Below are 113350 nucleotides of genomic sequence, written 5' to 3' on the forward strand. Positions count from 1 at the left end.
TCAGGTCATCCCGAAGGCTATCTTGAGGGTTTTGCCAACATCTACAGCGAGGCGGCGCGGGCGATCTTCGCCAAGCGCAAGGGCGAGGCGATCGATGCCGCCGTCACCTATCCGACCATCGACGACGGCATGAAGGGCATGGCCTTCGTCGACGCCTGCGTCCAGTCGTCAAAACGAAACGGGGCATGGGTAAAGGTGTAGGGGGCCCACAACGCCGCGTGTCTTTTCGGACGCTTAAAGGTCGCCGTCTTCAGTCGCATGGCCGCATGGTTTCTGTCCCTGAACCTGATCGGACGTCAGGAAACATGCGGCGGTGTGTCCTCACATCAGCGCCGTCGCGGCTTGAGCAGCAGCTGATGGCCCCAGGCGGTCGCCAGCTGCGCTCGGCCGCCATCACCGATTTCCGGACCAGCCCTGATACAATCGACCAGAGCAACCTCGACTGCCGTCGGGGCCGTCAGGATGCGAACGTGTGGTTCGCACCCGTGCGTCTCACTTCGCTCGACGTCCCCTGGGGCAACGGCCATCGAGCGTTACGATGACCGCGAACCTCTGTCGTGTTTATCTTAGCGGGCACATCCTGGCGCCGTCGGGTTTGTCCGGTCGCATCCTTTCGCCGTCGCCGCACGATTGTTGTTCTTTGCAGCAATCCCTCCGAGGTGCTCGGCATAATTGTCGCGGGTGTTTTGATCGACAACGGCGACCGGTGCTGCAAGAACCAGACCGGCAGCGTTGCCGACGGCCGCGGCCGTTCCGGTCGTGGCCACCAGGATCTTGTCGCCGAAGCCGACCCGGCTGTCGGTCAGTGTCTGGCCCTCGGAAATGCGCGAACCGATAAGGCGAACGATCTCCGGGGATTCCGCGAACTTGCCGTGATTGAGGCGGTCGCCCGCCTTTATCTTCGTCAGGTCGATCACAGTAATTTCGTTGTCCTCGAGTTCTTTCTTGTAGGGTTCCTGCTCAGGGTCGATCGCCCCGAGCCGGGCTACGTCACCCCAGACCCGGCGCGAGGCAGCGAGCGCACGGTCGTCGCGCGAGACGAACAGCGTAAAATTGGGATGTTTCTCGCCCATGTCCTCGATCTGCTGGCGGAAGACATCGACGTCGACATCGGGGGCCGCCAGCATGACGTTCTTGAACTTTGCCGGCAGTTCGCCATTGCGGATCGCCATCTGGCGCAGCGCCTCCAGTGCGAGCCAGTTGCCCATGGAGTGCGCGAGGATCGAGACCTCCTTCACTTCCGGATCGCGGTAGAGATATTGAAACAGGTTTTCCAGCGCATTGCGGGTGTAGTTGGCACTCTCTCGATCGTAACCGTAGGCCAGCAGGCTTCCACGTGACGGCCACGTCACGAGAATAGGCGCGCTGCGGACGCCGGAATCATGGACGATCTGGGCAAAGCGATAGACGGAATCCTCGAAGCGGTTGTTGAAACCGTGAATGAAGACGAAGACGCTTTTGTCGGGGCTTTTGCGCACGCTGGTGCTCAGCCAGGACTTGGCGGCAGCGACATCCAGCTCCTCAGCCTTCAATGTTGCAAAATCCGTTGCCGGGTTGGGGGGCAAACGCTTAGGCCAGGCAACCTCGCCCGCCTTGCGCACCGGCGGAATGGACACGGTCATATCGGCGAAGGTGGCGGCCAAGGCCCGTTCGCCGCTGTACATCTCTCCAGGGTTCGGCGAATGGCTGCGTGTCGTGGTGATGAGCATGTTGACACGGCTCGAACCTGGAGAGGTATCGGCGACCGGTGTCAGCACGCCTTTGGGATGGCCTCCGCATGCGGTCAGCACAAAGACAAGCATGGCGACGATTGCGCCGGTTCGAAATCGTTCAGGAGGTGCATCGCACGTCCTGCCGCTGGTATCCCGGCTCATTGCATCCCCCTGTCAAAGCGCAGTGCAAGCAGTCCCCAGCCGGCTTCCTGTCTTATTTCTGGGATGCTAATGCACGGAGCAGTTACAATGCAAGTGCATCAACGCCCGCTCGGCAGAACGGTGCCCGGTTTCGCAGAGGTCGTTCCCGAGGTTTGGGGGGTAGCAAGGCGCCGCCCGGTGATCGCTCTTTTGCCGTCGCCACGCGGATACGTTGCGGCATTCCGGCGACGTGGCAGATCATCTCAGTAAAGCCCCAATCACCGGCTAACCCTCTATGGTCATTCTCTGGCTCATCTGGCTTTTCGCTGCGGCGGCGACCGCAGGTCTGCCAACGCGCCCGGTTATCGACCCCTCCATGGGTATATGGTCCCTGTCCTCATTGCGGATAGGCCGGCGCGAATGCAGAGCGAGGTTCCTATGCGTGGAATTCCCGACGACATGCTTGCCGCCTTGAGCAAGGCGGAAGTCTCCATGCTTTGGCGCGTCTTCGAGACGGTGTGCATCGAATACGACATTCCGAGAGATGGCGAGCAGATCCAGCATCTGGCCCGGTTTCTCATGAGCGAATTTCGTCGCCCTCTGGACGAGGAAGCGTTGCTGGTTGCGGCCGAGGCTTTCTACCGTCACCACGACGGCAAATATGCAAAGTCGGCCTGAGGCCGCAATTTCATTGGCCATGGCGACGCCGGTTGCCGGCGACCCTGGCCGTTATCGCATTGAGACACAACCAAGGGAGAAATCCATGAAGCCATCTGTCGGAAGTTTCGGATACCAGTTCAGGTTCCTCGATTTCACGGTCCGATCGTCGCTGGCAATTGTGCTGGGTGTCGTCGGCTGTGTCACCCTCTACGGCGCTTTCTGGTAGCGGGCTGTCCCGGAAGGCTGGCTGCTCAGAGCAGCAGCCCGAGGACAATCGCGGCGATGGCTGAGGTCAATATGCCGTTGAGTGCCATGGCCAGGCCCGAAAACGTGCCGGCAATCTCGTTGACCTGAAAGGCACGCGCGGTACCGATGCCGTGTGACGTCAGGCCGGCCGCAAACCCGCGTGCCGCATAATTCTTGATGCGCAGCAGGTTCATCAATGGCGTCACGATGATCGCCCCGAGGACGCCGGTGAAGATGACAAGAAGCGCCGTCAGGGCCGGATCGCCACCGAGTTGCTGTGAGATGCCGACGGCGATGCCTGCCGTTGCCGATTTCGGCGCAAGCGAGACGGCGACGCTGTCGGGTGCGCCGAGCAGGATGGCGACACCGGTCGCACAGACGATCGCCGTCAGGCTGCCGGCGAAAAGCGCGACGATGACGGGTACGAAGTTCTGCCTGATCAGGGTGCGGTTTCTATAGAGCGGAACGGCCAGCGCCACAGTCGCGGGGCCGAGTGCGAAATGCACGAATTGCGCCCCGTCGAAATAGGTCGAATAGGATGTTCCGGTCGCCGCCAGGATCGCGACGACGAGGCCAACGGCAATCAGCACGGGATTGACGATCGGGTTGAAGCCGCTCCAGGCGGCCAGTCTTTGAGCGGCGATATAGGCACCGATCGTTACCGTCAGCCACAGAAGCGGACTGGTCGAGAGATAGACCCAGAGTTCGAAAACGCGGCCGCTAGTGTCCATCGCGAGCTCCTTTTGCGCCGAACACTCGGCTGACCAGCAGGAAAGCGCCGACTGTGACCATCAGCGTCACAACTGTCGACACGACGACGGCGATGACGATGGTGCCGGCGTAGTCGTAGATCAGCCGGTAGTTCTGCATCACCCCGACGCCAAGCGGCACGAACAGCACGCCGAGGTTCTTGAGCAGGGTGTCGGCGACGCCGCTGACGCGCGTATGGGCAGCGCCATCCTCGGACCCCGCTCTTTTATCGGCAAGCCAAAGATAGGCAAGCAGAAGCACGATGCCGAGTGCCGGAGCAGGCATGCTCAGGTCGAGCGTTCTGACAACGATCTCGCCGATCAGTTGGCAGACCAGTATGACAAACAGTCCTTCCATCACCGTCTCCAGCGGGTCCGCGGGGAGACCCCGCGGCGCATTCATCGCATCAATTTGTGCTTCGTAGCTGAAATCCTTCCGTGATACCTACCGCATAATTCGTGACGCGCTTCAGTGATGAACTGCGGCGACCGGTACCTCGTTGCCGTCGCGGTCGAAGAGCTTGCCGTCGCGATAGTGGTCGCCGTCGCGCAGGGCGGAAATGTCCTGATAGCGGATGATGCGCTCCGTGCCGGCCACGAACACCGACTGTTGATCGGAGTTGCCAGCCTTGAAGTGGTTGAAGAGCAGATTGAGCGAGATCGCCATGATCGCCGACGAGCTGATGCCGGAGTGGAAGATGGTCTCGAACCAGGCCGGGAAGTGATCGTAGAAATGCGGTGCCGCGATCGGGATCATGCCGAAGCCGATCGATGTGGCGACGATGACCAGGTTCATGTTGTTGTGGTAATCGACCTTGGAGAGCGAACGAATGCCGCTTGCCGCGACCGTGCCGAACAGCACGACGCCGGCGCCGCCCAGCACCGCCGGGGGAACGGCCGCGATCACCCGACCCATGACCGGAAGGATGCCGAGCGTCACCAGGATGAGGCCGCCGGTGGCAACCGCATAGCGGCTCTTGATGCCGGTGACCGCCACCAGGCCGACGTTCTGGGCAAAGGCGCTCTGCGTGAACGAGCCGAAGATGGGGGCAAACAGGCTCGATATCATGTCGGCGCGCAGGCCGTCGCCGAGCCGCTTGGAATCGACCTTGGTGCCGATGATCTCGCCGACGGCCAGAATATCCGCCGATGTCTCGACCAGGATCACCAGGAGAACGATGAACATCGAGATGATCGCGGCGGCCGTGAACACCGGTGCGCCGAAATGAAAGGGCGAGGGGAACGCGAGCATCGGACCCTCGGCGACCTTGGAAAAGTCCGTCATCCCAAACGCAAGCGCAATCAGCGTGCCGATGACCATGGCAAGCAGGATCGACAGGCGTGAAATGCTGGAGCTGCCGACCTTGCTCAGAAGCAGGACGGTGAGCAAGGTCACGGCCGCGAGACCGATATTGCTGACGCTGCCGAAATCGGGCGCAGTCGGATTGCCGCCCATGGCCCAGCGCGCCGCGACCGGCATCAGGGTGAGGCCGATGGTGGTGATGACGATGCCGGTGACGAGCGGCGGAAAGAACCTTGTAATGCGCGAAAAGATCGGGGTGATGGCGAGGCCGACGAGCGAGGCCACCATCACGGCACCCATCACGGCCGGCAATCCGCCGCCTTCGCGGCTGGTGACGATCGCCACCATGGTGGCGACACCGGCGAACGAGACGCCCTGAACCAGCGGCAGCTGACAGCCGAAGAACGGGATGCCGATGGTCTGCAGGATGGTCGCGAGGCCGCCGGCAAACAGCGACGCGGTGATCAGAAGGCCAATATCGGCCGGCGACAGGCCGGCGGCCTGGCCGATGATCAGCGGGACGGCGACGATGCCGCCATACATGGTGAGCACGTGCTGAAGGCCGTAGACGAGGTTCGCGCCCGCGCCCAGGCGCTTGTCCTCCGGCCGCTCGATCGTCTGTTCGATGTGATCGTTTCGATGCGAAACATCCATGCGTCTCCTCCCAGATGCGTGTGCTGTCTAATCTGCGCGTCTCCTCAAACGCGATGCCAGAACTATAGGCCGAGATCTTCGGCACCATTGCATGCGGGTGATTTGAAGTTGTTTTCGGTTTGTGGACGGTAATGCCTTTTGGCCGGATCGCCGCGAAAGAGGCCACGGCCGCGGGCTAGACGGTGCCTTTATCGCGACGCCGCCTGCACCACGGTCACGGCAATCATGTGGAAGACATCGTCTGCCGTGCAGCCGCGGGACAGATCGTTGGCGGGTTTGGCGAGACCCTGGAGCACCGGGCCGATGGCGGTCGCACCGCCGATGCGCTGGGCGATCTTGTAACCGATGTTGGCGGCATCGAGATTGGGAAAGACGAAAACGTTTGCCTGCCCGTGCAGCGCCGAATTGGGTGCCTTGGAGGACGATACGGCTTCAACGAAGGCGCTGTCGAACTGCAATTCCCCGTCGATCAGCAGGTCGGGCTGGTCGGCCCGAGCAATGTTCGTCGCCTCGACCACCTTTGAAACACGATCATGGGCGGCACTGCCATTGGTCGAAAAGGAAAGCATCGCGACCTTGGCCCGATCCCCCAGAAGCGACTGATAGGACTGTGCCGACATGCGGGCGATATCGGCAAGGCCGGCGGCGTCCGGGTCGACGACGAGGCCGCAGTCGGAAAAGACGAAGGCGCCCTTCTTCGCATGGTGGGGCTGGCACAGCATCATCAGGAAAAAACTGGAGACGAGGCCGGCATCCGGCGCGCGGCCGATCACTTGTAGTGCGGTGCGCACCGTGTCGGCGGTGGTTGCCACCGCCCCGCCGATGGTGCCGTCCGCCTCGTCCTCGCGCACCATCATGGCGGCAAAGACCAGATCTTCGCGCACGGCCTTCTCCGCGGCCTCTCGGTCGACGCCTTTGCTCCGGCGCAGTTCGTGATACCGGGAGGCAAACCGCTCTGTCAGCGCTGACGTTGCCGGGTCTTCGATCCGGACGTCTTGCTTCTCGCCGCCGTGATCGCGCAGGTGTTCGCCGACGATCTCGCGCCGCCCGATCAGCGTGATCTCGGCAAGGCCTTCGGCGCGGGCGCGTAGGGCGGCTACCACCACGCGCGCATCCTCGCCCTCTGCAAGCACGATATGGCGCGGCGCCTTTTTTGCGGTTTCGATGATCTTGTCGAGCGGTTTCATCAGAGGTGCCCCAGATAATGCATGCCAGCGAGAATGAAGACGCCGAGGAAGATGGTTTCGGCGACGATCAGTGCGACCGCGTCGCCGCCGACATCGAGCACGCGGCGCAGCGACGTCTTCATGCCGACGGCGACGATGCCCGCCAGCAGCGACCAGCGCGACGCCTCCATGCCGAGCTCGGCGACGGCAGCCGGCACCATCCCGACGGAGTTCGTGGCGGCAAGGATCAGGAAGGCGACGACGAAGCCGGGCAGCAGGGGTGGGCGCTTGCCTGCCTCGACACCTTCCTGGGGAACGTTTCGAAGCGCGATGGAGAAGATGAGGACGACGGGCGCCAGCATCGTCACGCGGATGAGCTTGACGAGCGTCGCCGTCTCGCCGGCCTCTGGCGACACCGAGAAACCGGCCCCGACAACCTGGGCCACGTCATGAATGGTGCCGCCGAAGAAGATGCCGGTGCCGCGGGCGTCAAGCCCCAGAGCTTGGGCGAGAATGGGATAACCGATCATCGCCAGCGTGCTCAGAACCGTCACCGACAGCACGGTGAAGATCAGGTTGCGCTCGGAGAACTCGTTTTTCGGCAGGACGGCGGCGATTGCCATCGCGGCGGATGCACCGCAGATCGCCACAGCGCCGCTGGTCAGAAGCGCAAGCCGCCAGCCCCTGCCAAGGACCTTGGCAGCCGCCAGCCCGAACAGGATCGTCGCGGCGATCGCGGCGACCAGGAGGAAAATGGTGCCGCTACCGAGCCCGATCAGAAGGTCGACACTGATGCGCATGCCGAGCAGGGCGACGCCGATCCTGAGGATCATCTTTGCCGATAGTTCGATGCCGGCGACGCAGCGGCCTTCCTCGGAGAGAAAATGAAAGGCGATGCCGAGCAGCAGCGCCATCAGCATGGCGGGCGCGCCATAGTGATCCGACAGGAACTGCGCCGCCATGGCGACGGCCGCCGTCACCAGGAGGCCGGGACCATAAGTCGACAGGGCTTCAGGCAGCCATTGAAACCGTCGGGTCGTTTCGGATACCGCATTCATGTCAAATTTCCCGTCCGAGAATACCAAATTGGAGCCCATGCCCGGCGACATCAGCAGCCGGGCATGGGGTGGATGTCAGACGTGCTGCTGCGGCCGCATGTCGGAGCGTTCGATGCCGGCGACCTGCACCGGCTTCTTCATCGCATCGCGGCGGAAGGGCTCGCCCAGCTCCTGATTGAGGATGACCTCGACGAATGTCGTCACGCCCTTTGCCTGGTCCTGCAACGCCTGCTGCAGGGCGGCGGTCAGATCGACTTGCGTGTCGACCGTCACGCCCTTCAGGCCGCAACCGTCGGCTACCTTGGCGTAGCTGAGGTTGGGGTTGAGCTCGGTGCCGACAAAATTGTTGTCGTACCAGAGCGTCGTGTTGCGCTTCTCGGCTCCCCACTGGAAATTCCGGAAGATCACCATGGTGATCGGCGGCCAGCCGGCGCGGCCGATGGAGGTCATCTCGTTCATCGAAATGCCGAAGGCGCCGTCGCCGGCAAAGCCGACCACCGGCACATCGGGGCAACCGATCTTGGCGCCGACGATCGACGGGAAGCCGTAGCCGCAGGGGCCGAACATGCCGGGCGCCAGGTATTTCCGCCCCTGCTCGAAGCTCGGATAGGCGTTGCCGATGGCGCAGTTGTTGCCGATGTCGGTCGAGATGATCGCGTCCTTGGGCAGCGCCGCCTGGATCGCCCGCCATGCCTGGCGCGGCGACATGCGGTCGCTCTCCCGGCGACGTGCCGAGGCATTCCATTCGGTGCCCGGATCGTCGTCCTCGTGGTCCATCGACGACAGCTGCTGCAGCCAGGCCGAGCGGGTCGTGTGGATCAGCGCCTTGCGCTCCTCGCGGCCACTGTCGCCGGCCGTGGGCGAAAGCTGATCGAGGATCTGGCTTGCCACCTGTTTGGCGTCGCCGCAGATGCCGACGGTGACTTTCTTGGTCAGGCCGATGCGATCGGAGTTGATGTCGACCTGAATGATTGCGGCATTCTTCGGCCAGTAGTCGATGCCGTAGCCCGGAAGGGTTGAGAACGGATTGAGGCGGGTGCCGAGCGCCAAAACGACATCAGCCTTGGCGATCAGTTCCATTGCCGCCTTGGAGCCGTTGTAGCCGAGCGGGCCGGCCGCCAGGCGATGGCCGCCGGGAAAGGCGTCGTTGTGCTGATACCCGCAGCAGACCGGCGCATCGAGCCGCTCGGCGAGCGCAATCGATTCCGCAATCGCGCCGCCGATAACCACGCCGGCACCATTGAGAATGACGGGGAACTCTGCTTCCGACAGCAGTCTCGCCGCCTCGGAAATCGCCTGCTTGCCGCCGGAGGGACGCTCCAGGCGGACGATGCTCGGCAGTTCGACGTCGATCACCTGCGTCCAGTAATCGCGCGGAATGTTGATCTGCGCCGGGGCGCAGCCGCGCCAGGCCTTTTCGATGACCCGGTTGAGCACTTCGGGAACGCGGCTCGCGTCGCGCACTTCTTCCTGGTAGCAGACCATTTCCTCGAACAGCGCCATCTGGTCGACTTCCTGGAAGCCGCCCTGGCCGATCGTCTTGTTGGCCGCCTGCGGCGTGACCAGAAGCATCGGCGTGTGGTTCCAGTAGGCGGTCTTGACCGCCGTCACGAAGCCGGTGACGCCAGGGCCGTTCTGGGCGATCGCCATCGACATGTTGCCGGTGACGCGGGTGTAGCCGTCGGCAATCAGCGCCGCGTTGGTTTCATGGGCGCAGTCCCAGAAGGTGATGCCCGCTTTCGGGAAGAGATCGGAGACCGGCATCATCGCCGAGCCGATGATCCCGAAGGCGTGTTCGATGCCGTGCATCTGGAGGACTTTGATGAAAGCCTCTTCGGTCGTCATTTTCATTGTGTTTCCTTTCATGTTGAGTTTGGGGCCGACCGAGCGGCTAGAGGATTTCGTCCTTGAGGTAGTACCAGCGGTACATTCCCCACTGGCCGATGCGCCGGAACGGCGTCAGCAACCCGTGGCTGGGAAGAGGAGAGGTGAAGATCGGCAGGTCGAGCGTGCCGCCCTTGCCGGCGACCATCTGCGCCATGCGCCGTCCGGCCTGGGCCGAATACATGACGCCATTGCCGCCGTAGCCCATGGCGTAGAACAGCGCCTGCTTCGGATCCGGGCGGAAGATGCGCGGCATCATGTCGTGGCTGACGTCGACCCAGCCCCACCAGGAGTAATCGACCTTGATGCCTGTCAGCACCGGGAACTTGCGGTAGAGGCCTTCGAGCAGGCGATCGAGATGCTTCGGGTTGACCGCGTCCGTGCCGGTAATCGCGCTGCGGCTGCCGATCTGCACGCGGCCGTCCGGCAACAGCCGGTAGTAGTGCCGCAGCGTGCGCGTGTCGGTGAGCGGGATGTGCGTGCGGAAGTTCAGCGCCGCCCGCTCGTCGTCGGTGAGCACGCGGGTGACGATCGAGTTGGAGAGGATCGGCATCAGCCGGTGCTTCGTCAGCGGATGCAGGCCGGGTGAGGTATAACCGGCCGTCGCGAAGCAGACGGCCCTTGCGCGAACGATGCCGCCGGGGGTGCGAAGGTGGAAGACATTGCCCTTCTGAGTGCAGGCGAGGACCGGGCTCGAGGTATGAACGCGGGCGCCGAGCTTTCGCGCGAGAGTGAGGTAGCCGAAGGCGAGCTTGGCCGCGTGGATGCCCATGCCGTCGGGCTCGTAAAGCGCGCCCACCGCCTCGTTGTCGCGGACGAAATCGCGATGGATCTCGTCGCGGCCGAGGATGCGGGTGCGGTAGCCGAAGACGTCGTTGAGGACGCGGGATTCCGCTTCCAGCGACGGCATCACCTTGTTGCGATGGGCGATATAGAGGTGGCCGCCGTCCTCGGGATCGCAGGCGATTTCCGGTGAGCGGATCAGGTCGCGGAAGAGATCGAACGCCACGCTGATTTCGACGTGCAGCTTTTTGGCGACATCGACGCCCCAGCGCTCTATCCACTGCGAGCGCTTCAGCCGGCCGGCCGAGATCTGGGCCTGGCCGCCGTTGCGGGTGCTGCAACCCCAGGCGACGCCGTTGGCTTCGAGCACCGTCGCCTTGATGCCGTGCTCCCTGGCCAGGTGGATGGCGCAGGAGAGGCCGGTGTATCCCGAGCCGACGATCGCGACGTCGACATCGACATCCCCAAGGATCGGGCCGTCGTCTGCGGGGGGCGGGCCGGCGGTTGCGATCCAGTAGGTCGGCGCATAGTCCTTGCCCTCGCCGGGATTGGCGGCGCGGTTGGGGTCATATGCCGGATCGAAGGGCTTGCTCGGCCTGACTGTTCTGACAAGCTGTTCCATGTCGGTTTCCTGGCCTGGCTCGAACTCAGTAGCGGAAGGGAGCCGCAATCAGCGGCCGGTTCTTGCGGAAGGCCTGCTTGCGCACGATCTTGCCGTCGCGCAGCGTGAAGAGGTCGCAGCCCTCGGCCTCGACGCGGCTGCCATCGGCGTTCGTGCCGGAAAAGGTCCATTCCGAAACGGCCCGATCGCCATGGACGAAATGGCCGTGGTGGGCCCAGTGGGCGTCCGGCATCGTCTGCCACACGCCGCTGAAGGCAGTGGCGATCGGTTCAGCGCCTTCGATGCGCGTACCGTGGGCCTCGCTGCCGGCCACCGTGTTGAAGATGCAATCGCTGGCGAAGAAGGACATGACGCCGTCGATGTCGTGCCGGTTGAAGGCGTCGAAGAGGTCGGAGAGGTCTTTGGCGGTGATCGGGGCGTTCATGGATCAGTTCCTTGCGTGTTGCAGGCAATGAATGCGGGCATGGCTTCGCCGTGGCCGGATGAACCGGCAGATCGGCTTGTCTGTCTGGTGATGGGGCCTTTAGGGCCGAGCGGTTATCCGCTCGGCGGCTGTCGTCCTGTCGACGGTTGCATCGTCACACCTTGCCCTTCCAGGGGATGAGCGCCTTTTCGAGGTGGCGGATCAGGAGATCGAAGGCGAAGGCGAAGACGCCGATGACGATGATGCCCATGATCACGGTGTCGCTGGCGAGAAACTCGGCGGCGTTCAGGACCATGAAGCCGAGGCCCCGGTGGGCTGCGACCATTTCGGCCGCGACAAGCGTCGTCCAGCCGACACCGATGCCGATACGCATGCCGGTGAAGATTTCCGGCAGCGCCGCCTTCAGAATGACGTGGCTGATGACCTGGCGGCGGCTGGCACCCATCGCATAGGCCGCGTGGATCTGCTCGATCGAGACCGAGCGTACACCGGCCCGGGCGGCAATCGCCATCGGCGCGAAGATCGCCAGGAAGATCAGGAACACCTTGGGGAATTCGCCGATGCCGAGCCAGATGATGATCAGCGGCAGGTAGGCAAGCGGCGGCAGGGGGCGGTAGAACTCGATGATCGGATCGAACAGCCCGCGCATCACCCGGTTGACGCCCATGAGGATGCCGATCGGAACTGCGGTGACGAGCGCCAGCGCGAAGGCGCCGAGCACGCGGCCGAGGCTTGCGAGCGTATGCTGGGCGAGTGTCGAGTTGGAGACGCCCTCCGTCAGCGCGATCACGAACTTGTCCCAGACGGCCAAAGGCGACGGCAGGAACAGCGGTTTCACCCATTGCATCTCGGTGATCAGCAGCCAGAGCGCGACGAGCGTCAGCGCGGTCAGGAGGCTGATATGCCCGCTCATGCCTTCGCCGGGGGCACCGTAGATCCGGCCCGGCTTGACCGGCTTGGCCTTCATCACGCGCTCAAGCATGGAGGAGCTCCGGGTTTCCGGACTGGCGCTCGTCGCCGTAGATGATGCTGAGGATCTGTTCACGCATGTCGATGAAGTCGCGACTGGATTTGATTGCACGGGCATTGCCTCCTTCCAGGAACCGTTTGTTGAAATCGAGCTCGTAGGTGTGGGTGATCCGTCCGGGCCGCGGCGACATCACGATCAGCCGCGAGCCAAGGAACAACGCCTCCTCGACGCTGTGGGTGATGAAAAAGAACATCTTGTTGGTCAGCTGCCAGACTTTCAGCAGCAGTTCCTGGATGGTCTCGCGCGTCAGCGCGTCGAGCGCCGCCATCGGCTCGTCCATCAACAGCATCGACGGATCGCAGCTCAAGGCACGGGCGATGCCGACGCGCTGCTGCATGCCGCCGGACAGGTGATAGATCATGTGCCGGTGGAAATCCTGCAGGCCGACGAGGGCAAGGTTCTTGGCGGCCACCTCGTGGCGCGTCGCCTTGTCGACGCCCCGCAGTTTCAGTCCGAATTCGGTGTTGTCGATGACGTTGAGCCAAGGCAGCAGCGCGTGCTTCTGGAACACGACCCCGCGGTCGGCACCGGGGCCGGAGACGCGGCGGTGTCCGAGCGTAATTTCGCCGGCGCTCGGGGCCATGAAGCCCGCCATCAGATTGAGCAGCGTGGTCTTGCCGCAGCCGGAGGCGCCGAGTGCCACGACGAAATCGCCGCTCTTGATCTCGAGGTTGACGCCCTTGAGCGCGATGACCGCCTCGTCCGTGTAGAGACCAGGATAGGTCAGGCTCACATTGCTGACATTGAGAGTTTCCATTGGAAAGGCCTTTCGAAAAACGGCTGTTGAGTGGCGTTGGCGGCGCTCCTGGCCGACGGGTGGCCAGGAGCTAAGCGTCGGCTACTTCGCAGCCTCTTTCGCGTAGGCGCTGTTGACATAGGGCGCGTAGTCGTCGAGCGCCTTGTCGATTTGCTTCTGGTCGGCAAGGAACTTTGCGCTTTCGGTGAGCGCGCGAAGCGCACCGCCGCCAAGCCAGGTTTCGGAGGCCTGCTCCTCAGCCGTCGGGAACGACAGGAGGTTCAGTGCTTCCACGGTGCCGGCGCCATCGCCGCCGATCAGCTTGACGATGTTCTGGACCGGTGCGGAGTCCGCCGTCCAGCTGGCGGCGTTCGCCTTGTAGTCGGCATAGGATTCGGCCAGTACCTTGGTGAAGGCGGCCATGAATTTCGGGTTTTCGGCGGCCCATTTCTTGTCGACCACCAGTCCGTCGAAGGTGGGCACGCTTGCCGCGCCGATCACTTCGGAATCGGAGATCACTTTGCCGGTCTTCAGCAGTTCCGACAGGGCCGGCGGCCAGACATAGGCGGCATCGATATCGCCGCGCTGCCAGGCGGCAACGATCTGCGGCGGCTTCATGTTGAGGATGTTGACTTCGCGCGGATCGACCTTCCATACCTGCTCAAGGCCGACCAGCAGATGGAAATGCGAGGTTGAGACGAACGGCACGCCTACCGAGCGCCCGACCAGATCTTCGGGCTTCTCGATGCCGGAACCTTCGCGGGCTACGAGCGCCTCCGACTTGCCGATGTTGTCGAGGATCCAGAACAGTTCGAGATCGACGCCGCGGGTTGCTGCGGCCGTGGTGCCGGTCGAGCCGATAACGCCGATCGGCACGTTGCCGGATGCAAGCGCCGTCGAGATGTCTCCGCCGGAGCTGAACTGGCGCCAGTCGACGATATAGCCAGCCTCCTTGGCGGCGGCATCGAAGCGACCGTCGGCGATTGCCGCGATGAACGGACCGACGATCTGCTGGTAGCCGATGATCACGTTGGTCTCGGCGCGGGCAAGGCTTGATGTCAGGAGGCTGGTCGCAATCGTGGCCGCCCCCGCCATGTATTTCAAGGCGTTGGAATAGAACATGTGTTTCCCTCTGGTTTCGACCCCTTTTTCGGGGTCTGTCGACTGTTTTGCCGATCTCATTTTCGACCATAAGGGATAAAGCAGCTTTGTCGTTTGCTTTATAGCCAGATTGAAAGTTAGATAAGTCCAGTTGTCGTCGTTGGGAGATCGGACGTGGCGCGCATCTCTGTTCCGGAAACCGTGTTCTTCGTCGACCGGGCGGGCCGCGCCAGCTTGCAGGCCCAGATCCGCGAGACGGTCGTTTCCGCCGTGCTGTCGGGACGACTGCCGCCAGGTGCCCAGCTTCCCTCTACCCGCAAGCTTGCAAACTATCTCAATATTTCCCGCCTGACCGTCACGCTTGCCTATCAGGAACTGGCGACCCAGGGATATCTCGACGCGGCCGACCGCAGCAGTTTCCGGGTCGCCGACAAGCCCCCCTTCAACGTGCTCGGCGCGGACTTGGCGCCACCGGACGCGGAAGCCGTGGACTGGTCGTCCAAGCTGCGCTCGACCTTTCGTGTCGCCAAGCAGATGCGCAAGCCGCTCGACTGGAGGCGGTATCCGTACCCCTTTCTCTATGGCCAGATGGACCCGTCACTGTTCGATCTCTCCGCCTGGCGAGATTGTGCCCGACGGGCGCTGGCGCGCGAAGACTTCGAACTGATGGCCGGCGACTTCGCCGCGTCGGACGACGTGCAACTGGTCAATTACATTTGTTCGCGCACGCTGCCCGGGCGTGGCATCCGGGCCAATCCCGATGAGATCCTGGTGACGGTGGGGGCGCAGAATGCGCTTTGGATCGTTATTCAGCTGTTGCTGCGGCGTGGCTCGCATGCCGTCTGTGAAAACCCCTGCCACCCGGATATGAGTGCCTCGCTGCGGCTGAGCGGTGCCAAGGTCACGGTGCTGGACGTCGACGACGGCGGGCTGCCGCCGGCGAACCTGCCTGAGCAGGTCGACGCCGTCTTCGTGACGCCGAGCCATCACTCCCCGACGGGAGCAACGATGCCGATGGATCGCCGCGTGGCGCTGCTCGAAGCCGCTTCAAGCAGGGACTTCGTCATCATCGAGGACGATTACGAGTTCGAAATGAGCTTTCTCGCCCCGCCGTCGCCGGCGCTGAAGGCCTTCGACAGAAACGGGCGGGTGTTTTACATCGGCAGTTTCTCGAAATCGCTCTTTCCCGGTCTGCGGCTCGGCTATCTCGTGGCGCCAGCGCCTGTGATCCGGGAGGCGCGGGCGCTGCGCGCCCTGATGCTGCGCCATCCGCCGGGTCATCTGCAGCGCACAGCTGCCTATTTCCTGGCGCTCGGCCACTACGATGCCGTGCTTCACAGGATGCGGGAGGAATATCACCTGCGCCATCGGGTTATGGCAGAGGCGCTCAATGCCAACGGACTGAAGATCGCCGGATCGGCGGCCTTCGGCGGGACCTCCTTCTGGATCGAAGGACCTGACGGTCTGGATGCCGACAGGCTGATGGCCGACCTGCGGGAAGACGGGGTGCTGATCGAATCCGGATCGCCGTTCTTTCCGACCGAAGAGGAAAGCTGCCGCTTCTTCCGCATGGGGTACTCGTCGATCGGCCGGGACCGCATTGCCGACGGCGTCAAGTTGACGGCAAGCCGAATGGCGCAACGCTGATGGAAACGGCCCCGGCGTCTCCGGGGCTCCGTGCCGTCAGCCGAGATCGGCGTGCCTGCCGCTTTCTAGCCGTTCGACAGAAGGGCCAGGATCTCGGTGCGGTTAAGCTTCTTGCCGCTCGCGACGTCGAAAATCCGAAGCGCGATCCGGTTGGCGGGTGGGTCGGATTGGGTGCAATTGTTCTGGGTGCACCATTCGGCCAGAGCTTCACGCATCTCGATGATATCGGTTGCTGGCGGATTGCGGGTGTTTGACATGGCAGAACCTCATTTTCGGCTTGAGCTTAGGTTCTGCACCACTCCGTCACAACTCTGAGAAATCAGGGGGAACCGGCCGTTTTACCCATCAGAAAGCACGGTACGTCATGCCTGACGCGCAGCGCTTTCAGTTGGGGCGGCATCGCCCGTCTGGCGGATATGCGCCTCGATCAGGCGTTTGAGATCGGCGGCATCGCGGGCTTCGAGCGCATCGACCATCATGTGATGCTCGCGCGCCGAGCGTTCGACGCGGGCTCGTGTGCGCCACTGCGAGACCGGTGCCGACGAGGTGCGTTGGCGGATTTCGGAAACGAGATCCACAAGCTCGTTGTTGCCCGACAGGAGCAAGAGTTCGCGATGGAAGGCGAGGTTTGCCTCGTAGTGCTCCAGCACGGTGCCCTCCATCGTCATCCGGTCAAAATGGCTGGCGAGTTGGCGCAGTCTAGTGATGCTTTCGGGCGTGGCCCTTTCCACCATCAGGTCCGCCACCGCGGTTTCGAGGATGACGCGGATGTCACTGACTTCCTGCGCGCGCCGCCCGTCCGGCTGATAGACGTGATAGCCGCGGTTGGGCACATGTTCGACCAGACGCTTCTGCGACAGCCGGTCAAGAGCCCGACGAACCTCCGGCCGGGTGCAATCGTAGCGCTTTTCCAGGTCGATCTGCTTGAGCCAGGTGCCGGCCGGAAGCACCCCGGTCAGGATGTCTTCGAGAACGAGATCGGTGACGTCTCGGTCGTTGGCCGCATTTTCGGTCACATCGTGCATTTCGGTCATAGGCATTCCTGTTTTCTCGTTTGCCGGCGGGCTCGTTTGGTTCGATCCGCGATCGGTGCGAATTCGGCGTGAGATGGATACCGAAAATATCCATCGCCGCCCATTGCGCAAATTATTTTTGTATCCTAAATTGGCGCCAATTTTGGTAACTATCGCATGTGGGACGCTAAACGCAATGAAGAATACGGAACACGTATGGTCGATCGTCGAGGAAAAGAGCCCGGCCTTCTTCGCGCTCAGCGACCGCGTCTGGGACAGTCCCGAAACCAACTACGAAGAGTTTCAATCCGCCAGCGAGCACGCCCGCCTGCTTGAAGCCGAGGGGTTTCGCGTCGAGCGTAATGTCGCCGGCCTGCCGACTGCGGTGACGGGCGAGGCCGGCGAAGGCGGCCCGGTGATCGCGATCCTCGGTGAGTTCGACGCGCTTCCGGGCCTGAGCCAGGTCGCGGGCCTGGCCGAAGAGCGCCCGGTCGTTCCCGGAGGCAACGGCCACGGCTGCGGGCACAATCTGCTCGGCTCCGGCTCCATGCTTGCGGCTGCCGCGGTCAAGGATTACCTCAAGGCCAATGGTCTGAAAGGGCGCGTGCGCTATTATGGCTGCCCGGCCGAAGAGGGCGGCTCGTCCAAAGGCTTCATGGTGCGGGCCGGCGCCTTCGACGATGTCGACGTCGCCATCTCCTGGCACCCGGCAGCCTTTTCCGGCGTCAACAATCCGATCTCGCTTGCCTGCAACGAGATCAATTTCCACTTCTCCGGTCGCGCCTCCCATGCCTCGGCGACGCCGCACCTCGGCCGCAGCGCGCTTGATGCCGTCGAGCTGATGAATGTCGGCGTCAACTACATGCGCGAGCACATGCCATCGAGCGCCCGGGTGCACTATGCCATCACCGATGCCGGCGGCGATGCACCGAACGTGGTGCAGGCCCGCGCGACGGTGCGTTATCTCATTCGCGCTCGTTCCTTGCCGGACCTGCTCGGCCTGATCGAGCGCGTCAAGAAGATCGCTGAAGGGGCCGCGCTGATGACGGAAACGACCGTGCGCCATGAGGTCATCAGCGGGGATGCCAATCTTGTCGGCAACGGTCCGCTCGAGGCGCGGCTCCACACCTGTCTCGAGCATCTCGGGCCTGCCGCCTTCGATGCCGCCGACCTGGAGACGGCGCGAAAGTTCCAGGCCACCTATACGCCTGACGATATTTCCGCATCCTACGCCCGCTTCGGCCTGTCGCCGCGCAAGGGGCAGCCACTGTGCGACATGATCTATCCGCTTTATGGCGGCGACGGCAGCATCGTCGGCTCCACTGACGTCGGCACCGTGAGTTGGGTCGTCCCAACGGTGCAGATGCGTGGCGCGACCTATGCGATCGGCACGCCGGGCCATTCCTGGCAGCTGGTCGCCCAAGGAAAACTGCCGGCGGCCCACAAGGGCATGGCCCATGCGGCGAAAGCCATGGCGAGCCTTGCCATCGACCTGATGTCGGATCCCGAACTGGTGGCCGCCGCCAAGGCGGACCATCGCAGCCGGCTCGACGGAACGCCCTTCGTCAATCCGATCCCTGATGATGTCGATCCGCCTCTTCCTGTGCGCGAGGCAAGCTTCGCCGAAGAGGGAGCGCAGGCATTGTGACCCAACCCGGTATCCTCGAACTCCTCAGTTTTGGCCCCGACGGCTGGGGAAACATCCTGCTTGCCGGCGCGATGATGACGATCCTGATCGCACTGTCGGGTTACGCGACCGGTGCTGTCATCGGCGTCCTTGGCGCCTGGGCGAAAGTGAGGGGCGGGCCGGTCACGCGTCTGGTTGCAGATGTCTACACGACGGTGCTGCGCGGCATTCCGGATCTGCTGGTCATCTATCTGCTCTATTTCGGCGGTTCCGCCGCAATCTCCGCGGTTGGGCATCTGTTCGGTGCCGAAGGCTTCATCGGCTTTCCGGGCTTCCTTGCCGGCATGCTTGCGGTCGGGATTACCTCCGGCGCACAGCATACGGAGGTTTTTCGTGGCGCGTTCAGGGCAGTGCAACCCGGAGAGATCGAGGCGGCGATTGCCTGCGGCATGCCGCGGTGGCTGCGCTTCCGGCGCATCGTCGCGCCGCTCACCCTTCGGCACGCGCTGCCCGGTCTCGGCAATGTCTGGCAGGTCGTGCTCAAGGAGAGCGCGCTGGTCTCGATTACCGGCGTCGCGGAACTGCTCCGCCAGTCCCAGGTTGCCGCGGGCTCCACCGGCCTGCCCTTCGATTTCTACCTGATCGCCGGCGGCATCTATCTGGCGATCTCGACGGTATCGAGTGCCGTCCTGCACCGGGCCGAGCATCATTTCAGCCGCGGCGTGAGGAGAAGCTGATGGACTGGACCTTCCTTCAGGAGACCTTCGTCAGTCTCATTTCTGCCGTCCCGCTGACATTGCTGCTGGCGGTCAACGCGATCGCGTTCGGCGCGGTCCTGGCGGTCGGCATCGCCGTTGCCCGTTTTTCAGTCTTCGCGCCGCTGCGCTGGTTGGCGCAGGCCTATGTCTTCGTTTTCCGCGGCACGCCGCTGCTCGTCCAGCTCTTCATCATCTACTACGGCCTCAGCCAGTTTCCGGCCATTCGCCATAGTCCGCTCTGGCCGATCCTCAGGGAGCCCTACTGGTGTGCAGTGCTGGCGCTTGCGCTCAACACCGCCGCCTATGCCAGCGAGATCGTCCGCGGCGGTCTGCTTTCGGTTCCCTTCGGACAAATCGAAGCGGCCAGGGCATGCGGTATGTCACGCTTCATGATCTTCCGGCGCATCACGCTGCCCCTCGGCGTCAGGCAGGCGCTGCCCGGCTACGGCAACGAGATGATCTCGATGGTCAAGGCGACGTCGCTGGCATCGATCATCACGCTCATGGAAGTGACGGGCGTTGCGGCGCGCATCATCTCCGAGAGCTACCGCGCGATCGAAGTCTTCGTCGTCGCCGGCGCCATCTATCTCACCATCAACTTTCTGCTCACCCGCCTGGTGCAGCTCGTCGAGTTCCGGCTGAGCCCACACCTCAGGCAGCCGGTCGCGGTGTTGCCCGCCATCATCGAAGGAGAAGCGCATTGAGTTCGCCCGCGTCGTCCGTTGCGCCCGTCGCCATCAGCGTTCGGGACATCCACAAGAGTTTCGGCCCGATCGAAGTCCTGAAGGGCATTTCGCTCGACGCGCGCGAAGGTGAGGTCGTCTCCATTCTCGGCTCGTCCGGCTCGGGCAAGTCGACCCTGCTTCGCTGCATCAACATGCTCGAAACGCCCGATCGTGGCGCGGTCACGGTTGCAGGCGAGACCATCGAGATGCTTGCTGCCGGCAACGGCAAGAGCCGCCCGCGGGATCGCGCACAGGTGGATCGCATCCGCTCGCGCCTCGGCATGGTGTTCCAGAGCTTCAATCTCTGGTCCCACAAGACGGTGCTGGAAAACGTCATCGAGGCCCCGATCCACGTGCAGAAGCGCCCGCGCGCCGAATGCATCGAGGAGGCTGAAGCGCTTCTTGCCAAGGTCGGGATCGCAGCCAAGCGCAATCACTACCCGGCGCATCTTTCCGGCGGCCAGCAGCAGCGGGCGGCGATCGCCCGGGCGCTCGCCATGCGCCCGGCGGTGATGCTGTTCGACGAGCCGACATCGGCACTCGATCCCGAACTCGTCGGTGAGGTGCTGCGCGTGATGCGCGCGCTCGCCGAAGAGGGGCGCACGATGCTGGTCGTCACCCACGAGATGGGCTTTGCGCGCGATGTCTCGAGCCGGGTCATCTTTCTTCACCAGGGTCAGATCGAGGAAGACGGTCGACCAGACGAGGTATTTGGCAACGCCAAATCCGAACGCTTCCGGCGGTTCATCAAGGCGTGAACCGGCGGCCTTAACCACTCAAAAAAGGGGAACTACCAATGAACTACACGAAATCGGCAATGAAGGCATTGTGCATCGCGACGATGATGTTTTCGGCCACCGGCGTGCATGCGGAAAACAAGACGTGGACGCGCGTGTCGATCGCAACCGAAGGCGGGTTCAAGCCTTACAACTTCACAAAGCCCGACGGCACGCTCGACGGCTATGAGATCGAGCTCAGCAAATATCTCTGCGCCCATATGAAGGTGGAATGCGAGATCAACGTCCAGAACTTCGACGGCATGATCCCGGCGCTGAACGCCGGCAAGTTCGACGCGATCATTTCCGGCATGTCGGCGACCGCCAAGCGCGAACAGGTCATCGACTTCAGCGACTCCTACGGTTCGACGGGCCAGGCATTTGCTACCTCGAAGTCGGGCCCGCTCGCGGCGCTGCCTGAAAAGGGCGTCGTGTTTTCGCTCGCATCGAACGAGGCAGGCGCTGTCGCCGAGATCGAGAAGCTGAAGCCGTTGCTCGAAGGCAAGACGATCGGCGTCCAGATCGCCTCGACCGGTGCCGCCTTCGTCGACAAGTATCTGAAGGGCGTGGTCGAGGTGCGCGAGTACAAGACCACCGAAGAACACGACCTTGATCTGGCTGCCGGCCGCGTCGATCTGGTCATGGCCTCGATGGCCTATCTGACGACCGCTTCCGAAAAGCCCGGAAACGAGGACATGACCACGACCGGCCCCCGCTTCCAGGGCGGCTTTCTCGGTCGTGGCAGTTCGGTTGGCCTGCGCAAGACCGATCCGGAACTGAAGGCACTGTTCAACGCGGCGATCGCAGCCGCCAAAGCGGATGGAACGATCAAGACGCTTTCAGAAAAGTGGTTCGGCTTCGACGTCACGCCGCGATAGGTTAAGCATCTCGATCAGACACAGCTGATTGCTTTTTCACCGGACGCCGTCGCGCACGATCGCGGCGGCGTCCGACTTGCCTGACGGGCGAAAAACTGTGCCTTCGCCCCTGATCTGCCAAGCGTAAGTAGACCCGGCCGGACTCGCGTCGATCAGGCCCGCATTTTCGCAATCGCATTGGTCGCCAGTCCGAGCAGCGACGCGGGGCCGCCAAATGGCCAGCTTGGCAGGCCCACGGGAACCATGCCTCCCGACGCGACCACCGGAAGCATCGGCCACAGCGCGCTATTTTCCAATTCTACCGGCGCTTCGTCGGCAAGCAGGATAAGTTTGGATTTTCCATCGAGCGCAGCGAGGCCCTCGAGCCCGATGGTGCTGAACCCGAACGGTTCGGCCGGCAGATCGAGGGCCGCGGCAAAGCCGGCCCGGACGAACATCTGCATCACCGCCGAGTTCGATGTGAAAATGCGCAGGCGCGGCACGCCCGGCAGCGGTTGGGCAATCAGCACTGGCTGGCCGCCAAGCTTGCTATCGGTGATATTGGCCGCGATGTCGGCGAGCTTCGTATCGAAATCCGCAAGCAGCCGGTTGGCCGCTTCGCTGCGGCCGAGCGCTTCGCCTGCGGCTTTGGTTGCGGTGTAGACTGCGGCCAGCAGGTCACCGTCTTGCGGCTGGTCATCGAGGAGCCGCGTCGGGGCGATTTCCGAAAGCTGCTGTTCGAGAACCCGGTGACGCAGGGCGGAAGACAGAATGAGGTTCGGCCGAAGACGGGTCAGAGCCTCCATGCTCGGTTGCTGGCGCCCGCCGACATCAATCGCATCGACAAGCCCGTCGTTTTCGATCGACACCCAGCGGCGATAGCCGTCGAGATCGGCCACGCCGACGGGACGTTCGCCGAGCAGCAGGGCGATCTCGGTTGCCAGCCATTCGAGCGTGACGAGCCTGCGCGGCTCGCCGGCATGAAGGCGCGGTGCGGCCAGAAGCGACAGGGCGCCGAAAACGAAACCCCGTCGTGTCTGACTGATTACCATTTGATGCTCGCGGTGGCGACGACGGATCGACCCTGGCCGTAGTAGCACTGAGTGGTGGTGTTGCAGCCGGCGACATAGGTCTTGTCGCCGAGGTTGTAGCCGTTGAGCTGCAGGCGATAGCGATCGTGTTCGTAGCGAACGAAAGCATCGACGAGCGTGTACCCGGGAACGAAGAACGAATTGGCGGTGTCGCCTGCAGTCTTGCCGATGTGGCGCACGCCGCCACCGATCACCAGTTCGCCTTCCCAGGCGTCCGGCGAGGGCATGTCATAGCTGACGAACAGCGACTGCTGCTGCTTGGGAACGGTATAGGGCATCTTTCCGACCTGCGCTGGGGTCCGGCTCTCCGTGACCTCAGGGTCCTGGAAGCTGGCGGCGGCCGTCAGGTTGAGGCCGTCCCAGAGGCTGGCATTGGCCTCGATCTCGACGCCGCGCACCCGGACTTCATCGGTTTGATAATAGACGGTGGCGATACGGTTGACCACATTTTGCTGCGTCGCCTCGAAGGCCGACAGCGTCACGTCGAAGTCTGCTTCGTCAGGCGCGTACTTGACGCCCACTTCCTTGAGCGTGCCGGTCGTCGGCTTCAGCGGCGTATTGGCCAGCGTCAGCACCGGCAGGAACGAGGTCGAATAGAGCGCGTAGGGCACGACGCCGTTGTCGAAGACATAGGCCGCGCTGACGCGGCCTGTAAACTGGCTCGGATCCTGTGTGTATGGCGTCGTCACGCCGGTTGCCAGCGCCTTGGACTGAGAGCTGATGTTGACGAAATCCTGGCGCCCGCCGGCGGTGAGGCGCAGTCCGCCCAGCTCGATCTGGTCCTGGACATAAATGCCGACCTGTCGCTGGATCTGGTCGAGGCGGGTCGTAAGCGCCGCGGGCGTGAACGGCTGGTCGTAGGTCGGATCGAACAGATCCTGAGTCGGGCCGACCTTGGAGCCGGTGTTGTTGATCAGGCGCTGCCATTGAAAGTCGACGCCGGCCAGCATCGTGTGCTGCATCGGGCCGGTATCGAATTTGTACTCGAGGTTGGTGTCGAGCGCATAGGCGTCGAGCACCGGCTGCGCATTGTAGACGGTGCGCGTGATGGTCCGCTCATCGGGGAGCAGGCCGCTGGTAAACAGGTTCTGATAGTTTGCGTCGAGACGGGAGTAGCGGAAGTTCTGTCGCAGCGTCAGGTCGTCGCTGAGCGCCTGTTCCAGGCGATAGCCGACATAGGCCGTTTCCTTCTCATAGGTGTCATAGCGCGGGTCGCCATCGGTGAAGTTCCGTGGGATCGCCATTCCCAGGCTATTGGGCAGGACGCTGCCGCGCGCCGGGATGATCGCGCCGGCCTGACCGGCGTCGTCCTTCATGTAGGCGCCGTAGACGGTGAGGCTCGTGTCCTCGTCCGGCGTCCAGGAGATCGTCGGGCTGATGGCGAAGCGGTCGTTCTTGCCGAGCTTGATGCCCGTTTCGCTGTCACGGTAGATGCCCATAAGGCGATAGGCGAGATCGCCGTCCTTGCCGAGCGGGCCGGTGAGGTCGAAGCCGGTTTCCTTCTGGCTGAAGCTGCCGTAGCGCGCGTAGACTTCGCCGCTTGCTTCGTCGGACGGGTCCTTGCTGATCATGTTGACGACGCCGCCGACATTGGTCTGGCCGAACAGCGCCGAGCTCGGGCCGCGAAGGACTTCGACGCGGTTGAGGAAATATGGCTCGACGCGGAAGCCGGCATAGCCGCCTGTCTGGTTGGCGATCTGCGGGATGCGCAGGCCGTCGAGATAAAGATCGGCCGGGAAGCCGCGCACGGTGAAGTAGTCGGAGCGCGTGTCGTTGCCGTAGCGCTGGCCGTTGACGTTGGCGCTATAGACCAGGCTGTCGGCGACCGACTGCACGGCACGGTCCGTCATGCTGGCCCGCGTGATAACCGATATGGATTGCGGCGTCTCGGCGACCGGTGTCGGCGTCTTGGTGGCCGATGCGCTGTCCTTGGCAACATAGCCTTCGCCGGGCGAGCGCGAGGTCTTCGTCGAGGCGCGGCTGCCGTCGACCGTGATCGTCTCCAGCTTTGTCGCCGGCTGGCCATCTTGCGCATGGGCGAGTGGCATCTGCGCCAGAATTGCGAAACCGGCAACACTGGAAATCAGCAGGCCATGGGTCTTCGAGCGGGCTTTTTGCGCGGAACGCATCGGCAGGTCGCCGTTGGAGGAGCGCGCGGAACTCGAATGCCTGTGTACCATTGCCAATTTTCCTGACCTTGCATGTCCAGAGCGGCGGACCCGCCTGCGGGTCGGTGCCTGTCGTCTTCTTGCGGGTCTGTCGAACCGCTTTCGGCGACTAACTAGACTTTTGTAGTCAACATTGTCAGGTCAAAAACGATCGTGATCGGGCCAATATATGGCCCGATGAAGTGCAAAGTAATTGAATAAGGGAAATGGGCCAAATATCGCTTTGAAAATACCCGGTGCCGTGTCTATTGCTCACCGAAATATGGGCCGGAGAAGCAATCCCGCCGGGCATGAGCGAGAGGCGCAACGCAAGGTCGCGCTCAGCGGATAGCAATTGATGAGGATGAAGTGAAGCGCCCGCAGCAAGCCATCGATCTTCAGACGGTTCCGCGGCCCGTTGCGGCGATGACGCGTCTCTACGAGACGAGTGTCGATTTCGGCTGGCACAGCCACCGGCGCGGGCAATTGCTGCAGAGTGTCGAAGGATTCATGACGGCGCGAACGCTGGATGCATCGTTCATCGTGCCGAGCGGGCATGGACTTCTGATCGCGCCGAACCTGCCGCATGCGGTGACCAGTCATGGCCGGGTAAGGATGCAGTCGCTTTACATCGAGCCGGTGACCGATCCGGTGCTCAGCTGGGAGCCCGTTCGGGTCATTCCCACCTCGCCGTTGCTGTCGGCGACCGTTTCGGCCCTGCTTGAAGAGCCCGTGCTCTATGACGAGGATGGTCGGGGCGGGCATCTCGTCGCCTTGATCCTGCAGGAAATCACACGCGCCAAGGAGGGGCCCTTCGCCCTGCCGATGCCGCAGGACAAGCGGTTGCAGAAACTCTGCATGGATCTCTCCGACAGGCCGTCCATCGATCTCGATATCGACAGCTGGTCCGACATGCTGGGCATGAGCCGGCGCACGATGACCCGCAAGTTCAGGACGCAGACCGGCATGAGCTTTGCCGAGTGGCGGCGGCGTCTGCGGATCGCCCATGTCATGCGGCGTCGTGCCGAAGGCGCTCGGCTGGAGGAGGCGGCTGTTGACGTCGGATATCGCTCCGTTTCGGCCCTGCGCAATGCACTGCGCGAGGTGCTGTCGTGACCGTCGCGGCGATGGCGGTGGACACCGCTGAGGCAAGGCGTGCCGCAATCATCGAGGCGACGGATGTCAGCGTTGTCTTCAATGGCGTGGCTGCCGTCGATCGGGCCTCCGTGGCAATTCATCCCGGCCGGATCACCGCGATCTGTGGTGCCAACGGCTCGGGCAAGAGCACGCTGCTGAAGTGCCTTTCAGGCCTCGAGGCGCCGACCGGCGGCGATATCCGGCTCGCCGGTCAAGCCCTTGGCGGTCTCAGCCGCCGCGACATCGCAAGGCAGGTTGCCGTGCTCGGGCAAAACCCCGAAACGCCGGCGGGATTGAACGTCGAGGAACTGGTTGAGCAAGGGCGATACCCGCATCGGCCGTGGCTGACGCGGCTGAGGGCCAATGACAGGGACGCGATCGAGCGGGCAATCGCCGCCGTCGATCTCGCGGACATGCGCAAGCGCCAGCTCGCCTCGCTGTCCGGCGGCGAACGCCAGCGTGCCTGGGTGGCGATGGCGCTCGCCCAGGAGCCGCAGATCCTGTTTCTCGACGAGCCCACGAGCTTCCTCGACGTGCGCCATCAGGCAGAGCTTTTGACGCTGCTGCGCCGGCTCAACCGCGAGGATAGGCTGACGATCATCGCGGTGCTGCATGATCTCAATCAGGTGATCGAATTTGCCGACGACGTCATCCTGATGAAAAAGGGGCAGGTGCTTTCGACGGGTGCGCCGGCCGATATTTTTACGCCGCAGAGCCTCAGCCATGCCTTCGGCTGCAAGGTCGATGTGGTCGCGCATCCGCATACAGGTCGACCCTTCTGCCTGATCGACTGGGTCGGCGACGATCGCGGTCGCGATCGCGTTGGAGACGATCGCTAGTGCGTTCGGCATCGTTGCATGCGTCGACCGCAGTTTCACTGAGGCTGATGTTCGGGTTGGGGCTGGTCCTGCTGATCGGCCTTGCGCTCCTGGCGCTGAAACAGGGCGGCAGCCTCGTCGCCTGGGGCGATATCGTCGCGGCCCCCTCGCGCCCGGAGACGCTGGCCCAAGCCATCATCGAGACCATTCGCGCGCCCCGGCTTTCGGCTGCGATCCTGGTCGGCATCTGTCTCGCTGTCGCCGGCGCAGTGATGCAGACCGTGCTGCGCAATCCGCTTGCGGCACCTGATATTCTGGCGGTGACGACGGGCGCGCAGCTTGCGCTGGTCATCGTCACGCTGCTTCTGCCGTTTTATGTGCCGAGCCTTGCGGCGACCGTTTTCGGCGGCGTGTTCGGCGGGCTCGCCTGCCTGACGCTGGGTGGCGGCCTCCGTGCGCCGCCGGTTCGTCTGGCGCTCGCCGGCATTGCGGTTTCGCTGTCGTTTGCGGCGATTTCGTCGGCGATCGTGCTGATGGCCGACGATCGGGCCTCCGGCATCGTCCTCTGGTCGGCCGGCATCCTCGACCAGACGGGCTGGGCGAAGGTCGCAACCGTCGGGCCGGCCGTCTTCGCGGGGCTCTTCGTGGTCAGCTTGATGGCGCCGTCTCTCGATTTGCTGGGGCTCGGCGAGGATTCGGCCAGGGGCCTTGGCGTGACCCGGGCGGTGACGTTGCTTGCCCTTAGTGCCAGCGTGGTTCTGGCCGGATCGGCCGTGACACTCGGCGGTCCCATCGGCTTTGTCGGACTTGCCGTTCCCAATCTGCTCCGTGGCATCGGCATCACCCGGCATCGCCATGTCATTCCCCTCTCGGCAATCTGGGGCGCGGTGGCTGTTCTGATTGCCGACGTCACGGCACAGTGGCTGGGCGCCGAAGGCTCGTCGATCCCGACCGGCGCGATCGTTGCCTGCCTTGGAGCCCCGGCAATGCTGGTCCTGCTCAGATTTGCCAAGATCGGCCAGGAACAGCGGCCGCGGGCGCTTTCGATATCCTCTCGGCTGCCGGCCAGCCTCCTCTTTGCTGTTCTCCTGGTCGCATCGGCGGTTGCCGTCGCGTCGGCGCTCGCCGTCGGCGACGGCGTCGCCAGGACCGTGTCGGAGCTGGTGGCCGTTTTCGATTTGCGGGCGCCGCGCCTTCTGGTCGCCATGGGCGCCGGCATGCTTCTGGCTGGCGCCGGCGTCTTCCTTCAGGCGGCCACCCGCAATCCCCTGTGTGGGCCGGAAACCCTGGGTCTGGCACAGGGAGCAGCCCTTTTCAGTCTTGTGGCGCTTCTCGGCGGGTTGCTGCCGGGCTCGCCGGGCTTCCAGCTGGTGGCGGCTGCGGGTTCCTTTGCCGCCCTGTTCTGCCTCTTTGCCTTCGGCGTTCACCGGACACCGGAAAGGCTGGTGCTTTACGGCATTGCCCTTGCCGCGAGCCTCGGCGCCTGCGGCACCATCGTCGTCGTCGAGGCGCGGCTGCAGACCACGCAGGCCCTGTCGTGGCTGGCGGGATCCACGCATGCTCGCGGCATGGACGATGCGGTAGCCCTTCTGCCCTGGCTCCTGTTTCTGCTCGCTGCAGCCGTGTCATTTTGCTCGCGGCTCGATGTGCTGGTACTCGGTGATGACACGGCACGGTCGCTGGGGCTCTCGACCAGCAGAACCCGTCTTGCTGCGGCCGCGTGCGCCGCCGCCTTCGTCGCCGGCGCGGTATCGTCCGTCGGTGCTATCGGCTTCGTCGGTCTGCTCGCGCCGCATGCCGGAAGGCTTCTCGCCGGTCCGAAACATGCGCGCCTTCTGCCTGTTTCGCTGGTCCTCGGCGCTGTTCTCGTCGTCGTCGCCGATATGGTGGGACGCAGTGTCATTGCGCCACGCGAGTTGCCGGCAGGCATCGTGGCCGCATTGGTCGGGGCGCCGGTGTTCGCGCTGCTGCTGCACCGTCGTCGTTCCTGGGGAGGATAGGCCAGGCGGGAGGCGATAACCTTCGGCGTTGCTCACGCCTTCGCCCCGAAGCCTTTTCGAAGACCGGTCAAGATGTCGGTCCATGGGGAGCCTCGGTTGACGTGCGCAGGCGGATCAACTTGAAAAACCCTCTGCCCGCTGCGCCTTCAGCCGCCGCTCTTAATTGCGGAATATGCCCTTGTAGTAGGCTCCGTTCCTCGGCGGAGGGTGGTTGACGACCACGGCAGGACGCTTGTTTTTCGCAGGCGCGGCGGACGGCTTTCCCGATGCCTCGGCATTGCGTGAGCGGTCCTGTGATCCGCCCTGGGCTGCGGCGGGGTTCGCGACGCCGGTGCCGATCGTAAAGGCCAGCACTGCAATGACCGACAGTCCGCGGAGCATTCTGCGCATTGTTCCATCCCCCTGTTGCTGCGTCACGGTAGACGATCGCATGAGCCTGCGTCGATGCTGTGACGCTTGCAGCGCGCTGCCCAGTCTCCAGGATGGCGCCAACATGCCCACCAACCCGATCCTCGCCTGGAAAAGCTGCGCTTTGCAACCCAGCAGGCGGGTGCGGCGGGCCATATTCTATTCTGGATCGGCTGAATGCGCGCCGATCAAGTGTTAAGATCGCGGCTCCAAGGCGACGAGGGCGAGTGACATGCTGAGCGCGGACCGCAGTGACCGAGGGCCATTCTGGACACGACCCATTCCAGTGGGGCAGGCGGAGCTCAATCCGTCCGTTCTCGATGAGATTGACGCAAATGGGGGGCGGACCGGATTTCGCGGCTACGTTCTGCAGATCTTCGAGGCGCTGGATGCGCCGCCTTCGGGGGTTCTCGAAATCGCGTTCAATCGGAAGCAGCGTCGCGCCTGCGGCATTTACGAAAGCGAAGCATCGGGCCCCGCCGCCCGAAAGGATCATGTCGTCCTGATGACCGATCCTGTCTGGTTTGCCGCCTCGACCCCGCAGGAGGCCGCAAACGTCCTGTTTCAGACGCTGGTCGACCGCGCGCCTGATCTTTAAGCGCACCCGAACCCGCCGCAAGTGTTGCGGCGGCGAGGCGGAAACGCATTCAGGTCAAGATGCCCAGCCGGCATCTTGTCGGCGGACGTTATCGATCCGCGGGGGAAAGCCAGTCCGGCATCCGCGCCGACACGCGGCCCGTCAGCGCCGCTGTCACGCAATCGGCAAGGTTGCCAAGGCGAACCGCACGGCCGGATAGGCCGGGGCCGTAATGGGCATATTTACCGGAATTGGTCATCAGCGCCCGGGTTTGTGTGGGGAACACGGGTTCCGAAATCGAGCACCAACAGAGGTCGGGCAGGACCTGAACGCCGCTTGCCTCGAGGGCGGCCAGCACGCCTTCGGTGCGGGCAGCGGCAATCACGTCGCGGCCGGCGGTGACGATGACGGCAACATGCTTGTGCCGCGGACGACCGCCGAGGGCCGTGGCGAGTGCCCGACATTCGGCAAGCGACGCATGGGGACTGCCGATCGCGACGAGGTCCACATCCTCCGGCCCACTGTTCAGCACCGTCCAGGCGGCCGCCATCTCGGCGCGCGTGATCGTTACGGTATCGGCGTCGTCTGCCGCGGCGCCTTCGGCCTCGGGTGTGACGCCTTCGATATGCAGCATTGGCGAAGCGGACGTCGTCCCGAAGGCGGCACAGAGTGCCTTCAGGTCGTCGGGCGAAGGTTTCGCAGCGGCAAGGCCGCGCAAAAGCGGAATACGATCCGGCGCGGCGCGCCCGGCGAGATAGCCGATCAGCGGCCAGAAGGCGTCATCCACGGTTTCCGGCAGATCCACGTCGATGACGCGGCTCGCCTTGCGGTGTTCATCGAGATAGACGCCGGAGAGCGGTGCGCGACCGGTCAGCGCGATGCACAGGTCGAGGAAATCAGGGTGTTTTGCCGTGCGAGCGCCGAGCACGGTATTGGCGTAGATCACGGCGTTCGATTCCGCCCAGGCGATCGCTTCGCCGGCCTCAGGCGCGCTGTCGAGCAGATAAGGCGAACAGGTAAAGGTCGGGCGGCAGCCCATGCGGACATAGGCGTCGGCAAGACGGGCGGCCGGGTCGCCGAAGGACGAGGGCACACCCTGCGCCTGCCAGTTGGCCCGGTCGACCGAGATGGCGTTCATCGTCGTCGGCAGCCGGACTTGCGCGCCCATGTCAGCCATTTTCTCGGCGAAGGTCAGGTTGGCGGGGCTGGCATAGATGCAGCCGTCGATATGCCCCTGGGTGACGCTGATAAGGCGGGTGGCGCCCTGTTGCGCCGCCATGGCGCAGATGATGCGCATGGCTGCCTCAACCGCCACGCCGTCGCGGCCGTCAAGCATGGCTCGATCAGCGTCATCAAGGTCGAGCCTTGCGGTCGCAGGCGGTGCAATCTCGATCGTCAGCCCCTCGGCCTCGATCGCCTTTTCGGTGATGCGCGCAGACTTTGCCTTGGCGAGTGCTGCGAACGCATCGCGTGAGAGGCGCAGGACGGGCAGCCGCTTGTCGAACATCTCGGCGGCTATCAGCGCGCCCAGCGTCAGCACGTCCTCTGCCTCGGAAAAGACGAGCGCTGCCGGAGCGCGGCCGGTCAGCGCCAGATCGAGCAGCACGCCGGAGCCGGTGCAGGAGCCCCGGCTCGACGGCATCATCAGGATACTGCCGGTCAGACAGAGCCCGTGCAGCGGGTGGTGAACATCGATCACCGCTCCGGTCGCCGGATCGACGCCCCCCCAGAAGCTCAACGCTTCCGGTGCGGCAACGACGGGTCCCTCGGCGGTGCCGCCAAGGATGCTGTGAGCGGAGATCGAATTTGTCATTTGACGACGAAGCCGTGTGCGAAGGGGTCGCGATCGTCGATGAAGATCGTGTTGATGCCGGTCATGCGCGCCCATCCGGCGATGGAGGGGATGATCGCATCGCGGTCGGCGACCTTGGTCGCCGCCTCGACCCGACCCTTGAACAGCGATCCGATAATCGATTCATGCACGAATTCATCGCCGACCTTCAGCTTGCCCTTGGCGGCCAGCTGCGCCATGCGCGCGGAGGTGCCAGTGCCGCAGGGCGAGCGGTCGATCGCCTTTTCGCCGTAGAACACGGCGTTGCGGGCGTGCGCTTCGGCCTGCGTCGGCTTGCCCGTCCACTGGATGTGGCTGAGCCCCTTGATCTCCGGATGCTCGGGATGGACGAACTCGTACTTGGCGTTCAGGGCGGCGCGCAGTTTTGGGCTCCAGCCGATCAGTTCGCCGGCCGTGTGGTCGGCCATGTCGCGGAAGTTTTTCTGCGGCTCGACGATGGCGTAGAAGTTGCCACCATAGGCGACGTCGACGACGATCTCACCAAGGCCCTCGACCTCGGCCGTCAGGCCTTCGGCGTAGAGGAAGCCGGGCACGTTGGTCAGGCGCACTTCCTCGACGAAGCGGCCCTCCTGGCGGTAGCTGATGTCGACCTTGCCGGCAGGCGCGTCGATCGACAGCTTGCCGGGCTCGCGCGGCGTGATTAGCCCGTTCTCGATCGCCATGGTGATCGTGCCGATGGTGCCGTGGCCGCACATCGGCAGGCAGCCGGAGGTCTCGATGAACAAAACGGCGACATCGCAATCGGGGCGTGTCGGCGGGTAGAGGATCGAGCCGGACATCATGTCATGGCCGCGCGGCTCGAACATCAGGCCGGTGCGGATCCAGTCGAATTCCCGCAGGAAATGGGCGCGCTTTTCCAGCATGTTGGCGCCCTCGAGACGAGGGCCGCCGCCGGAAACGAGGCGGACGGGATTGCCACAGGTGTGCCCGTCGATGCAGGAGAAGGTGTAGGTGGCCATGGTCGAAACCTCTGTCAGAACCGTTGCGGCGAGAAGGGGGCGATGTCAATCGTCGGGGACTGGTTGGTCAGGAGATCCGCGACCAGCCGGGCGGTGCCCGCCGATTGGGTCAGGCCGAGATGGCCGTGACCGAAAGCATAGACGACCCGCGCCGTCGTGCGGGCGCGGCCGATGGCCGGAAGGCTGTCGGGCAGCGACGGGCGGAAACCCATCCACTGCACGCCGCCCGTGGGCTTGAGGCCTGGCAGGAAGGTTTGCGCCTTCTTGAGCATGGCCTCGGATCGGCGATAATTCGGCGGCAGCGTCAAACCGCCGAGTTCCACCGCACCGCCGACGCGGATGCCGGTCGAGAGGCGGGTGACGACGAAGCCATGGCCGCCGAAGGTGACCTGCGTGCGAAGGTCGAAGGCATCTGCCGGCAGCGTCGTGTTGTAGCCGCGCTCGGTTTCGAGCGGGATGCTCTCGCCCAGGGATTTGGCGATCCGGTGCGAGAAGGCGCCGGCTGCAAGCACGATCTGCGCCGCACGGCGCGTGTTGCCGTTGGTCGTGCGGACTTCGACACCGTCGTCGATCGTCGCAAGCGCCGTAACCTCGGCGCGCTCGATGGCGCCGCCTCTAGAGCGGAAATGCTCCGCGAGCGCCAGCGTATAGAGCTTGGGGTCGGCGATCGAGTACCATCCCGGCGTAAACGTGCCATGGGTGAAGCGGGGTGCGAGACCCGGCTGGATCCCGGCCATCTCGGCGGCACCCATATGGCGGAACTCGATGCCGTGCTTAGACCGCGCGTCCCATCCGGGCTGCGAAGCCTTGAGCTCGGCGTCGCTTTCATAGACCTGAAGATTGCCTTCCTTGCGCAGCATCGGCAGCGTGCCGGTGGCGGCAAGGAACGGTTCCAGCTCCGCCTTGGACAGATCCATCATCGCCGTCTGGGCGGCGGTCGAATGGGCCACCCGCTTCGGCGAGCAGGCGCGCCAGAAGCGGAACATCCACGGCGCTATCTGCGCGGCGTAGGCGGGCGGGACACTCAGCGGCCCCAGCGGGTCGAGCAGCCACTTCGGCGCCTTTTTCAAAATGCCGGGCGAGGCGAGCGGCAGGATGTCGGTGAAGGCAAAGGCTCCGGCATTACCAGCCGAAGCCCCGGCCGCGGGGCCCTCCCGGTCGAGCACGGTGACCGAAAGCCCCCGCGCCTGGGCCGCAATTGCGGCGGAAAGGCCGACAACGCCGGCGCCGATGACGATGACGTCAGGCTGAGCTGCATCCTTCATGATCGGCTCAGTGTGTCGCAGCCAGGAACTTTTGCAGTTCTGGATCCTTCGGCGCACCGAACAGCGCCTCCGGCGGGGCGATCTCGGCCATCACGCCCTTGTGGAAGAAGGCCACTCGGTCGGACACCTCGCGGGCGAACTTCATTTCGTGCGTGACGCAGATCATCGTCATGCCCTCGGAGGCAAGCATGCGCAGCGTGTCGAGCACTTCGCCGACGAGCTGCGGGTCGAGCGCCGAGGTCACTTCGTCGAACAGCATGTATTCCGGCGACATGGCAAGGGCGCGGGCAATCGCCATGCGCTGCTGCTGGCCACCGGACATACGGTTCGGGTAGACCTGGAGCTTCTCACCGAGGCCGACATGGGTCAGCTGCTTGACGGCCATTTCCTCTGCCGCCTGCTTGGACTGGCCGAGCACCTTGCGCGGGGCGAGCATGACGTTTTCAAGCACGGTCAGGTGCGGAAATGCGTTCCATTGCTGGAAGACGATGCCGATCTTGCTGCGCAGCTTGTTGAGATCCGTGCTCTTGGCATGAACTTCGGTGCCGTCGACCTTGATCCGACCGGCATCGATCGGCTCGAGGCCGTTGATGCAGGTGAGCAGGGTCGATTTTCCGGAGCCGGAACCGCCGATGACGGTGACGACTTCACCCTTCTGGACGGTAAGGTCGATGCCTTTCAGAACTTCCAGCGTGCCGAAGGATTTGCGGACGTTTTCAATCTCAATCATTGGGGGACCACCGTTTTTCGAGATACCCACCAAGCCGGGCGATGGGGAAGCTGATGAGGAAGTAGATTGCACCGCAGATCAGAAGAATGAACAGCGGTTCCTGCAGGCGAGTGACGAGGATCTGCGAGGCGCGCAGAAGCTCGATCAGACCGAGCCAGAGCACGAGCGCGGAGTCCTTCATGACGCCGAGCGTCAGGCCGATCCAGGAGGGCAGCGAGACGCGGGTGGCAAGCGGCGCCACGATGTAGCGCATGTCCTGCCACCAGGTCATGCCGAGCGAGCGCGCGGCGCGGCGCGTGGTCGGCGGCACCGACGTAATGCCGCCGCGCACGATCTCGGTGCAATAGGCGGCCGTATAGAGCGACAGCACCACGCAGGAGGTGGTGAACGGAGCCCAGCCCAATTTGGCGATGGACTGGAAGGCATTGGCGAGCACCAGCTGGATCAACAGCGGCACGGAGCGAAACACGTCGAGCACGAAGGTCAGCGGCATGGACCAGTAGGGTCCGGCCTGAACGCGGATCACCCCGAAGAGGATGCCGAGCAGCGTGCCGGCGGTGACCGAGACGGCGGTGACGGCGAGCGTCATCGCCGCACCCTGTGCCAGAAAGGCGAGATCACTCCAGGTGAGGGCGGTATTAAACATCTCTCACCTCTCTCAGTAGCGGAACATGCGCGAGGCAATTGCTCGGGCAGCGAGGGTAACGGCCTTGGCGATGATGTAGTAGATCACCGCAGCCAGCGCGAAGAATTCGAAGGTGCGGAACGACCGTGCGTTCAGCTCCTGCGTGACACCGGCAAGATCGGTGTTCATGCCGACGGTCACGCCGAGCGAAGTCATCAGGATTGCCCAGACCATCTGGTTGGTGGTCGGCAGGAAGGCGATGCGCAGCATCTGCGGCAGCACGATGTAGCGGAAGGCCTGTATCGCCGACATGCCGAGCGAACGGCCGGCTCTGGTCTGGGTGTCCGGTATCGCCTTCAGGGCGCCGCGGAAGTTTTCGGCCAGATATCCCGCATTGTTGAAGGCAATGCCGACGAGCAGCGCGGTGTAGGGGCTGAGGTGAATGCCGAAATTGCCGAGGCCGAAATGGGCCATGTAAATCTGGAACAGCGCGGGCGTGTTGCGCGCGATCTCGATCCAGGTGGTGGCAAAGCCGCTGAGGACGCGGTTGCCGGACAGGCGGAACCCCGTCAGCGCGAGTGCGCAGATCACGCCGATCAGCATCGACAGCAGCGCGATCTGCAGCGTGACCAGCGCGCCGTCAAGCATTTGCGGCAATGCTTTCAGCGCCTGGTTCCAATGGAAGGTGTAATTGAACATCGCCGTCTCACCTTTTCGAAAATGGGCGATACCAATATGCGCTGACATTGGCCGATCAATCCGGAGTGCCCGGCCTCTCGGGTGGGCCGCCTTGCAGCCCCACGCAATCAGTCAATATCAACGCATCTTGGTATGACGGCGCGAGGTGTTTGCCTCGCGCCGCCAGAGAAACGGACAGATTAGCGGTATACGCCGTTCACCGCCAGCGAAGGCAGCTCGCCGCCGACCCACTTTTCGTAGAGTTCGGCATAGCGGCCGGTGCGGACCTGCTGGTTGATGAAGAGGTTAAGATAGTTGATGAGGCCGTATTCTTCGCGGTTGGTGAAGAGAGCGACGTAGTCGGTGTCGAACGGCGCCTTGCCGACGACTGCGATGCCCGGGAACTTGCCGGTCTTCACATTGGCCTGCGCAACGGTCGAGGTCGACACGGTTGCATCGATCTGGCCCTGGCTGAGAGCGAGGAAGACGTCGGCCTGGGTCTGGTAAGGACGGAATTCGCCCGCACCCCATTCCTTGACCTGCTTTTCGAGAGCGATGGCTTCGAAGGTGCCGGCGGTGGCGCCGACAACCTTGCCCTTCATGTCTTCGAAGGACTTGATGCCGGTCTTTTCATTGGCGGTGACGGCCATTTCGAAGGCGAAGTAGGGGATGGTCATGCCAACAGTCTTGGCGCGCTCGAGCGTGTCGGAGGTCGACGCGACACCGACGTCGACGCGTCCGGACATCAGCGCGGGAATGCGCTCGGGGAAGGGAGTTTCAACGATCTCGGCGGTGACGCCAAGCGCCTTTGCCAGGTCGTTGCAATAGTCGACGTCGAAGCCGATCGGGTTGTTGTTCTCGTCGCGAGAACCCATCGGCGGGAAGTCAAGAACCACTGCGCAACGCAGCGTACCCGAGCCGATGATGTCATCCAGCTTGTCGGCATGGGCCGGGCTGGTCAGAGCAGTGGCGGCAACGAGGCCGAAGGCTAGGACCGAGGTCTTCATTTTTCTCTCTCCCTGAATTGGTGTGCCGTTTGACGGCGACCGCAATATTCCGCTTTGGAGAGCGTAAATCAACCTAAAAATACAAACAGTATACAAAAAGTATATGATCCTAACGCCGGCCGCGTGCGGGGATCCCATTTATTTCGTCAAACGGGATCCCAACGCAGCGATCGGTCGCGTGTCAGTTGCCGAAGTCTTCGGGCAGCAAGGCCTCCGGCATGTTCTGGTAGGCGACGGGACGCAGGAACCGACGGATCGACATGGTCCCGACGCTGGTTGCCCCAAAGTTCGTCGAGGCCGGATAAGGCCCACCGTGCACCATGGAATCTACCACTTCGACCCCGGTCGGAAAACCGTTGACCAGGAGGCGGCCAGCTTTCCGCTCGAGAATGGGGCGCAGGCGCAGGGCTGGCTGCGTGTCGCCCGCATCCATGTGCACGGTGACCGTCAGCTGTCCCTGGAGCCCGCGCGCGAGCTGCTCCATCTCGTCCTCAGAATTCACGCGGACGACGAGGCCGAGCGGACCGAAAACTTCCTCGCCGAGCGCGTGGTCGGCCAGAAACTGCGCGCCGGTGGTCTCGAACAGATTGGGCGATGCGGTGCGGTCTGCCGAGTTGGTCACCAGCAGCGGCTTGACGCTGTTGCGGGTGGTGAACCGCTCCTGCCCGTCGCGATAGGCCTTGGCGATCCCGTCGGTCAGCATGGTCTGCGCCGCCACCTTGCCGAGTGCTTCGGTCGCCGCCGCCGTGAAGCGGTCGGCGTCGGAGCCTTCGATCACCACCGCAATGCCCGGATTGGTGCAGAACTGGCCTGCGCCCATCGTCAGCGAGCCTGCCCAGCCTTGGCCAAGCGACTCGGCACGGGCCTTCAACGCTTGCGGCAACAGGAACATCGGGTTGACCGAGCCGAGTTCGCCGAAGAACGGGATCGGCTCCGGCCGTGCGGCGCAGAGATTGAAGAGCGCACGGCCACCGGCGAGCGAGCCGGTGAAGCCGACGGCCTTGATCAACGGATGCTGCACCAGTGCTTCGCCGACCTGTCGGTTGCCGCCCTGGATCAGCGAGAAGACGCCCGGATGGACGCCGGTCTTGCGGATGGCGGCTTCGACAGCCTCGGCGACGATCTCACCGGTGCCGGGATGGGCCGAGTGGCCCTTGACGACGACGGGGCAACCGGCGGCAAGCGCTGCGGCAGTATCGCCGCCGGCGGTCGAAAACGCGAGCGGGAAGTTGGAGGCGCCGAAGACGGCAACCGGGCCGATCGGCCGCTGGATCAGCCGGATTTCGGGGCGGGGCGCCGGCTGGCGCTCGGGAAGGGCGGCGTCGAAACGACGGTCAAGGTAGGCGCCCGCCTCGATATGGTCGGCAAACAGCCGCAGCTGACCGGTGGTGCGGCCGCGTTCACCCTGCAGGCGCGCTTCCGGAAGGCCGGTTTCCTGGCTGCCGATTTCGGTGATCGCCTCGGCGCGGGCCTCGATCTCGTCGGCGATGGCGCGCAGGAAGGCGGCGCGCTCGGCCCGCGACGAATTGCCGTAGGTCCAGAACGCTTCCTCGGCAGCTTCGCATGCACGGTTGACCAGCTCCACGGTGCCGACGGCGAAATCATGCGACGGGCCATGGGCCGGTGACGAGGCGAAGGTGCCTGCGCCGTCAAGCCACTCGCCGGCGACGAGATGTTTTCCTTTGGGGGTGAAGACCATCTGCGGATCCTTTCTTGAGAACACCGGTGTCTTTCGGCATGAATAGCTCGCAGCCGATTTGCACTTGTCGGATCTTTGTATACTCTATGTATGCAGAACTTCAACCGCCCGCATAGGGTCATACGCAGCCAGAAAGGTACAAGATGAGTGAGACCACCACCCTGACGATCTCCGCAGTTCAGGAGCGGGTCGAGGCGATCTTCCGCAAAGGCGGGCTCAACGCCGTCCAGGCCGGAGCCCTTGCACGGGTGATCGTGGCGGGCGAGCGTGACGCCTGCAAGTCGCACGGCATCTACCGTATCGAAGGAGCGTTGCGTACCGTCAAGGCCGGCAAGGTGAAACCGGACGCGGTCCCCGAACTGCTGGCGCAGGAAGGCTCGGCCATCGTCAAGGTCAATGCCAAAGGCGGTTTTGCCAACCCGGCCTTCGAACTTGGTCTGCCAGTGCTCGCCGAACGTGCCCGGACGCTGGGCATGGCCGCACTCGTCATCAACGACTGCACCCATTTCTCGGCGCTCTGGCCTGAAGTGGAAGGCTTGACCGGAGAAGGGCTTGCCGGCCTCGTCATGTGCCCGAGCTATGCGACGGTCGCGCCGACCGGCGGCAACAAGCCGCTTTTGGGCACCAACCCCTTCGCCTTCGGCTGGCCGCGCCAGAACCAGCCGCCCTACGTTTTCGACTTTGCGACCTCGGTTGCCGCGCGCGGCGAGATCGAGTTGCATCGACGTGCGGGCAAGCCGCTGCCGGAGGGCTGGGCGATCGATGCCGAGGGCAATCCGACGACCGATCCGGAAGCAGCCCTTGCCGGCGCCATGCTGCCCTTCGGCGGTCACAAGGGGTCGGCCATCGGCACCATGGTCGAACTTCTCGCCGGCATCATGATCGGCGACCTGACGAGCCCCGAAGTACTGGAGTATCTCGGCACCACGACCTTGGCACCTTTCCATGGCGAGCTGATCATCGCCTTCTCGCCGGAGAAATTCGCGGCTGGACGACCGGGCAATCCGTTCGATCGTGCTGAGGTTCTGTTCGAGGCGATCGTCGGCCAGGGCGCCCGCCTGCCGTCGCAGCGCCGTTTCGTGGCCCGCGCCAAGTCGCAAGCCGAAGGCATTGTCCTCAACAAGGCAGAGATGGAACAGCTCGACCGACTGCTCGCACTCGGGCTCGACGCCGTCGCATAAGCGACGGCGCAGCCGCGCCGCAATCCCTCGGCGCAAAGACGGGAATGCCAAACGAAAAAGGCCCTCCAACCGGAGGGCCTTCTGTTTTTAGGGCCGATGCGGACGATCAGGCCTTGTACTTCTGGACCGCGCCCGGGAGCTTGCTCCACTCGGCGTACCAGCTGTTGAACAGCTTGAACTGGGCTTCGACGTAGCCGCGCTGGCTGTCCGAGAGCGCATCGCTCTCGTTGAAGTGCAGCGTGTATTCCTTGTCGCCCTTCAGCACCATCATGTGCTTGAAGTAGAGAACCAGGTCCGGGCCTTCGTCGAAGGAGGAAAGCACGGCGAGCGCCTGTTCCAGCTCGAGTGCGCGAAGGCGTGCATCGACGTCGCCTTCGGCGGCTGCCCGCGACAGATTGCACATGTGGATGACTTCCTTCGGCAGCACGCAGCCGATGCCGGTGATCGCACCGGTCGCGCCGCAGTTGACGAAGCCGTGGAACACCGCCGTGTCGACGCCGATCATCAGCGAGACGCCATCGTCACGGCTGGTGATGTTCTCAGCCGCATAACGCATGTCGGCGGCACCGCCGAATTCCTTGAAGCCGACGAGGTTCGGATGTTCGGCGCGCAATGCGAAGAACAGGTCGGCGCGGGTGGCAAAGCCGTAGTAGGGGCTGTTGTAGATGACTGCCGGCAGGCTCGGGGCGGCCGACAGGATGTCCTTGAAGTGGTTCTTCTGTGCGGCGACAACCGAGCCACGCGACAGCACGCGCGGGATGACCATCAGGCCCTGGGCGCCGACCTTCTCGGCATGCGCCGCATGGGCGACGGCCGATGCGGTGTTGACGGCGCCGGTGCCGACGATGACCGGAATGCCGGCCTTGACCAGGCGCTCGACGCCTTCCATGCGCTGTGCGTCGGTCAGAAGCGGCCAGTCACCCATCGAGCCGCAATAGACGACAGCCGACATGCCCTGGGCGATCAGGTCCTTGCCCTTGCGCACCAGCGCGTCGAAATCGGGGGTGCGGTCTTCCTTGCAGGGGGTCATCAACGCCGGAATGACGCCGGTGAAAATCTGTGCCTTCATCTGAAACTCCTCTCGGCTTGGTCACTCGGCACGGTTCGTATGCGCCATCCGCGGCGGACGTTTCCCGTGCCTCTGGAGATCAGATATATCTGTTTGTATTTTATTTGTCGACAAGAAAAATACAAAGATCGCTACAGAGCGATGTCGAGCGTGTTTTTCCGGGCGAAGAGTTTCTGCACCTGCTGGACGATCTGCTCGGCATGGGCCTTGCCAAGACGGTCGGCGGCCTCGAGGTCGCGCGCTGTAATCGCGGCGATGATTTCGGCGTGCTCGTCGACGAAGCGCTGCGGGAATTGCTCCTCGTAGGACTGGTAGTAGAGGCGCAGGATGCGCCGTCCTTCGTCCAGAAGCCGGCGGAAAAGGCTGGTGAAATAAGGATTGCGGCCGGCTTCTGCGATCGCCGCGTGGAAGGCGGCATTGGTGGCGATCATCGCCAGCGCGTCGCCCGACTTGATGGCTTCGGCATAGTCTTCGTGGAAGCCGCGAATGATCGGCAGATCTTCCGGCCGGTGGTTCTGCGCGGCAAGCCGCGTCGTGACGCGATACATCAGCACGAGTGCGTCGAAGAACGTGTGCATGTTGAGAAAGTCGATGCTCGAAACCATCGTCGATCGGTTCGGTAGCGTGTCGATCAGGCCTTCACCGGCAAGTCGCACCAGCGCTTCACGGATCGGCGTGCGGGACATCTTGAAGCGTTCCGCAAGCTGGACCTCGTCGATCGGGCTGCCCGGCGGCAGCGCCAGATCGAGAATTTCGTCACGCAGAAGGTCATAGACCATCTTTACGCCGGAGCCACGCTTGCGCTCGAGTGTTGGGCTGGAATCGGTGTCGGTCATGTCGAGAATCCTTATGTCGACATGATAAATACTTCTCCCGGCCCCTCGGATCAACTCGCGTGTCACTTGACCGTCACTTGACCGTCACTTGATCGAGGCGATGCGATCCTTATGCAGACGCGCGCGACCGCTCCGGCGTCGCGAAGCCCGCAAAAGCCGGTTGAAATCGAAACGAGATGCGCTGGCCGTCAGCCCGGCGAAGATGGCCCTGGCACGGGCATCAACGATCAATGGCCATAAAGCTCAAAGGACCGGCATGTTCGTTCGCGAGAAGCTTGCAAACGCCGCCGCCGGCAGTGGACCTGCGGTCAGCAAGGTAAAATCGAAGCATGCGCGAACGTCTGGGCCGAGGACGTACTGACGATGCACGCGCAGAAAGTTGCGTCTGATCTTACGGTAGCGGTCAGCCGACAGCATGTGCTTGACCCTGATGTAAGCGATGGACGGTTGCTTTTCCTGCGGGTGTCCGGCCAGCGTGACGGTCCGCGTCTTGTAGAAATTGACCACATCCGTCAGGCACTGCACCTCGAACCAGAAGATCTCCTTGGCGCGCGCTATGGCCCCGATCCGGGCGCGAAGGGCTTGTGCCGGCCGCATCAGCGCGCATTGCAGGATCGCGCCGCCAAGCGTTGCGAACACCACCCGTTTGCCGGCCAGAATATCCGGGTGCCGCTCGATCAACAGGCCGATGACATGCGCGGCGACGCTTGAACCCATGCTGTGCGAACTGATCAGATACTCGTCGGCGTTTTCGCTGAACGCTTCGCGGGCGCCGTCCACACAGCTTTCGAGCCAGCGGTTGAAATCGGGCCGATCCAGTCTCGCCAAGGCAACGGCCATTTCCCAGTCGGCAAACAGATGCAACGTGTGGAACTTCGCCGCGAACGGCAGCAGGACCTGCCTGACCAGAAGCGCTGCCAGCGGCACGCTCCACAGGAGATTCCAGGAGGAGAGGTCTAACCAGTGCGGAAAGAATGCGACGACAAGGGCGGCCGCCGTCATCAGGCCGGCCAACAGGAAGGGGAACAGCGCGAACAGGCCGAAGCGCCAGGCGTGACGAAAGTAACCCCAAAGCCCGCCGTTGAACGCCACATGCAGCGCGCTGGCAAATCCCCCCGCCAGCCGACGCGCCAACGACCGCCGGCTCAAGGCGTCGACGAGCACATCGTGATCGAAAACATGGATGCGGCTCGACGCCTGCCAGTCCGACCCGGCGCAATCGACATCGAAATGCGCTGCCTGTTTCGTTCTGACCAATGGTCCGACATCGGATCTGAAGTCCCATGCCGTGGCGCTTTGTTGTGCTGAACGCTGATAACGCAGGCGGTGTGCTTCCGCATCGAAGGGCTCAAAGCCCGGAAAATGCAGGACGACCCTTTTCGTGACACGGGGCATGGGAGGCATCTGTGAACTTGGTTTCGAGGGCTGTCGCCGAGCGACGCGGCGGCGGTCCCGTTTGGGTAACCGCTGGCGATCTGGCGACGTGAGGCAAGGGAGGGCAGTGGGTGGAATCAGCTTGAAATTGACCGGCACCGTATCGACGCGAACTGCGGCGCAATCGTGATCGATCAAACGCCCTGAGCCTGGTTGATGAAGTAAAACGAGGCGACGTATGGGCCCCTGCTTCGCGCCTGGCAGCGGTCGCCGCCGACCACATATCGACCATGGCAAGTGCAAAGCAACTTGGCCTTGGTCGCGCAACGGTTTATCGAGGGACGCGGTTCGGCCGGCTGGAGATTTCGCAACGTTCGCCCCAAGATGGGTGGACGATCTGGGCAAGGATCATTCCGGTCGGAGAACCCGGGCTGCCATTGAACTCGTGCCGTGAAGAGTGAGCTTATGAACACCAATCCAGACACCGATTTCCCTGAACTCAATGCGATCGAAGCGCGCGTTCTTGGCTGCCTGATCGAGAAGAAGGAAACCACGCCTGACGTCTATCCGCTGACGCTCAACTCCCTCCACTCCGCCGCCAACCAGAAGACGGCGCGCGATCCGGTGATGGCGCTGGAACAGGCGGATGTGCATCGGGCGCTCAACTCGCTCTCCCAGAAGGGCCTGGTTCGACAGGCCTTCGCGTCGCGCGTCGAACGCTACGAGCACCTCGCCGCCAACCGCTTTTCGCTGACCTCGCCGCAAATCGTCGTGCTCGGGCTGCTTTTGCTGCGCGGTCCGCAGACCGCCTACGAGCTCTGGTCCCGCAGCGAACGCATGGCGCGGTTCCAGTCGGTGGAGGATCTGAAAGACAATCTCGATCTGATGATCGGGCGCCGGCCGCCGTTGATCGTGCAGCTCAACCGTGGCGCCGGCCAGCGCGAGGACCGGTTTGCGCATCTCCTGTGCGGCGAGGTCGACCAGACGGCCGTCGCCACGCCAGGTGCAGCCGCGTTTGGCGGGAACGGTCTTTCCGAACTGGAGCAGCGCCTGCGGACTCTGGAAGAGACTGTGGCGACACTCCAGGCGGAAGTTGCTGCCCTCAGGGAAAATTGATTGCCCGCAACAAGCAATCCCTGGCTTCGCGGGGCTGGTGCTCCATGAAAATTCCGGGCGCGAAACGCCCGGAATTTTCATCACTTTCCGGCGGGAGCGGCCGACTGTCTTGCGGCTTCCGCTTCGCCGATCGCGGCAGCGCATTCCTCGCAGCAGACTTCCACCGTCTTGCCCCCAAGCTTGACCTTGATGCTGTTCTGATCGAGTTCGCAGTCGCAGGCTGCACAGGTTTTCTGGCTCATCGTCTTCGTCTCCTCTTGATCGTGGTTTCAACCATCGTAAAAGACCATTTGGAGCGGTTGCGCCGCTGTCAGATTCTTTAGCGATCTGATGCAGCTAATGCCGATCTTTCCGTCGCTCGCCACGGGGGACGTGGCTGTGTGGAGACTGGATTCATGCCCGATGCTCCAGCACAGGTCTATGAAAAATTACCCCATAAAAGTTGATTGATTTTCATCGGCAAGACAGCCACAGTAGCGAGGTAGAGCACAGCTCGTCCGCTTCACGACAAAAATGAGCTAAGATGCGGGCGAGGCAGTATTTCGGTGCTCCGAAACGATATCGATTAGGAATTTTCCATACGAAAACAACAAACAAAAAATAGGCCCCGGCATATTTAGCCAGGGCCATTTTTTTGTCGGGTGCGTCGTTGAGGGGCGATGGTCCCTGACGGTGCGATCACGAAAAGTTGATTGCGCGCCGAGCGGGCTCCTGTCTCTCGATCACGCGACGCAGCTGTCGGCGATCGCGCCTGAGGATGTCGAGGCAATCATTGCCGAACCACTCCAGCGATGCATCGATTTGTTCGCCGTCAGCGATCTCCAGGAGAAGATCGACATAGTCGACCGTGCCTTCGAACAACGGCGTCATGCCGTCGCGGCTGCCGGCAGCGGCATAGACGTTCGCCGGCTCGAAGACCTGTAGATCCGACCGATCACGAACGTTCTTCAGATGGTAGTGGCGAATGTGCTGCTTCATTTGGCGGTGAACGACAATGGGGTCGTCGCCGCCTTCCCAGACGTGCAGCGTATCGAAATTGATGGCAAAGGCTGGGTGATCGACCTCCTCGATCAGGCGCAATGTCGAGGCGGCGGTATCGGCCAGCGTCTTCGGATGCGTCTCGACCAGCAGCCGAATGCCATAGCCCGCGATGATCGCACATATCTCCTTCAGCCGGTCAACGATCAATTGCCGCTCTTCTTCGCAGACGGAGAGACTGCCGCGATTGCCGGCGAAGGTGCGGATCTTGCGGGTTCGCCAACGGCGGGCGAGCCTGCACAGCTCGACGGTCTTGTGCCTGAGCGTTTCCGGGTCGCCATCGAGCGGCAGATAGTCGCTGAGCATCGGCACCTTCAATCCGAGCGTATCAAGCCAATCGGCATTGCGGTCGGGTTGTTGCGCCAGGTTGCGCGCATGCGCGCCCCAAAGCTCGATGCCCTGGAAATCGTTGGATTGCGCCCAGGCGGCGATTTCGCCAAGCGACATCAGATGATGACGGAACGTGATCGTGCATAGCGAGATGTTCATCGCGCAACCCTCTTGAGCATGGGAGCGTCAGCAGGAATGTTCTGGTCGCACCAGAGATCGAAGATTTCCGCCAGCTTGCATTTCAGCTTCGCCTCGATCCGGTCGGCTTCAGCCAGCCGCTCGAAAACCGGGGCGGCCAATGCGCGCTCACCGGTCTGGCTCAGCTTCATGCAGTCGTAATGCAGCGTCTTCAGCGCCTGAACGAGTGCCTCGATCTCGTCGCACCAGCCTTCGAATTCGCGCGCCGGCAGCTTCAAGGCGCGCCAGAAGAAGGCAAAGCCGTGCTCGTAGGCATATTTGCGGATGGTGATGACGGGCAGTTCGCGCACGGCCGCCGCCAGATCGGAAAGATCGATGCCGCCGCGTCCTTCCAGATGGGCGGTGACGATCTGATGCATGCTGTCGACCAGCGGATTGTTGTCCCTGATGAAGCACGCCTCGAAGAAAGCCTTGAGGTCTTCAGCGGCCGGCGCGTGCGCCTCGGCATTGTCGAAGACATAGCCGCCGCCGACGGTCGGCTGCATGACCGCATGGACCACCTTGTCGCGCGTGATCTCGCCTTCCCAGCGATAATCGGGGTCGTGCACGAACCAGGTATCCGGATCGACGGTTTCCTGCAGCATGAGGTAATGCGGGAAGGGGTTCTGGTTGAACTTGTTCTCGCGCTCCGGCAGGTGGAACATGTCGAGCATGACCATGACGGAGCCGGTGTCCGGGCGCCGACGGACGAGATCGAGCATAACCGCGAGGTTGTCGCTCTTGCTGATGTCGGGGTCGTACCACTCGCGGACGGTGACGCCGTAGAGCCGCTGAAACCACGCACGGAAGAATTCCTGGCTAATTTCGGGTGCGTGATAGAGCAGCTGGAAGCGGTCGCTGAGCGCGAATTTCGCGTCCCAGACACCGAAGTAGAACGGCCGGTGGTCGAGGCCCCGGCGCTTCAGCCCGTCGCAGACGCAGCTGACGAAGCAATGCACCTTGATGTCATAATAGGCTTCACCGTGCACCCCTTCGTCGGTCGTACCGCCGGTCATCGGAAACGACGGGATGACTGTCGCTGCCGCCTTCGGCTGGTAGAGGGCGACGAGGTCGGCGACCGTCTGCACGTCCTGGCGCGCGATCGCCTCTTCGGGAACGCTCAGTCCGTATTCCAGCTCCAGATTGAGAAAGATCTGCAGGATCAGCACTGAATCCAGATAGAGATCCTCGTTGAGACGCGCTTCCGGACCGAAGCCGTCGAGATGCGGATGCATCATGTGATCGCTGAGGACCGTATGGATTGCTTCCAGGGTTTCTTCGCTGGTCATGATGCTGCTCCGGCGATTGTTTTGCTGAACTCGCCGGCGGCGTGCCGGGCGGCAACCTCGCGGCGGCTGATCTTGCCATTGGCCTGGCGCGGGATGGCATCGACCTGGCGGATGTCCATCGGCAACTGATGGCCGGCGAGGTGCTTGTTGCACCATTCGCGGATCGCCTGCGGTGCCACGGTTTCTTCTGCACTGAACAGAAGCGCGACACGTTCGCCGGCGAAGCGGTCGCCGATGCGGAAGGCAACGGCATCGGAAACCTCGGGCATCGCCATCACCGCATCTTCAACGTCGCGGGGATAGACGTTGAGACCGGAGACATTGATCATGTCGTCCATGCGCGACACGAAGACCAGCATGCCGTCACCGCGGCGATAGCCGAGATCGCGGGTGTGGATGGCGATGCCGTCGTCCTTGGTCACCACGATTTCGCCGGTATCCTCGGCGCTGCTGCCAGTCTGTGGCAGAAGATGCGGCAGCACGAACCCCATGTCGCCGGCGGCGGTCACGTCAGGATTGATGGCGATGCATCCGGCTTCCGAGCAGCCATATTGCTGGAACATGTGTCGGCTCTTCGCCCGGATCTGGGCAAACCATGGGTCCGGCAGAAGCGTGCCGGATGTCATCGTCGCGTGGATCTGTTCGCCCTCCGGCAGGAGCCGGGCCAGCGTGTGCAGGATCGCCGGCGAGGAATAGAGCAGTGGTCGCTCTGTTTCGCGCAGGATCTTCAGGAGGTATTTCGGATTGGCGGTGTTGACGACGACGGGCGTCTGGCCGCGCTTCAGCGCCACAAGGATGCCGCAGATCAAGCCATAGGAATGGGTAGTCGGGCAGGCGACGATCGGGGTCATGTCCACCGGCTCGCGGAAGGCGGTGATATAGCTTTCGATCTCGGCGTCGATGTCCTGCCAGGTTCGCGCCACACATTTCGGCGCGCCGGTCGTGCCGGAACTCATCTGCAGCAGCGTACCGACGGGCGAGACGTTCGCCGGCCGTTCCAGCACTTCCGCCGTCAGGCTGTTGTAGAACAGCCGGTCGCAACCGGCACCGATCGCCAGCTTGCGTGCTGCGGCATAGGGCGTGCCCGGATGGATCGGCAAGACGCTGGCGCCGGCCTTGCGGATGGCGAAGAACAGCGCCAGCCAGTCGGCGGGCTCTGTAAAGCAGACCGCATAGCGACCGTCGTCGCGGTCTTTCAGGCCGATCTGTCCGGCAAGCCGTGCGGATGTCTCGTCGAAATAGGCGCGGTCATAGAGCCTGTCGTCGATGCGGATCATGGCTTTCTCCTTCGTTGAAGTCTGTCCGCGACGAGCGCATTGGGCACCACGTGGTGGTACTCCGGCTTGCGTGCGAGAAGCTTCCTCGTCATCAGGGATTCGGTGATGATTTCGGGCCTGTCGTGGCCGAGCTGCGCCTGCCTGGCAGCCATGCCGTACCTGTGCGGGTAGGATGACAGCAGGTTTTCGACCCGCTGCCAGAACAGCGGTTCACCAAGGGCGTAGCAATGGGCGAGAAGGTGGCTGACTTCGCTCAAGTTGTAGACGAACAGGGTGTCCATCACCAGTTCGCGCAGGGAATCCAGGTTGTCCGTCCAGTAGAACTGGTCGGGCTCGGCGTCGCGGTAGGACGGATGCAGGGATGAAAAATCCGGTGCCTTTTCCGGTTCGCGCAAGAAGTCCGGCGAAAATTCGATGCTCTCGTGAAAATCCCGCAGGATCAGCCGCACCGGCCAGCCGTCGCGGTGGACGAGCAGCATGTTCTGACCATGGGCCTCGACGGCGATGCCGTGATGGACGAGCAGATGCCAGACCGGCAGGACGGCGACCTCGAGCAGCCGGTTGAGCCATGGCATCAGCCCGAAGCGCCTGATCCAGTCGTCGGCAAAGGGCCGTCCGTCGGTCTCCACCATCATCAGCGCGGTGAAGGGAATGACGGCTTCTCCGGCTTTGAGCGTCGCCTCCGCGCTCTCGCGCCAGATTGCGCCCACTTGGCCCGCCAGCGGTTCATCGGCATCGGCGATGATCCCGGCATATTCCTGCAGGATGGTCAGCGGATAGTCGTCCCGAAACACTGGGTCTGAAGCGACGATCTCGCCAATCCAGTGTGAGATGACCGGCGCCGTGCACACCGAGTGCGGTTCGAGGATGCGCCGCGAGGATGTGTTGACGATGTTGAGCGGCAGCTTGATGCTGGCCGCCAGCGGTCGATCCCGGTTGAGCAAGGAGCGTACCGATTGCGTGGCCGTATAGCGGTCGCCGGCAGGGCCAATGCAATGGGCCTCGCCGGCTGCGATCCAGCCGGAGGCGAGCGTCTCGCCCAGATTGCGCCATTGCCAGGGATGCAGGGGTATGAGCCCGAATTCCTGGGCGGATGCGCCGAGCTGCTCTCGCATGCCCTGAAGATACGACCAGGTCTCCGTGCCGAGTTCTGCCTGCCAGAACGCGTCTTCGCTGTCGGGAAGGGCCTGGCGCAGATGGCGGCGGGCGACGAGCAGCCAGACGAGCTGGAAAGGCTGGCCTGCCTCCGGGCCGAAGAGCGCATGGTCGTCGTCGGAGAAGCCGATGCGCGCCTTGTAGCAGGGATGATAAGGATGCCCCTCGTCAATGGTGCCTTCGAGCGCGGCGAAGGACATTTCTCGCCGGGGACGGGCGATCAGATGGCGATCGTTCCACTCGGAAAAGGCAATCGTCTGGTTCATCTCGTTCAGGAGCTTGGCCCGGGTGATGCCGGTGCCGGGCAGGGAGGAAACCACAAGCGGGAGTGACGCCTCGTTCCAGTTTCCGTCGCTTTCCCGCATTTGCACGGATCCCGGCAACGGCCAAATTCGCCCGAATGCACCGAGGATGGCGTCGCACCGAAAGTCGTGGTCGCCGAGCGTCCAGCGAAAATGCGTGGTGCCGTCGCCGTCACTTCGATGTGCTTCGACGATGCCTTCGAACAAGAGGGCGGCGACGAGCTGCCGAAGCACCCGATCGTCAGGGCGTCCCTTGATATCAAGAGGCAATGGCATGGGTTGTCCTTGCTGCCGTCAGTGCCGCCGGCGCCCGCAATGGGTTGGCAACGGGGCGATAGAGGATCGGCGCGTGGTCGGATTGCAGTTCGTCGACATTGAACAGCCGGGTGGTCAGGTTGGCCTTGGATGCGATCGTCGGCAGGTCCAGCACGTGCCTTGCGAAGTCGCGTCCAGCGCCAGTCATCGAAAGCGCGCACTGCTCCAAGTGGTTGCGCAGCATCCTGAGCAGCGCACCTTCGTCGCAAAGCCCGTCATGGCCCATGCGGCTGATGACGGAAAAGACCTGATTGACAATGAGATAATAGGCGAAGCGGTCGCGGATTTCGCTTTCGGGGAAGTAGAGTGACGGGATCGTCTCGGTTTCCGGAACGTGGGCCGACAGCAGGCTACGATAGCGCTCGGAGAGATAAAAACCCTGATTGTCGCGATAGTAGCTGACGGCGGGGTAGCCGGCGCCGACGTCGAGCAGGCTGTTTTGCTGGTGCGCCTCTAGCGCGATGCCATAGTCGTCGTAGAGGCGGATCAGCGGTTCGACGGCGCAATCGAGATAGCGCTGGAACCAGGCGGTGCTGACGTCGGCAACGGCTTCTCCGTCGCGGATCGAAAGCATGCGCAGGAGCGTCTCAAGCCTCGATTGCGTTTGCGGAAACGGGTCGGCCGTCAGCGCCGCCACGGTTATGACGCCCTGCCCCCTGCCGTGGGCGAAGGGGTTTTCACGCAGGATGACTTCAAAGCCACTCTCGCTTTCACCCGGCAGATCGAGCGTGACATAGGCTGGATCCTGGATGATGCGGAAATTGGCCGAGCGCCCGGCAAAACCGATGCGGTCGATCAGCCGGGCCATGGCGACGCCGGCTTCCAGCTCCTGCATGCGGTTGAGACGGACGGAATTGGTGATGCGAACCGGCAGCGAGAATTTCAGCATCCAGTCTTCGTTCGCGCCATAGACGGTACGGACGGAGGACGTGGCGCTGAAGGGGGAACCCGCCGGGCCGAGGTGACGCAGGATGCCGGCGTGCTGCATCGCCTGAATGCGCGGGTCGAGGAGCAGGGCTTCCGCCTGGAGCGGGTGCATCGGCAACAGGCATTCGTCACCGGCAAGGCCGAGATCTGCCGCATCGAGGCTGGACAGGGAGCGCACGATGTCCGGCGCCTCTATCGGGCGCGAGGACGCGTGGCGGACATGGGCCGTCTTCGCCGCGAAATACTGCAGCCTGAACTGGCCACGCAGTTCCGGCGCGTAGCTCTCCTGCTGCCAGTAGCTCATGCCCTGTCGGCTCTTCGGCGTCGGGTGCAACCAGTGCCCGAAGACGAGCGACTGCTCGCCCTCGAGAAAATCATCGACGCCTTCTTGAGTGGGCATCGTCCTGTCGAGGTAGAGTGCCGTCTGCTGGTAGCTTTCGAGCACGCGGATCAGGAGCTCGAGTTCGAAGCCGCGCAGCGCATCCGTCTGGCCGCCATCGTCCTGGCGATAGGCGGCCTGGACCAACATATGAAGGGCGGACATCAGCTCGATCGGCCGCCACGACGGTTCGGAGACATGGCGCCCCCAGGCCCTGCCGAAGTGAAGCGGGCCGCAAAGAGACGATGATGTGACCTCGACACGCAGCATCATTTGCTGGCGGGGAAGCGACCATTCGATGCTGTCGCAGGCGCCGCCAGCGGTCCGGTGCATCACCGGCACGCCGGGATTGACCTCGCGGAGGTAGCAGTTGGCGAAGCTTTGAAATGTCGCAGTTTCTGCGATTTGCCTAGACGATTTCATTTTTTCAATCCTCGGCACGCGACATGCAAAGTCGCGCAATCGCGTCGCGTGGGAGGCGCAACGCATTGAATTTTCGTGGTGATTTGGCTTAGGTCGGCGCGGTGTGCGTCACGCACGGTCTGTCAGCCGCCCGTGGAGGTGGATGGGCTTGGCGCAGGATGCGGCCGGCTGCTAGCCAAGAGCCACATGAGCGCGATCCGGACGGGCGCCATTGGCGACGTCCGCTGGAGTGGTTGCTGGCCACTGCTTGCAAGGTCGTGAACGCAAACGCGTCTGTCGCCAGCGCTCCACGCAGAAATGGACCAGTGCGGCCGCGTTCCGCTTCCAAAGGCAGGCGTCCGTTAGGGCATTCCGGTGCGCTCATCTTCCACCCGTCTCTGCTTTCGGCGCGCTGCTTCAGCATGCGCTTTCAAACTAAGACGACCGGCTCCGGATTTTTTTTCACCGATCCCGGATTTTTTTATGATTATTTTTGTCCAGTTAAACTTCGCCCGCGACAGCCACTTGGCCGTTGCCGCCGCCGCGTGCAACGGCGCTGAAGGTTAGCGAAGATGGAGGGCGCGTTGGAATTCTGCGGGCGTGCGCCCGTAGGCCTGCTTGAAGGAGGCGCTGAAATGGCTGTGACTTGAAAAGCCGATATCGAGGCCGAGGGCCGTCAAGTCACGGCAGGAGCCGAGCAGATCCAGTGCCCGGGCAAGCCGCAGTCGCAGCTGGTAGCGATAGAGCGGCATGGCTTCGACCTGCTGGAACATCTGAGTGAGATAGACCGGCGACACGCCGACCTCAGTTGCCACCTCGGCCAGGGTCCAGCGGCGGGCGAGATCGCTCGACAGAACCAGCTTCGCCCGATCGACGAGTTTTTCCCGGCCGTAGGTGGTTGCAGCGCTGTGCGACGTCCGCTCGCCGAGCGAGCGCCGGATCAATGTCAGCGTCATGGTCTCGGCTTCGAGCGTTTCTGCGACCCCGCGATGAAGGCTGTAGCGCAACAAGGCGACCAGCGCCTGCGCCCGTGGATCGATGCGCCGGCGCGGTCTTTTGAACGAGGCAAGCGCGCCCGAGCGCAATTGCTCCTTCGGCGCGAGCTCGCTGAGAACGGCTTCGTCCACCTGCACATCGAGACAGGCATCGCCACCTTCGACCGGGTGGCTGACGCGGTAGTCCTCGCCGCGGTTGAAGAAGATCACCTGATTGGATTCAGCCACCGTGTCGGCCTTGCCGACGTGCCGCATGAAGACACCGCGATAGGGATAGACGAGGCTTGTTCGATGCGCACATTCCTCGCCACTTTTCCCACGGCACGAACCATCGCACACCACGTCCCGAAGCGAGGCGATCGACGTGTCGAGAAGCGTCTGGCACGAAAACTGGGACATTGCAGTCCTACTCGTCGCGTTGGTGGAAATCGTTATAGGCGTCCCCGCGCGACAGGCCAATATCCTTCAGCTGATGATCGGAAAGCGCAAGCAGGTCCAGACGTCCCCGCCGGGTTTTCATCCAGCGCGAAAAGCGCCAAAACAGCCGCCAGGGCAAGCCTCGCGCGCCGAGTCCGGCCGGAGCCACAAACCTTTGTCGCGGGGCGATCCGTCGGGTGGAGACATGGATCAGATTGTCATGGAATGAAGCTGTGTCGGACATCGGGTCATCTCCCTTCATGTCGTTTCCGATGATGGCAGAATGACGCGTTGCGGCCGCGGCGGCTGTCAGATTGTTTAGCAATCGATCAGAGCTTGGCTTGGCACCTGACAAGGGGCATCGGCGAATACCAAAGTCGCCTTAAAAGTACGACTTTAGTCGCTTTGCAGGCCCCTGCCGCGGGACTATTCTTTGTCCGGGAGGATCAATCATGACCAAGATAGCCGTACCGCTGGTCAGTCACGGACACCCGGATCGCGAGCCGGATTGCGAATGCGCGGTTGAAGATGCCTTCCTGGATTTGGTCGAGCGTGCGGAGGCCGCGGGCTGGACGTCGGACGAAGTGGCGGATTGTCTCGTCAACCTGTCGCACAAGCATCGCACGACACTTAACGAGGACATCCACATGCTCGAGGAGATCACGTCCTCACTGCTGCTCTCAAGAAAGCTCCATTAGAGAATCCCGCCTGCAGGTGGGTTCACTGAAGACGGATAGGATGCTCCCCAATCAAGGTGTCCGAGCGTTGTTCTGAACGCGCGGCGCTCAGCGGTCCGCCGTCGTCTTGAAGCGGCTGACTTCTCGGTTCGGAACCTAGGTCAAGGATCGATGGCTTAGGCCGCTACGAATTTTCCATCGTATCGCACGCGAAAATTCCGGCGCTGCGCGTCCTCCTGGAAGCAAAGGAACACCAGTTCGAGATCGTTCGCGCTGCTACGCCGCCCAAGCAGGCTGAGCGTGATCACGACCACGCCGCCATAGGCACGCGTCAGATCGATTGCGGCCCTGCGAATTTCATTGGTGCCGGCATCGTCTCTATCTTCCCGCCGCTCGTACACCTGAAAGAAACGTGCCGTCTCCCAGGCCGATCGCAATGCCTCGGTTACCTGGTCCTTGAACTCGTCCGCCGACCTGCCCTTGCTCCACGAAATGGTCTGCTCGGTGTGATCGCTAAAGATGTCGAGATAACCGTCATAGTCGTCCGGATCGGAGAAACACCGCTCGATCATCCCGAACGCCACGTCATCGGAAATCGCTGCCTTGAAGAATATCGTCATCGAATCGCCAACCCTGCCTTGAGCGCCTATGTTGTCAAAGCGTCGGCGACGTATCTAGTCCCCAGAGTGCCCGATCAACGAAGTACGCGCGTTTATCCTTTCACAGCAGGGGCTTGACCCCGGTTGATAGGGCAGTTGTTGGTAACTGTCGGGCGGGGAATTCGGCATTTTTCGGTAGGCAAGAGTCCTCGGCCTACAGGCAACCGCTTCGATGACCGCGCCCGGGGTCTCATCTATTCCTAATTATATGAGTGTTGCCTTATATTCTCGGTCCATGCTATCCTTGATTTCATTCCAAATGGGTGCAACCCGCATTCTCATTTCGCATTCCGACGCACAATCTCCGAGGCTGCATCGGAAGCGCTGTTCGTTTCGATACTCATATTTGCAGCATAAAAATCTGTTTCGTCCGGCAACGCATCGGTGATGCAAGCGACCGGAAGATCGCACCGTTTCGAACGCCGAAGCGGAAACAGGCGGGGGGCGGAAACAGGCGGGAGGAGGTGTGCTTCTTTGTTCGGCAGGGCATTTCCAAGCGATCTATCTCAGCGTTCGTTGGCCATCGGCTGCCTGTCGGTTGGGCTCATGCTCTCAGCCACATCCGGTCGCGCATCGCCGCCGGAGGGCGCGGATATGCAGTTCTTCGTGGTGCGCAGCGGCCAGCCGGGGTGCGAGCCGACCTGCCCGGAATGGGTATCGGCAGAAGGCACTATCGTTGACGAAAGCCCGGCTCGCTTCAAGAAGCTGCTCAAATCGCTCGGCAATCGTCGCCTGCCGATCGTGGTGACGTCGCCCGGCGGAGACGTCGATGCTGCGCTGGCGATCGGGCGCATGATCAGGGCGCGAAAGCTTGACGTGGCGGTCGGCAAGACCCGCTTCGTCGGCTGCCAGCCGGAGCAGCGGGATTGCAGGGCCAACGACGACAAGGGCGCGCGTCACATCGGCATCGCCTATTCCGGGGAAGCCTATTGCAATTCGGCCTGTCCGCTGATGTTTGCCGGTGGAACGCGGCGCGTGGTCGGCGAGTGGGCGTTCCTGGGCGTGCACCAGATCACCACGACCTACGTTCAGATGGAAACGCAGTATCGGATGAAATACCGCGTCGTGAACGGCAAGAAGAAAGTCACCAGCAAGAAAGTCGTCGGCCGAAGGAATGTCGGCGGTTACAAGACCTATGAGATGAGCAAGGCGACCGAGCGCAAGCTGGAAACGTACCTCACGGACATGGGCGTCGACCATGCCGTCGTCAATCTGATGAAGGTCACGCCCGCGACCGATATCCGCAAGATCGAGCCTGTCGCGATGCTGGAGATGAAGCTGACCACCGAACTGGGGGGCGTCGAATTCCTGACGTCGATCGAAGTCTGCGCGACGGTGCCGGCGGCTGCCAACTGCCGGGTGTTTACCTCGGTGGATCTGGAGTAGAGGCCGGTTTCCTCGCTACGGGCGCGGATGCCAGCCTGCCTTCACCGTGTTCAATTTCGGAGCCATCGCCTGACGACGCCGAGCGGAGGGCGAAAGCGCGACCCAAAACTGCAATGGCGACTGCCAGAAGAATGAGGCCGGCCGCGACTGCGAAGGTGACGCGCATGGCGGATGCGGCGGCCTCGGGTGATGCCGTGGCGATGTCGGAGGCCGCCGACGCCAGGGAAAAAACCGCACCCATGACCGAGGCGCCGGTGACGAGCCCCAAGTTGCGCGACAGGTTGAGCATGCCTGAAATCACGCCGCGGCGATCCGGTGGCACGTCTGCCATGACGGCCGTGTTGTTGGCGGCCTGGAAGAAGGCGTAGCCGGCGGTAACGATGACGATGGGTGCAAGGTAGCCTGGGATGCCGAGCGTTGCCGGCAGAGTGGACAACCCGACGGCGCCGGTCGCGACTGCCGCCAGTCCGGCCAGTGTCACCGGTCGTGCGCCAAAGCGATCGACGAAGCGGCCCGCCGGAACGCCGCTGATTGCCGCCACGACCGGGCCGACCGCCATGACCAGCCCGATCACGGCCGGATCGAGCCCCAGAGCGCGGGTGAGATAAAAGGGACCGACAACCAAAGTCGTCATCATCACCGTCGAGACCAGCCCATTGGTGATCAGGTTCGAGCTCAAGGCCGGATCGCGAAATGTCGTCGGGCGTATCAATGGAGAGGCGACCTTTGTCTCGATCATTGCAAAAGCCCCGACGCCCAGGGCCGCCGCCAATAGAAGTACGCCATTGAGCAGACCGAAGTGGCCGCGCCCGATGGTCATGGCAAGCGCGTAGGCGGTAAGCGTCGATGCCAGCACGAGCGTACCGGGGACATCGAAGCGAGCGTCCGCGCGTGTCGTGGCCTTGCGGTCGGCAGGCAGATGACGACGCGCGACCCCATATGTCAGGATGCCGAGCGGCACGTTGATGAGGAAAAGCGCACGCCAGCCGAAGCCGGCAATCAGCGCGCCGCCGAGGGGCGGCCCCAGTGCAGTGCCGATGGCGGACATCGTTCCGAGCAAACCCATGGCGCTGCCGGTGCGTGCCTTCGGTACTGTTTCTGCAACGAAGGCCATGGTGAGCGCCATCATGACCGCCGCGCCGAGCCCCTGTGCCGCGCGCGCGACGATCAGCAGCCAAAGCGTCGGGGCAAGGCCGCTCAATCCAGAGGCCAGCGTGAAGACCGCGACGCCACCGAGCAGCAGCCGGCGCCGCCCGACAATGTCGCCGAGCCGACCGACGCCGACGATCAGTGCGGTGATCGCGAGCAGATAGGCAAGGACCACCCATTGCACGTCCTGGAATGGCGCCTGGAAAACATCGGCAAGCGTCGGCAGGCCGACATTGGCGATGCTGGTGCCGAGTGCGGACAACAACATGGAGAGCGACAGGCCGATGAGCGACCACCGGACGGACCGCGTCCGTTCGCCACCTTCGAAATTTGACCCGGTGGGTGCTGAACCATCTCTTTTCAAGACTAACTCCATCTGCTGGCAATTCTCCGAATTGGAGCTGTCAGAAGCCTAGGTCTTTACGCGGCATGGCGGAACGCGCATGATTTGCACTTTATTCATGCATATGACGCCACATCCCGATGACACTGCGCTATACTGGGCGGATGTCGAAACCTGATCTCAATCTGCTGGTCCAACTTGACGTCCTGCTCGCGGAGGGCAGCGTCGCGCGTGCGGCCGAACGGTTGCGGCTCAGTCCTTCGGCCATGAGCCGGGCGCTGGCGCGGCTGAGAGAAGTGACGGGAGACCCGCTTCTGGTGCGGGCGGGACGCGGCCTTGTTCCAACGCCGCGGGCGCTGGAGCTGCGCGAGCGCGTCGGTCAACTCGTCGATGACGCCGAGGCGGTCCTGCGCCCGGTGGACATGCTGGAGCTCAGTCGGCTCGTTCGGACCTTCACATTGCGCACGAGCGAGGGGTTCGTGGAGAACTTCGGTCCAGACCTCCTCCGGCGCATCACCTCTGAAGCGCCAGGCGTCAACCTGCGCTTCCTGCCAAAGCCGAACAAGGAGAGCACCGCGCTGCGCGACGGTAGCGTCGATCTGGAAACCGGTGTGATCGGGGCTTCGACCGGCCCTGAAGTGCGCACGCAGGCCCTGTTTCGCGACCGCTTCATCGGTGCCGTCAGCAAAGAGCATCCCTTGAGCCAGGGCGCGGTGACGACGGCCAGCTATGCCGGCGGCCGGCACGTGCTCGTTTCCCGGCGCGGCCTTGACCGAGGTCCTATCGACGACGCCCTGGAAACGCTCGGTTTGGCGCGGCAGATTGTCATCACGGTGGGAGGCTTCTCGTCGGCGCTGGCGCTGGCGCGAGGATCGGACCTGATCGCCAGCGTGCCAGAGCGGCATACCGGAAATCTGCGCGCCGGCATGTATAGTTTTGCACTACCGGTCCCGGTGCCCGAGGTTACGGTTTCGATGCTCTGGCACCCCCGGCTCGATGCCGATCCGGCGCATCGATGGCTGCGCGGCTGCGTTCGGGAGGTTTGCCTGGAACAGCTTGCCGATCACTGAATGGGTGGGTCGTTCGGGCTTGGCGTGGCCGAGGCTGCCGGGCGACCAATTTGCAAGCCATGCCGGCCCAACATTCGCCCGCCTTTAATCGGCCTTTGACATTGCAAAGCCAGGTGACGAGACAACATATACCGCTGCGGCACCTCGCGATTGCCCTTTTGATGTTGCCTCTGGAGATTTCATGACCAAACCCATCCACGCACCACTTCCCACGATTGGCGAAGATCCGTTCCTTTGGTTGGAGGACAGGACGTCCAAACCGGCGCTCGACTGGGTTCATGGTCAGAACGCGCGGACGAAGGAGAGGCTGCAGGGTGATGTTTCGTATCCGCCGCAGTACGAAACGGCGCTGGAATTGATGACCGCAGAGGACAACATCGCTGTCGGCTATGAACTGCGCGGCCAGGTCTACAATTTCTGGCAGGACAAGGCCAACGTCCTCGGCCTCTGGCGTCGCACCCAAGTCGCCTCCTACAAGACCGACAAGCCGGAGTGGCAGACGATCATCGACTTCGACGCGCTTTCGGCAAAGGAGGGCGTCAGATGGGTGTTCAGCGGCGCACGCCGTCTCTATCCGGATTTCAGCCGTTGCCTCCTGAACCTGTCGCCGGATGGCGGCGATGCCAGTGAAATGCGCGAGTTCGACATCGAAACCGGGACCTTCGTCGAGGGCGGATTTCAGGCCCCAGTTTCAAAATCGAGTTTCAGCTGGCTCGATATCGATACGGTCATCGTCGCAGCCGCCTTCGAGGCGGAAGAGAGAACGCAATCCGGCTATCCTCGCGTGGTCAAATTATGGAAACGCGGAACGAGCCTCGCCGAGGCGGTACCGATCTTCGAGGGGCAGGTCGACGATCTTGCTGTCGGCGGGGCACTCGAGTTCGACGGCGACGCGCAATACCTGCTGCTGACGCGATCGATCGACTTCTACTCCGGCCATCATTTTGTCAGGCTGGCTTCGGGCGAAAACCGGCGGCTGCCGCTGCCGGACGATGTCGGCGACATCGCCCTTTTGAAGGGTCAAATGGTCTTCGGCGTGCGCAGCCCCTGGTCGGCCCCGGGTGGAACGACATGCCTGCCCGACGGGCTCTACGCCTTCGATTTCACGCGCTGGCTGAAGACCGGTGACATTGGTGGCATCGAGACGGTGTTGGCGCCTGCAGCGCGCGTTTCGATCGCGCATGTCGCGAGCACACGCGACCGGCTCTTCGTCAGTCTCATGGACAATGTTCGCGGTCGGGTGGTGTTTGCGGAGCGGGGCGAGCGCGGGTGGTCACTCACTCCGGTTGCCTTGCCCGAAAACGGCAATGTCGACATCAGCCACATCAATCAGTTCGGCTCCAGTGTCTCGTTCTCCTTCACCGACTTCCTGACGCCGAGCTCGATCATCTGGTCCGACGACGACGGCGATACGCTGACGACGGTCAAGGCTCAGCCCGCGCGTTTTGATGCATCCGCACTGGTCTCGGAGCAGTTCGAGGCACGCTCGAGAGATGGCACGCTCGTTCCCTATTTTGTCGTTCGGCGTCGCGACCAGCAGGAGCCGGTGCCGGCCTTGCTCTACGGCTATGGCGGCTTCGAAGTTCCGCTTCTGCCTGCCTATGCCGGCCTGCGCGGCAAGCTGTGGCTCGAAAAGGGCTATGCCTACGTCCAGGCCAACATCCGCGGTGGTGGCGAGTTCGGTCCGCGGTGGCACCAGGCGGCACTCAGGGACAAGCGGCAGAACGCGTTCGACGACTTTGCCGCCGTTGCCGAAGATCTGGTGCGCCGCGGTATCTCGACCCCTTCGATGCTTGGCATTCAAGGCGGGTCGAATGGTGGCTTGCTCACCGGCGTTTCCCTGGTCCAGCGGCCCGAGCTTTTCGGTGCCGTCATCATCGAAGTGCCTTTGCTCGACATGCTTCGTTATACGGAATTGCCGCCGGGCGCGTCCTGGATGGCCGAATACGGCGATCCGTCGAAGCCCGAGGAGGCGGCGTGGCTGGCAACCTATTCTCCCTATCAGCACGTCGCTGACGACGCCGATTATCCGCCCGTGCTGCTGACGACGTCCACCGCCGACGACCGGGTGCATCCCGGCCATGCGCGCAAGATGGCGGCGCGCCTGCAGGCCGCCGGTCACGCGAATGTGCTGTTCTTCGAGGAAACGGAAGGCGGCCATGGCGGGCGCGGCGACCGCCGGATACAGGCAGCGCAGACTGCGATGAAGTATGTCTTCCTGGAGCAGGCACTGAAAGGCCGGACGAAGTAACCGAGCGTCAGCCGATGCCGACTCCTATCCGATGGCCGGGCGTCTCGACGCCCCGCCATGTCGCAGCGCCTGGTGGCTGATGGCGACGAGATAGGTGGTCAGGAACAGGATGCCGACGAGCTTGAAGGCCTCTTCGACGAAGGTCGCTCCGCCGACATGGATCGGGGCCATATCGGCGGCGAAGGACAGGCCCATCGACAGCACCGAAGCGACAAGCAGCAATCGCGGCGTCGCTGCCCGAACGGTGTAGGCGTAATAGCAGAGCGCACCGAGCAGGATCATATGCGGCACGAGAACGACTTCTTCCGGGATGCCCATGGTCGCCACCGCCTCGTGCAGCATGAGGAAATCGTCGATACCCATCAGGGTTGAAAACAGCCCTCCGGCGAGCAACGTCCGACGAAGAGCCGTGGTCCCCGCGTCAAACGTTGCCGCAAAGGCCTGGAGTGCCGCGGCCGCGCCGACGATCCACATGATGACCCCGATGTTGGAGACGATGCCGAAATAGCCGGGGTTGCGGGCGATCGCGTTCGGGTCGCGAACGAGATCGTAGTAATCAATGCCGAAGACCCTGTCGGCAACAACGAGCGATGCGAGAATGACGACGGAAACAAGGAGGACGGCGATGATCGTGCCGGCCTCCGATCGATGCCACCCGCCGGTCGGTGCCGGGGGCGAATGCGTCTGTGCCTTGGCACTCATGGCGTCTCGTCCTCGCATTGTCATGGCAAACATGAACCGAACGGGGCGATCCGGCCTCTTGTTTGTGACAGTTTTGTGACTTTGGATGCTTTTGGCTGCACGCGGCGGAGGCGAACGTGTTTCGCAGGTGGCCCAAAACCGGGTGTTGCACGGGGCTAGAGCGCGCGGTTGCGAAAAAATCGCAGGGACCGTGTCGGCTCGCGCGGGTCCCGCTCGTCCTATTGTCAGCGTTGGTGAAGACGCGTGAAACCGCGAGGAAAGAGATATGTTTCGTATTGCCCTTATCGCCGCAGCCCTCATCATTGCCGGGCCGGCACTTGCCGACAGCCAACCGGTCGGTGAGCGGGTCGAAGTCAACGGCATGAAGATGTATTATGAGGTGTCCGGCGAAGGCGAGCCGCTGATCGTCCTGCACGGCGCCTATATGAACATTCCATCGATGGGCGCGATCATTCCCAAGCTTGCCGAGACCAACAAGGTCTATGCGATCGAGTTCCAGGGGCATGGCCGCACGACCGACATCGACCGACCGATCACCTATCCAAATCTCGCCGACGACGTGGCGGCATTCATGGACGCCGTCGGCGTCAAGAAGGCCGATGTCTTCGGCTACTCGATGGGGGCGGCTGCCGGGCTGCAGCTCGCCATCCGCCATCCCGAAAAGGTCAACAAGCTCGCGGCGGCTTCAGTCGGCTACGACGCCGAGGGCTGGCAGCCGGAATTCAAGGCCTTCATCCCGCAGATGAACGTCGAAATGTTCGTCGGCATGCCGTTCGCTGAGGACTATCGCAAGCTTGCTGCCAATCCCGACGGCTTCCCTGCGCTCGTCGCCAAGCTGATCGCGCTCGAGAAGGAGCCGATGGCCTGGGAAAAGGACGTCAAGGCGATGAAGACGCCCGTGCTGATCATTGCCGGCGATGCCGATGTCGCAACCCTGGAACATACGGTCGCGATGTTCCGGCTGCTTGGCGGTGGTGGCATGGGCGACATGGGCAAGCCGTTGCCGGCGTCGCGCCTCGCCATCCTGCCTGCCACTTCGCACACGGCCGTCATCAATCAGCCGGAGCTGCTGGAAGCTCTGGTCGTGCCTTTCTTCAAGGGCGAGACGCCAAAGGGGATGTTCCAATAGCAAGTACCGGTGCGCCTCGTCCTGCCGGGCGGGGCGCATCCGTCATAAGCTTCGTGAGGCCGCCCTCAGGCCGCCCTCAGGATGGCCCGTCTAGGCCCTGTTTTGAGCGTCTGCGATAATCCAGCGTGCGGCCTTCTCCGCGATCATCATGGTCGGCGCGCTGGTGTTGCCGCTGGTAATGGTCGGCATCACGCTGGCATCGACCACGCGCAGTCCCTCGATACCGCGAACCCGAAGCCGGCTGTCGACAACAGCCATGGCGTCGTCCGTGGCCCCCATCCTTGCGGTGCCGACGGGGTGAAAGATGGTGTTGGCGATATCGCCGGCCAGTTTCGCCAGTTCGCCATCGCTCTGGAATTCTATCCCGGGCTTCCATTCGACCGGCTGGTATCGTGAAAGCGCCGGCTGGCTGACGATCGACCGGATCTGCCGGATGCTGTCGGCAGCGATCCTGCGGTCTTCGTCGGTGCTGAGATAATTCGGGGCAATGGCTGGCGGATCGCCACGGTGACGCGAGCGGATCCGCACGTGGCCACGGCTTGTCGGATTGAGATTGCAGACGCTGGCGGTAAAGGCCGGGAAGCTGTGCAGGGGCTCGCCGAAGGCATCGAGGCTGAGTGGTTGCACGTGATATTCCAGGTTGGCATGGGCGCGGTCGGGGTCGGAGCGGGTGAAGGCGCCCAGCTGCGACGGTGACATGCTCATCGGTCCGCTGCGCTTCAGCACATATTCGAGCCCGATCCGCGCCTTGCCAACGAGATTGCTCGCCAGCGTGTTCAGCGTCTTCGCGTTCTTCACCTTGAAGACGGCGCGGATCTGCAGGTGGTCCTGCAGGTTCTCGCCGACACCGGGGAGCTCTTTTTCGACAGGGATGCCCATGGCCTGCGACAGCCCGGCCGGTCCGATGCCCGAGAGCTGCAGGATCTGCGGCGAGCCGATGGCGCCTGCCGAGAGAATGACCTCGGCGGTCGCCCGAACGGTCACCTTGGCGCTGCCATGGTAGAGCGAGACGCCCGTACAGCGCTTGGCCCCGTCCGCTGACGTTTCTATCGCCAGCGTCTCGACTTCGGCCTCGGTCCAGACGACCAGATTGCGGCGATGCCGCACCGGCCGCAGGAACGCCTTGGAGGTGTTCAAGCGCCAGCCCGCCTTCTGGTTGACCTCGAAGTAACCGACGCCCTCGTTGTCGCCGCTGTTGAAGTCCGTCGATCGCGGAATGCCCGCCTCGACTGCGGCTTCCGCGAAGGATTCGAGGATATCCCACTTCAGTCGCTGCTTTTCGATGCGCCACTCGCCGCCGCGGCCATGCATGTCGGAAAAACGGCTGTTGTCGCCGGTTGCCGGATCGGCGCCATCGTCGAGCCGGTAGTGATCCTCATGGGCCTTGAAATCGCCCAGAGAATTCTCCCAGGACCATTCGCGGTCGTTGGTCTGGGCTGCCCAGCTTTCATAGTCGCGCGATTGCCCGCGCATGTAGATCATGCCGTTGATCGAAGAACAGCCGCCAAGGGTCTTGCCGCGCGGATAGCGCAGCGAGCGACCGTTCAATCCCGCTTCCGGTTCGGTCTTGTAGAGCCAGTCGGTTCGCGGATTGCCGATGCAATAGAGATAGCCGACGGGAATATGGATCCAGGGATAGTTGTCGCGCCGGCCTGCCTCGATCAGCAGCACCCGCTTGCCGGGGTCGCGGCTGAGGCGGTTGGCAAGCAGGCAACCGGCCGAGCCGGCTCCGACGATCACATAGTCGAAAACGGCGGCGTCAGCAGTCGAGGCGTAGGGCTTCATCGCAAGCATTTCCCAATCCGGCGAAAGGGGATGAACGAGCCGCAGCTTGCACTGTGCAGCGGACCAAGATCATCCCACTTTTATAACGTTCATCAGCGATCGCAGCATTGCGATCCTCCCAAAGATCAGTAAACGGCTACCCGATCACGAAATCCAATGATAAATAGAGCTCGGCATTATAAAGGAAATTTATATGGCTGATCATCTGGATCTGCGATTGCTAAGGGCCTTCGTCACCGTGGCGCGGGAAGGCAACGTCACTCGGGCGTCCGAATTGCTGCATCTGACTCAGCCTGCCGTCAGCCTGCAAGTGAAGCGCTTGTCGCAGGAACTCGGGCTCACGCTGTTTCACCGAACAGCCAGCGGGCTTGAACTGACCCGCGATGGCGCGCTGCTGGCGGCCAAGGGCGAACAGGTGCTGGCGTCGGTGACCGAGTTTCGGCAGACGGCCATGCATCTGACGGCGCAGCTTCGCGGCACGCTCAGGATCGGCACGATCATCGACCCGGAATTCACCCGGCTCGGCGCTTTCCTCCAGGCACTGGTCGAAAGTGGTCCGGGCATCGAAACGACGCTGCGCCAGGGCATGAGCGGTGAAGTCGCGACCGGTTTGAAGCGCAACGAACTCGATGTCGGGTTTTTTCTCGGCGACCTCGATGATTTCGGGACGAGTACAGATGCGTTGGCTGGCGAGACCGATGCGCAGTTCTTCGTCAAGCCGCTGTCGCGGCTGACCTATCGCGTCGTCGCACCTCCGGCCTTTGCCGGCATCGTCGCGGACAAGGAGTGGAGCGAGCTTGCAGGCCTGCCCTGGATCGGAACGCCGCCGGCGTCGGTCCACCATCGGCTGCTTGCGCGGAAACTCGGCGGCCTGAACCTCAGGCAGAACGTGGTCGCTCTGGTCGATCAGGAAACGTCGATGTTGGCCATGGTGCGCACCGGGCTCGGGCTCAGCCTCTGCCGGGAGTCGATTGCGCTCAGCGAGCAACAGGCAAACGGGCTTGTCATCGCCAACCGGGTCAAGCTCGAAACCACGCTCGGCTTTGTCTGTCTTCGGCCCCGGCGCACCGATCCCAACGTCGCGCTGGCGTTTGACGTCATCGACAGGATATGGCGAACGGACCGCAGAGACACCGCCTGACGATCGTCATCGCAACGGCACGTCCGCCTGCACCGGGCTTGAAGCCCGGTGCAGGCGGACGCTCAGCCAGCGATGGGGCTGGCTTCGCCTGCCTACTTCTTCAGTTTGGAGTAGTCGAGTTTCGGCGCTTTCGTCAGATCGTCCTTGGTGGTGTCGACATAGGCCTTCCAGGCACCGTCCTCTTCGGCAAGGGCAATCGACGCGGGGTCGAGAACGACGTAGCTCTCCCCGACGCCAAGAAAGCCGCCGACGCTGGCGACGACGCCGATAACCGACTTGCCGCCGCCGATGACGACGTCGGAAATCTCGCCGATCGTTTCGTCATTCTTGTTGTAGAGATCGACGCCGATGAGCTTGGACACGACCAGGTCGCTGTCCTGGATGTTGACGTATTTCAGCGGCATCGTCGCAGCCTTGCCCATGGTCAGGCCCGGGCCGGCCAACGTTGCGTCGGCGCCCGTTGCGGCGGCTTCCTGTGCCAGGGCTGCGGACGCAGACAGGGAGAAAACGGTCGCGGCAACGATGGGAAACAACTTCATATGAAACTCCTGCATGATACCGGCAGTTGATCTGCCGTGACAGGTCGATAACGGCCTTCCGTCCGAAGTGTTCCGCTACCCATCTGAAAAGTATCGCTTTTCGTCCGCGCTGCTTACGCAGCTGGTCATGCCGACGATCGCTGATCGGCCGCGGACGCCTGCTTTCGATTGTGTTTCGAAATATCTCTCGGCGGACTTGAACTTCGACCGAAATCGGACATTTAACGTAGCTTCTTGCCCGCAGGGCCCTTCGGGCCAACCAACGCTTTCATTGCACTCTCAACTGCCTGCAGACCCCGTCGCGGCGCTACGAAATGAACCATGGACACCACGCTCACGCCGCCGCTTGTTTTCGTCAGTTCCGACAATGTGATTTCCGGTTGGAGCGAAGGGGCTCAACGCCTGCTCGGTTGGTCTCGCGACGACGTGGTCGGGCAGCCTCTGTCGACGATTTTCGATGAACTTGGTTTTTTCATCGGTTCGACCGGCCCCCAGGATCTCGACGCCGAAAAAGTGCCGTCTCCGGATGGTGGGTCCGTATGGGCGCTGAGAGGCAACGGCCGGCAACTGCTGGAAGAGCAGCTTGAGCTGACCTTTGCCAATGCCGATGTCATCGGCGCCTGGGACTGGGACATTGCCGCTGATCGGGTGGTCGCCGACACGCGCTTCGCACAGGTGTTTGGCGTTGATCCCGAGAGAGCCAGAGAGGGGCTGCCACTGGCGCACTTTGCCGCCGGCATCCACCCGGACGATCGGGCACGGGTGACCCGGGAGATCGAGGTTGCGGTTGCTGGCGGTCCCGCGTTCAACAGTGAATATCGCATCCTTCGGTCCGATGGATCGCTGTCGCATGTCCTGGCGCGGGGTCGGCTGGTCCAGGCCAAGGGTCATCGGCCGGCGCGCTTCCCGGGTGTCCTGTTCGACGTCACCGCCCGCAGATTGGCCGAGAGCGATGCTCACGCGAACCGCCAGCGTTATCGATCGCTGTTCGAAATGCTGCCTGACGGCTTTTGCGTCATCAAGATGATCTGGGATGCGGATGGGGTGCCTGTTGACTACGAATTTCTTGAGGTCAATTCCGCGTTCGAAAAGCACACGGGCATCACTTCGGCCATCGGCAAACGCGTGCGCCGCGATGTCGCCGCCGACCATGAACAATACTGGTTCGATATTTACGGCAAAGTGGCCCGAACCGGTGAGCCGGTCAGCTTCGAGAACTCCGCCGAGGCGCTTGGCCGGTGGTATCAAGTCCAGGCCTTTCCGATCGATGGTTTGGGATCGGAACATGTCGCCGTTCTCTTCAGCGACGTTACCGACCGCCGACGCACAGAAGTGGCGTTGAAGGCAAGCGAGGCGGAGTTCAGAACACTGTCGCAATCGATGCTCAACCACGTCTGGACGGCAAGACCGGATGGTCAGCTAGACTGGTTCAACGATCGCGTGCTCGCGTTCAGCGGCAAGAGCGCCGGGGAGCTTGCGGGCAACGGGTGGGCGTCGATCGTGCATCCGGACGATTTGGAGACGGCGGCGGCAGCCTGGTCGGCGGCAGTGGCGGGAAACGAGGTCTACCAGACGGAGTTTCGCATTCGCAGGGCTGACGGCCGTTATCGCTGGCACCTGGTCAGGGCCGTTCCGGTCCGGGGCGAGTGCGGCGAGATGCGCCGTTGGGTCGGCACCAACACCGACATCGATCACGCAAAGAAGAACGAGGCGGCTCTGGCGGATCTGAACGCGACGCTCGAAGAACGGATCGCCGAGCGCAGCGAGCAGCTGCTCCTGTCGCAAAAGGCGCTGCAACAGTCGCAGAAGATGGAGACCATCGGCAAGCTGACCGGCGGGGTGGCGCACGACTTCAACAACCTGCTGCAGGTTGTTGCCGGAAATCTCCAGCTTCTTTCCAGGGACGTCTCAGGCAACGAGCGGGCAGCGAGCCGGGTCGACAATGCCTTGGCGGGCGTCGCTCGCGGTGCGAAACTCGCGAGCCAGTTGCTGGCCTTCGGTCGGCGGCAGGCGCTGGAGCCCAAGGTCATCAATGTCGGCCGCTTCGTCAAAGGCATGGACGATCTGCTGCGCCGTTCGATCGGCGAGGGCGTCGATATAGAAGTGATCGTTGCCGGTGGGCTCTGGAACACACTCGCGGATCCAACCCAGGTGGAAAACGCGCTCCTCAACCTGGCGATCAATGCGCGCGACGCCATGGACGGTGCCGGCAAGCTGACCATCGAAGTCGGCAACGCTTTCCTCGACGATCACTACGCGGCAACGCATCCCGATGTGAGCGCCGGCCAATACGTTATTCTCGCCGTGTCCGATACCGGATCCGGGATGCCGCCCGGCATCCTCGAACAGGTCTTCGAACCGTTTTTCTCGACCAAGCCCGAAGGCAAGGGGACGGGCCTCGGCCTTTCCATGGTTTATGGCTTTGCCAAGCAGTCCAACGGCCATGTGAAGATTTATAGCGAAGTCGGCCATGGAACGACGGTCAAGCTGTACCTGCCGAGAGAGATTGCCGAGGAAGCGCGCGAAACGGTCGTCCATGCCGCTGGCCCTGCCGTTGGCGGAACGGAAACCGTGCTCGTGGTGGAGGACGACGACGATGTCCGCGACACCGTGGTCGAGACGCTCAGCGATCTTGGCTACCGCGTGCTGACGGCGCGCGACGCGCAGAGCGGATTGTCGGTGGTGGAAAGCGGTATCGCCATCGATGTGCTCTTCACAGACGTGGTGATGCCGGGAACATTGAAGAGCCCGGAAATGGCAAAGCTCGCCAAGGCGCGCCTTCCAAATCTCGTGGTGCTGTTTACCTCAGGCTATACCGAGAATTCGATCGTGCACGGCGGAAAGCTCGACCATGGCGTCGAGCTTTTGTCGAAGCCCTATACCCGCGAGGCGCTGGACCGTCGTATTCGGCATCTTCTGGCCAACAGTCGGCAGGCGATGCAGCGCGAGCGCGACGCGGCCACGAATGCGCCTGCGCCTGCGGAGGAACGCTTGCCGCTGAAGCTTCTTCTCGTCGAGGACGATTTTCTCATTCGCATGAATACGGCGGAGGTGCTGCGCGACCTTGGCCACGACGTGATCGAAGCGGGGACTGCGGCGCAGGCGATTTCGGCGGCAGAAGCGACAAGCATCGACATCCTGCTGACCGATATCGGCCTGCCGGATATGCAGGGCGGCGATCTGGCCGTGGCGGTACGCGAGATCCGTCCCGGCATTGGAATTGTCTTTGCCACGGGCGAAACGTCGATGCCACCGGGCGCGGATCCGTCCGCCGTTCTGTTGGTCAAGCCTTACAACGAGCGAAGTCTGAAACGGGCGATAGACAGCGCCAGCGTGCGCGAGACCGACGCGGCGCGATCCTGACCCTATGGATGCTGCAGTCCCCTTGGGAACAACGATCCATGCACGGCTTGCAGGGGTGGGCTGAGGTCTTGGCGCTACTGCTCGCGGGGGTGATCGCCTATATTCCTCTCATCGAAGCGAACGAAGCGCCAAGGACTGGCAGCTGAGCTTCGAAAGCCCAAGGAAAGGGGATCATCATGAACGTAGCACGCTCTTTCAACAACTGGCTCAAGTACCGGCAGACGGTCTCCGAACTGGGCCGCATGTCCTCGCGTGAACTGCGCGACCTCGGCATCGAGCGCTCGGACATCCAGAGCATCGCACGGACTGCCTACGGCCGCTAATCGCGCCTGAGACCACTGACCAATTCATGACGCGCCTGCTCGGCAACGAGCGGGCGCTTTTGTTTTGTCGGTCCATCGGCTGCGAGGCGAAATCGACGGTTGGCCAAAGGGTGGCCGCGTCACGTCTTTGGCCGAGCTGATTTCCCTGGCGGCTACGCTCGTCTTGGTACCATCCTTTATTGAAACGACGCCGTGTCGCAATGCGCGATCCTGTTCTGCCGCGCAGGACCGATCACGACCCCAAATAGCCAGGTCCGCTCCAGTGGCGTTGCAGGCGTCATTGTGCGGGCTGCGGCACCAGGCGGCGGCGTGCCTTGGTCCTGCTTGGCGGGGCAAGCGGAAGCGATGGTCGTTTCGTCAATGCTTCGATCGCAGCCGAAGTCATGTCCGATGCAACGAAGTCGGCACCCGGAACTTGCTCCTGGCTGGCATCGGGCTTGCGCTGGCCCGCTGCGTCGTCGGCTGAGGTATCCCAGATGACGATACCCACCCTTGCCCGGGTGTTGACGCGCTTCAGCCGGCGCACGACGAAGCGGGCGTGCTTGATCGAATCCTGATTGAGAAAGCAGACGATGATCGCATCGACGGCATCGGTCTTGAGCTTTCGGATATTGGCCGGTTCGATCTCGTGAAAATTCAGCGCCGTCGCCGACGCCCCTTCAGCGCGAAGCACCTGGGCGAGCATGGCGGCCGAGACGTCGTCGATCTCGCCTCTGCCGCCGACGCAAAGGATGGTCATGCCTTCGCCGTCCGGAATGGGCTGGCTGGCAGCTTCGCTCTTCTCATCGTCGTTTTCGAGCTCGTCGTCCTGACTTTCCTCGATCGCGACATCCTCGAGGTTGGACACCAGCGACAGGCCGCTTGCCGCCACGCGCAGCCGCTGCTCGTCGCTCATGACGCCGCGGGCGCGGTCCTGTTCCGCCAGCGCCAAAGCGGGGATTGCCACTGCGCGGTAGTAATCGACGAGATACTCGTCTTCGAGGATCTCTTCGGCCTGATCGGTCGCTTCATCGGGATCGCCGGCCAAAAGCCGCTGGTAGAGGCGTGCGTGCGGCGCCAGTACCGGGTCGCTGCCGAAAAGCACCTGCAGAAACTCGAACTGCGGTACATGCTTGCCGAGCACGACAAGACAGACCGTCAGCGGCGTCGACAGGATCAGGCCGACAGGGCCCCAGATCCAAGCCCAGAAGATCGCTGACACGATGATCGCCAGCGGCGACAGCCCTGTCTTGGAGCCGTAGAGCATCGGCTCGATCACATTGTTGATCACCAACTCCATCGCGATGAACAGCCCGGCTGTCCACAAAAGCATCGACCAGCCGCTGTCGACTGCAACCGACAGGAACAACGGCAGCACCATCGCAATGATAGGCCCGATATAGGGAACGAAGCGCAGGACGATCGCCAGCAACCCCCACAGTACCGCATTGGGTATGCCGATGAACCAGAGGCCGATGGCAACGGGCAGGCCATAGGCGGTGTTGACGATCAACTGCATCAGCAGGTAGTGGCCGACGCGCGTGCCGGCATCCTGCAGGCCCTCGGTGGTTCGATGCAGGTCGCCGAAGCCGGCGAGCCGTATGAACCGGTCCCTGAGATCCTCCCGCTCCAGCAGCATGAAGATGACGACGACCACGACCAAGCCGGCCATCGCCACTGGTCCAACGAGCGGCGCGATGATGTTGGTCAGGACCTGGATCGGATTGTCGCGCGAATAGATCTCGACCAGCAGCGGGTCTCTCTTCGGGCTTTCAACGCCGGTGGGCGCCTCCGCCGTCGGCCGATCTATCTCGCGGTTGATGCGTTCGATGACATTGCCAATGCGATCGACGATGCTGTTTTCGGCACCGGCCTCCTTCAGTTCCTTCACCTTGGTGACGATGTTGGATTGATAGGCGGGAAGGTTTTTCGCCAGTTCTGCGACCTGCAAGGCGACCACGAGGCTGAAAATGCCGATCAAGGTAAAGGTGATCAACGCGGTGGAGATCACCGCAAATGCGCGGGGTAGACCGATGCGGCGCAGGGCCGCGACGACGGGGGCAAGCGCGAAGGTCAGGAGCAGCGCGACCGCGATCGGCAGAAAGACGTCGCGGGCCAGATAGAGGATGGCAGCGGCGCCGACGAGGGTCAGCGATGTCGGCATGGCCGGGCGCACGCCCTGCATCGAGGGCGCACCGAGATCGCGGATCTGATCGATTGCCTTGCCCAAGTCTATTCCCTCTCGGATTTGTCAGAAGCTATCACGAATGACGGTGTCGTAAACGTTGCGCCTACCGACCGGCCTGCCGTTAGACGAACGGAAACAGTGAAGCGTCCGGGTCGGCATGCCCCAGGATGCTCGACGAGATGATTTCGGCGGCGATCTGGCTGAAGGTGATGCCGTTGCCGCCATAGCCCATGGCTGCGAAGGCATTCCGCATGCCCGGAACACGCCCGATCATCGGCAGGCCCTGCGCGGTGACGCCGAAGGCGGCGGCCCATCGATAGTCCGGCTCGCCGATCTTCATCCCGAGGAGGTCGGAAAGCTTCTGGCGCAGGATCTCGGACTTCGCCTTCAGCTTTGCCGGATCCCGGAACGCGTCTGCGCTTTTCTCGTCTTCGCCGCCGACGATGATGCGGCCGTCTCGCGTTGAGCGAAAGTACAGATACGGATCGGCGCCTTCCCAGACGAGGTAGTCATCGAGCCATTCCGGCCGCGGATGACGGGGCCTGGTCGCCAGTGCCCAGGTCGAGACGATGGCATGGTTCTTATGTGCCACAGCCTCCAGAAACTCGTAGCCGGTGCAGAAGACCACGTGGGTCGCGGTGATGATCTGGCCATCGGATGTCGCGACCGCATTTCGGCCCTCGATCTCCCGGATATCGGTGATCTCCACGTTTTCGACGATGGGGATGTCGTTGGCCTGAGCGTGGCGGAGGAAGCCCGATGTCAATTGGGCCGGATTGGCCGATGCGGAGATTCTCGTCTCGATAGCCGCGGTGCGATCGATGTCGAATCTCGCGTGCAGATCCGCCTGGGACAGAAGCGTCGCTTCGAGCCTTGCCTCCGCCCGCGCTTCCACTTCCGCCTGAAGTGCACGGGCGCCATAGCTGGAGCCTGAAAGGAAAAGCGTGTTCTTTCGCTCGAACTGGCAGGAGATCCGCAGGGCGTCGACCAGAGATGCGAGGTGTTCGACGGCTTTCGCCGAGCGTTGCCAGATGCGCGCGGCGTTGTCCGCGCCAAGCACCCGGTTCAATTGGTGCAGCGGCACGTCGATTTCGTGCTGGATCATGGCTGTGCTGGCCATGCTGCTGCCGCTGATCGGCTTTCGACGGTCGACCATCAGCACACGTAGCTTGTGCCCGATGAGGGCGTTGGCCATCAGCGCGCCGCTGATCCCGGCGCCGACGATCAGCACGTCGACATCGTGAGCAGAGACCCGTTTCCGCGCGCGTACCGCGTGGTGCGGCCTATCGGCCCACAGAGGCTCGGCCTTCCGAAGATCCCGTTTGCGGGTCAATGTGTGCAAGTGTTCCTCCAGGTCAGCGCATTCGGGCCAGGTCTGCGCATTCGGGCCAGATCTCCGCATTCGGGAATGCGCAGATGCGGATTAAGTTCCGCCCCGACGTCCTCAGGCTGTCGACGCCGATACACGGCGCAGCGCCAGGTACTCCCACAGGGCGACGATGAACAGAACCGCCGTCGCCACGGCCTGAACGACGTAGTTGGGGGCAACTGGCACGATGAGGACCGCGACCGCCAGAAGCACGAGCCCGGCGATATGCGAGACCGGGAACTGGCGCGTGGCGACGGCCTTGATCCAGATGTTTCCCCCGAGGAAGAGAGCCGGGCCGCCGAGCATGGCAAGCGCGTGTTTCAGTGAGCTGGGTTCCTCGGCATGCGACAGGCTGAAATCCTCCCCGACCGCAGTCAGGATGATCCCGGCGACAACAGGCAGGTGACCATAGGTGAACAGATTGAGTGCGACGGTTTCCGGCCTCGATGTCGCCTCTGCTTTCGATGCGGCCATTTCTTGGCCGTGGTGGAAATAGATCCACCACATGAATCCGGTGCTGAGGAATGCGCTGCAAAACACAGCAAAGGTCATGTCATCCGTCATGTGCTCCGTCGCGTTGCGGCCGGTGGTCAGAATGGTTTCGCCGAGACAGATGATGACGAACAGCGCGCAGCGCTCCGCCATGTGAGCGCCGGACACATCCAGGGTCTCGTCGGGCGATCTGCCGAGAAAAGGCACGTAGTACCGGAGGGCCGGCGAGGCGTATTCGACGAGCAGGGCAAGTGTCCACAGGACCAGGCGCCCTTCGAGCGCCATCAGCCCGCCGGCAAGCCAGAAGGCACTCGATAGCAGCATCCAAAGGGTAATGCGCAGAAAGGTCAGGAACGATCGCCGATCGGAATGGCGAAAGGCATAGAGGGTGAAAACCGACCGGCAGATCTGCATTCCGCTGTAGATTGCCGCAAACACCAGACCTTGATCGCCAAATGCTTCGGGCAGGGCGATCGCCAGCAGGACGCCCGCAAACATCAGCCCGAACAGCAGCAGACGGACAGGCTCCTTCTCGGTATCGAGCAGGTTGGTCACCCAGGTCGTGTGGATCCAGACCCACCAGACGGCAAGGATCAAAAGAACAGCCTCGATGATGGCCGTGGCGCTGAAATCGGACGCGAGCTTGTGGGCGAGCTGAATGAGCGCGAAGACGAAGACGAGGTCGAAGAACAGCTCGGGAAAGCTCGCCCGCGTCTGGTCGGCATCCGCTTTCCTGATCCAGTCACTTTTCTGATTGCTCGCCATTCAGGTCGCCGATGCTGATCCGATCAAAACTCGAACGGGAACTAGGGCGTTGTCGAAATTCAACAACGGCAGTTTCTGGATGGGGTGAAGGAACGTGATCGGCGAAGTGCACAATGTTGATGCCTTCCGGCGCCTCGTCGGCCTTGTGCTCAGTGCGAACGGTAGCAGGTCCTGCCTGAACCTTCGGGCGCGACAAGCGTTTGGCTGGGCGCTGTCGTGAAACCGGCGGGCTTCGTCGCGCCCGGTTGATGTCCTTTTTGGCGCAGGTAACATATTCAGCTGATTGGATAATTTTCATTTTCTTCTGCGGTGAAGCAGGAACCATCGCCAATCACCCGCGTTGTCCCAGCATCGATCAGTGACCGACCAAGGAGACAAAGATGAAAAGAATGATCGCCGCGACGGCCTTTCTGATGGCAGGTGCGCTCGGTGCATACGCCCAGACGCCGACGCCTTCACCCGAGGCCGAAACCCCCGCTGTAGCGACGCCCGATACCACAAATCCGACTGCACCGGTGGCCGGCGCCAACAGCTTCACCGAAGAGCAGGCGCGCGCCCGGCTGCAGGAAGGCGGCTACACCGCCGTCAGCGGATTGAAGCTCGACGACAAGGGCATCTGGCAGGCGGCTGCCACCAAGGACGGAAAGCCCGTGAACGTCGCACTCGACTACCAGGGCAACATCGTCGCCAACTGATGTTGGCCGGAAGATCAGCAAACCCATTCAAGGACAAATCGATATGAAAACTGTTTCAGGACTGTTCGACACCTATGACCAGGCTTCGCAGGCCGTGCGCGAACTGAAGGCATTCGGCATCCCCGATGATGACGTCAGCATGGTCGCAAGCAATGCCGAGGGTCGATACAAGGTTGATGATGCCGAAGGCGCTGCAACGGGTGCCGGAACTGGCGCCGGGCTCGGCGCTGCCGTCGGCGGCGCAGGCGGTCTTCTGACCGGCCTCGGTCTGCTGGCGATTCCAGGCGTCGGTCCGGTCGTGGCGGCCGGCTGGCTGGCGGCGACGGCTGCAGGCGCTGCCGCCGGTGCCGTTGCCGGAGGCGCGGTCGGCGGCATCATCGGTGCGTTGACCGATTCCGGCGTGCCGGAAGAAGACGCCCACGTCTACGCCGAGGGCGTTCGCCGTGGCGGCACCTTGGTGACGGCGCGTGTCGCAGACGATGACGTTGCGCAGGCAGAGGCCATCCTCAAGCGCTCCAACTGGGTCGATCTCGAAGACCGCCGTTCGGCTTACCGCGCGGAAGGCTGGAGCAGGTTCGACGAGAGCCTCGATCCCTATAGCCCCACGCAGGTCGAAGAACAGCGGGCACGCTACGCCAACCGCTAGCTGCACGCCAGCATGGGAACGCCAGGTGGCCGGCCGATCGGTCGGCCCCTGTTTTTTGTTTCACGCCGTTCACGTCTGCCCCGGAGGTCATCCTCTAAGATGAGCCGTGCCGGCGCGCCGAACCGTCAAGGAGATAGGACATTGGCAAGCCCCGAAGAGCTCAAAAGAAAATTCTGGAAAACGTTGAAATCGGACATGACCGTGATGCTTGGTTTGCCTGAAACGGAGCATGGGCACACGCGTCCGATGACCGCACAGGTCGAGGGCGAGCACGGTCCGATCTGGTTCTTCACCGTTCGCAGTGCCGCCGTCGCCCAGAATGTGCGCACGGACACGCCTGCCATGTTCGCCTTCGCGTCGAAGGATCACGAGCTGTTTGCGACCGCTCACGGCACGCTTCGCCTCGACAACGACCGCGCCGTGATCGACCGGCTGTGGAACCAGTTTGTCGCCGCCTGGTACGAGGGTGGCAAGGACGATCCCGAACTCGCGCTTTTGCGTTTCGAGCCGAGCCAAGCCGAAATCTGGCTCAACGAGACCAGCCTGTTTGCGGGCATCAAGCTGCTTTTGGGCAGCGACCCGAAGGAGGCGTACAGGGAGAAAACCGCGAAGGTGGAACTCTCCTGAGCGTCTCGCCAAAACGCGTGTGGCGGGGATTTGCCCGCCGCACGCGTTTGCTTGAGTGTCGATGATGCTGTCATCACTCGTTCGACACACGGCCATCCTGCCGTGAGGGCTACTTCGCTTCCGTCAGCGTTTCAGTCCCGCTTCCATCCTTGCCGGTGATCGTCCAGGTGCCGTCAAGCGAGCCGTCGCCGTTGACCTTGTAGACGATGAGGCCAAGGGCATCGCCGAGCACATAGGCCGCGGCAAAGGCATCGCCGTTCAGCATGCAGACGCCTGTGGATTTCACGCCGGCCGTGTCCCATTCGATGACGCAGGTGGTTTCGCTGGCAAGTGTGATTTCCGCGGTTCCGGAATAGCTGGAACCGTCCAGGTTCGTGCCTTCGACGGTGTACTTGCCGGCGTTGACGGTCTGGGCGTTCCCGGCCGCGGCCGCGCCGAGAAACAGCGCCGCGGTGAGCAACATTCTCTTCATAAGTCCCCCAAGAAACCCGCGCGCCCCTCGCGCGGTTCGCAATTGTTACGCACAAACCATGACGTTTGAAACGGTCCGCAAGGTGGGCCCGCATTCATTTTTGGTGGCGTCGCCTGGTGCCCGGCCTGGGTTGCTGAAAATGGCAGCTCCGACCTGATCAGAAGGAGCGTTGCGGGTTGTTTCTGCCGTCTGACAGTCTTGCCTGCTCATCCCAAGCCGACAGCAGCGACATGATCTCCAGCGAATCGGACAGGCGTGGCGCCGGGCGCGGCGCTTCCTTCACGCCCGCCCTCAGGCAGCTCTCGACCAGCTTCACCTGATGGCCGAAGGCGTCGTGATCGGAAAGCACGACGATCTCTTCTGCCGGATGACCATATTCGCAAAGCTCCATCCGGTTTTCGCCCGCCACCGGCAGCCAGGGGTTGGTGAGAAACCGCAGGCTGCCGCGCTCCCCGTGGATGGAGAACGCGAAAGACATGCCGAAGCTGTCGGTCGATTGCAGCGTGGCGAGAACGCCGTTGTCGAAACGGACCGAAAGGCTTGCATCGCAGATGTTGCCGTCATGCGGCGAGACGTTGCCGAAAGCGCTGGTCACCCGGGTTGAAAAGGCATCCGGCCCGCAGGCCGTCTGGATCACGTAATGCAGCAGCGAAGCCGGGTAGCAGCCGAGATTGAAGATCGTGCCTTTGCCCATCGGGTTGACGAATTTCCAGATGTCGGCGGCGTATAGCCCCGAAACCGACCGGATCGCACCGAGCCGACCGGAGCGCAGGATTTCGCCGGCCTTGGCCATCAACGGATGGCAGAGATACATCAGGCCTTCGAGAAAGAAGATGCCTCTGTCGCGCACCGCCTGTGCCAGAGCGTCTGCTTCGGCCATCGTTGTGGTCAGCGACTTCTCCGACAACACGGCCTTGCCCTTTGCCGCAGCGCGGATCACCGCCTCATGGTGCAAGTTGTTGGGCAGGCCGACATAGACGACATCGATGGCAGGGTCGTCGAGCAGGGCGTTGTAGCCGGAATAGTGCTTGGCAATACCGTGCCGGGCGGCAAAGTCGGAAAGACGCAACTCATCGCGGCCCGCCACCGCCTGGATGCGCGAACCGTCGCTTGCGGTGATGGCCTCGGCCATGGTGTCGGAAATGAAGCTCGTTCCAAGAATTCCCCAGCGCAGCATGTGTCCGTTCCCTCAGCGGTTCAGTTCGAGATAGGCGGATGCGACCATGGCGTCGATGTCGCCTGGGACCGGCACGACGCACATCGAAGCGTCGAGCGTCCGGCTCGCCACCCTCTCCAGGCAGCGGGCCTGGAGCGCAAAGCCGAGATCCATGGATTCGACCGAATTGCCAAGGGCCCTTGGCCCGGCAAGATTGGCCATGTGGCCTGCGCCGAGACTGTGGACGCGCCGTCCATCGGCAAGGGCGAGCGTCTCGATGCCTTCGTCGAGGTAGTTTTCCGTCGACACCACCGCGGTGTCGGCGCGCATGCCGGCGATGTCGATCTCGTGCGGGAAATGCCCGCCGTTGAGGAGAATGACGCCGTTCTTGAACGCCGCGAGGTCGCAGGCCGTTAGGATGTTCGCGGAGCCCGTAACCGTGACAATGACGTCGGCCGAGCGTATGGCGTCGTCGCGCCTTGGGGTCGAGAAGCCGTCAAGATGGGCTTCGAGTGCGGAGACCGGGTCGATGTCGACGACGCTGACGGCGCTGTAGGCGTTGCGGAAGCAGGCAGCGGTGCCCTTGCCGCAGGCGCCATAGCCGAAAACGGTCACGCGCTTGCCATTGGTCGAGCGATTTGTGAACCGCATGTAGCTTTCGAACAGGCTTTGGCCAACTGCATGGCGGTTTTCCGCGAACTGCTTGATGGGGCTGTCGTTGATCACCAGCACAGGCAGGCCAATCGCCTCGCGCATCGGCAGTAGCTTGGCTCGCCCGGAAGTGGTCTCTTCCGTACCACCGAGCAATGTCGCGTAGGGCCGTTCTGCGAACCGGGCGAAAAGGTCGCCGCCATTGTCAAGCAGCAGGTCGGGTTGATGATCGAGCAGTTCGTTGATGAAGCCCGAATGCGCAGCCGCATCGGTGGTCTGCCCGCCGATGACGGTGATGCCCTCACGTCTCAGATAATCGACCGTCGCCGGCTGGGTGCTGTTTAGATTGCCGGTGACGACGAGTTTCGCGCCGCCTGCCTTGAGCGTCATCAGCAGCGCCACCGTCTTCGGCTCCAGATGGATTGCTGTTCCGATCGTCAGGCCGTTGAACGGGCGCGTCGTCTCAAACTCGGCGGCAATGGTGCGCAGCAGGGCGCAGCTTTGCCCAACCCACTCGATGCGGGACGGATGGCTGGGAGTGGTCATGGCGAGGGTCCTGACTGTCTGTGGTGCCGGCAGCATAGTCCGGGCAACATGCCCACGGGCAGAGACATTAAACTGCGGCGGAGGGCAGTTTTCCTTCCAGGTTCTACTCCTCTGCGAGAAGCCAGGCCCGAAGCGCTGCGATCGGCTTGCGATCCCTGTCGGCGATGCGACAGCAGAAACGATAGCCGGTCGGCCGGCTAACGAAACCAAAGGGCGCTTCGAGCGCGCCGGAGGCAAGCTCAGCCTCGATCGATGCCGCCGGGGCAATGGTGACGCCGAGCCCGCTGCGGGCGGCACTGAGGGCCAGCGTCAGGTCGTCCACCTCGATGCGCTTGCGAAAGCGGATGGGTGGATTGCCGCTTTCGCGAAACCAGTCGTCCCAGAGATACGGCACGTTGCGGGCGATCAGCGCCGTCATGTCTGCCAGATCTGCGGGCGACGGTTGTCCGGCTGCAAGCACCGGGCCGAACCGATCGGCCATGAAGGCGACTGCCGTTATATCGGGGAGCGGCCGGTACTCTCCGCCGACGATCAGGGCGTCGATTTCGGGCATGTCGGTCAGCGACTGGGTGACTGCAACCGGGATGATGTCGACCTCGAGCCCAGGAACGGCGCTCGACAGTGCCGCCAGACGTGGCATCAGCCATGCGGATGCCATCGGCATTGGAACACCGAGCCGCAGCCGGACCGTGCTACCGCTCGACGAAATCTCCTCCGCGGCCCGAGACACGATGGCAAAGGCGACGCCGACGGCATCGGCGAGCCTTTGCCCGGCCGGATTGAGCGTCACCCGTCCGCTTTCGCGATCGAGCAGTGCAAAGCCGAAATGTTCCTCAAGGCTTGCAAGCTGCTGGCGTACGGCACCGGGCACGACACCGAGCTCGATCGCGGCCGCGCGCAGGCTACCGCAGCGGGCGAGCGCATCGAAGGCCCGCAGCGCGTTTAGCGGCGGCAAAGGGCGCGGCGATTTCTGGAGCAGATCATCTGTTGGCATAATGCCCTCCGCCGACATCGGAGCCTGGTGCATAAACCAAGAGGCTACCCGCTGTCGAACGCGGCATTCGCACTTGCGGTTCGAATGGCTCCGGGCCTCACGAGAACGCTGATGGATGTAGCTTAGAAAAATTGAATATTTCGAAGGATTTTTGCGACAGCATCGCCTTGAGCCAAGTCCGTGCAGCCTGCCCTTTCGTTTATGGGCAGAAGAGACAAGGGAAGAAGTCAATGCCTGGATACCATCGTCATGAGCGTACCGCCTAGTCGTGCCGGCGCGGATGCACCCGTGAAAAACGCGGTGCGGTTCTCGCTCGATCAACTCAATCTCATCCTGGCGGCGCTGCCCGATCCCGCTTTCATCCTGACGCGCAGTGGGCGCTATGCCGCCCTGTTTGGTGGATCGGATCACCGCTACTATCACGACGGAAGCAATCTTGTCGGTCAGAGTGTCTTCGACGTCTTGGCCCATGACAAGGCGCGCTGGTTTGCTTTGGAGATCGAGAAGGCGCTTTCTTCGCGGGCGTTGCACATCGTCGAATACAGTCTCGCCGGCAGCGACGTTAGGGGCCTGGAGGAAGCCGGCCCCGACCACCCGATCTGGTTTGAAGGACGGGTGCAGGCCCTCGATTTCCCCGTCGACGACGAAGACGCGGTGGTCTGGGTTGCCAGCAACATCACGGAAAAGAATGCCGTCGAGCATCAACTGCGCCTGCAAAGCGAAACCGATCCGCTGACCGGGCTCTACAATCGCCGAAAGCTGCTCGATGTGCTTGCAGTCGAGTTCGATCTCTCCTCCAGCAGCCGCACACCAACATCCCTTCTGATGTTCGACGTCGACAACTTCAAGGCGGTCAATGACGAGCTGGGGCATTCCGTCGGCGACGAGCTGCTGGCGACGATTGCAACTGTCTGCCGACGCGCATTGCGGTCCGGCGATGTCCTGGCGCGCCTGGGCGGCGACGAGTTCGTGGTGTTGATGCCGGCAACGACAAGCGGCGAAGGTGGCCTCATTGCCAACGGGTTGCGTGAGCAGATCTCACTGGAGCTGCGGAGCAAGCTGGCGCTTTTCTCCACGATTAGCGGTGGGCTCACTGAAATTTCCCGGTCCGACGCCAGCATCGGCGATATTTTGCGGCGGGCCGACGATGGCCTCTACCAATCCAAGCGCAACGGCCGCAACCAGATCACCATCGTTTGATGCGGCGCCGGCGAGCGGCCCAGTGCGGTGACGTCTCTGCGATAGCTGTCGATTGCACAGCGGCGTGCAGACATGGATCGATGTGACGGCGAGTGAGCCGGCGGGCGAGGACAGGTGGCGGCAAGGGCTTGCGATCTCCACCTTTTGCTCAATGCCGAACCCTTGCAGCGCGTGGTACGTCCAGAAGGACTACGCGTCTGTCCGGATGACGGATGCATTGCCGCAGCCATGCCCGTTTTGCTTAGTTGACCGTTGCGGGGCGCGCACCGATCCTGTCGCTCAAGGACAGGATGGGGGCAGCTATGTGTGAGGCGTGGCAGCGATCGCTGATCGAAGAAGACGAACTCGTCAAAAAGGCAGCGACAACCATTCCGAGGCTGCTGCAGCATCCGGGCATCACGCTCGACCAGGCTTCCCGGCTGCATGTGAACATTGACGAGTGCGTGGAGCGGATGGACGCGCTGATCTTGGCGCTCGAGGAGAACAGCGTCGACCGATCCTGGATCCAGATGGCGACGACGATCAGAAACAGCTGGGAGACACTCGCCGAAGACGCGGCGAAGAAGGTTCTCGTCTTCAGTGGCACTTCCGAGGCTGTCGTCCGCGACGACACCATGCGGAAGGTTATGGGCGGCTAGTCCCGCAGTCTGCAAACAGCGGCACGGCCATATCCGGCAACCGCATGTTGGCCATAAGCTATTGTCGTCGGAACGTGCTGTTCTCTCTGGCAGGGCGCCGGCGATCAACTGCCCACTTAGCCTCCTGCGGCCGACACCGGCCACGTCCGTCCATTCCCCACCCGGGCCAATCGTCACATGTCATGCCGCGACTGTACCGCGTTCGTGGTCTGCTGCTTCCGGCTGGAGGCGTGTCTGGCCTCACGCAGCGGCGCCATGCCGGTTCGATGTCCAGGTTGCGGTGATGGCCTGATGTAGCCTCTTCAGACGTGCGGAAACGCCATGGCCACCGGTGGTTGGTGATGCCCGTTGGTTGTGGTGATAGTCATCCGGCATCTCTTGAACTGGGCGGCCTTGCGCCGTTCACGTCACCTCGTGGGTGCAAGGGCACCCCCCGTCGATCATGGCGGCGATTGAGACACACTCGCCGTCTTCCGCGGCAAAAGTTGGTGTTCGGTCGAATTTTAAACTTGACTATTATAGGCATGTTTTCAATTTTACGCCCGTTCGCGCAAAGCACCACGCGCGGACGAACCCGTTCCCGGCCAGGATCCCATGACGACCGAGACCCAATCCGAAACGCGCGTCGATATCTTTCTTGCCCACCGTCCGGCGCTCATCGCCTATGCGGTTCGTCTGCTCGGTTCGCGCGATGCTGCCGAAGATATCGTCCAGGACGCGTTTGTTCGGTTCCTGCCTTCCAGCACCCGATCGGTTTCGAAGGGCCAGCTCCTCGCCTATCTCTACCGTACGGTCAGGAACCTTTCGCTCGACGTTTTGAGGCGCCGGAAGGTGGCCGCAATCGGTCATCAGGACGACGTCCCATTCTGGTCGGTTCCTGCCGACGTGCAGACGCCGGAACAGTCGGCTTTGCTGTGCGACGACATCAGGCGGATCTCGCAGATCCTCTCCGAACTGCCGGTTGAAGCGAGGGTGGCTGTCGAGATGCATCGCTTCGGCGGCTACACGCTTGACGAAGTAGCAGCCCATCTCGGCATCTCCACGGCCAGCGCGCATCGCTACGTCACCGCGGCGATGATGAAGGTTGCCACAGCACTTCTGGTCAACGCGACTTAAAGTGGTCGCTCCCTGAGAAAAAAAAGCGCGTCATTCGTCTTTGTCAAAAGAGGGATTGTTCGGGTAGAAGTGCCTCTGAAGAGGCCAGACCGGCGTAGGATGTCATTGACCCAAGATCAGCAAATCGCAGCTGTTACCCTGGAAGAAGCCATGGACTGGTTTCTGCGGTTGAAGGCTGAGCCCAATTGTCCCGATCTGGCCGCGGATTTCCAGCGCTGGTTGCATCGCTCTGATGATCATCGGCGGGCGTGGGAGTATGCGCTTCGCACATGGCAGCTTATGGGGGAAGTCGCCCCGGTGCATGAGCAACTGTGGGCGGACGCACCGCGCGCCAACGTCATTCCGATCACCGGCCGCCGCTGGCGCCGGCCGGTGATCGCCTCCGCCGCTGCTATTGCCGCCACCCTGTTCCTCGTCCTTGCAGGCCCGTCGCTGCTGATCCGCCTTCAGGCGGACCACATCACCGCCACCGGCCAGAATGCCAGGGTGGCGCTGGAGGATGGAACGGTCATCGAGCTTGGCGGTGACAGTGCCATCAAGACCGAAATGACGGCCGCCGGTCGCCACGTCACTCTGCTTGCCGGCGAAGCGTTTTTCGATGTCGCACACAATCCGGCGCGCCCTTTCACGGTGGAGGCTGGAGGCGTCGAGGTTTTGGTCGTCGGCACCGCGTTCGACGTCCGGCTTGCGGGTGAGGAAACGACCGTCGAGCTGGAAAGGGGCGTCGTCCAGGTGTCGGTCGCTGAAGCCAGGGAAATGCCGGACTTCCGGCTGCTTCCAGGCGAGATGGCTGTCGTAAACAGGAATGACGGTGCGGTTACCCGCAATACCATCCAGCCCGATCAGGTCGCCGCCTGGCGCAGCGGACGGATCTTCGTCAAGGATGCTTCCATCGGCGCGGTCGCCGAACAGCTTCAACGCTATCATTCGGCGTGGATCGCGGTGCCGGATCGAAAGCTCGCCGGTCTCAAGGTCACCGGTCTCTACGACCTTCACGATCCGGACAGTGCCTTGAAGGCGCTGGTCGAGCCCTATGGCGGCCGCGTGCGGGCATTTTCGACCTACGGTCGCCTGCTGACGCAATACTGAAAATCCTGACAAAAAGATTCAATTTATCTGAGAAAAAAGATGCAGGTCCTCGTCTTTGTTGGAAGGCGCTCGGCAACGGGGCGCAGTTCAAGGAGATGAGAGTACGATGTGCATATCGCAAGGCCGCAAGGGATCCCGTCGTTTGAAGTGGGGCGACGACGGCGGGCGTCCGATCGGACGGCTGATGGCAACGACGGCAATGGCGATCTGCCTGGCCTCGACGCTGACTTGGCCGAGCCCAGCACTTGCGCAGGATGCAACGTCCCAGGCGAGCGCTGCACGCAGCTTCAACGTGCCCGCCCAACCGCTTGCCGATGCGCTGAACGTCTTCGGCCGGCAATCGGGCCTGCAGGTGACGCTCGCCGCTTCGGTCTCGCGCGGCGTCATGTCCAAGGCTGTCGTCGGTACCTACGCGCCGGAGGAGGCGCTTGCACGGCTGCTTTCGGGCACGGGTATCGAACATCGCATCTCTGGCGGCCGGACGGCTGTCATCGGGACAGGCGCGGCCGGCGGCGGTGCGGGGGTTGTGCCGGCCGATGGCTCCACGGCGCTTGATCCGATCTCGGTGTTCGGGAACGCAACTGGGGTCGGTGAAATCGTTATCAGCCAGAGAGATCTTGAACTGCGCAACCCCGCGACGATCGCCGACGTCTTTCGCGGAGAGCCCGGCATCTCGGTGGGAAGCTCGCTGCCGATGTCGCAGAAGGTCTATGTCCACGGTATCGAGGAAACCAATCTTGCCGTCACCATGGATGGCGGCCGCCAGAACAACAAGGTCTTCCATCACAACGGTACCAACCTCATCGATCCGAGCCTGCTGAAAGCGGTACGGGTCGACGCCGGCATTGCGCCCGCGGACGCAGGACCGGGCGCGCTCGGCGGCGCCATTGCCTATGAGACGAAGGACGCCCGCGACCTGCTCGACGGCGACGGATATGGTGGGTTCGTCTCGTCCAACTACAATTTCAACGGCAAGGTTTTCCAGACCGGGATTTCCGCCTATGGCATGCAGGAAGGGCTGGAGTTTCTAGGCTATTTCAACTTCGCCAAGGGCGATGAGTTCAAAGCTGGAAACGGCAGCATCGTTGAAGGCACAAGCACCGATCTGCTGAGCGGGATAGGCAAGGTCGCCTACGAGTTTGAGAGTGGCGATCGGTTCGAGCTCAGCCACGAGCGTGTCTATGACGATGCACCGCGCCCGTTCCGCGCCAATACCGGCTTCATCAGCGGTCGCCCGCCGTGGGAACCGCGTGTGCGCGACTATACGCTCGACCGGCAGAACACGGTCTTCTCCTATACCGACAGCACGCCTGAGGGCTGGTGGGATCCGACCGTGGTGCTGGCCTACAGCTCGACCCGGCTCGAGATTCCGATCTTTCCCCGGCCGGTGGCGCCAAGCACGGTATCCGTTCCCTATCCCGGTGCCGGCGAAACCGGAAGCTTCAACGGCAAGTTCGAAAACCGGTTCGGCTTCGATCTCGGCAGCATCACCGCGGGCGTCGATTTCTACAACGACAAGGCGGATCTCGAAGATCCTTTCGACGCCTCGACGGAGCGCGCCCGCAATGTCGGCATCTATGCGCAGGCGCGGCTGGAGCCCTGGGAACGCACCCGTCTTTCCTTCGGCATGCGCGGCGACCAGCAATGGTTCACCGGCACGACAAATGAAAAGTGGGACAATGCCGGTTTCAGCGGCAATATCTCCGGCGAATATGACCTGATCGAGGACCTGCTGACGGCGAAAGCCGGCTACTCCCACGTCTGGGCCGGGGTTCCGCTTGCCGAAAACTTTATCATGAACCCGCGATGGAATTACGGGGACGGACCGGAAACGAGCAAAGCCGACAACTACGCCTTCGGCCTTGTCGCCAAGCATGACGGCTTTACCGTGGAGGGCAGCCTGTTCCGCACCGATATCGACAACGCGCGCACCGCCAAGTACGCGGTGGTAAGGGCGATCGAGAACCATGACGTGCGCTCGAAGGGCTTCGAGCTTGGTGCGGGCTATGACTGGGGTGACGGATATTTCAAGGTCAAATACGCCAACATCGATGTTTCGATCGACGGCAAGCCGGCCGACTCCGACACCGGGATCTATCTGGCAGCACCTGCCGGCCAGTTCATCACGCTGGTGGCGGCGCATAGCTTCATCGATTGGGGCGTCACCGTCGGCGGCGATGTCGAGATCGCGCTCGACAATGATGATGTCGTGGTTGGAACGCCGACGCTCGAAGGCTACAAGGTGTTCAACACCTTCGTCGAATATCAGCCGCCGAGCCACAGCAACCTGACGCTGCGCGCCGAAATCAAGAACGTCTTCGACGAGACCTATTCGGAGCGCGCCACTTATGGCCAGGAATTCGGCACGGTCACGCCACTCTACGAGCCTGGTCGCTCCTTCATCCTGAGCGCCAAGGCGACATTCTGAAATGGTATCAAAGGAAGAGGCATCGCCGATGCCTCTTCCTCTTTGCCGGCAGGTTGCTCCAGCCGTTTGTCTAATATGTTCGTGCTGAAATCTTCAGATTACAATTTGCTGAAATCAATTCGCATTTCCGCCCAGGCATGCTCGAACCTTGATCTCGCGATCAGCCAGGGGGGCATGGCCCTGGAAGCCGTCAGCCTTGCCAGCAAACGGCCCTCGGCATTCTCTACCGCGACGATGACGCCGCGGTAGTCATCCTCTTCGGCGATCTCGTCCGCAACCAGGCGGCCATGCTCGACTGCCTGACTGTCATCGGCAAGCAGCATGCCGACGCTGTCGCGGCTTGTGATACCTGCCAGGTGGATATGGAAAAGATAGCGTTGCATGATCTCACTCACACTATACGGCGATTGACGAAAAACACTCGCGCCGCTTCGGGTATGGTTGTGGTAGCACGCCTCTTCTCCCTTTGCGCGTGACCGCTGCGTGACACGCCTTTCTGGGCCATCTGAACGCTCGCACACGGGCAATCGCTGCGGTGCTCGCCGGTTTTACGGCGAAAGCGAAAACGCCCCGCCACCAGGGTGGCAAGGCGCATCACGAAGGACGAAAGCCCGGATTTCCTCAGGTTGACAGCTGGTCGAGAAACACCAGCTGCAGCGGGCGGGCAAGCAAACTCTCGACCGTCGCAGCGAAGGCTCGGAAATGCGGGGTCTCAAAGTGCGCGTCGAGCGCGGCGCGGCTCGTGAAGGCCTCGCGCATGTAGAACGTTCCCGGCGCGTCCTGCATTTCGAACAGGACGTAGTCGAGGCAGCCGGGTTCTTTGCGGGTCGGCTCGACCAGGGCAAGCAGCCCGTCACGCAATGCATCTCGGTTGCCGGGCCGGGCCGTCAGGATTGCCAGAGAAATGAGCTTCTCCGTTGACTGTATCATCATCTTTTTCCTTGGACGACGGGCGGAGGGAGGCGCGGCCGGTTGCACTGCATGGGGCCGCCGGGCGGCGCGCGTGTCGTATCCGCGACCATCTCGTCGTCGTGTTCTCGGTTGATTTTGTACATGCGCCGGCGATGGCCGCCCCGACGGGGCGGCTTTGCGACAGGCACCATGCCGTTGCGCAGGACGCGTGGGCCCTTTCGCCCGCGCGGCTAGAAGCCCGAAAGCACGATCTTGCCCTTTGCCTTGCCGGACTCGATCAGCGTGTGCGCGCGCTTCAGGTTTGCCGCATTGATCGTTCCGAAATCCTCGTTGAGCGTGGACTTGATCTTGCCGGCATCGACCAGTTCGGACACGTCGTTCAACAGGGCATTCTGCTTGTCGATGTCGGCTGTCGCAAACAGCGAGCGGGTGAACATCAGCTCCCAGTGCAGCGAGATGCTCTTGCGCTTGAGCGGGAGCGCGTCCAACTGTTTGGGATCGTCGATCAGTCCGAAGCGGCCCTGCGGCGCGATCAGCTCGACGATTTCGCCGATATGATCGTCCGTATTGGTCGTCGAAAACACGAAGCCGGGCTGGCCGATCCCGAGGGCTTCGATCTGCGCTGCTATCGGTTGGCGGTGATCGACGACATGGTGGGCACCGAGTGACTTCACCCATTCCACAGTCTCGGGACGCGAGGCGGTGGCGATGACAGTGAGGTCTGTCAGCGCCCGCGCGATCTGAATGGCAATCGAGCCGACGCCGCCGGCACCGCCGATGATGACGATCGCTTGGGCAGCGCCCGGTACAGGACGGGTGACGTCAAGGCGATCGAACAGCATTTCCCAGGCGGTGATCGATGTCAGTGGCAGGGCGGCCGCGGCGGAAAAATCCAGCGACTTGGGTTTCCGGCCGACGATACGTTCGTCGACCAGGTGAAACTCTGCATTGGTGCCGGAGCGGTTGATGGCGCCGGCATAGAAGACCTCGTCGCCGGGCTTGAAGAAGGACACGTCCGGGCCGACGGCGCTGACGATGCCGGCCGCATCCCAGCCGAGCACCTTCCACTGGCCCGCTTCGGGTGTCGCGCCACGGCGGATCTTGGTATCGACCGGGTTGACCGAGATCGCCTTGACCTCGACGAGAATGTCCCGGCCCTTGGGCTCCGGGCGCGGCAGGTCGATATCGACCAGTGACATCTCGGCTTCGATCGCTTGGGGGACTTGGTAGGCTACGGCTCGCATTGAATGCTCCATCGGTTGAACACAGACAAGATGCGCACTATGATCAGGTATCGCAAGAACGCACATATAACGCCCATAGTGTCGAAAAGGATACCATTGGATGGGACGCACGCGCCACGACCGTTTCGACTGCAGCCCCGGATGCGCCGTCGAGGCGACGCTCAGCCTCATCGACGGCAAGTGGAAGGGGGTGGTGCTCTACCACCTGATGTCCGGCACCCTGCGCTTCAACGAAATCCGCCGGAAGCTGCCGAACGTGACCCAGCGCATGCTGACGAACCAGTTACGCGAACTCGAGGCCGACGGCCTGATCACGCGCACGGTGTTTGCCCAGGTCCCGCCCAGGGTCGACTATGATCTCTCGGAACGAGGCCGTACGCTGGAGCCGGTCATCCTGGCGCTGAAAGTCTGGGGAGACGCCAACATGCCGGCGACGGAGAATGCCGCGGCCTGATGGCCGCGACGTCCCGCTTGGCAATCGCAGGCTTGCACCATGGTCTCGGTCGTTCCCTTATGCGCCGACAAGGACCCACGCCATGCCGGCCAGCGCCGAGGCGAGCAGCGTCGCGATCACCGAGGCTTTGAAGCGGAAGATCGCCAGTGCCGCCGCAAGTGTCAGCAAGAGCGAGGGCAACACCAGTGAGCTCAAGACAGGCAGATCCAGTGTAAGGTAGCCGAGACGCCACGGGACGACCTGTGAAAACAACGTGTGAAGGCCGAACCAGACCGCCAGATTGAGGATGACCCCGACGACGGCGGCGGTGATGGCCGACATGGCGCCGGTGAGCGCGACATTGCCCCTCAGCTTCTCGATGAAGGGTGCGCCTAAGAAGATCCAGAGGAAGCAGGGCACGAAGGTCACCCAGGTCGTCAGCAGTGCTGCAAGCGTGGCCGCGGTCATCGGGTTGAGCGTACCGGGATCGCGGTAAGCGCCCATGAAACCGACGAACTGGACGACCATGATCAATGGCCCAGGCGTCGTTTCGGCCATGCCGAGACCGTCGAGCATTTCGCCCGGCCGGAGCCAGCCGTAATGCTGCACGGCTTCCTGTGCGACATAGGCGAGCACCGCATAGGCGCCGCCGAATGTGACGACCGCCATCTTGCTGAAGAACCATCCGATCTCGGTAAAGACGTTGGTCGGTCCGAGGACCACAAACAGCAACGCCAGCGGCACGAGCCACAAGGCGAGAAACGCGGACGAGATTTTGAGGGACCAGGCGAGGTTGGGGCGGGCATGGATCGGCACCTGCTCGCCAAGCGCCGAATCCGCGTCATTGAGGACCGGTCCGGTTGCCTTGCCGTGGCCGCCACCGATGCGAAAAAGTGGCGAGCCCGCGCGTCCGCCGATGTAGCCGACGATGCCGGCTGTCAGGATGATCAGCGGGAAGGGAACGCGGAAGAAGAAGATTGCGACAAAGGCCAAAGCCGCGATGCCGATCATCAGTCTGTTCTTCAGCGCCCGGCTGCCGATGCGGAAAACAGCCTGGATGACGACGGCAAGCACGGCCGCCTTCAACCCGAAAAACAGTCCTTCGATCAGGTCGACATTACCGAATGCCGCATAGACGTAGCTGAGGCCGAGGATGGCAAGGAAGCCCGGAAGCACGAACAGGATGCCGGCGACGAGGCCACCGGCGGTACGGTGCAGGAGCCAGCCGATGTAGATTGCCAACTGCTGCGCCTCAGGCCCGGGCAACAACATGCAGTAGTTGAGCGCATGCAGGAACCTGTGCTCGCCAATCCAGCGCTTTTCATCGACGAGGATGCGATGCATCACCGCGATCTGCCCTGCCGGGCCGCCAAAACTCAGAGCGGCGATCCGGACCCAGACCCAGAACGCTTCGGAGAATGAAATGCCATGGCCATGGGGCACCGACGCCCTGCCGGTTTCGGTCGTGTGTGTGATATCGGTCATTTCATGCCCCCTTCTTGGGCGAGGGCCAATTGTGCGTTTCGCCGGTGGCATCGCGGCACCAGCGGTAAAAGGCGTCATAGAGCAGCATGCCTGCCTGTAATTGCTCATGATCGTCGGCATACATGCGCGACAGGCCGAGAGAAACGGCAAGCAGGCCCGCCGCCTCGGGAGCAAGGTCGAGGCGTGATGTGTCCGCGCCCCGCACGATCGTTGCGAGCCGCAGCATCGGTTCCGTTTCCAGCCCGAACGCCTGCACCATCACATCGAAGGTGCAGTGGTCGCCCCGATGGCTCCATTGAATCGGAGCGTCGATGTCGAACGGCGTGGCGTCGAAACGATCCGCAACAGCTTCGACTTCCGCGGGTGCCACGAACAGGAAGACGGCGTTCGGATCAACGAAGCGCCGAATAAGCCATGGGCAGGCGATCCGGTCGATTTTCGGGCGTGCGCGCGTGACCCAGAGCGTGTGGCCGCTTGCCTGGCGTTTCGGCATGGCGGAGACGGGCACAGCCGGATAGGGGGCCTCCGCCCAGGCCTCGAAGCCGCCTTCCAGGACATCGGCCGGAATGCCCGCGTGTCGCAGCCATGCGGCGGCCCCATGGCTCAGCTTCTTGCCGCGCTGGCAGATGATGACGGCGGATCGGCCAGTGAAATCCTGACCCCAGTCCTGAACCAGCCGGTAGTCGCGCCGGAGCGATCCGGGGATCAGGCGCGGATCGGCGTCGAAATCTTCGTCGGTCCTGACGTCGACGAGCACAGGACATTTGGGCGTGCCGATGAGGCGGGCAAGTTTGTCGGGGGAAATTTCAAGAAGTGACGGCATAACGCGTCCTCCGTCTGAGCGGTTGAATGGACGCGATACTTCGGCTGTCGCCTCGTGGGGTGATCGCGACCCCATGTCGGATTATTGCCGCCGTTTCGCCCAGGCTGTCAAGTCGCGGCTCTGCGCCTGCCGGAGCGATGGCCGCCGCGTTGCCTGCGGACACACGGCATAATTCGCTTCTGTAAAACAGGTGTGACGACGTGCTCGAGTTAGGGGCCGTGTTGCTCGGCAGCGGCGCGACCGGCATCCTCGCCAGTCTCTGCAGAAGCCGGCGTGGCTCCGGCATCAGCCTTTGTCGCTGATGCGTGGACGCCGCCCGTGGTCGAGAGACCGGCAAGCCTGTGGCCGCGCTCGCGCAACCACTGGAACACCACATAAAGGGCCGGGATGATGAAAATGCCGATCAGCGAGGCCGCGAGCATGCCGCCCGCAACGCCTGTGCCGACGGCGCGCCGGCTCAGCATGCCGGCGCCTTCGGCCGTCACCAGGGGAATGAGCCCGACGATGAAGGCGAAGCTCGTCATCATCACTGCGCGGAAGCGGGCGCGGGCGCCCTCGACCGCCGCCTCGACGATGCCGGCACCTTTCTCGCGATGAAACTTGGCGAATTCGACGATCAGGATCGCATTCTTGGAGGCGAGCGCGATCAGCACGACGAGGCCGATCTGGGCATAGATGTCGAACGACAGACCCGCGATAAGGATCGAAACGAGGGCGCCGGCGACGCCGACCGCCACCGACAAAAGGACAGGGATCGGGATCGTCCAGCTTTCGTAGAGCGCCACCAGGAACAGATAGGCAAACAGCACCGCCAGCGCGAGGATCGCCGTCGTCTGTCCCGCCGCTTCAAGTTCCTGCAACGCGGTTCCGGTCCACTCGTAGCTGTAGCCGGGGGGCAGGGTGGTCGCCGACAGCGCCTCCATCGCGGCGAGCGCCTCGCCGGAAGACACGCCGGGTGCCGGCTGACCATTCAGCGTGATCGAGCGGTAATTGTTGTACCTGACGATCGACTGCGGCCCGATGATATATTCGACGCGCGCGACGGAGGCGACGGGCACCATGCCACCCGAGGCGTTGCGTACGTGCAGGCGCGAGATGTCGTCGACCGACGCGCGGTCGGCCTCGGCCGCCTGCATGTTGACCTTCCAGCTGCGCCCGAAGAGATTGAAGTCATTGACGTAGAAAGACCCGAGCGTGCCCTGCAGCGTGGTGAAGAGATCGCTCACCGAGACCCCGAGCGCCTGCAGGCGGTCCCGATCGAGATCGAGGTAGAGCTGCGGCGAACTTGCCGAATAGGTGGTGAAGGTGGGGCCGAGCAGCGGGCTCTGGTTGGCGGCGACAATCAGGCCGCCGGCTGTCGCCGCCAGATCCGCGGGCGTTCGGCCCTGGAGGTCGAGCAACTGGTATTCGAAGCCCGAACCAGTGCCGAGGCCCATGATCGGCGGCAGGTTGAAGGCGAAGATCTGTGCGGCGCGGATCGCCGTGCCTTTGGCCATGGTCGTTGCAACCGCTGCGTCGACGGAGCTCGCCTTGCCGGTGCGCTCGGCGAACGGCTTCATCGTGACGATGGCAAAGGCGCTGTTCGACTTGGACAGGCCGTCGAGGAAGCTGTAGCCGGTGACGGTGATGACGTCGGCAACGCCATCGATGCCGCCGAGCATTTTCTCGACGTCGCGAACGACCGCATCGGTGCGGTTGTAGGATGCTCCTTCAGGCAGCCTTATCTCGGTGAAGTAGGCGCCTTGGTCTTCACTTGGAAGGAAGCCTGTCGGCACGACGCGGAACAGCCAACCGCTGGCGCCGATCGCCACTGCCAGGAGGAGAAGGCCAAGGACAGCCCGACGGGCGATATGCCCGGCGACATGGACATAGCCGTCGCGTCCGTTGTCGATCCGCCGCGAGATCCAGCCGAGGATGCCGCGTTTCGGGCCGTGATGGGGCTTCAGCAGGATCGAGCAGAGGGCCGGGCTCAAGGTCAGCGCGTTGATGGCGGAGATCACCATCGACACGGACACCGCCACGGCGAACTGCTGGAACAGCTGACCGCTCAATCCGGGAATGAACGCGACGGGCACGAACACCGACAGGAGAACGAGCGTGATAGCGACAATCGCACCGGTGATCTCGCCCATGGCGAGCCGCGCCGCCTCGGGGGCCTGCATGCCGGGGTTCTCCTCCATCACCCGCTCGATGTTCTCGACCACGACGATCGCGTCGTCGACGACGATGCCGATCGCCAGCACCATCGCCAGGAGCGAAACGGTGTTCAGCGAGAAACCCATGGCGAGGATGACCGCGAAGGTGCCGATCAGCGCGACGGGCACGGCGACAAGCGGGATCAATGTCGCCCTGACATTGCCGAGGAACAGGAAGACGACGATGATGACGAGCACGAAGGCTTCGAGCAGCGTATGCACGACATTTTCCACACTCGCCTCGACGAACTGGGTCGTGTCATAGGAGATCGAGTAGGTCAGGCCCTCGGGAAACGATTGGGAAAGCCTTTCCATCGCCTGCTTGACGCCTTCGGCGGCGGCAAGCGCATTGGCTCCTGGTGCCTGATAGGTGCCGATCATCGCCACCGGCTTGCCGTTGAAACGAGCGCTGGAGTCAGAACTCGCTGCGCCCAGCTCGACTTTGGCGATATCGCGAATACGCACGAACGACCCGTCCGGCTCGGCCCTCAACACCACGTCCTCGAACTGGGAAGGATCGGTGAGGCGGCCCTGGGTCGTCAGATTGAGCTGAAACAGCGGATCGTCGGTCATCGGCTGCGCGCCGATCCGGCCGATGGCGGCCTGGACGTTCTGCGTCTTCAGCGCGTTGATCACATCGGTCGGCGTCAGACCGAGATTGGTCAGGCGATCGATATCGAGCACGATCCGCATGGCATAGTCTTTGGCGCCGAACAGCGAGGCATCGCCGACACCCGGCGCCCGCTTGATCGTGTCGAGCACGTTGATCGTCGCGTAGTTCGAAAGAAACAGCGAATCGAAGTCGCTGCCGTCCTTGCCGTAGATGGTGATCACCTGCATCAGCGCCGACGATTTCTTGCGCACGCTGACGCCGGTCTGCTTGACCTCCGAAGGCAGCCCGGCCTCGGCCAGCGACACGCGGTTCTGCACGTTGACGGTGGCGATGTCTGGGTCTGTGCCGACGGCAAAGGTGACGGTCAGCGTATAGGAACCGTCAGCGCCGCTCGTCGATTTCATGTAGAGCATGTCGTCGACGCCGACGATCTTGCTCTCGATCGGCTGGGCGACTGTGGTTTCGACCACCTCGGCGCCGGCGCCGGGATAACTTGCGGTGACGCTGACCTGTGGCGGCACGATGTCTGGAAACTGGGCGATCGGCAGCCGGGTAAGCGCGATCAGGCCGGCGAGCGTCAATACGATCGAGATGACGGCGGCAAAGCGCGGACGATCGATGAAGATTTCAGAGATCATGCTCAGCCACCCGTCGCCGCTGCTGCGTCAACGACGATGCCCGGCCTGACCTTGCCGACACCTTCGGTGATGACGTTTTCGCCCTCCTTCAGCCCCTTGCTGACCACGGAGAGCCCACGAGCCGAGCGCTCGACGTCGATACGCCTCAGTTCGACTTTGGAGGCGGCGTCGACAACCATGACGAAGGCACCCTGCTGGTCGCGCTGCACCGCCTCTTGCGGAACTGCCAAGACATCCTGCTTGTCGGACTGTTCCAGCGTGACCCGCACCAGCGTCCCGTCGAGCAACAGTGCGTTGGGATTGTCGAACTGCGCGCGTACAGTCACCGTGTCGGTCCCCTGCGCGACGTTGCTGCCGATGAAATCGATCGTGCCCTTCAATGGATACTCGGTACCATTTGGCAGCGTCAGCCCGACATTGGCACCGCCAGGCGTCATCCCCTTCAGCACGCGTTCCCGATAGGTCAGCAGCAAGGACGTCGAGACCGGAAACTCCACATAGATCGGGTCCAGCTTCGTCAAGGTGACGAGCGGGCCGGTATCCGGACCGACCAGCGCGCCGACATCGGCGGTGCTCAGGCCCAGCACGCCGTCGAAGGGTGCGGTAATCTTGGTGTAGGAGAGGTTGAGGTCTGCGCTCTGCTTGCTGCCCCGCAGCTTCACGAGATCAGCTTCCGCCTTCTTGACTTCGGCATTGGCTGTATCGACCTTGGCCTGCGAGATCGTATTGGTCGCAATCAGTTGCTTGGCGCGCTCCTGCTCAAGCACGGCCAGATCCCGCTGCGCCTCGGCGGCCTCGATCGAGCCCTCGATCTCCTGCACGGCCGCACGATAGGCGCCATCCTCGACCTGATAGAGCTGGGTCCCGGCCGTTACCTTCTGCCCCTCCTTGAAGTTCACGGCCTCAAGGAAACCGGCGACGCGGGCGCGAATATCAACCTTCTGGGTTGCGACGACCCGACCCGTCAGATCGACGCTTTCGCGAAGGTCCACGATTCGCGCGGGCGCTACCACCACGGCGGGCGCCTGCTGCGCGTAGCCAGTCGGTGCGCTGAACATGAACGCGAGAAGGACGGAAAAGGCAGAGAAGGCAGCTTTCGGCACGGTCATGCGACACCCTTTCGGCAACAAAGCCAGGTTCAGTCCCACGGAGTCTGCTCAACCCGCACAGTAGTCAGGAATACTCTGCCTTTGAAGCGTAAATCGCCCTTCCGTAACTGTTACATCGGCGTTCGAAGCAATGTTACGCGATCCGTCAATTCTGCGTGCGGCCCGATCGGAATGTCGTGCTGCCGGGGAACGGGCGTCACGGCGCCATGACCTGTCCATGGAGTAATCCAGGACATGCGCATGCCAGATGCTTACGCGCGCGGCATGCCGGCCGGCTCAAGGAACTTGCGCAGCGCCGCGATGCGGAAGATCGCATTCGCCGCGCCATAGCCGCGATATCCGCGCCGCTCGACGATCTCGAAGAAGAAGCCGCCGGAAAAGGTCGGGCTGTAGAGCTGGAAATATTCCCCGTTTTCGTCTCTGTCGTAGAGGATGTTCTTTGCCTTCAGCCTTTCGGTGAAATCGGGATCGAGGCCGAAGCGGGCTTCCAAGTCGTCGTAGTAATTGGGCGAGATCGCCAGCGAGACGAAGCCGCCTGCGGCAAGCGCGTCTGCTGTCGTGAAGATGTCGTCTGTCGTGAAGGCCAGATGCTGAATGCCGGAGCCGAAGGTCTCGGCGATGAAGCGTCCTGCCAGCGTGTTGCGGTTCTCGGCCCCGTTCATGGTGATGCGCAGGGATCCCGAGGCATTTTCCACCACCTGGCTGCGCACAATGCCCGAGGGATCGATGATGTCGACAAGCGGCGTCTTATGGGCCTTCAGCAGCGAGGTATAGAAGAGCAGCCACGTCAGCAGTTCGTCGTAGTGCATCGTCTGGGCGATGTGGTCGATCGAACGCAGCCCGACGGCGGTCTCGATAAGGTCTTCGATCTGCTCGAACTCGACGTCCCATATTCTCCCGAGTTCGCTGTCGCGATCGAGGAAGTAGATGATGCCGCCGCCGACGCCGTGCACCGCCGGCATTTCGATTTCACCGTCGTCCAGCGGCTGGACGAAGGTCTCGGCACCGAGCGCCAGTGCCCGCCGGTGCGCAGCCTTGGCATCGTCCACAAGAAGGCCCATCGCATAGGCCGAAGCGCCGTGTACCAGGTAGGAGGAGTTGGCAAAGCCTCGGCTTTCCGTGTTGATCACCAGCCGGATGTCACCTTGTTGGAAGACTGTGACGCTTTTCGTTCTGTGTCGTGCGGCCTTGCGGAAACCGAGTGTGCGGATCAGTGCCTCGAGGTGCGGCGCCTCGTCTTCGTCGATGGTGAATTCGATGAAGGCGATGCCTTCGACGCCCGATCGATCGGGCATTTCGGGAACGGGAAGCGCAATGTCCGGCTCGGCCCGCCGCACCTGATCGCCGAGGTAGCGAAGCGAGCGCTGGCCGTCGACGGATATCGCCGTTGCCGAGCCGCCGCGAAACTGGTCGTTGAAGATCTCGAGCGACAGATAGTCGTCATAGCCGGTGGCCGCCACTGCCCGCATGAATTCGAGCACGGGCAGGTCGCCTTCGCCGGGCATGTTGCGAAAATGTCGGCTCCAATAGAGCAGATCCATGTCGATCAGCGGCGCATCGGCCAGCTGGATGATGAAGATCTTCTCCTTCGGGATCGAGCGGATGGAGTTGACGTCGATCTTGCGCGCCAGCGTGTGAAAACTATCGAGGATCAGGCCGACATTGGCGTGGTCGGCGCGGCGCACCACTTCCCAGGCGTCGCGGTGGTCGTTGATGTGACGTCCCCAGGCAAGCGCCTCGTATCCAACGCGAAGGCCGCGGTTTGCCGCCCGCTCGCCAAGCTCGCGAAAGTCGGCGGCTGCCCGGTCGAGCCCGCCAAGGGCTGCGGGAGAAACGTTGGAGCAGACGAGCACCAGGTCTGTGCCCAACTCCTGCATCAGGTCGAACTTGCGCTCCGCCCGGTCGAATGTCCGGGTTCGGAGCGGCTCCGGCATGCCCTCGAAATCGCGGAACGGCTGGAACAGCGAAATCTCCAGACCATGGTCGCGCACCATCTGCCCGACCTGACGCGGGCTTTCGTCGAACACGAGAAAGTCGTTCTCGAAGATCTCGACGCCGTCGAAGCCGGCCTTGGCGATCGCCTCCAGCTTGCTGCGCAGGTCGCCGCTCAGGGAGACGGTGGCGATCGAGGTTTTCATGCGTGTCTCCTTCGTTGCCCTGTCGTCAGGCGGTCAGGGCCTTGAAATGGGCAAGCATGCGTGCCGCATCCGGCTCCCGACCGGTAAACAGGCGAAACGCGCCGACGGCCTGAAACACCGCCATGCCGCCGCCGTCGAGCGTGCGGCAGCCGCGCTGTCGGGCTTCGGCCAGAAGGGCTGTCTCGAGCGGGAAATAGACAACTTCCGCCACCCAGTGGCGGGCCTCGAGCAGCTCTGCCGGAAGTGGCAATCCGGGATACTTTGCCATGCCGGTCGGTGTCGCATGGATGAGGCCATCCGTTGTCCGCATCGCCGAGGCAAGGTCGGCGCCGGCAACAATTCTCGCCTGTGGAAACAGTGCCGACATGCCGGATGCTAGCGTTTCGGCGCGCTCCATCGCACGGTCGAAAACAGTCAGTGCAGCGAGGCCCATCGAAAGGATGGCGTAGGCGGTTGCAACGCCGGCGCCGCCGGCGCCAAGCTGGACGGCGTGCGTCAGAGCCGCGTCTGGTAGGCCTCGGCGAAAGCTCTCGGAGAAACCCCAGCAGTCGGTGTTGTGACCGATGCGACGGCCTGCCTGAAGCACCACCGTGTTGACTGCGCCGAGATCGCGGGCTTCGTCCGACAGCTCGTGTAGAAATGGGATGACCAACTGCTTGCACGGATGGGTGATGTTCAGCCCGCAAAGGCCTCGCCGTTCCGCCTCGCTGAGCAATTGCGGTAGGTCTTCGGGACCAGCACCGCGCTGGCTGAGGTCGATCAGCTCGTATTCATAGGCGAGCCCCTGTGCCGCACCTTCGCGCATGTGCATCGCCGGTGTGAGCGAGGCTTGGATGCCGGCGCCGATCAATCCGGCTTTCAACGGTCTGAGAAGGGTCTCGGTCATCTCGACGGCTTTCATCATGGGACGGGGTGCCGGCCCGCGGACATTGCGGGCCGGCGGCAGGCTCACTGGCCGCGAAGTGCCTGAAGTTCCTTGAACAGGGCCGCGACCGTATCGGGACCGATCTCGGCGCTGAACTTTTCGATCATCGGCTTGACGGCGTCGCGCAGCTTCTGGGTTTCTTCCGGTGACAGCTCGGTGACTTCCATGCCGGTCGCTTTGATGTCGGCGATCGCCTTGGCGTCGAATTCGCGCGAGGCCTTGCGCTGGTAGTCGCGGGCTTCGGTCGCCGATGCCTGCAGCACCGCCTTCTCCTCGTCGTTGAGGCCGTCCCAGAATTTCTTGCTGATGAGTACGATCTGCGGATTGTACTGGTGACGGGTCACCGTCATGTACTTCTGCACCTCGTAGAACTTGGCGTTGAGAATGTTGGCTGCCGGATTTTCCTGGCCGTCGACCGTGCCGGTTTCAAGCGCGGTGTAAAGCTCGGTATAGGGCAGCGGCACCGCATTGGCGCCGAGATTGTTGAACAGCTCGATCGGGATCGGCGACTGGATCGTGCGGATCTTCAGGCCCTTGATATCCTCGAGCTTGGTGACCGCGTGGCGGTTGTTGGTGAGATTGCGGAAACCCAGCTCCCAGTATCCCAAGCCGACGAGCCCGGTCGCGGGCAGCAATTCTGTCAGGCTGGTGCCGAAGGGGCCATCCATCACCTTGTCGGCCTCTTCGCCGTTGTTGAAGAGGAAGGGCAGGTCGACCGCGCCAAACTGCTTGACGTTGCCGGCGAGGATGCCGGCGTTCAGGACCGTCATTTCGATGACGCCGCCCTGCAGCGCCGAGACGGTCTGGACGTCACCGCCAAGCACACCGCCGGGGAAGAGTTTGACCTCGATCTTGCCGCCGCTCTTCTCCTTCACCAGTTCGGCGAATTTCTCCATGCCCATGACCTGGGGATGGCCCTTGTTGTTGGCGGCGGCGAACTTGAGTTGCTGCTCGCGGATCTCGGCGAGTGCCGGGCTTGCCGCCATCAGTGCTACCGGTATTGCAACGCCGAGCGCCATTTTCATCAGTCTGTTGAACATATTTCCCTCCCAGGTTTGGCCGGTTTCTCCCTCCGGCCGGTTAAGCTTGCAGATGTTGCGTGGTGCCTATCGCGCAAACCAGGAGGCCGGAACGGTCACCAGTTGCGGGAACAGCACGAGCAGGAAAAGCACGATCAGCTCGGCGATCAGGAACGGCATGACGCCCTTCATCAGCTCTTCCATCTTGAGCTTGGAAACGCCGCAGATGACGTTGAGCACCGTGCCGACAGGCGGGGTGATCAGGCCGATCGAGTTGTTGATGATGAACAGCACGCCGAAATAGACCGGGTCGATGCCGGCCTGCTTGATGATAGGCATCAGCACCGGCGTCATGATCAGGATGGTCGGCGTCATGTCCATGGCGGTGCCGACGACGACGACGAGCGCCATGATGGCCAGCAGCAGCAGCGTCTGGTTGTCCATCAGCGGCTCGAGAAGGGCGACGAGATCGCCGGGCACGTCGGCAACGGTGATCAGCCAGGCCGAAACGGCGGCACAGGCGACGAGGAACATCACGATCGACGTGATCTTAGCAGCCGCGACGAAGACGTGAAACAGCTTGGCTGGCGGCAGCTCGCGGTAAATCACCATCGACACGAACAGTGAATAGACGGCCGCCACCACGCCGGCTTCCGTCGGCGTGAACACGCCGAACTTCAAGCCGACGATGATGATGACGGGCAGGAACAGCGCCCAAAGGCTGTCGATGAAGGTCTTCATCCTGACGGCGCCGCTCTGGCGCGGCGGCAACTGGTGCTGCTCCTTGCGCGACACGATCATCCAGGTGACGCAGAGGGCGGCGGCAATCATCAGGCCGGGGAAGATGCCGGCGAGGAACAGCTTGGTGATCGAGACGCCACCGACGACGCCGTAAAGGATGAAGCCGATCGACGGCGGTATGATCGGGCCGATGATCGAGGCGGATGCCAAGAGCCCGCCGGCGCGGGCCGGATCGTGACCGGATTTCAGCATCATCGGCAAGAGAAGGGCACCAAGGGCTGCCGCGTCGGCCACGGCCGAGCCGGAGAGGCTCGCCATGATGCAGGCGGCGAAAATCGCGACGAAGCCGAGCCCGCCGCGAATGTGGCCGACCATCGCCATGGCGAGATCGACGATGCGTCGCGACAGGCCGCCGGTGTTCATCACCTCGCCGGCGAGCATGAAGAAGGGCACGGCTATCAGCGGAAAGCTGTCGGCGCCGTTCAGCACATTCTGGGCGACGATCTGGGCGTCGTAGAGGCCGAGATACATCATCAGCGCGACGCCGGTGATGATCAGCGCAAACGCGATCGGCACGCCGAGCGCCATCGGGCCAAGCAGGGCGCCGAGGAAAATCGTGACGGTCATCGGTCTCTCCTCAGGGCTTGGCGACGGGATGGGCGAGCGGGGATCCCGGGTGCTCGTCGAGCGCCACCTGATCCTCGCTGTCACGCACCAGCTCGGCCGTCGCCACGTCGACGCGGCCGGTGAGGATTGAGAACATGTCCCAGAGGATGATCAGGAAGGCGGGAATGCCGAAGGCGAGGCCTGCACCGTAGAAGAAGCCCATGGAAATGCCGGTGGCGGGTGCCGCGACATGGAGATTGATCAGCGTCTGCGACCAGCTGCCGCTGATCATCAGCCATGTTGCGCCCAGCATCAGCACCTGGCCTGAAAGGATCGCGACCTTTGCACTATTGGGCGGCAGTCGGCGCAAAAGTGAATCGACACCGAGGTGGGCATGTTCGCGCATCGCGATGACGGCGCCGAGAAAAGTCAGCCAGATGAAGAAGATGCGCGACAGCTCTTCGGAATAGGTGATGCCTGTGTTGAAGGCGTAGCGCAGCACGACATTGCCGAAGACCAGCACGACCATGCCCGCAAGCAGAAGCGCGATGGCGACCTTCAGCAGCAGGAAGCAGAATTCGATTATCCTCACCATTTCGCTCCTCCCAGGCGATCAACCGCGTCTTGCGGCCTGTGACGTCCGTCATCGGTCAGGACATCCAAGTGTACAAGGTTGGCAAGTGTGCAAGGCTGACATGCCGATCTCTCCTCCAAGCGACCGAATGCCATTTCAAAATGTACTAACTAGTTCGAATGTCAAGCGGCATGTCTTGAAAGAAGCGCGCAAGCCCAATAAGACTTGGGGCAGGTCGCGGAGTGGAGCCGCGGCCAACGCGTGGCGGCGGCAGCCATTTCGCGTTGAGAATCAAGGGTGGAGGATGCGACGGGGCATGGCGGCGCGAGCAGAGAATGGACGCAAGAACGATCCACAGCGCACGAAGGAGGACATCCTCATCGTCGCGACGGACGAGTTCGCGACCCATGGTCTGGCCGGCGCACGTGTCGATGCGATCGCTGAGAAGACCCGCACCTCCAAGCGGATGATCTACTATTACTTCGAGAGCAAGGAGGGGCTCTATCTCTCGGTGCTCGAACGGTCCTACCGCAAGATCCGCACCCTGGAGGCTGATCTGCAATTGTCGAGCCTTGCACCCGAGGCGGCGCTGCGCACTCTGATCTCAACCACGTTCGACCACGACCAGGCCAATCCGGAATTCGTGCGCCTGGTCAGCATCGAAAACATCCATCACGCCGCCCACATGATGCGCTCGGAGGCGATCCGCGATCTCAATGTTTCGGTGATCGAAACCATCGCCGGCATTCTGGAGCGCGGCGTCGCGGAGGGCGTGTTCCAGCGCACGGCCGATCCGATCGACGTGCACATGCTGATCAGCGCCTTCTGTTTCTTCCGGGTCTCCAACCGCTACACGTTCGGCACGATCTTTCGCCGCGACCTTTCCGAGCCGGAGACGATGCAGCGGCACAAGGGTCTGATCGCCGATGCCGTGCTGAGTTACCTCAAGAGCTAGAGACAGCTCTGTTGGCAGGTTAACCGTTGCGAAGGTGCTCGGTCGGCAGCGCCGTCGTGTACTTGATCTGGCTGAGTGCGAAGCTCGACCGGATGCTGGAGACGCCGGGGATGGTCGTCAGGAAGTCGACGACGAGCGCCTGGTACTTCATCAGGTCCTCGACGACGACGCGCAGCATGTAGTCCGACTCTCCCGTCATCAGGTAACATTCGACGATTTCGGGCTTGGTCCTGATCGCGGCGCTGAAGGCATCGAGCGAGGCCCGGTCCTGCTGCTTCAGCGATACGTGCACAAACACGTTGACGGCAAGGCCAAGCGCGAAAGCGTCGACGAGCGCCACCGAACCCTTGATGACGCCGCTCTCCTTAAGTTCGTTGACGCGCCGCCAGCAGGGAGAGGCCGAAAGCCCGGTTGCTTCGGCAAGCTCGGCCGTGCTGATCTCGGCGTTCTGCTGCAGCAGATCGAGAATGCGGATGGTCGCTGCGTCAAAGCTTGGCAGTTTCTTCGGCATGAAATTTCCTGAAATGGCGTTTCATCGGTCAGTATTGCCGGAAATGACAAAATTTCCAACAAAGATAGACCGGATATTTCGCGCGACCGGGTGTAGCGTTTTCATGTTCTGGGAGGAGCCGACATGCAAGCGCATAAACTTTCGACCGCCACGCTGAATTGCCTGAAAGATCTGGAACGGCAGGTGCTGTGGCACGCGTGCTGGATGATTCACAACGCCAATCACATCCGGGAAAAGGGCGAGGTGAAAGTCGGCGGGCATCAGGCATCCTCCGCCTCGATCACGTCGATCATGACGGCGCTGTACTTCCACATCCTGCGGCCGGAAGATCGGGTCGCGGTGAAGCCGCATGCGGCCCCGGTCTTCCATGCGATCCAGTATCTGATGGGCAACCAGACGCGCGAGAAGCTGCAGAATTTCCGCGGCTTTGGCGGCGCACAATCCTATCCCAGTCGCACCAAGGATATCGACGACGTCGATTTTTCGACCGGCTCCGTTGGGCTCGGTGTCGGCATTACTGCCTTTGCCTCGATCATCCAGGACTACATCGCGGCGAAACCGTGGGCGCAGAAGAAGAGCGACGGCCGCATGATCGCGCTCGTCGGCGATGCCGAACTCGACGAAGGCAACATCTATGAGTGCCTGCAGGAGGGCTGGAAACACGATCTGCGCAACACATGGTGGGTAATCGACTACAACCGTCAGAGCCTTGACGGCGTCGTTCGCGAAGGTCTTTGGCAACGCATCGAGGCGATCTTCACCGCTTTCGGCTGGGACGTGAAGGTCGTCAAATATGGCGCCTTGCAGGAGGCGGCGTTCAAGGAGCCCGGCGGCGAGACCCTGCGTGGTTGGATCGACCGCTGCCCCAACCAACTCTATTCGGCGCTGACGTTCCAGGGCGGGGCCGCCTGGCGCAAGCGTCTTCAGGACGAGATTGGTGACCAGGCTCATGTCAGCAAGCTTTTGGCTTCCCGAAGCGACGAAGACCTCTCGGCGCTGATGAGCAATCTCGGCGGTCATTGCATCCAGACACTTGCCGACACCTTTGCCAGCATCGACCACGATCGCCCAACGGTCTTCCTTGCCTATACGATCAAGGGCTGGGGAACGCCGCTGGCCGGCCACAAGGACAATCATGCCGGCCTCATGACCAAGGCACAGATGCAGGATTTCCAGCAGAAGATCGGCGTTCGCGCCGGCGAGGAATGGGAAGAGTTCGCGGCGGTTGCCGATGCCCAGGCGGCAAAGGAATTTCTGAAGAGTGTGCCGTTTTTTGCCGAGGGCACACGACGGTTCACGTCGCAACCGGTGCAATCTGCCGGTCCGGTTCTGCTCGACGACCGCGAGCTTTCGACCCAGGCGGGGTTCGGCAAGATCCTCGATGCGCTGGCGCAGCGCGACGATGCGCTCGCCGCCCGGATCGTGACGATGGCGCCTGATGTGACCGTCTCGACCAATCTCGGGCCGTGGGTCAACAGGCGCGGCCTGTTTGCCCGCGAAACCCAGGCCGACACGTTCCGAGACGAGAAGGTTCCCTCGGCGCAGAAATGGGCCTTCGGTCCCGGCGGACAGCACATCGAACTCGGCATTGCCGAGATGAACCTCTTCCTGCTCCTGGGCGCGGCCGGCCTTTCCCATTCGGTGTTCGGCGAACGCCTGCTGCCGATCGGCACGGTCTACGATCCGTTCGTCGCACGCGGGCTCGATGCCCTCAACTATGCCTGCTATCAGGATGCCCGCTTCATGATCGTCGGCACACCTTCTGGCGTGACGCTGGCGCCGGAAGGCGGCGCGCACCAGTCGATCGGGTCGCAATTGATCGGCATGAGCCAGGACGGGCTTGCTAGCTTCGAACCTGCCTATCTCGACGAACTCTCCGTGATCATGGACTGGTCCTTCGATTACATGCAGCGCGACGGCGACGCCGTGCACGACGAACGCACGTGGCTGCGCGATACGACCGGCGGCTCGATCTATCTGCGGCTGACGACGCGTCCGCTCGAACAGATGCAGCGCCGCGAGGATGCGGCCTTCCGCCAGGGCGTGATCGACGGTGCCTACTGGCTGCGTGAGCCGCGACCGAACACCCAGCTGGTGCTGGCCTATCAGGGGTGCGTCGCGCCAGAGGTGCTGATGGCGGCCGGGCGACTGGCGGAGCGTCATCGCGATGTCGCCGTGCTGGCGGTGACGTCGGCTGACCGGCTCAACGCCGGCTGGACGGCGGCGCAACGCGCCCGCCGTCATGGCCATCACGCCGCTGAAAGCCATATCGAGGCGCTGCTGGCACCGCTTTCGGATGCCTGCGAGATCATCACCGTCACCGATGGTCATCCCGCCACCCTCGGCTGGTTCGGATCGGTGCACGGTCACCGTACCGTTTCGCTGGGGGTCGAGCATTTCGGGCAGACGGGCACGATCGCCGACCTCTACGCCCATTTCGGCATCGATACGGACTCGATCATCGAAGCGGCCGACGCGGTCGCTCTACGCCGCAATCACCGCAAGTTCAGGCAGGCCGGATAGGAGCGCCACACGCGATGACCGGGGTGCCGGAGCACCTCGCACCCACCGTTTCCGACAAGGGTCAACCGATAAAGGCGCGCCGCAGAAGGCCGGCCATCGATGCGCGCAAGCTGCCGCGATCGGCAATTTGGGCGCGCGGCACGCCGAACAGCAGGCGCAGGATGCCGCTGCGTTGTTCGGCTGTCGGCAGGATCGTCAATCCGCCATCGGCCTCATGGCCTTCGGCAATGCGGACCCAGCCGATCTGCGGCAGGTAGACCGCTGCATCATCTGTTCGCGCCGCGTCGAGGCCCGGAATGCGGACGCTGTCCGCCGACAGCCCGCCTATGCTGATGTCGACGGTCTGGCCCGCCTGCCGATACTGCCCGTCCAGCGACACGTCGATGACTTCTTCCTGCCCGTATCGTGGCAGTTCGATGCAGACGAGCAGGCTGACGAAGGCGATGGTCATCGATACGAGTGACCAGACGAGGTTGAGTATCTCGCGTTCGGCAAAATCCGTGGGCGCGTTCCACGCGAGCACCGTCTGCAGCACCGAAAGACCGGAAAGCACCGTCACCAGGCCGAAGAAGAGCGCCGTCGGCAGGTGTACACGCATGCGCGCGCGGTCGCCGCCTTTCTCCGTCACCTTGAAGGGGCGACCGAACGGACGGCGGATCGCCTGCAGTAGCGTAAGCGTGACCGGCAGCGCCGTCAGCGCATGGGTGACCTCGGTAAACAGCGGCAATGTCCGTTTTCCCGAGATCCAGGATGCGTAGACCCAGAACACCAGCAATGACGAGATGCCGTACTTCATGAACAGAAGCTCGTCGGCCTGAAGCGCGGAAATTCCGAAGAGCCAGTAAATCGACGGCGCGAAAAGCAGGCAGAGAATGAAGGGCTTCGACAGCCAGCACAGCAGTCCGTGCAGATAGTGAAAGCGCTGGCGCAGGGTAAAATGCCCCCGCCACAGCGGTCCATCCTTCAGGAGACCGATCTGGATCGTGCCGAGGCACCACCGGGTTCGTTGGGTGATGTATTCGGGAATGCCCTCGGCGGAAAGGCCGACGCTGAGTTTCTCGTTCAGCCATCGGGTCACGTATCCGCGCTCCATCAGACGATAGGAGAGCAGCATGTCCTCCGACAGGGCTTCGTGCGGGAAACCGCCGATTTCGTTGACGAGAGCCCGGCGCACCACGAAGCTCGTTCCCACGCAGAAGGCGCACTCGACCGCATCCTTTGCCGGTTGGAACGTGTCGAAGAAGACGCGCTGATCGTCGACAAAGCTCGACGCGATGTGCAGGTTGTGCTGGATCGGGTCGGCGTTGAAGTAGAACTGCGGTGTCTGGACGATGCCGATGCGTTGGTTTCTGAACAGGCCGACGACGCGCTTGAGAAAGTTTGCCTGTGGCGCGAAGTCCGCGTCGAGGACCATGATGAAATCGGATGGTCTCTCGTTGTTCGTCAGGTGCAGCGCGTTGTTCAGATTGCCGGCCTTGGCATGCCGGTTGTCCGGGCGCGTAATGTAGTTGACGCCGATAGTTTCGCAGTATTCGCACACTTCGGGGCGACGGGTGTCGTCGCAGACATAGACCTGGAAATCCGGGTAATCCATCGCCTTGGCGCAAACAGCTGATTTTTCCAGAATATGGATCGGCTCGTTGTAGGTGCAGATGAAAACGGCAACCGATGGATAGCGGCCGTTTGCGGCAAGTTCGCTCTCTGCGGCATCCGCCTCGGCCGTCCAGTCCGTGGTGCGGCAAAGGATCAGGACGGAGGCGACCGCGTAGACGATCGAGATAGCCTCGAACGAAAAATAGACATAGGGCCAGAGGCTTTCCGCAGTCGGTTCCAGGTCGGGCAGGGTGTCGAGCAGTCGCCAGCAGAGATAGAGCGTGAGCGATGTTGCAGTGACGATGCTGAAGGCAACCCTCTCCAGCGGGTTTCGCGGATTCGCGAGGGCGGCAAGCGCCAGGAACGCCAGTGCAACGCCGAGATCGAACAGAAGGACGCTTGTGAGATCGGAATCGAGGTGGAAAAACATGGCAGCACTCAATTGGCGCGGAAGGGATTGTAAGCCGTGGCTGCGAGAACGGCCCAGGCCGTGGCGCCCAGATGCGGCCGTCGGTAGTACCGAAATGCCCCCCCGACACCCGCAGCGTCGATCGTAAGCCCGGTCGATAATTCCTCGTCGCGGGTGGCAAACAGCCAGCCCGACGCCGCGTCGCGATTGTTCATCACGCTTTCCATCAACCCTTCGGCACGCTCTTCGTCACCCTCCAGCCGAAACATCAGTGCTGCCTGCGCAGTTCCTTCGATCCACAATCCGTCCCGGTCGTCGTTGAAGTCGTAGCCGCCTGGGACTGCGAGTTTGGCGTCGATGCGCAAGGGTGCCTCGTTCCACCCCGCCGGTCGCTCGCCCGCGGGCACGACCATCAGCGGCCATATCTGCACGTCGAGAACGGTTATGCCGTTGCGCACCGGCTTGCCTGACGTATCGGTGCCGATCAGGAACCCTTGCTCGCCGTCGAACATGCTCGTGACGAAATGCAGGGCAGAGCGCGCAAGTGGATCCCATTGCGGGTCTCCGGTTTCCGACTTCAGCCAGCGCGCGACGGCAAGCGCATCGATATTGTGCTCCGTCGATTTCCACGCGATGGGCTTTGATACCGGGTCGAAGCCGAAATATCCGCCGGTCAGGCCGGCGCTGTCTTCACGAAGTCCGCTCATCAGCCACGTACCGAGATCGATGGCGCCCTCGAGATAGGCGGGCTCGCGCGTGCGAGCATGAAGCTGGAGCAGGGCGAGTGCGGCCCAGGCGACATTTCCAAGTGCGGTGCTGACCTGATATTCGTCTTCGGCCCAATGGCCCCCGTCGGCATCCCACCATCCGGGAAGGGCAACCGGCACGGTGATTTCGCCGATCCGGTAGGCGTTGCGCAGGCGGCCGTCGCGAAACTGCCGGTCTGTCTTCGATGCGGCCAGCAATGCGTCACCGATCGATCGGGCTGCAGCAATCCTGCCGCAGGCAAGCAAGGCCATGGCTGCAAGCGCGTTGTCGTAAGTGAACGCCGCCGTCGCCAGCGGCTGCGGCAAGGCCGTTTCGTTCGGTCCCGGCCGATAACTTGGGATGAAGCCGACCGCCGGAGGCTGCCCGACCGTTTCGTGCTGCACGGCTGCGATCGCATCGCAAAGCGCCTGCGCCGTGCCCTCGGCGGCCGTGGCAGGCGAGGCAAGGCAGGCAAGGCAGGCGATCGCCACGGCCCGTGATCCCAGGGCAAGGGGTGAGCGAGACATCAGCCGAAACCTCACAAACGTCAGAGTGCTTTCTCACGAATGCCGGTGCTGTCGGGCTTCATCGCCACGGCCAGCGTGGTGGTGGCGGCAAGGCGGGCACCGCGGGGCGAAACACGCGTGATCTTCGCCTGCTCGCCTGGGGTTGCCGTGGGAGCGTCCGTAAACGCTGCCAGGTGCTGCCGGAGCTGGCCGGCATAACCGGCGAGCGCGCTCGACGTGTTGTCGAGCTGGCGGCGGGTCCACACGACCCAGGTTTTCGGCATGCTGACCGTCACCCACGTGCCGACTTCGCAGAACTTGTTCACGACCCCATTGTCCGAATGCGCCGCATCGGGGGTTATGAAGGCGTAGAGTTCGCGCCGTTCCGTCGGCGGAAATGGCACGGCATAGTCGAGATCGACCCGCTCCGTCGTCTTTGGCACCAGTCGCTCGACGCGGCCAAGAACCGGACCGTCCCAGCCGTCGGCCTCCACCGTCACGCTTGCCCCCAATGACAGGCTTTGTGCCTGGCGCTCGGAGAAGATGGCGACGACGAAGGCGTCGGCACAGCTGACGGATTCGGCCAGAGTATCGCCACCGCTGACCTGCTTTCCGACCTGTGCCACGGTCTTGAAGAGTTTCGCCTGCGCAGAGATCGCCACATCGGCGCGAACGAGCTTGGCGACGCGTTCTTCTTCCGCTTTCGCCAGAGCCTTCAGCTGGTCGATGCGCGCCTGGATGGTTGCGGTCTGGATGCTGATCTGCGAGCGGTCGGCCTTCACATTGCGGATTTCTCGCTGAAGGTCCTGCAACGATTGCTGTTCGCCGCCGACGAAGATGCCCGAGCGGGCATTGCCGAGATCCGCGCTCAACATCTCGACCCGCAATCTGGCGGCTACGATTTTCGTATCCTCAAGTTTCAGCGTATTGGCAAGCTCATCCCGGTTGCCGGCGATCACACCCTTTTTCACGAGGCCGAGTTTCCGCACCGCGGCGTTCTTCTCGTTGGCGGACGACAGGCTGACGATTTCCAGGTGGGCTTGCGCGTTGCGCAGGTCGTTGTCTGACCGAATGATGATCGCCGCCTGTTGGCGGTCCAGGTCTCGTTCGAGATCGGCGATGCGGCGCAGATAGTCCGCGTGGATCGATTGCTTGAGCGCCAGATCGTTCTGAAGCGACGTCAGCTCGATCGTCAGGCCGATCAAGGTCGAGCGGTCGACGCGGTCGTTTTCGATCGTGGCAAGCGGGAGGTTGCCGTCGCCTCCACTGTTGACCTCGACCACGCGCCCGCCGATCGGCGAGGTGATTGAAACGACCGGGGCGTTGGTGACGGCGCGTGTCGTTGATGATGAGAAGACCGGCGGTGCAATCGTTGTCATGAACGTCGATCCGACAACGCCGAGCACACCAAGAGATAAAATTCTGACTGATTTAGTATGATTTGTAGAAATGTCTTTATTTGTCTTGGAAGACATAGCTTTAATCTCCAGCGGTGATTTTTATGCTACGCATCCTCCCATGTTTTTAAGGGTTACATGTCGTCGATACCCCGTCAAGGTCGAATATTAGTAAATTATTGATCAATATATACGCATTTATTGCATCGTTTAACGGCATCTGTCCTTGCGTTGATCAGCTGCACAAGAAATGAGCGGCACGCCAAATCCACTGACGGGGTCACCGCAAACGGCGAGGAGTGCCGGCCGGCGTGGGGCAATCGAGATTGCGCCCGGCCGGGAGCGGGCGGTGTCAGCGCCCGTATTTGCGCATGACCTCAACCAGCGGACCATGCTTGATGGCATCGATCTTGAAACGGTCGTGCGCTGTACCGCCTGAATCTTCCGCCGCCAACATGGCATTGACCACCGCCTCTTCGACGCTGTCGACCGTGGCCAGATAGACGGGATCGAGCATTTCGTCATTGACGATTTCGAGCGTCAGGCGCGGCGGGGCGCGGTGCGCCATCGGCTGCGGATTGGCGGTCGAAAACGCCAGGAAGATGTCGCCGGAATTGTTGCCGCCGGGCGTGCCGTTGCGGCCGATGCCGATGGCCGCGCGCCGGGCGAGACGTTGCAATTGATGCGGCGCCATCGGCAGGTCGGTGGCGATGACGACGATAATCGAGCCGCGTTCCTGCATCTGGCTCTGCGGCGTGCCGTCGCGCATGTGCTGGCCGACCGGTACGCCGCAGATCGTCAGCCAGTCGCGCTGGCCGTGGTTGGCCTGCACCAGCGTGCCGATCGTGTAGTCGCGTCCGCCGAACTCGACGATCCGAGAGGCTGTGCCGGTGCCGCCCTTGAAGCCATAGGCGATCATGCCGGTGCCGCCGCCGCAATTGCCTTCCTGGACAGGGCCGGCGACTGCCGCGTCAAGTGCCGCCTTGACCTCCACCTCGCCGATCGGCTGGCCGTTGATGTCGTTGAGTACGCCGTCATAGGTTTCGGCGACCACCGGCATGATCCAGAGAAAATCGTCGCTGTCATAGGTGGAGGCGTAACGCTCCAGCATCCATTGGATCGTGGCGTGGTGGGTCATCCCCACCGCATGAGTGTTGGTGATCATCACCGGCCCGAGGAAGAAGCCGCCATCCTCGATCCAGTGGGTTCCGGTCATTTCGCCATTGCCGTTGAAACGATGCACGCCCGCGTAAACGGGAACCGGCACGTCCGAGCCTGCATGCGGCAGAATGGCAGTGACCCCGGTTCGAACCGGGCGCTTGCGGCCCGGGCGCGGTTCGTCTTCTGAGATCGTGTGAAAGCCGACGGCAATGCCCTCGACATCGGTGATGGCGTTGTGGGGGCCGGTGCGGCCGGTAAAGGGCAGGCCAAGGTCCCGGGCGCGGGCTTTGGTGGCGGGCGTATTCTTGTTGTCCATGATCATTTCTGCCGAGAGCGGAGGTAGAGGCCAAGCGAGGCGACGACGAAGGAGAATGTCAGCATCATCACCGCGATCGCGTTGATCTCCGGCTTGATGCCGCGCCGAAGCATGGCGAAGATGAACATCGGCAGTGTCGTCACATCGACGCCGGCGATGAAGTAGGTGATGACCAGATCGTCCATCGAGATGATGAAGGCGAGCAGGGCGCCGCCGACGATGCCGGGCAGGAGCTGCGGCAGCGCCACGCGGCGAAAGGTCGTCCATTCGTCAGCGCCAAGGTCGGCCGAGGCGTTTTCGAGTGTGCGGTCCATGCCGGCGAGCCGTGCCGAGACGACGATAAAGACATAGGAAATCAGGAAGGTGCATTGCCCGATGATGATCGTCGTCAGGCCGAGGTGGATGCCCGAATTGACGAAGAAGATCAAAAGCGCGATGCCGAGCACGATATCGGGCATTAGCATCGGCATGAACATGATCACCCGATAAAAGCGCTGGCCAAGAAAGTCGAAACGGTAGAGGCCGATCGCGATCGCCGTGCCGAACACCGTGGCGATCAGCGTCGTCGAGGTGGCGATGACGAGGCTGTTCCACACGGCCTGGAGAAGCTGGCCGGTCGATTCGATATAGAGCGCGTTTTCGGACACCGTCGTCTTGAAGCCCAGTACCTGGGCGTACCATTCGGTGGTGAAGCCGGTCCAGGTCATCATGTTAACCGGGTTGGAATTGAACGAATAGACGGCGATCACCACCAGCGGAATGTAGATGAAGGCGAAGAAGAGGCCGGTGTAGGCGACGAGGCCGCCGCGAAAGAGCGATTGTGCGATCTTCATGGGGATTCCTCAGCGATTGAGCGCGGCGTCGGTGCCGCGGCGGCCGGACGCGAACACGTAGACGAGCAACAGCACCAGCATTACGCTCATGACCATCATCGCCAGAGCCGAGCCGAAGGGCCAATTGCGGGC

101 protein-coding genes and 1 pseudogene (1 of these 102 cut by a window edge) are annotated in these 113350 nt (G+C 62.7%); 34 read left to right on the top strand and 68 right to left on the bottom strand.

Annotation, left to right across the window (positions count from 1 at the left end):
- Window positions 1-201 (top strand): annotated as a pseudogene (locus tag AC07UR_RS05825) (gfo/Idh/MocA family oxidoreductase); the annotation flags it as partial.
- Window positions 202-566: 365 nt separating this feature from the next.
- On the opposite strand, the gene AC07UR_RS05830 reads toward AC07UR_RS05825, so the two are convergent.
- Window positions 567-1802 (bottom strand): alpha/beta hydrolase, encoded by a 1236-nt coding sequence (locus tag AC07UR_RS05830; protein ID WP_173422228.1) that lies wholly within the window; start codon window positions 1800-1802, stop codon window positions 567-569.
- 489 nt (window positions 1803-2291) lie between these two features.
- Between AC07UR_RS05830 and AC07UR_RS05835 the strand changes: the two genes are divergently transcribed.
- Both AC07UR_RS05835 and AC07UR_RS05840 read left to right on the top strand, forming a co-directional pair.
- Window positions 2292-2531 carry a hypothetical protein gene (locus AC07UR_RS05835; RefSeq protein ID WP_115422714.1) on the top strand — a complete coding sequence of 80 codons (240 nt, stop codon included), beginning with the start codon at window positions 2292-2294 and terminating at the stop codon, window positions 2529-2531.
- Between the two features lie 85 nt (window positions 2532-2616).
- Window positions 2617-2739: a hypothetical protein gene (locus AC07UR_RS05840; protein WP_268833705.1), complete on the top strand. Its 123-nt coding sequence runs from the start codon at window positions 2617-2619 to the stop codon at window positions 2737-2739.
- 25 nt (window positions 2740-2764) lie between these two features.
- On the opposite strand, the gene AC07UR_RS05845 is transcribed toward AC07UR_RS05840, so the two are convergent.
- The 11 genes from AC07UR_RS05845 to tauA form a co-directional block, all read right to left on the bottom strand.
- Window positions 2765-3490 (bottom strand): LrgB family protein, encoded by a 726-nt coding sequence (locus AC07UR_RS05845; RefSeq protein WP_209789239.1) that lies wholly within the window; start codon window positions 3488-3490, stop codon window positions 2765-2767.
- Complete coding sequence (locus AC07UR_RS05850; protein WP_209789241.1) at window positions 3480-3866, bottom strand: CidA/LrgA family protein; 387 nt, start codon at window positions 3864-3866, stop codon at window positions 3480-3482. Before AC07UR_RS05850 ends, AC07UR_RS05845 begins: the two co-directional genes overlap by 11 nt.
- 111 nt (window positions 3867-3977) lie before the next feature.
- On the bottom strand, window positions 3978-5465 hold the full coding sequence (locus AC07UR_RS05855) for a nucleobase:cation symporter-2 family protein (RefSeq protein WP_173421463.1): 1488 nt from the start codon (window positions 5463-5465) through the stop codon (window positions 3978-3980).
- Between the two features lie 188 nt (window positions 5466-5653).
- A complete protein-coding gene (gene pta, locus AC07UR_RS05860) occupies window positions 5654-6652 on the bottom strand; it encodes a phosphate acetyltransferase (RefSeq protein ID WP_209789243.1) in 999 nt (332 codons plus the stop codon).
- Window positions 6652-7689 carry a YeiH family protein gene (locus AC07UR_RS05865; protein ID WP_173421465.1) on the bottom strand — a complete coding sequence of 346 codons (1038 nt, stop codon included), beginning with the start codon at window positions 7687-7689 and terminating at the stop codon, window positions 6652-6654. The genes pta and AC07UR_RS05865 overlap by 1 nt, the downstream gene beginning before the upstream one ends.
- 75 nt (window positions 7690-7764) lie before the next feature.
- Complete coding sequence (xsc, locus tag AC07UR_RS05870) at window positions 7765-9540, bottom strand: sulfoacetaldehyde acetyltransferase (protein ID WP_209789245.1); 1776 nt, start codon at window positions 9538-9540, stop codon at window positions 7765-7767.
- A gap of 40 nt (window positions 9541-9580) precedes the next feature.
- Window positions 9581-10978, bottom strand: a complete 1398-nt coding sequence (locus AC07UR_RS05875) for an NAD(P)/FAD-dependent oxidoreductase (protein ID WP_209789247.1) — start codon at window positions 10976-10978, stop codon at window positions 9581-9583.
- A 25-nt stretch (window positions 10979-11003) separates the two neighbouring features.
- Window positions 11004-11390 (bottom strand): nuclear transport factor 2 family protein, encoded by a 387-nt coding sequence (locus AC07UR_RS05880; RefSeq protein WP_209789708.1) that lies wholly within the window; start codon window positions 11388-11390, stop codon window positions 11004-11006.
- Window positions 11391-11556: 166 nt separating this feature from the next.
- A complete protein-coding gene (locus AC07UR_RS05885) occupies window positions 11557-12384 on the bottom strand; it encodes an ABC transporter permease subunit (protein WP_173421468.1) in 828 nt (275 codons plus the stop codon).
- Window positions 12377-13189 (bottom strand): taurine ABC transporter ATP-binding protein, encoded by an 813-nt coding sequence (locus AC07UR_RS05890; RefSeq protein ID WP_173421469.1) that lies wholly within the window; start codon window positions 13187-13189, stop codon window positions 12377-12379. The genes AC07UR_RS05885 and AC07UR_RS05890 overlap by 8 nt, the downstream gene beginning before the upstream one ends.
- An 81-nt stretch (window positions 13190-13270) precedes the next feature.
- A complete protein-coding gene (gene tauA, locus AC07UR_RS05895; RefSeq protein WP_209789249.1) occupies window positions 13271-14290 on the bottom strand; it encodes a taurine ABC transporter substrate-binding protein in 1020 nt (339 codons plus the stop codon).
- Between the two features lie 153 nt (window positions 14291-14443).
- Between tauA and pdxR the strand changes: the two genes are divergently transcribed.
- Window positions 14444-15916, top strand: coding sequence for a MocR-like pyridoxine biosynthesis transcription factor PdxR (gene pdxR, locus AC07UR_RS05900; protein ID WP_209789251.1), 1473 nt, complete (start codon window positions 14444-14446; stop codon window positions 15914-15916).
- 65 nt (window positions 15917-15981) lie between these two features.
- Here the strand turns inward: pdxR and AC07UR_RS05905 are convergent, their stop codons facing one another.
- Window positions 15982-16173 (bottom strand): hypothetical protein, encoded by a 192-nt coding sequence (locus AC07UR_RS05905; RefSeq protein ID WP_173421472.1) that lies wholly within the window; start codon window positions 16171-16173, stop codon window positions 15982-15984.
- Between the two features lie 105 nt (window positions 16174-16278).
- Window positions 16279-16950 (bottom strand): GntR family transcriptional regulator, encoded by a 672-nt coding sequence (locus AC07UR_RS05910; RefSeq protein WP_209789253.1) that lies wholly within the window; start codon window positions 16948-16950, stop codon window positions 16279-16281.
- A gap of 175 nt (window positions 16951-17125) precedes the next feature.
- Here AC07UR_RS05910 and AC07UR_RS05915 point away from each other — a divergent pair, with 175 nt between their 5' ends.
- From AC07UR_RS05915 to AC07UR_RS05935, 5 genes are read left to right on the top strand one after another with little or no spacing between them, the layout of a single operon-like run.
- Window positions 17126-18577 carry a M20 family metallopeptidase gene (locus AC07UR_RS05915; RefSeq protein WP_209789255.1) on the top strand — a complete coding sequence of 484 codons (1452 nt, stop codon included), beginning with the start codon at window positions 17126-17128 and terminating at the stop codon, window positions 18575-18577.
- On the top strand, window positions 18574-19293 hold the full coding sequence (locus tag AC07UR_RS05920; protein WP_209789257.1) for an ABC transporter permease: 720 nt from the start codon (window positions 18574-18576) through the stop codon (window positions 19291-19293). The genes AC07UR_RS05915 and AC07UR_RS05920 overlap by 4 nt, the downstream gene beginning before the upstream one ends.
- Entirely contained in the window at window positions 19293-20018 is a 726-nt protein-coding gene (locus AC07UR_RS05925; RefSeq protein WP_209789260.1) for an ABC transporter permease, read from the top strand. Before AC07UR_RS05920 ends, AC07UR_RS05925 begins: the two co-directional genes overlap by 1 nt.
- Complete coding sequence (locus AC07UR_RS05930; RefSeq protein WP_173421477.1) at window positions 20015-20797, top strand: ABC transporter ATP-binding protein; 783 nt, start codon at window positions 20015-20017, stop codon at window positions 20795-20797. The genes AC07UR_RS05925 and AC07UR_RS05930 overlap by 4 nt, the downstream gene beginning before the upstream one ends.
- A gap of 38 nt (window positions 20798-20835) precedes the next feature.
- Window positions 20836-21693: a transporter substrate-binding domain-containing protein gene (locus tag AC07UR_RS05935; RefSeq protein ID WP_173421478.1), complete on the top strand. Its 858-nt coding sequence runs from the start codon at window positions 20836-20838 to the stop codon at window positions 21691-21693.
- Between the two features lie 152 nt (window positions 21694-21845).
- Here AC07UR_RS05935 and AC07UR_RS05940 read toward each other — a convergent pair whose 3' ends face one another.
- Window positions 21846-22724 carry an iron-siderophore ABC transporter substrate-binding protein gene (locus AC07UR_RS05940; protein ID WP_209789262.1) on the bottom strand — a complete coding sequence of 293 codons (879 nt, stop codon included), beginning with the start codon at window positions 22722-22724 and terminating at the stop codon, window positions 21846-21848.
- The gene (locus AC07UR_RS05945) at window positions 22718-24943 is read right to left on the bottom strand and encodes a TonB-dependent siderophore receptor (RefSeq protein WP_234941669.1); all 2226 of its coding nucleotides are present in this window, start codon (window positions 24941-24943) and stop codon (window positions 22718-22720) included. Before AC07UR_RS05945 ends, AC07UR_RS05940 begins: the two co-directional genes overlap by 7 nt.
- Before the next feature lie 336 nt (window positions 24944-25279).
- Here AC07UR_RS05945 and AC07UR_RS05950 point away from each other — a divergent pair, with 336 nt between their 5' ends.
- From AC07UR_RS05950 to AC07UR_RS05960, 3 genes are read left to right on the top strand one after another with little or no spacing between them, the layout of a single operon-like run.
- On the top strand, window positions 25280-26026 hold the full coding sequence (locus tag AC07UR_RS05950; RefSeq protein ID WP_209789264.1) for an AraC family transcriptional regulator: 747 nt from the start codon (window positions 25280-25282) through the stop codon (window positions 26024-26026).
- Window positions 26023-26886 (top strand): ABC transporter ATP-binding protein, encoded by an 864-nt coding sequence (locus AC07UR_RS05955; protein ID WP_327795821.1) that lies wholly within the window; start codon window positions 26023-26025, stop codon window positions 26884-26886. Before AC07UR_RS05950 ends, AC07UR_RS05955 begins: the two co-directional genes overlap by 4 nt.
- Complete coding sequence (locus tag AC07UR_RS05960) at window positions 26886-28865, top strand: iron ABC transporter permease (protein ID WP_327795822.1); 1980 nt, start codon at window positions 26886-26888, stop codon at window positions 28863-28865. The genes AC07UR_RS05955 and AC07UR_RS05960 overlap by 1 nt, the downstream gene beginning before the upstream one ends.
- Before the next feature lie 159 nt (window positions 28866-29024).
- Here the strand turns inward: AC07UR_RS05960 and AC07UR_RS05965 are convergent, their stop codons facing one another.
- Window positions 29025-29255: a hypothetical protein gene (locus AC07UR_RS05965; protein WP_209789266.1), complete on the bottom strand. Its 231-nt coding sequence runs from the start codon at window positions 29253-29255 to the stop codon at window positions 29025-29027.
- 250 nt (window positions 29256-29505) lie between these two features.
- Here AC07UR_RS05965 and AC07UR_RS05970 point away from each other — a divergent pair, with 250 nt between their 5' ends.
- A complete protein-coding gene (locus AC07UR_RS05970; RefSeq protein WP_173421482.1) occupies window positions 29506-29871 on the top strand; it encodes a hypothetical protein in 366 nt (121 codons plus the stop codon).
- An 88-nt stretch (window positions 29872-29959) separates the two neighbouring features.
- On the opposite strand, the gene lhpI is transcribed toward AC07UR_RS05970, so the two are convergent.
- The 8 genes from lhpI to AC07UR_RS06010 all read right to left on the bottom strand — a co-directional run bounded on the left by lhpI (window position 29960) and on the right by AC07UR_RS06010 (window position 38665).
- A complete protein-coding gene (lhpI, locus tag AC07UR_RS05975; RefSeq protein WP_173421483.1) occupies window positions 29960-31663 on the bottom strand; it encodes a cis-3-hydroxy-L-proline dehydratase in 1704 nt (567 codons plus the stop codon).
- Window positions 31660-32661 carry a 4-hydroxyproline epimerase gene (locus tag AC07UR_RS05980; protein WP_025429445.1) on the bottom strand — a complete coding sequence of 334 codons (1002 nt, stop codon included), beginning with the start codon at window positions 32659-32661 and terminating at the stop codon, window positions 31660-31662. Before AC07UR_RS05980 ends, lhpI begins: the two co-directional genes overlap by 4 nt.
- 14 nt (window positions 32662-32675) lie before the next feature.
- On the bottom strand, window positions 32676-33926 hold the full coding sequence (locus AC07UR_RS05985) for an NAD(P)/FAD-dependent oxidoreductase (protein WP_209789268.1): 1251 nt from the start codon (window positions 33924-33926) through the stop codon (window positions 32676-32678).
- 7 nt (window positions 33927-33933) lie between these two features.
- Window positions 33934-34656, bottom strand: coding sequence for an amino acid ABC transporter ATP-binding protein (locus AC07UR_RS05990; protein WP_173421485.1), 723 nt, complete (start codon window positions 34654-34656; stop codon window positions 33934-33936).
- Entirely contained in the window at window positions 34649-35302 is a 654-nt protein-coding gene (locus AC07UR_RS05995; RefSeq protein WP_173421486.1) for an amino acid ABC transporter permease, read from the bottom strand. Before AC07UR_RS05995 ends, AC07UR_RS05990 begins: the two co-directional genes overlap by 8 nt.
- A 12-nt stretch (window positions 35303-35314) precedes the next feature.
- Window positions 35315-35980, bottom strand: a complete 666-nt coding sequence (locus AC07UR_RS06000) for an amino acid ABC transporter permease (RefSeq protein WP_173422233.1) — start codon at window positions 35978-35980, stop codon at window positions 35315-35317.
- A gap of 179 nt (window positions 35981-36159) precedes the next feature.
- Window positions 36160-36966, bottom strand: coding sequence for an ABC transporter substrate-binding protein (locus tag AC07UR_RS06005; RefSeq protein WP_173421487.1), 807 nt, complete (start codon window positions 36964-36966; stop codon window positions 36160-36162).
- A gap of 181 nt (window positions 36967-37147) precedes the next feature.
- Window positions 37148-38665, bottom strand: a complete 1518-nt coding sequence (locus AC07UR_RS06010; RefSeq protein ID WP_209789270.1) for an aldehyde dehydrogenase (NADP(+)) — start codon at window positions 38663-38665, stop codon at window positions 37148-37150.
- A 143-nt stretch (window positions 38666-38808) separates the two neighbouring features.
- Here AC07UR_RS06010 and AC07UR_RS06015 point away from each other — a divergent pair, with 143 nt between their 5' ends.
- Window positions 38809-39846: an Ldh family oxidoreductase gene (locus tag AC07UR_RS06015; protein ID WP_173421489.1), complete on the top strand. Its 1038-nt coding sequence runs from the start codon at window positions 38809-38811 to the stop codon at window positions 39844-39846.
- A 106-nt stretch (window positions 39847-39952) separates the two neighbouring features.
- Here the strand turns inward: AC07UR_RS06015 and AC07UR_RS06020 are convergent, their stop codons facing one another.
- From AC07UR_RS06020 to AC07UR_RS06030, 3 genes are all read right to left on the bottom strand, one after another.
- Window positions 39953-40915, bottom strand: a complete 963-nt coding sequence (locus AC07UR_RS06020) for a dihydrodipicolinate synthase family protein (protein ID WP_209789272.1) — start codon at window positions 40913-40915, stop codon at window positions 39953-39955.
- A gap of 131 nt (window positions 40916-41046) precedes the next feature.
- A complete protein-coding gene (locus tag AC07UR_RS06025; protein WP_209789274.1) occupies window positions 41047-41751 on the bottom strand; it encodes a GntR family transcriptional regulator in 705 nt (234 codons plus the stop codon).
- A 243-nt stretch (window positions 41752-41994) separates the two neighbouring features.
- On the bottom strand, window positions 41995-43323 hold the full coding sequence (locus AC07UR_RS06030; protein WP_327795823.1) for a hypothetical protein: 1329 nt from the start codon (window positions 43321-43323) through the stop codon (window positions 41995-41997).
- A gap of 267 nt (window positions 43324-43590) precedes the next feature.
- On the opposite strand from AC07UR_RS06030, the gene AC07UR_RS06035 reads away from it, so the two are divergent.
- Complete coding sequence (locus AC07UR_RS06035; RefSeq protein WP_209789276.1) at window positions 43591-44241, top strand: YceH family protein; 651 nt, start codon at window positions 43591-43593, stop codon at window positions 44239-44241.
- An 80-nt stretch (window positions 44242-44321) separates the two neighbouring features.
- Here the strand turns inward: AC07UR_RS06035 and AC07UR_RS06040 are convergent, their stop codons facing one another.
- From AC07UR_RS06040 to AC07UR_RS06075, 8 genes are all read right to left on the bottom strand, one after another.
- Entirely contained in the window at window positions 44322-44483 is a 162-nt protein-coding gene (locus AC07UR_RS06040; protein WP_173421493.1) for a hypothetical protein, read from the bottom strand.
- Window positions 44484-44919: 436 nt separating this feature from the next.
- Window positions 44920-45768 (bottom strand): sugar phosphate isomerase/epimerase family protein, encoded by an 849-nt coding sequence (locus AC07UR_RS06045; RefSeq protein WP_209789278.1) that lies wholly within the window; start codon window positions 45766-45768, stop codon window positions 44920-44922.
- Complete coding sequence (locus tag AC07UR_RS06050) at window positions 45765-47075, bottom strand: DUF6005 family protein (protein WP_209789280.1); 1311 nt, start codon at window positions 47073-47075, stop codon at window positions 45765-45767. The genes AC07UR_RS06045 and AC07UR_RS06050 overlap by 4 nt, the downstream gene beginning before the upstream one ends.
- Window positions 47072-48352, bottom strand: coding sequence for an AMP-binding protein (locus AC07UR_RS06055; RefSeq protein WP_209789286.1), 1281 nt, complete (start codon window positions 48350-48352; stop codon window positions 47072-47074). Before AC07UR_RS06055 ends, AC07UR_RS06050 begins: the two co-directional genes overlap by 4 nt.
- The gene (locus AC07UR_RS06060; RefSeq protein ID WP_209789288.1) at window positions 48349-50085 is read right to left on the bottom strand and encodes an IucA/IucC family protein; all 1737 of its coding nucleotides are present in this window, start codon (window positions 50083-50085) and stop codon (window positions 48349-48351) included. The genes AC07UR_RS06055 and AC07UR_RS06060 overlap by 4 nt, the downstream gene beginning before the upstream one ends.
- Window positions 50069-51853 carry an IucA/IucC family protein gene (locus tag AC07UR_RS06065; protein ID WP_209789290.1) on the bottom strand — a complete coding sequence of 595 codons (1785 nt, stop codon included), beginning with the start codon at window positions 51851-51853 and terminating at the stop codon, window positions 50069-50071. Before AC07UR_RS06065 ends, AC07UR_RS06060 begins: the two co-directional genes overlap by 17 nt.
- A 542-nt stretch (window positions 51854-52395) precedes the next feature.
- Window positions 52396-53226, bottom strand: a complete 831-nt coding sequence (locus AC07UR_RS06070) for a helix-turn-helix transcriptional regulator (RefSeq protein ID WP_209789292.1) — start codon at window positions 53224-53226, stop codon at window positions 52396-52398.
- Between the two features lie 7 nt (window positions 53227-53233).
- Window positions 53234-53599, bottom strand: coding sequence for a DUF1127 domain-containing protein (locus AC07UR_RS06075; RefSeq protein ID WP_494701944.1), 366 nt, complete (start codon window positions 53597-53599; stop codon window positions 53234-53236).
- A 97-nt stretch (window positions 53600-53696) separates the two neighbouring features.
- On the opposite strand from AC07UR_RS06075, the gene AC07UR_RS06080 reads away from it, so the two are divergent.
- A complete protein-coding gene (locus AC07UR_RS06080; protein WP_115422369.1) occupies window positions 53697-53942 on the top strand; it encodes a hypothetical protein in 246 nt (81 codons plus the stop codon).
- A 155-nt stretch (window positions 53943-54097) separates the two neighbouring features.
- Here AC07UR_RS06080 and AC07UR_RS06085 read toward each other — a convergent pair whose 3' ends face one another.
- Entirely contained in the window at window positions 54098-54541 is a 444-nt protein-coding gene (locus AC07UR_RS06085) for a hypothetical protein (RefSeq protein ID WP_209789294.1), read from the bottom strand.
- A gap of 633 nt (window positions 54542-55174) precedes the next feature.
- On the opposite strand from AC07UR_RS06085, the gene AC07UR_RS06090 reads away from it, so the two are divergent.
- On the top strand, window positions 55175-55966 hold the full coding sequence (locus tag AC07UR_RS06090) for a COG3904 family protein (protein ID WP_209789295.1): 792 nt from the start codon (window positions 55175-55177) through the stop codon (window positions 55964-55966).
- On the opposite strand, the gene AC07UR_RS06095 is transcribed toward AC07UR_RS06090, so the two are convergent.
- Entirely contained in the window at window positions 55944-57479 is a 1536-nt protein-coding gene (locus tag AC07UR_RS06095) for an MFS transporter (protein WP_234941670.1), read from the bottom strand. The two genes, AC07UR_RS06090 and AC07UR_RS06095, sit on opposite strands and share 23 nt — an antisense overlap.
- 143 nt (window positions 57480-57622) lie before the next feature.
- On the opposite strand from AC07UR_RS06095, the gene AC07UR_RS06100 reads away from it, so the two are divergent.
- Window positions 57623-58528, top strand: coding sequence for a LysR family transcriptional regulator (locus tag AC07UR_RS06100; protein ID WP_209789713.1), 906 nt, complete (start codon window positions 57623-57625; stop codon window positions 58526-58528).
- A 181-nt stretch (window positions 58529-58709) separates the two neighbouring features.
- Complete coding sequence (locus AC07UR_RS06105) at window positions 58710-60779, top strand: prolyl oligopeptidase family serine peptidase (RefSeq protein WP_209789297.1); 2070 nt, start codon at window positions 58710-58712, stop codon at window positions 60777-60779.
- A gap of 24 nt (window positions 60780-60803) precedes the next feature.
- Here the strand turns inward: AC07UR_RS06105 and AC07UR_RS06110 are convergent, their stop codons facing one another.
- Window positions 60804-61481: a DUF8692 domain-containing protein gene (locus AC07UR_RS06110; RefSeq protein ID WP_209789299.1), complete on the bottom strand. Its 678-nt coding sequence runs from the start codon at window positions 61479-61481 to the stop codon at window positions 60804-60806.
- Between the two features lie 265 nt (window positions 61482-61746).
- On the opposite strand from AC07UR_RS06110, the gene AC07UR_RS06115 reads away from it, so the two are divergent.
- On the top strand, window positions 61747-62610 hold the full coding sequence (locus AC07UR_RS06115) for an alpha/beta fold hydrolase (RefSeq protein WP_209789301.1): 864 nt from the start codon (window positions 61747-61749) through the stop codon (window positions 62608-62610).
- 90 nt (window positions 62611-62700) lie between these two features.
- Here AC07UR_RS06115 and AC07UR_RS06120 read toward each other — a convergent pair whose 3' ends face one another.
- The gene (locus AC07UR_RS06120) at window positions 62701-64395 is read right to left on the bottom strand and encodes a GMC family oxidoreductase (RefSeq protein ID WP_209789714.1); all 1695 of its coding nucleotides are present in this window, start codon (window positions 64393-64395) and stop codon (window positions 62701-62703) included.
- A 193-nt stretch (window positions 64396-64588) separates the two neighbouring features.
- On the opposite strand from AC07UR_RS06120, the gene AC07UR_RS06125 reads away from it, so the two are divergent.
- Entirely contained in the window at window positions 64589-65536 is a 948-nt protein-coding gene (locus AC07UR_RS06125; RefSeq protein WP_173421508.1) for a LysR family transcriptional regulator, read from the top strand.
- A 92-nt stretch (window positions 65537-65628) separates the two neighbouring features.
- Here AC07UR_RS06125 and AC07UR_RS06130 read toward each other — a convergent pair whose 3' ends face one another.
- Window positions 65629-66075, bottom strand: coding sequence for a PRC-barrel domain-containing protein (locus tag AC07UR_RS06130; RefSeq protein ID WP_209789303.1), 447 nt, complete (start codon window positions 66073-66075; stop codon window positions 65629-65631).
- Window positions 66076-66396: 321 nt separating this feature from the next.
- Between AC07UR_RS06130 and AC07UR_RS06135 the strand changes: the two genes are divergently transcribed.
- Window positions 66397-69438 carry a PAS domain-containing protein gene (locus AC07UR_RS06135; protein WP_209789305.1) on the top strand — a complete coding sequence of 1014 codons (3042 nt, stop codon included), beginning with the start codon at window positions 66397-66399 and terminating at the stop codon, window positions 69436-69438.
- Between the two features lie 176 nt (window positions 69439-69614).
- Entirely contained in the window at window positions 69615-69761 is a 147-nt protein-coding gene (locus tag AC07UR_RS06140) for a DUF1127 domain-containing protein (protein ID WP_077502675.1), read from the top strand.
- A 277-nt stretch (window positions 69762-70038) separates the two neighbouring features.
- Here AC07UR_RS06140 and AC07UR_RS06145 read toward each other — a convergent pair whose 3' ends face one another.
- From AC07UR_RS06145 to AC07UR_RS06160, 4 genes are all read right to left on the bottom strand, one after another.
- Window positions 70039-71970 carry an AI-2E family transporter gene (locus tag AC07UR_RS06145; RefSeq protein WP_412728342.1) on the bottom strand — a complete coding sequence of 644 codons (1932 nt, stop codon included), beginning with the start codon at window positions 71968-71970 and terminating at the stop codon, window positions 70039-70041.
- A gap of 79 nt (window positions 71971-72049) precedes the next feature.
- Complete coding sequence (locus AC07UR_RS06150) at window positions 72050-73270, bottom strand: NAD(P)/FAD-dependent oxidoreductase (protein WP_234941671.1); 1221 nt, start codon at window positions 73268-73270, stop codon at window positions 72050-72052.
- A 102-nt stretch (window positions 73271-73372) separates the two neighbouring features.
- Window positions 73373-74554, bottom strand: coding sequence for a low temperature requirement protein A (locus tag AC07UR_RS06155; RefSeq protein ID WP_209789307.1), 1182 nt, complete (start codon window positions 74552-74554; stop codon window positions 73373-73375).
- A complete protein-coding gene (locus AC07UR_RS06160; RefSeq protein WP_209789308.1) occupies window positions 74532-74879 on the bottom strand; it encodes a hypothetical protein in 348 nt (115 codons plus the stop codon). Before AC07UR_RS06160 ends, AC07UR_RS06155 begins: the two co-directional genes overlap by 23 nt.
- Before the next feature lie 55 nt (window positions 74880-74934).
- Between AC07UR_RS06160 and AC07UR_RS06165 the strand changes: the two genes are divergently transcribed.
- The 3 genes from AC07UR_RS06165 to AC07UR_RS06175 all read left to right on the top strand — a co-directional run bounded on the left by AC07UR_RS06165 (window position 74935) and on the right by AC07UR_RS06175 (window position 76522).
- Window positions 74935-75249 (top strand): PepSY domain-containing protein, encoded by a 315-nt coding sequence (locus tag AC07UR_RS06165; RefSeq protein WP_173421514.1) that lies wholly within the window; start codon window positions 74935-74937, stop codon window positions 75247-75249.
- 43 nt (window positions 75250-75292) lie between these two features.
- Window positions 75293-75895: a hypothetical protein gene (locus AC07UR_RS06170; protein ID WP_173421515.1), complete on the top strand. Its 603-nt coding sequence runs from the start codon at window positions 75293-75295 to the stop codon at window positions 75893-75895.
- 99 nt (window positions 75896-75994) lie between these two features.
- Window positions 75995-76522 carry a pyridoxamine 5'-phosphate oxidase family protein gene (locus AC07UR_RS06175; protein WP_268833706.1) on the top strand — a complete coding sequence of 176 codons (528 nt, stop codon included), beginning with the start codon at window positions 75995-75997 and terminating at the stop codon, window positions 76520-76522.
- A 109-nt stretch (window positions 76523-76631) separates the two neighbouring features.
- Here AC07UR_RS06175 and AC07UR_RS06180 read toward each other — a convergent pair whose 3' ends face one another.
- The 4 genes from AC07UR_RS06180 to AC07UR_RS06195 form a co-directional block, all read right to left on the bottom strand.
- Window positions 76632-76994 carry a hypothetical protein gene (locus tag AC07UR_RS06180; RefSeq protein WP_173421517.1) on the bottom strand — a complete coding sequence of 121 codons (363 nt, stop codon included), beginning with the start codon at window positions 76992-76994 and terminating at the stop codon, window positions 76632-76634.
- Window positions 76995-77151: 157 nt separating this feature from the next.
- A complete protein-coding gene (locus AC07UR_RS06185) occupies window positions 77152-78171 on the bottom strand; it encodes a Gfo/Idh/MocA family protein (protein ID WP_209789311.1) in 1020 nt (339 codons plus the stop codon).
- 12 nt (window positions 78172-78183) lie between these two features.
- A complete protein-coding gene (locus AC07UR_RS06190; RefSeq protein ID WP_209789313.1) occupies window positions 78184-79347 on the bottom strand; it encodes an adenosylhomocysteinase in 1164 nt (387 codons plus the stop codon).
- 103 nt (window positions 79348-79450) lie between these two features.
- The gene (locus AC07UR_RS06195; protein WP_209789315.1) at window positions 79451-80341 is read right to left on the bottom strand and encodes a LysR substrate-binding domain-containing protein; all 891 of its coding nucleotides are present in this window, start codon (window positions 80339-80341) and stop codon (window positions 79451-79453) included.
- 249 nt (window positions 80342-80590) lie between these two features.
- On the opposite strand from AC07UR_RS06195, the gene AC07UR_RS06200 reads away from it, so the two are divergent.
- The 5 genes from AC07UR_RS06200 (at window position 80591) to AC07UR_RS06220 (ending at window position 86812) form a co-directional block, all read left to right on the top strand.
- Window positions 80591-81541, top strand: coding sequence for a GGDEF domain-containing protein (locus tag AC07UR_RS06200; protein ID WP_209789317.1), 951 nt, complete (start codon window positions 80591-80593; stop codon window positions 81539-81541).
- A 302-nt stretch (window positions 81542-81843) separates the two neighbouring features.
- Window positions 81844-82179 (top strand): hypothetical protein, encoded by a 336-nt coding sequence (locus AC07UR_RS06205; RefSeq protein ID WP_173421522.1) that lies wholly within the window; start codon window positions 81844-81846, stop codon window positions 82177-82179.
- Between the two features lie 594 nt (window positions 82180-82773).
- Window positions 82774-83295: an RNA polymerase sigma factor gene (locus tag AC07UR_RS06210; RefSeq protein WP_173421523.1), complete on the top strand. Its 522-nt coding sequence runs from the start codon at window positions 82774-82776 to the stop codon at window positions 83293-83295.
- A gap of 150 nt (window positions 83296-83445) precedes the next feature.
- Entirely contained in the window at window positions 83446-84384 is a 939-nt protein-coding gene (locus AC07UR_RS06215) for a FecR family protein (RefSeq protein ID WP_209789716.1), read from the top strand.
- A gap of 106 nt (window positions 84385-84490) precedes the next feature.
- On the top strand, window positions 84491-86812 hold the full coding sequence (locus AC07UR_RS06220; protein WP_209789319.1) for a TonB-dependent receptor: 2322 nt from the start codon (window positions 84491-84493) through the stop codon (window positions 86810-86812).
- A 98-nt stretch (window positions 86813-86910) separates the two neighbouring features.
- Here AC07UR_RS06220 and AC07UR_RS06225 read toward each other — a convergent pair whose 3' ends face one another.
- From AC07UR_RS06225 to AC07UR_RS06235, 3 genes are all read right to left on the bottom strand, one after another.
- Window positions 86911-87195 (bottom strand): DUF6894 family protein, encoded by a 285-nt coding sequence (locus AC07UR_RS06225; RefSeq protein ID WP_173421524.1) that lies wholly within the window; start codon window positions 87193-87195, stop codon window positions 86911-86913.
- A gap of 238 nt (window positions 87196-87433) precedes the next feature.
- Window positions 87434-87742 (bottom strand): putative quinol monooxygenase, encoded by a 309-nt coding sequence (locus AC07UR_RS06230; RefSeq protein ID WP_173421525.1) that lies wholly within the window; start codon window positions 87740-87742, stop codon window positions 87434-87436.
- A gap of 212 nt (window positions 87743-87954) precedes the next feature.
- Complete coding sequence (locus tag AC07UR_RS06235; RefSeq protein WP_209789321.1) at window positions 87955-88968, bottom strand: zinc-binding alcohol dehydrogenase family protein; 1014 nt, start codon at window positions 88966-88968, stop codon at window positions 87955-87957.
- A 100-nt stretch (window positions 88969-89068) separates the two neighbouring features.
- Here AC07UR_RS06235 and AC07UR_RS06240 point away from each other — a divergent pair, with 100 nt between their 5' ends.
- Entirely contained in the window at window positions 89069-89422 is a 354-nt protein-coding gene (locus tag AC07UR_RS06240; RefSeq protein WP_173421527.1) for a winged helix-turn-helix transcriptional regulator, read from the top strand.
- Window positions 89423-89479: 57 nt separating this feature from the next.
- Here AC07UR_RS06240 and chrA read toward each other — a convergent pair whose 3' ends face one another.
- From chrA to AC07UR_RS06285, 9 genes are all read right to left on the bottom strand, one after another.
- Window positions 89480-90886 (bottom strand): chromate efflux transporter, encoded by a 1407-nt coding sequence (gene chrA / locus AC07UR_RS06245; protein WP_173421528.1) that lies wholly within the window; start codon window positions 90884-90886, stop codon window positions 89480-89482.
- Between the two features lies 1 nt (window position 90887).
- On the bottom strand, window positions 90888-91709 hold the full coding sequence (locus AC07UR_RS06250) for a chromate resistance protein ChrB domain-containing protein (RefSeq protein WP_209789322.1): 822 nt from the start codon (window positions 91707-91709) through the stop codon (window positions 90888-90890).
- 209 nt (window positions 91710-91918) lie between these two features.
- Complete coding sequence (locus AC07UR_RS06255) at window positions 91919-95155, bottom strand: efflux RND transporter permease subunit (protein WP_173421530.1); 3237 nt, start codon at window positions 95153-95155, stop codon at window positions 91919-91921.
- Window positions 95156-95157: 2 nt separating this feature from the next.
- A complete protein-coding gene (locus tag AC07UR_RS06260; RefSeq protein ID WP_234941721.1) occupies window positions 95158-96213 on the bottom strand; it encodes an efflux RND transporter periplasmic adaptor subunit in 1056 nt (351 codons plus the stop codon).
- Between the two features lie 302 nt (window positions 96214-96515).
- Window positions 96516-98402 carry a bifunctional sugar phosphate isomerase/epimerase/4-hydroxyphenylpyruvate dioxygenase family protein gene (locus AC07UR_RS06265; RefSeq protein WP_209789324.1) on the bottom strand — a complete coding sequence of 629 codons (1887 nt, stop codon included), beginning with the start codon at window positions 98400-98402 and terminating at the stop codon, window positions 96516-96518.
- Window positions 98403-98427: 25 nt separating this feature from the next.
- Window positions 98428-99288, bottom strand: a complete 861-nt coding sequence (locus AC07UR_RS06270) for a shikimate dehydrogenase (RefSeq protein WP_209789325.1) — start codon at window positions 99286-99288, stop codon at window positions 98428-98430.
- A 62-nt stretch (window positions 99289-99350) separates the two neighbouring features.
- Window positions 99351-100367: a TRAP transporter substrate-binding protein gene (locus AC07UR_RS06275; RefSeq protein WP_209789326.1), complete on the bottom strand. Its 1017-nt coding sequence runs from the start codon at window positions 100365-100367 to the stop codon at window positions 99351-99353.
- Window positions 100368-100433: 66 nt separating this feature from the next.
- Entirely contained in the window at window positions 100434-101714 is a 1281-nt protein-coding gene (locus AC07UR_RS06280; protein ID WP_209789327.1) for a TRAP transporter large permease subunit, read from the bottom strand.
- A gap of 10 nt (window positions 101715-101724) precedes the next feature.
- A complete protein-coding gene (locus AC07UR_RS06285; RefSeq protein ID WP_209789328.1) occupies window positions 101725-102288 on the bottom strand; it encodes a TRAP transporter small permease in 564 nt (187 codons plus the stop codon).
- A 295-nt stretch (window positions 102289-102583) separates the two neighbouring features.
- On the opposite strand from AC07UR_RS06285, the gene AC07UR_RS06290 reads away from it, so the two are divergent.
- Complete coding sequence (locus tag AC07UR_RS06290) at window positions 102584-103222, top strand: TetR/AcrR family transcriptional regulator (protein ID WP_077501126.1); 639 nt, start codon at window positions 102584-102586, stop codon at window positions 103220-103222.
- A 19-nt stretch (window positions 103223-103241) separates the two neighbouring features.
- Here AC07UR_RS06290 and AC07UR_RS06295 read toward each other — a convergent pair whose 3' ends face one another.
- Window positions 103242-103733: an Lrp/AsnC family transcriptional regulator gene (locus AC07UR_RS06295; protein WP_209789329.1), complete on the bottom strand. Its 492-nt coding sequence runs from the start codon at window positions 103731-103733 to the stop codon at window positions 103242-103244.
- A gap of 123 nt (window positions 103734-103856) precedes the next feature.
- Between AC07UR_RS06295 and AC07UR_RS06300 the strand changes: the two genes are divergently transcribed.
- Window positions 103857-106256: a thiamine pyrophosphate-binding protein gene (locus tag AC07UR_RS06300; RefSeq protein ID WP_234941673.1), complete on the top strand. Its 2400-nt coding sequence runs from the start codon at window positions 103857-103859 to the stop codon at window positions 106254-106256.
- A 61-nt stretch (window positions 106257-106317) separates the two neighbouring features.
- Here AC07UR_RS06300 and AC07UR_RS06305 read toward each other — a convergent pair whose 3' ends face one another.
- The 6 genes from AC07UR_RS06305 to AC07UR_RS06330 all read right to left on the bottom strand — a co-directional run.
- Window positions 106318-108279 carry a glycosyltransferase family 2 protein gene (locus tag AC07UR_RS06305; protein ID WP_209789330.1) on the bottom strand — a complete coding sequence of 654 codons (1962 nt, stop codon included), beginning with the start codon at window positions 108277-108279 and terminating at the stop codon, window positions 106318-106320.
- Window positions 108280-108287: 8 nt separating this feature from the next.
- Window positions 108288-109532, bottom strand: a complete 1245-nt coding sequence (locus AC07UR_RS06310) for a hypothetical protein (RefSeq protein ID WP_209789331.1) — start codon at window positions 109530-109532, stop codon at window positions 108288-108290.
- A gap of 20 nt (window positions 109533-109552) precedes the next feature.
- A complete protein-coding gene (locus AC07UR_RS06315) occupies window positions 109553-110890 on the bottom strand; it encodes an HlyD family secretion protein (RefSeq protein WP_209789332.1) in 1338 nt (445 codons plus the stop codon).
- Between the two features lie 370 nt (window positions 110891-111260).
- Entirely contained in the window at window positions 111261-112385 is a 1125-nt protein-coding gene (locus tag AC07UR_RS06320) for a DmpA family aminopeptidase (protein ID WP_209789333.1), read from the bottom strand.
- Between the two features lie 2 nt (window positions 112386-112387).
- Entirely contained in the window at window positions 112388-113218 is an 831-nt protein-coding gene (locus tag AC07UR_RS06325; RefSeq protein ID WP_209789334.1) for an ABC transporter permease, read from the bottom strand.
- A 9-nt stretch (window positions 113219-113227) separates the two neighbouring features.
- A protein-coding gene (locus tag AC07UR_RS06330) for an ABC transporter permease (RefSeq protein ID WP_209789335.1) crosses the window boundary here: on the bottom strand, window positions 113228-113350 show its end. Its footprint extends 777 nt past the window's final position; 123 of the gene's 900 nt are visible here — the last part of the coding sequence; the start codon falls outside the window, past its right edge; it ends in the stop codon at window positions 113228-113230.

The sequence above is a fragment of the Ensifer sp. GW821-FHT05G01 genome (genome assembly GCF_059419585.1).

Excerpts from the sequence above, each read along its gene's own strand:
- AC07UR_RS05890 (WP_173421469.1), bottom strand. The coding sequence starts at position 13,189 with ATGGAAACTCTCAATGTCAGCAATGTGAGCCTGACCTATCCTGGTCTC.
- AC07UR_RS06260 (WP_234941721.1), bottom strand. The coding sequence starts at position 96,213 with ATGTTCAGCGCACCGACTGGCTACGCGCAGCAGGCGCCCGCCGTGGTG.
- pta (WP_209789243.1), bottom strand. The coding sequence starts at position 6,652 with ATGAAACCGCTCGACAAGATCATCGAAACCGCAAAAAAGGCGCCGCGC.
- AC07UR_RS06175 (WP_268833706.1), top strand. The coding sequence starts at position 75,995 with ATGAGCCGTGCCGGCGCGCCGAACCGTCAAGGAGATAGGACATTGGCA.
- AC07UR_RS05830 (WP_173422228.1), bottom strand. The coding sequence starts at position 1,802 with ATGCTTGTCTTTGTGCTGACCGCATGCGGAGGCCATCCCAAAGGCGTG.
- AC07UR_RS05885 (WP_173421468.1), bottom strand. The coding sequence starts at position 12,384 with ATGCTTGAGCGCGTGATGAAGGCCAAGCCGGTCAAGCCGGGCCGGATC.
- AC07UR_RS05840 (WP_268833705.1), top strand. The coding sequence starts at position 2,617 with ATGAAGCCATCTGTCGGAAGTTTCGGATACCAGTTCAGGTTCCTCGAT.
- AC07UR_RS05865 (WP_173421465.1), bottom strand. The coding sequence starts at position 7,689 with ATGAATGCGGTATCCGAAACGACCCGACGGTTTCAATGGCTGCCTGAA.
- AC07UR_RS06040 (WP_173421493.1), bottom strand. The coding sequence starts at position 44,483 with ATGAGCCAGAAAACCTGTGCAGCCTGCGACTGCGAACTCGATCAGAAC.
- AC07UR_RS05990 (WP_173421485.1), bottom strand. The coding sequence starts at position 34,656 with ATGATTGAGATTGAAAACGTCCGCAAATCCTTCGGCACGCTGGAAGTT.
- AC07UR_RS06185 (WP_209789311.1), bottom strand. The coding sequence starts at position 78,171 with ATGCTGCGCTGGGGAATTCTTGGAACGAGCTTCATTTCCGACACCATG.
- AC07UR_RS06125 (WP_173421508.1), top strand. The coding sequence starts at position 64,589 with ATGGCTGATCATCTGGATCTGCGATTGCTAAGGGCCTTCGTCACCGTG.
- AC07UR_RS06285 (WP_209789328.1), bottom strand. The coding sequence starts at position 102,288 with ATGGTGAGGATAATCGAATTCTGCTTCCTGCTGCTGAAGGTCGCCATC.
- AC07UR_RS06050 (WP_209789280.1), bottom strand. The coding sequence starts at position 47,075 with ATGACCAGCGAAGAAACCCTGGAAGCAATCCATACGGTCCTCAGCGAT.
- AC07UR_RS05835 (WP_115422714.1), top strand. The coding sequence starts at position 2,292 with ATGCGTGGAATTCCCGACGACATGCTTGCCGCCTTGAGCAAGGCGGAA.
- AC07UR_RS06115 (WP_209789301.1), top strand. The coding sequence starts at position 61,747 with ATGTTTCGTATTGCCCTTATCGCCGCAGCCCTCATCATTGCCGGGCCG.
- AC07UR_RS06165 (WP_173421514.1), top strand. The coding sequence starts at position 74,935 with ATGAAAAGAATGATCGCCGCGACGGCCTTTCTGATGGCAGGTGCGCTC.
- AC07UR_RS06155 (WP_209789307.1), bottom strand. The coding sequence starts at position 74,554 with ATGGCGAGCAATCAGAAAAGTGACTGGATCAGGAAAGCGGATGCCGAC.
- AC07UR_RS06055 (WP_209789286.1), bottom strand. The coding sequence starts at position 48,352 with ATGATCCGCATCGACGACAGGCTCTATGACCGCGCCTATTTCGACGAG.
- AC07UR_RS06085 (WP_209789294.1), bottom strand. The coding sequence starts at position 54,541 with ATGACGATATTCTTCAAGGCAGCGATTTCCGATGACGTGGCGTTCGGG.
- AC07UR_RS06080 (WP_115422369.1), top strand. The coding sequence starts at position 53,697 with ATGACCAAGATAGCCGTACCGCTGGTCAGTCACGGACACCCGGATCGC.
- AC07UR_RS05905 (WP_173421472.1), bottom strand. The coding sequence starts at position 16,173 with ATGTCAAACACCCGCAATCCGCCAGCAACCGATATCATCGAGATGCGT.
- AC07UR_RS06090 (WP_209789295.1), top strand. The coding sequence starts at position 55,175 with ATGCAGTTCTTCGTGGTGCGCAGCGGCCAGCCGGGGTGCGAGCCGACC.
- AC07UR_RS05935 (WP_173421478.1), top strand. The coding sequence starts at position 20,836 with ATGAACTACACGAAATCGGCAATGAAGGCATTGTGCATCGCGACGATG.
- AC07UR_RS06275 (WP_209789326.1), bottom strand. The coding sequence starts at position 100,367 with ATGTTCAACAGACTGATGAAAATGGCGCTCGGCGTTGCAATACCGGTA.
- AC07UR_RS06015 (WP_173421489.1), top strand. The coding sequence starts at position 38,809 with ATGAGTGAGACCACCACCCTGACGATCTCCGCAGTTCAGGAGCGGGTC.
- AC07UR_RS06100 (WP_209789713.1), top strand. The coding sequence starts at position 57,623 with ATGTCGAAACCTGATCTCAATCTGCTGGTCCAACTTGACGTCCTGCTC.
- AC07UR_RS06270 (WP_209789325.1), bottom strand. The coding sequence starts at position 99,288 with ATGACCGAGACCCTTCTCAGACCGTTGAAAGCCGGATTGATCGGCGCC.
- AC07UR_RS06005 (WP_173421487.1), bottom strand. The coding sequence starts at position 36,966 with ATGAAGACCTCGGTCCTAGCCTTCGGCCTCGTTGCCGCCACTGCTCTG.
- AC07UR_RS05925 (WP_209789260.1), top strand. The coding sequence starts at position 19,293 with ATGGACTGGACCTTCCTTCAGGAGACCTTCGTCAGTCTCATTTCTGCC.
- AC07UR_RS06215 (WP_209789716.1), top strand. The coding sequence starts at position 83,446 with ATGGACTGGTTTCTGCGGTTGAAGGCTGAGCCCAATTGTCCCGATCTG.
- AC07UR_RS06210 (WP_173421523.1), top strand. The coding sequence starts at position 82,774 with ATGACGACCGAGACCCAATCCGAAACGCGCGTCGATATCTTTCTTGCC.
- AC07UR_RS05945 (WP_234941669.1), bottom strand. The coding sequence starts at position 24,943 with ATGGTACACAGGCATTCGAGTTCCGCGCGCTCCTCCAACGGCGACCTG.
- AC07UR_RS05845 (WP_209789239.1), bottom strand. The coding sequence starts at position 3,490 with ATGGACACTAGCGGCCGCGTTTTCGAACTCTGGGTCTATCTCTCGACC.
- AC07UR_RS06170 (WP_173421515.1), top strand. The coding sequence starts at position 75,293 with ATGAAAACTGTTTCAGGACTGTTCGACACCTATGACCAGGCTTCGCAG.
- AC07UR_RS05875 (WP_209789247.1), bottom strand. The coding sequence starts at position 10,978 with ATGGAACAGCTTGTCAGAACAGTCAGGCCGAGCAAGCCCTTCGATCCG.
- AC07UR_RS06140 (WP_077502675.1), top strand. The coding sequence starts at position 69,615 with ATGAACGTAGCACGCTCTTTCAACAACTGGCTCAAGTACCGGCAGACG.
- AC07UR_RS06060 (WP_209789288.1), bottom strand. The coding sequence starts at position 50,085 with ATGCCATTGCCTCTTGATATCAAGGGACGCCCTGACGATCGGGTGCTT.
- AC07UR_RS05980 (WP_025429445.1), bottom strand. The coding sequence starts at position 32,661 with ATGGCCACCTACACCTTCTCCTGCATCGACGGGCACACCTGTGGCAAT.
- AC07UR_RS06000 (WP_173422233.1), bottom strand. The coding sequence starts at position 35,980 with ATGTTCAATTACACCTTCCATTGGAACCAGGCGCTGAAAGCATTGCCG.
- AC07UR_RS06010 (WP_209789270.1), bottom strand. The coding sequence starts at position 38,665 with ATGGTCTTCACCCCCAAAGGAAAACATCTCGTCGCCGGCGAGTGGCTT.
- AC07UR_RS06225 (WP_173421524.1), bottom strand. The coding sequence starts at position 87,195 with ATGCAACGCTATCTTTTCCATATCCACCTGGCAGGTATCACAAGCCGC.
- lhpI (WP_173421483.1), bottom strand. The coding sequence starts at position 31,663 with ATGACAAATTCGATCTCCGCTCACAGCATCCTTGGCGGCACCGCCGAG.
- AC07UR_RS06295 (WP_209789329.1), bottom strand. The coding sequence starts at position 103,733 with ATGCCGAAGAAACTGCCAAGCTTTGACGCAGCGACCATCCGCATTCTC.
- AC07UR_RS06035 (WP_209789276.1), top strand. The coding sequence starts at position 43,591 with ATGAACACCAATCCAGACACCGATTTCCCTGAACTCAATGCGATCGAA.
- AC07UR_RS06280 (WP_209789327.1), bottom strand. The coding sequence starts at position 101,714 with ATGACCGTCACGATTTTCCTCGGCGCCCTGCTTGGCCCGATGGCGCTC.
- AC07UR_RS05850 (WP_209789241.1), bottom strand. The coding sequence starts at position 3,866 with ATGGAAGGACTGTTTGTCATACTGGTCTGCCAACTGATCGGCGAGATC.
- AC07UR_RS06135 (WP_209789305.1), top strand. The coding sequence starts at position 66,397 with ATGGACACCACGCTCACGCCGCCGCTTGTTTTCGTCAGTTCCGACAAT.
- AC07UR_RS06250 (WP_209789322.1), bottom strand. The coding sequence starts at position 91,709 with ATGCCGTCACTTCTTGAAATTTCCCCCGACAAACTTGCCCGCCTCATC.
- AC07UR_RS06255 (WP_173421530.1), bottom strand. The coding sequence starts at position 95,155 with ATGATCTCTGAAATCTTCATCGATCGTCCGCGCTTTGCCGCCGTCATC.
- AC07UR_RS06130 (WP_209789303.1), bottom strand. The coding sequence starts at position 66,075 with ATGAAGTTGTTTCCCATCGTTGCCGCGACCGTTTTCTCCCTGTCTGCG.
- AC07UR_RS06240 (WP_173421527.1), top strand. The coding sequence starts at position 89,069 with ATGGGACGCACGCGCCACGACCGTTTCGACTGCAGCCCCGGATGCGCC.
- AC07UR_RS06110 (WP_209789299.1), bottom strand. The coding sequence starts at position 61,481 with ATGAGTGCCAAGGCACAGACGCATTCGCCCCCGGCACCGACCGGCGGG.
- chrA (WP_173421528.1), bottom strand. The coding sequence starts at position 90,886 with ATGACCGATATCACACACACGACCGAAACCGGCAGGGCGTCGGTGCCC.
- AC07UR_RS05970 (WP_173421482.1), top strand. The coding sequence starts at position 29,506 with ATGCTGAGCGCGGACCGCAGTGACCGAGGGCCATTCTGGACACGACCC.
- AC07UR_RS06195 (WP_209789315.1), bottom strand. The coding sequence starts at position 80,341 with ATGCCAACAGATGATCTGCTCCAGAAATCGCCGCGCCCTTTGCCGCCG.
- AC07UR_RS05915 (WP_209789255.1), top strand. The coding sequence starts at position 17,126 with ATGAAGAATACGGAACACGTATGGTCGATCGTCGAGGAAAAGAGCCCG.
- AC07UR_RS06180 (WP_173421517.1), bottom strand. The coding sequence starts at position 76,994 with ATGAAGAGAATGTTGCTCACCGCGGCGCTGTTTCTCGGCGCGGCCGCG.
- AC07UR_RS05910 (WP_209789253.1), bottom strand. The coding sequence starts at position 16,950 with ATGACCGAAATGCACGATGTGACCGAAAATGCGGCCAACGACCGAGAC.
- AC07UR_RS06305 (WP_209789330.1), bottom strand. The coding sequence starts at position 108,279 with ATGTTTTTCCACCTCGATTCCGATCTCACAAGCGTCCTTCTGTTCGAT.
- AC07UR_RS06120 (WP_209789714.1), bottom strand. The coding sequence starts at position 64,395 with ATGAAGCCCTACGCCTCGACTGCTGACGCCGCCGTTTTCGACTATGTG.
- AC07UR_RS06205 (WP_173421522.1), top strand. The coding sequence starts at position 81,844 with ATGTGTGAGGCGTGGCAGCGATCGCTGATCGAAGAAGACGAACTCGTC.
- AC07UR_RS06310 (WP_209789331.1), bottom strand. The coding sequence starts at position 109,532 with ATGTCTCGCTCACCCCTTGCCCTGGGATCACGGGCCGTGGCGATCGCC.
- AC07UR_RS06070 (WP_209789292.1), bottom strand. The coding sequence starts at position 53,226 with ATGTCCCAGTTTTCGTGCCAGACGCTTCTCGACACGTCGATCGCCTCG.
- AC07UR_RS06325 (WP_209789334.1), bottom strand. The coding sequence starts at position 113,218 with ATGAAGATCGCACAATCGCTCTTTCGCGGCGGCCTCGTCGCCTACACC.
- AC07UR_RS06065 (WP_209789290.1), bottom strand. The coding sequence starts at position 51,853 with ATGAAATCGTCTAGGCAAATCGCAGAAACTGCGACATTTCAAAGCTTC.
- AC07UR_RS06265 (WP_209789324.1), bottom strand. The coding sequence starts at position 98,402 with ATGAAAACCTCGATCGCCACCGTCTCCCTGAGCGGCGACCTGCGCAGC.
- AC07UR_RS06300 (WP_234941673.1), top strand. The coding sequence starts at position 103,857 with ATGCAAGCGCATAAACTTTCGACCGCCACGCTGAATTGCCTGAAAGAT.
- AC07UR_RS06020 (WP_209789272.1), bottom strand. The coding sequence starts at position 40,915 with ATGAAGGCACAGATTTTCACCGGCGTCATTCCGGCGTTGATGACCCCC.
- AC07UR_RS05985 (WP_209789268.1), bottom strand. The coding sequence starts at position 33,926 with ATGAAGGATGCAGCTCAGCCTGACGTCATCGTCATCGGCGCCGGCGTT.
- AC07UR_RS06200 (WP_209789317.1), top strand. The coding sequence starts at position 80,591 with ATGAGCGTACCGCCTAGTCGTGCCGGCGCGGATGCACCCGTGAAAAAC.
- AC07UR_RS06190 (WP_209789313.1), bottom strand. The coding sequence starts at position 79,347 with ATGACCACTCCCAGCCATCCGTCCCGCATCGAGTGGGTTGGGCAAAGC.
- AC07UR_RS06160 (WP_209789308.1), bottom strand. The coding sequence starts at position 74,879 with ATGGTTCCTGCTTCACCGCAGAAGAAAATGAAAATTATCCAATCAGCT.
- AC07UR_RS06290 (WP_077501126.1), top strand. The coding sequence starts at position 102,584 with ATGGCGGCGCGAGCAGAGAATGGACGCAAGAACGATCCACAGCGCACG.
- AC07UR_RS06320 (WP_209789333.1), bottom strand. The coding sequence starts at position 112,385 with ATGGACAACAAGAATACGCCCGCCACCAAAGCCCGCGCCCGGGACCTT.
- xsc (WP_209789245.1), bottom strand. The coding sequence starts at position 9,540 with ATGAAAATGACGACCGAAGAGGCTTTCATCAAAGTCCTCCAGATGCAC.
- AC07UR_RS05965 (WP_209789266.1), bottom strand. The coding sequence starts at position 29,255 with ATGCGCAGAATGCTCCGCGGACTGTCGGTCATTGCAGTGCTGGCCTTT.
- AC07UR_RS05995 (WP_173421486.1), bottom strand. The coding sequence starts at position 35,302 with ATGTTTAATACCGCCCTCACCTGGAGTGATCTCGCCTTTCTGGCACAG.
- AC07UR_RS06220 (WP_209789319.1), top strand. The coding sequence starts at position 84,491 with ATGTGCATATCGCAAGGCCGCAAGGGATCCCGTCGTTTGAAGTGGGGC.
- AC07UR_RS06045 (WP_209789278.1), bottom strand. The coding sequence starts at position 45,768 with ATGAACATCTCGCTATGCACGATCACGTTCCGTCATCATCTGATGTCG.
- AC07UR_RS05855 (WP_173421463.1), bottom strand. The coding sequence starts at position 5,465 with ATGGATGTTTCGCATCGAAACGATCACATCGAACAGACGATCGAGCGG.
- AC07UR_RS05940 (WP_209789262.1), bottom strand. The coding sequence starts at position 22,724 with ATGGTAATCAGTCAGACACGACGGGGTTTCGTTTTCGGCGCCCTGTCG.
- AC07UR_RS06235 (WP_209789321.1), bottom strand. The coding sequence starts at position 88,968 with ATGCGAGCCGTAGCCTACCAAGTCCCCCAAGCGATCGAAGCCGAGATG.
- AC07UR_RS06230 (WP_173421525.1), bottom strand. The coding sequence starts at position 87,742 with ATGATACAGTCAACGGAGAAGCTCATTTCTCTGGCAATCCTGACGGCC.
- tauA (WP_209789249.1), bottom strand. The coding sequence starts at position 14,290 with ATGTTCTATTCCAACGCCTTGAAATACATGGCGGGGGCGGCCACGATT.
- AC07UR_RS06105 (WP_209789297.1), top strand. The coding sequence starts at position 58,710 with ATGACCAAACCCATCCACGCACCACTTCCCACGATTGGCGAAGATCCG.
- AC07UR_RS06315 (WP_209789332.1), bottom strand. The coding sequence starts at position 110,890 with ATGACAACGATTGCACCGCCGGTCTTCTCATCATCAACGACACGCGCC.
- AC07UR_RS06025 (WP_209789274.1), bottom strand. The coding sequence starts at position 41,751 with ATGACCGACACCGATTCCAGCCCAACACTCGAGCGCAAGCGTGGCTCC.